105 protein-coding genes, 1 tRNA gene and 1 other RNA gene (2 of these 107 only partly in view) are annotated in these 115,343 nt (G+C 36.0%); 88 read left to right on the top strand and 19 right to left on the bottom strand.

The window, feature by feature from the left end; translation table 11 throughout:
- Positions 1 to 508 carry the 3' portion of a dihydrofolate reductase family protein gene (locus tag MHH81_RS15680; RefSeq protein ID WP_340922881.1) on the top strand. Its footprint begins 26 nt before the window's first position, so only the last 508 of its 534 coding nucleotides appear in the window; its start codon lies beyond the left edge, outside the window; its stop codon occupies positions 506 to 508.
- Between the two features lie 109 nt (positions 509 to 617).
- Here MHH81_RS15680 and MHH81_RS15675 read toward each other — a convergent pair whose 3' ends face one another.
- The 3 genes from MHH81_RS15675 to MHH81_RS15665 all read right to left on the bottom strand — a co-directional run bounded on the left by MHH81_RS15675 (position 618) and on the right by MHH81_RS15665 (position 3,585).
- Positions 618 to 1,157 carry an MFS transporter gene (locus tag MHH81_RS15675; RefSeq protein WP_340922879.1) on the bottom strand — a complete coding sequence of 180 codons (540 nt, stop codon included), beginning with the start codon at positions 1,155 to 1,157 and terminating at the stop codon, positions 618 to 620.
- The gene (locus tag MHH81_RS15670) at positions 1,154 to 2,611 is read right to left on the bottom strand and encodes an FAD-binding oxidoreductase (RefSeq protein WP_340922877.1); all 1,458 of its coding nucleotides are present in this window, start codon (positions 2,609 to 2,611) and stop codon (positions 1,154 to 1,156) included. Before MHH81_RS15670 ends, MHH81_RS15675 begins: the two co-directional genes overlap by 4 nt.
- A 197-nt stretch (positions 2,612 to 2,808) precedes the next feature.
- Positions 2,809 to 3,585: an enoyl-CoA hydratase-related protein gene (locus MHH81_RS15665; protein ID WP_340922875.1), complete on the bottom strand. Its 777-nt coding sequence runs from the start codon at positions 3,583 to 3,585 to the stop codon at positions 2,809 to 2,811.
- A gap of 158 nt (positions 3,586 to 3,743) precedes the next feature.
- On the opposite strand from MHH81_RS15665, the gene MHH81_RS15660 reads away from it, so the two are divergent.
- Both MHH81_RS15660 and MHH81_RS15655 read left to right on the top strand, forming a co-directional pair.
- Positions 3,744 to 4,973, top strand: coding sequence for an EAL and HDOD domain-containing protein (locus MHH81_RS15660; protein ID WP_340922872.1), 1,230 nt, complete (start codon positions 3,744 to 3,746; stop codon positions 4,971 to 4,973).
- A gap of 910 nt (positions 4,974 to 5,883) precedes the next feature.
- A complete protein-coding gene (locus MHH81_RS15655) occupies positions 5,884 to 6,249 on the top strand; it encodes a hypothetical protein (RefSeq protein WP_340922870.1) in 366 nt (121 codons plus the stop codon).
- Here MHH81_RS15655 and MHH81_RS15650 read toward each other — a convergent pair.
- Positions 6,246 to 6,794 carry a competence protein ComK gene (locus MHH81_RS15650; RefSeq protein WP_340922868.1) on the bottom strand — a complete coding sequence of 183 codons (549 nt, stop codon included), beginning with the start codon at positions 6,792 to 6,794 and terminating at the stop codon, positions 6,246 to 6,248. The genes MHH81_RS15655 and MHH81_RS15650 overlap by 4 nt on opposite strands.
- Positions 6,795 to 6,974: 180 nt before the next feature.
- On the opposite strand from MHH81_RS15650, the gene MHH81_RS15645 reads away from it, so the two are divergent.
- The 4 genes from MHH81_RS15645 (at position 6,975) to MHH81_RS15630 (ending at position 13,475) form a co-directional block, all read left to right on the top strand.
- Positions 6,975 to 7,205 carry an IDEAL domain-containing protein gene (locus MHH81_RS15645; protein WP_340922866.1) on the top strand — a complete coding sequence of 77 codons (231 nt, stop codon included), beginning with the start codon at positions 6,975 to 6,977 and terminating at the stop codon, positions 7,203 to 7,205.
- A gap of 172 nt (positions 7,206 to 7,377) precedes the next feature.
- Positions 7,378 to 9,360 (top strand): excinuclease ABC subunit UvrB, encoded by a 1,983-nt coding sequence (uvrB, locus tag MHH81_RS15640; protein ID WP_340922863.1) that lies wholly within the window; start codon positions 7,378 to 7,380, stop codon positions 9,358 to 9,360.
- A 6-nt stretch (positions 9,361 to 9,366) separates the two neighbouring features.
- On the top strand, positions 9,367 to 12,255 hold the full coding sequence (uvrA, locus tag MHH81_RS15635) for an excinuclease ABC subunit UvrA (RefSeq protein ID WP_340922861.1): 2,889 nt from the start codon (positions 9,367 to 9,369) through the stop codon (positions 12,253 to 12,255).
- 83 nt (positions 12,256 to 12,338) lie between these two features.
- The gene (locus MHH81_RS15630; RefSeq protein WP_340922859.1) at positions 12,339 to 13,475 is read left to right on the top strand and encodes a DUF4097 family beta strand repeat-containing protein; all 1,137 of its coding nucleotides are present in this window, start codon (positions 12,339 to 12,341) and stop codon (positions 13,473 to 13,475) included.
- A 36-nt stretch (positions 13,476 to 13,511) separates the two neighbouring features.
- On the opposite strand, the gene MHH81_RS15625 is transcribed toward MHH81_RS15630, so the two are convergent.
- Positions 13,512 to 14,051, bottom strand: a complete 540-nt coding sequence (locus MHH81_RS15625) for an N-acetylmuramoyl-L-alanine amidase (RefSeq protein ID WP_340925282.1) — start codon at positions 14,049 to 14,051, stop codon at positions 13,512 to 13,514.
- Between the two features lie 132 nt (positions 14,052 to 14,183).
- On the opposite strand from MHH81_RS15625, the gene hprK reads away from it, so the two are divergent.
- The 19 genes from hprK (at position 14,184) to MHH81_RS15530 (ending at position 30,947) form a co-directional block, all read left to right on the top strand.
- A complete protein-coding gene (hprK, locus tag MHH81_RS15620) occupies positions 14,184 to 15,119 on the top strand; it encodes an HPr(Ser) kinase/phosphatase (RefSeq protein WP_340922856.1) in 936 nt (311 codons plus the stop codon).
- Between the two features lie 24 nt (positions 15,120 to 15,143).
- Positions 15,144 to 15,953, top strand: a complete 810-nt coding sequence (lgt, locus tag MHH81_RS15615) for a prolipoprotein diacylglyceryl transferase (protein WP_340922854.1) — start codon at positions 15,144 to 15,146, stop codon at positions 15,951 to 15,953.
- A 23-nt stretch (positions 15,954 to 15,976) separates the two neighbouring features.
- Positions 15,977 to 16,915, top strand: coding sequence for a nucleoside recognition domain-containing protein (locus MHH81_RS15610; protein WP_340925280.1), 939 nt, complete (start codon positions 15,977 to 15,979; stop codon positions 16,913 to 16,915).
- Positions 16,912 to 17,568, top strand: coding sequence for a pyrophosphatase PpaX (gene ppaX / locus MHH81_RS15605; protein WP_340922852.1), 657 nt, complete (start codon positions 16,912 to 16,914; stop codon positions 17,566 to 17,568). The genes MHH81_RS15610 and ppaX overlap by 4 nt, the downstream gene beginning before the upstream one ends.
- A complete protein-coding gene (locus tag MHH81_RS15600) occupies positions 17,565 to 18,074 on the top strand; it encodes an acyltransferase (protein WP_340922850.1) in 510 nt (169 codons plus the stop codon). The genes ppaX and MHH81_RS15600 overlap by 4 nt, the downstream gene beginning before the upstream one ends.
- Positions 18,075 to 18,632: 558 nt before the next feature.
- On the top strand, positions 18,633 to 19,811 hold the full coding sequence (locus tag MHH81_RS15595; protein WP_340922848.1) for an ATP phosphoribosyltransferase regulatory subunit: 1,179 nt from the start codon (positions 18,633 to 18,635) through the stop codon (positions 19,809 to 19,811).
- Entirely contained in the window at positions 19,804 to 20,433 is a 630-nt protein-coding gene (gene hisG, locus MHH81_RS15590; RefSeq protein WP_340922846.1) for an ATP phosphoribosyltransferase, read from the top strand. Before MHH81_RS15595 ends, hisG begins: the two co-directional genes overlap by 8 nt.
- A gap of 8 nt (positions 20,434 to 20,441) precedes the next feature.
- Positions 20,442 to 21,731 carry a histidinol dehydrogenase gene (gene hisD / locus MHH81_RS15585; RefSeq protein WP_340922845.1) on the top strand — a complete coding sequence of 430 codons (1,290 nt, stop codon included), beginning with the start codon at positions 20,442 to 20,444 and terminating at the stop codon, positions 21,729 to 21,731.
- Positions 21,724 to 22,320 (top strand): imidazoleglycerol-phosphate dehydratase HisB, encoded by a 597-nt coding sequence (gene hisB / locus MHH81_RS15580; RefSeq protein WP_340922843.1) that lies wholly within the window; start codon positions 21,724 to 21,726, stop codon positions 22,318 to 22,320. The genes hisD and hisB overlap by 8 nt, the downstream gene beginning before the upstream one ends.
- An 85-nt stretch (positions 22,321 to 22,405) precedes the next feature.
- Entirely contained in the window at positions 22,406 to 23,149 is a 744-nt protein-coding gene (hisA, locus tag MHH81_RS15575; protein WP_340922841.1) for a 1-(5-phosphoribosyl)-5-[(5-phosphoribosylamino)methylideneamino]imidazole-4-carboxamide isomerase, read from the top strand.
- A complete protein-coding gene (gene hisF / locus MHH81_RS15570) occupies positions 23,143 to 23,898 on the top strand; it encodes an imidazole glycerol phosphate synthase subunit HisF (protein WP_340922838.1) in 756 nt (251 codons plus the stop codon). The genes hisA and hisF overlap by 7 nt, the downstream gene beginning before the upstream one ends.
- Entirely contained in the window at positions 23,895 to 24,521 is a 627-nt protein-coding gene (gene hisIE / locus MHH81_RS15565; RefSeq protein WP_340922835.1) for a bifunctional phosphoribosyl-AMP cyclohydrolase/phosphoribosyl-ATP diphosphatase HisIE, read from the top strand. The genes hisF and hisIE overlap by 4 nt, the downstream gene beginning before the upstream one ends.
- 77 nt (positions 24,522 to 24,598) lie before the next feature.
- The gene (locus MHH81_RS15560) at positions 24,599 to 26,125 is read left to right on the top strand and encodes a tetratricopeptide repeat protein (protein WP_340922832.1); all 1,527 of its coding nucleotides are present in this window, start codon (positions 24,599 to 24,601) and stop codon (positions 26,123 to 26,125) included.
- 69 nt (positions 26,126 to 26,194) lie between these two features.
- Positions 26,195 to 27,145, top strand: a complete 951-nt coding sequence (trxB, locus tag MHH81_RS15555) for a thioredoxin-disulfide reductase (protein WP_340922829.1) — start codon at positions 26,195 to 26,197, stop codon at positions 27,143 to 27,145.
- A 200-nt stretch (positions 27,146 to 27,345) separates the two neighbouring features.
- The gene (locus MHH81_RS15550; RefSeq protein WP_340922827.1) at positions 27,346 to 27,828 is read left to right on the top strand and encodes an 8-oxo-dGTP diphosphatase; all 483 of its coding nucleotides are present in this window, start codon (positions 27,346 to 27,348) and stop codon (positions 27,826 to 27,828) included.
- Positions 27,821 to 28,705 (top strand): RNase adapter RapZ, encoded by an 885-nt coding sequence (gene rapZ / locus MHH81_RS15545; RefSeq protein WP_340922824.1) that lies wholly within the window; start codon positions 27,821 to 27,823, stop codon positions 28,703 to 28,705. The genes MHH81_RS15550 and rapZ overlap by 8 nt, the downstream gene beginning before the upstream one ends.
- Before the next feature lie 4 nt (positions 28,706 to 28,709).
- Positions 28,710 to 29,669, top strand: coding sequence for a gluconeogenesis factor YvcK family protein (locus MHH81_RS15540; protein ID WP_340922821.1), 960 nt, complete (start codon positions 28,710 to 28,712; stop codon positions 29,667 to 29,669).
- Between the two features lie 59 nt (positions 29,670 to 29,728).
- Complete coding sequence (gene whiA, locus MHH81_RS15535) at positions 29,729 to 30,670, top strand: DNA-binding protein WhiA (protein ID WP_340922819.1); 942 nt, start codon at positions 29,729 to 29,731, stop codon at positions 30,668 to 30,670.
- A gap of 19 nt (positions 30,671 to 30,689) precedes the next feature.
- Complete coding sequence (locus MHH81_RS15530; protein WP_340922816.1) at positions 30,690 to 30,947, top strand: HPr family phosphocarrier protein; 258 nt, start codon at positions 30,690 to 30,692, stop codon at positions 30,945 to 30,947.
- Between the two features lie 415 nt (positions 30,948 to 31,362).
- Here the strand turns inward: MHH81_RS15530 and clpP are convergent, their stop codons facing one another.
- Entirely contained in the window at positions 31,363 to 31,959 is a 597-nt protein-coding gene (gene clpP, locus MHH81_RS15525) for an ATP-dependent Clp endopeptidase proteolytic subunit ClpP (protein ID WP_340922813.1), read from the bottom strand.
- Between the two features lie 165 nt (positions 31,960 to 32,124).
- Here clpP and MHH81_RS15520 point away from each other — a divergent pair.
- The 4 genes from MHH81_RS15520 to MHH81_RS15505 all read left to right on the top strand — a co-directional run bounded on the left by MHH81_RS15520 (position 32,125) and on the right by MHH81_RS15505 (position 34,712).
- A tRNA-Arg gene (locus tag MHH81_RS15520) sits at positions 32,125 to 32,196 on the top strand.
- 436 nt (positions 32,197 to 32,632) lie between these two features.
- A complete protein-coding gene (locus MHH81_RS15515) occupies positions 32,633 to 33,046 on the top strand; it encodes a DUF1761 domain-containing protein (protein ID WP_340922811.1) in 414 nt (137 codons plus the stop codon).
- A gap of 272 nt (positions 33,047 to 33,318) precedes the next feature.
- A complete protein-coding gene (locus MHH81_RS15510) occupies positions 33,319 to 33,897 on the top strand; it encodes a LemA family protein (protein ID WP_340922809.1) in 579 nt (192 codons plus the stop codon).
- Positions 33,897 to 34,712 (top strand): TPM domain-containing protein, encoded by an 816-nt coding sequence (locus MHH81_RS15505; RefSeq protein WP_340922807.1) that lies wholly within the window; start codon positions 33,897 to 33,899, stop codon positions 34,710 to 34,712. Before MHH81_RS15510 ends, MHH81_RS15505 begins: the two co-directional genes overlap by 1 nt.
- Before the next feature lie 235 nt (positions 34,713 to 34,947).
- Here the strand turns inward: MHH81_RS15505 and MHH81_RS15500 are convergent, their stop codons facing one another.
- Both MHH81_RS15500 and MHH81_RS15495 read right to left on the bottom strand, forming a co-directional pair.
- A complete protein-coding gene (locus MHH81_RS15500) occupies positions 34,948 to 36,108 on the bottom strand; it encodes a hypothetical protein (RefSeq protein WP_340922806.1) in 1,161 nt (386 codons plus the stop codon).
- Positions 36,086 to 36,607: an RNA polymerase sigma factor gene (locus MHH81_RS15495; protein ID WP_340922804.1), complete on the bottom strand. Its 522-nt coding sequence runs from the start codon at positions 36,605 to 36,607 to the stop codon at positions 36,086 to 36,088. The genes MHH81_RS15500 and MHH81_RS15495 overlap by 23 nt, the downstream gene beginning before the upstream one ends.
- A gap of 198 nt (positions 36,608 to 36,805) precedes the next feature.
- On the opposite strand from MHH81_RS15495, the gene MHH81_RS15490 reads away from it, so the two are divergent.
- From MHH81_RS15490 to eno, 7 genes are all read left to right on the top strand, one after another.
- On the top strand, positions 36,806 to 37,039 hold the full coding sequence (locus MHH81_RS15490) for a glutaredoxin family protein (RefSeq protein ID WP_340922802.1): 234 nt from the start codon (positions 36,806 to 36,808) through the stop codon (positions 37,037 to 37,039).
- A gap of 546 nt (positions 37,040 to 37,585) precedes the next feature.
- A complete protein-coding gene (locus MHH81_RS15485) occupies positions 37,586 to 38,623 on the top strand; it encodes a sugar-binding transcriptional regulator (RefSeq protein ID WP_340922800.1) in 1,038 nt (345 codons plus the stop codon).
- A 12-nt stretch (positions 38,624 to 38,635) separates the two neighbouring features.
- Positions 38,636 to 39,643 carry a type I glyceraldehyde-3-phosphate dehydrogenase gene (gene gap, locus MHH81_RS15480; protein ID WP_340922799.1) on the top strand — a complete coding sequence of 336 codons (1,008 nt, stop codon included), beginning with the start codon at positions 38,636 to 38,638 and terminating at the stop codon, positions 39,641 to 39,643.
- A gap of 140 nt (positions 39,644 to 39,783) precedes the next feature.
- The gene (locus tag MHH81_RS15475) at positions 39,784 to 40,968 is read left to right on the top strand and encodes a phosphoglycerate kinase (RefSeq protein WP_340922796.1); all 1,185 of its coding nucleotides are present in this window, start codon (positions 39,784 to 39,786) and stop codon (positions 40,966 to 40,968) included.
- A gap of 15 nt (positions 40,969 to 40,983) precedes the next feature.
- Positions 40,984 to 41,745, top strand: a complete 762-nt coding sequence (gene tpiA, locus MHH81_RS15470) for a triose-phosphate isomerase (RefSeq protein WP_340922794.1) — start codon at positions 40,984 to 40,986, stop codon at positions 41,743 to 41,745.
- The gene (gene gpmI, locus MHH81_RS15465; protein ID WP_340922791.1) at positions 41,738 to 43,276 is read left to right on the top strand and encodes a 2,3-bisphosphoglycerate-independent phosphoglycerate mutase; all 1,539 of its coding nucleotides are present in this window, start codon (positions 41,738 to 41,740) and stop codon (positions 43,274 to 43,276) included. Before tpiA ends, gpmI begins: the two co-directional genes overlap by 8 nt.
- A gap of 2 nt (positions 43,277 to 43,278) precedes the next feature.
- Positions 43,279 to 44,571 carry a phosphopyruvate hydratase gene (gene eno, locus MHH81_RS15460; RefSeq protein ID WP_340922788.1) on the top strand — a complete coding sequence of 431 codons (1,293 nt, stop codon included), beginning with the start codon at positions 43,279 to 43,281 and terminating at the stop codon, positions 44,569 to 44,571.
- Positions 44,572 to 44,695: 124 nt separating this feature from the next.
- Here the strand turns inward: eno and MHH81_RS15455 are convergent, their stop codons facing one another.
- Complete coding sequence (locus tag MHH81_RS15455; protein WP_340922786.1) at positions 44,696 to 46,234, bottom strand: hypothetical protein; 1,539 nt, start codon at positions 46,232 to 46,234, stop codon at positions 44,696 to 44,698.
- 208 nt (positions 46,235 to 46,442) lie between these two features.
- Between MHH81_RS15455 and secG the strand changes: the two genes are divergently transcribed.
- From secG to ssrA, 5 genes are all read left to right on the top strand, one after another.
- Positions 46,443 to 46,670, top strand: coding sequence for a preprotein translocase subunit SecG (gene secG / locus MHH81_RS15450; RefSeq protein ID WP_340922784.1), 228 nt, complete (start codon positions 46,443 to 46,445; stop codon positions 46,668 to 46,670).
- Positions 46,671 to 46,983: 313 nt separating this feature from the next.
- The gene (locus MHH81_RS15445) at positions 46,984 to 47,730 is read left to right on the top strand and encodes an alpha/beta hydrolase (RefSeq protein ID WP_340922780.1); all 747 of its coding nucleotides are present in this window, start codon (positions 46,984 to 46,986) and stop codon (positions 47,728 to 47,730) included.
- Between the two features lie 42 nt (positions 47,731 to 47,772).
- Positions 47,773 to 50,082, top strand: coding sequence for a ribonuclease R (rnr, locus tag MHH81_RS15440; protein ID WP_340922777.1), 2,310 nt, complete (start codon positions 47,773 to 47,775; stop codon positions 50,080 to 50,082).
- A gap of 45 nt (positions 50,083 to 50,127) precedes the next feature.
- Entirely contained in the window at positions 50,128 to 50,595 is a 468-nt protein-coding gene (gene smpB, locus MHH81_RS15435) for an SsrA-binding protein SmpB (RefSeq protein ID WP_340925278.1), read from the top strand.
- A gap of 94 nt (positions 50,596 to 50,689) precedes the next feature.
- Positions 50,690 to 51,043, top strand: a transfer-messenger RNA (tmRNA) gene (ssrA, locus tag MHH81_RS15430).
- Between the two features lie 124 nt (positions 51,044 to 51,167).
- Here the strand turns inward: ssrA and MHH81_RS15425 are convergent.
- Positions 51,168 to 52,340, bottom strand: coding sequence for a site-specific integrase (locus tag MHH81_RS15425; RefSeq protein WP_340922775.1), 1,173 nt, complete (start codon positions 52,338 to 52,340; stop codon positions 51,168 to 51,170).
- 103 nt (positions 52,341 to 52,443) lie between these two features.
- Positions 52,444 to 52,698: a DNA-binding protein gene (locus MHH81_RS15420; protein ID WP_340922772.1), complete on the bottom strand. Its 255-nt coding sequence runs from the start codon at positions 52,696 to 52,698 to the stop codon at positions 52,444 to 52,446.
- Between the two features lie 761 nt (positions 52,699 to 53,459).
- Between MHH81_RS15420 and MHH81_RS15415 the strand changes: the two genes are divergently transcribed.
- The 4 genes from MHH81_RS15415 (at position 53,460) to MHH81_RS15400 (ending at position 57,129) form a co-directional block, all read left to right on the top strand.
- Entirely contained in the window at positions 53,460 to 53,714 is a 255-nt protein-coding gene (locus MHH81_RS15415) for a multiubiquitin domain-containing protein (RefSeq protein WP_340922769.1), read from the top strand.
- Entirely contained in the window at positions 53,689 to 54,861 is a 1,173-nt protein-coding gene (locus MHH81_RS15410; protein WP_340922766.1) for a ThiF family adenylyltransferase, read from the top strand. Before MHH81_RS15415 ends, MHH81_RS15410 begins: the two co-directional genes overlap by 26 nt.
- Positions 54,845 to 55,279, top strand: coding sequence for a DUF6527 family protein (locus MHH81_RS15405; RefSeq protein ID WP_340922763.1), 435 nt, complete (start codon positions 54,845 to 54,847; stop codon positions 55,277 to 55,279). Before MHH81_RS15410 ends, MHH81_RS15405 begins: the two co-directional genes overlap by 17 nt.
- 1,100 nt (positions 55,280 to 56,379) lie before the next feature.
- Positions 56,380 to 57,129, top strand: a complete 750-nt coding sequence (locus MHH81_RS15400) for a helix-turn-helix domain-containing protein (protein WP_340922761.1) — start codon at positions 56,380 to 56,382, stop codon at positions 57,127 to 57,129.
- Positions 57,130 to 57,660: 531 nt separating this feature from the next.
- On the opposite strand, the gene MHH81_RS15395 is transcribed toward MHH81_RS15400, so the two are convergent.
- Complete coding sequence (locus MHH81_RS15395) at positions 57,661 to 58,002, bottom strand: helix-turn-helix domain-containing protein (protein WP_340922758.1); 342 nt, start codon at positions 58,000 to 58,002, stop codon at positions 57,661 to 57,663.
- A gap of 218 nt (positions 58,003 to 58,220) precedes the next feature.
- On the opposite strand from MHH81_RS15395, the gene MHH81_RS15390 reads away from it, so the two are divergent.
- Positions 58,221 to 58,544: a hypothetical protein gene (locus MHH81_RS15390; protein WP_340922756.1), complete on the top strand. Its 324-nt coding sequence runs from the start codon at positions 58,221 to 58,223 to the stop codon at positions 58,542 to 58,544.
- 127 nt (positions 58,545 to 58,671) lie between these two features.
- Entirely contained in the window at positions 58,672 to 58,878 is a 207-nt protein-coding gene (locus tag MHH81_RS15385; RefSeq protein ID WP_340925276.1) for a hypothetical protein, read from the top strand.
- A 260-nt stretch (positions 58,879 to 59,138) separates the two neighbouring features.
- Here the strand turns inward: MHH81_RS15385 and MHH81_RS15380 are convergent, their stop codons facing one another.
- A complete protein-coding gene (locus tag MHH81_RS15380) occupies positions 59,139 to 59,285 on the bottom strand; it encodes a hypothetical protein (protein WP_340922753.1) in 147 nt (48 codons plus the stop codon).
- A 753-nt stretch (positions 59,286 to 60,038) separates the two neighbouring features.
- On the opposite strand from MHH81_RS15380, the gene MHH81_RS15375 reads away from it, so the two are divergent.
- From MHH81_RS15375 to MHH81_RS15335, 9 genes are all read left to right on the top strand, one after another.
- Positions 60,039 to 62,159: a type I restriction-modification system subunit M gene (locus MHH81_RS15375; RefSeq protein WP_340922751.1), complete on the top strand. Its 2,121-nt coding sequence runs from the start codon at positions 60,039 to 60,041 to the stop codon at positions 62,157 to 62,159.
- Positions 62,156 to 63,496 (top strand): restriction endonuclease subunit S, encoded by a 1,341-nt coding sequence (locus MHH81_RS15370; protein WP_340922749.1) that lies wholly within the window; start codon positions 62,156 to 62,158, stop codon positions 63,494 to 63,496. Before MHH81_RS15375 ends, MHH81_RS15370 begins: the two co-directional genes overlap by 4 nt.
- A gap of 1 nt (position 63,497) precedes the next feature.
- Complete coding sequence (locus tag MHH81_RS15365; RefSeq protein ID WP_340922746.1) at positions 63,498 to 66,452, top strand: type I restriction endonuclease subunit R; 2,955 nt, start codon at positions 63,498 to 63,500, stop codon at positions 66,450 to 66,452.
- Positions 66,453 to 66,564: 112 nt separating this feature from the next.
- The gene (locus MHH81_RS15360; protein ID WP_340922743.1) at positions 66,565 to 66,780 is read left to right on the top strand and encodes a YdbC family protein; all 216 of its coding nucleotides are present in this window, start codon (positions 66,565 to 66,567) and stop codon (positions 66,778 to 66,780) included.
- 969 nt (positions 66,781 to 67,749) lie between these two features.
- Positions 67,750 to 67,866, top strand: coding sequence for a cyclic-phosphate processing receiver domain-containing protein (locus tag MHH81_RS15355; RefSeq protein WP_445678144.1), 117 nt, complete (start codon positions 67,750 to 67,752; stop codon positions 67,864 to 67,866).
- Positions 67,867 to 68,407: 541 nt separating this feature from the next.
- Complete coding sequence (locus MHH81_RS15350) at positions 68,408 to 68,935, top strand: hypothetical protein (protein ID WP_340922740.1); 528 nt, start codon at positions 68,408 to 68,410, stop codon at positions 68,933 to 68,935.
- A 17-nt stretch (positions 68,936 to 68,952) separates the two neighbouring features.
- The gene (locus MHH81_RS15345) at positions 68,953 to 70,077 is read left to right on the top strand and encodes a DGQHR domain-containing protein (RefSeq protein ID WP_340922738.1); all 1,125 of its coding nucleotides are present in this window, start codon (positions 68,953 to 68,955) and stop codon (positions 70,075 to 70,077) included.
- A 723-nt stretch (positions 70,078 to 70,800) separates the two neighbouring features.
- On the top strand, positions 70,801 to 72,039 hold the full coding sequence (sstT, locus tag MHH81_RS15340) for a serine/threonine transporter SstT (protein ID WP_340922735.1): 1,239 nt from the start codon (positions 70,801 to 70,803) through the stop codon (positions 72,037 to 72,039).
- Between the two features lie 606 nt (positions 72,040 to 72,645).
- Positions 72,646 to 73,824, top strand: a complete 1,179-nt coding sequence (locus MHH81_RS15335; protein WP_340922732.1) for a NupC/NupG family nucleoside CNT transporter — start codon at positions 72,646 to 72,648, stop codon at positions 73,822 to 73,824.
- A 700-nt stretch (positions 73,825 to 74,524) separates the two neighbouring features.
- On the opposite strand, the gene MHH81_RS15330 is transcribed toward MHH81_RS15335, so the two are convergent.
- Both MHH81_RS15330 and MHH81_RS15325 read right to left on the bottom strand, forming a co-directional pair.
- Positions 74,525 to 75,118, bottom strand: coding sequence for a hypothetical protein (locus MHH81_RS15330; RefSeq protein ID WP_340922730.1), 594 nt, complete (start codon positions 75,116 to 75,118; stop codon positions 74,525 to 74,527).
- Positions 75,096 to 75,887: an NERD domain-containing protein gene (locus MHH81_RS15325; RefSeq protein WP_340922728.1), complete on the bottom strand. Its 792-nt coding sequence runs from the start codon at positions 75,885 to 75,887 to the stop codon at positions 75,096 to 75,098. Before MHH81_RS15325 ends, MHH81_RS15330 begins: the two co-directional genes overlap by 23 nt.
- Before the next feature lie 739 nt (positions 75,888 to 76,626).
- Here MHH81_RS15325 and MHH81_RS15320 point away from each other — a divergent pair.
- The 4 genes from MHH81_RS15320 (at position 76,627) to MHH81_RS15305 (ending at position 80,092) form a co-directional block, all read left to right on the top strand.
- Positions 76,627 to 77,388, top strand: coding sequence for a hypothetical protein (locus MHH81_RS15320; protein ID WP_340922725.1), 762 nt, complete (start codon positions 76,627 to 76,629; stop codon positions 77,386 to 77,388).
- A gap of 267 nt (positions 77,389 to 77,655) precedes the next feature.
- Entirely contained in the window at positions 77,656 to 78,438 is a 783-nt protein-coding gene (locus MHH81_RS15315) for a hypothetical protein (protein WP_340922724.1), read from the top strand.
- Positions 78,439 to 78,521: 83 nt separating this feature from the next.
- A complete protein-coding gene (locus MHH81_RS15310) occupies positions 78,522 to 79,367 on the top strand; it encodes a GIY-YIG nuclease family protein (RefSeq protein ID WP_340922721.1) in 846 nt (281 codons plus the stop codon).
- 515 nt (positions 79,368 to 79,882) lie between these two features.
- Positions 79,883 to 80,092, top strand: a complete 210-nt coding sequence (locus tag MHH81_RS15305; protein WP_340922718.1) for a hypothetical protein — start codon at positions 79,883 to 79,885, stop codon at positions 80,090 to 80,092.
- Positions 80,093 to 80,155: 63 nt separating this feature from the next.
- Here MHH81_RS15305 and MHH81_RS15300 read toward each other — a convergent pair whose 3' ends face one another.
- A complete protein-coding gene (locus tag MHH81_RS15300; protein WP_340922715.1) occupies positions 80,156 to 83,185 on the bottom strand; it encodes an efflux RND transporter permease subunit in 3,030 nt (1,009 codons plus the stop codon).
- Between the two features lie 433 nt (positions 83,186 to 83,618).
- Between MHH81_RS15300 and MHH81_RS15295 the strand changes: the two genes are divergently transcribed.
- The 23 genes from MHH81_RS15295 to MHH81_RS15185 all read left to right on the top strand — a co-directional run bounded on the left by MHH81_RS15295 (position 83,619) and on the right by MHH81_RS15185 (position 107,994).
- Positions 83,619 to 83,879, top strand: a complete 261-nt coding sequence (locus MHH81_RS15295; RefSeq protein WP_340922712.1) for a hypothetical protein — start codon at positions 83,619 to 83,621, stop codon at positions 83,877 to 83,879.
- Positions 83,880 to 83,939: 60 nt separating this feature from the next.
- Positions 83,940 to 84,431 (top strand): MgtC/SapB family protein, encoded by a 492-nt coding sequence (locus tag MHH81_RS15290; RefSeq protein ID WP_340922710.1) that lies wholly within the window; start codon positions 83,940 to 83,942, stop codon positions 84,429 to 84,431.
- Positions 84,432 to 84,641: 210 nt separating this feature from the next.
- Entirely contained in the window at positions 84,642 to 84,965 is a 324-nt protein-coding gene (locus tag MHH81_RS15285) for a hypothetical protein (RefSeq protein WP_340922708.1), read from the top strand.
- A 697-nt stretch (positions 84,966 to 85,662) separates the two neighbouring features.
- The gene (locus MHH81_RS15280) at positions 85,663 to 86,406 is read left to right on the top strand and encodes a tyrosine-protein phosphatase (protein ID WP_340922706.1); all 744 of its coding nucleotides are present in this window, start codon (positions 85,663 to 85,665) and stop codon (positions 86,404 to 86,406) included.
- A 66-nt stretch (positions 86,407 to 86,472) separates the two neighbouring features.
- Positions 86,473 to 87,213 carry a YveK family protein gene (locus MHH81_RS15275; protein ID WP_340922704.1) on the top strand — a complete coding sequence of 247 codons (741 nt, stop codon included), beginning with the start codon at positions 86,473 to 86,475 and terminating at the stop codon, positions 87,211 to 87,213.
- Complete coding sequence (locus MHH81_RS15270) at positions 87,206 to 87,910, top strand: CpsD/CapB family tyrosine-protein kinase (protein ID WP_340922701.1); 705 nt, start codon at positions 87,206 to 87,208, stop codon at positions 87,908 to 87,910. Before MHH81_RS15275 ends, MHH81_RS15270 begins: the two co-directional genes overlap by 8 nt.
- Positions 87,911 to 87,955: 45 nt before the next feature.
- The gene (locus MHH81_RS15265) at positions 87,956 to 89,755 is read left to right on the top strand and encodes an SDR family NAD(P)-dependent oxidoreductase (RefSeq protein WP_445678100.1); all 1,800 of its coding nucleotides are present in this window, start codon (positions 87,956 to 87,958) and stop codon (positions 89,753 to 89,755) included.
- 490 nt (positions 89,756 to 90,245) lie between these two features.
- Entirely contained in the window at positions 90,246 to 91,337 is a 1,092-nt protein-coding gene (locus tag MHH81_RS15260; RefSeq protein ID WP_340925274.1) for a DegT/DnrJ/EryC1/StrS family aminotransferase, read from the top strand.
- Complete coding sequence (locus MHH81_RS15255) at positions 91,334 to 92,590, top strand: glycosyltransferase family 4 protein (protein WP_340922696.1); 1,257 nt, start codon at positions 91,334 to 91,336, stop codon at positions 92,588 to 92,590. Before MHH81_RS15260 ends, MHH81_RS15255 begins: the two co-directional genes overlap by 4 nt.
- A 213-nt stretch (positions 92,591 to 92,803) precedes the next feature.
- Positions 92,804 to 94,030, top strand: coding sequence for an O-antigen polymerase (locus MHH81_RS15250; protein WP_340922693.1), 1,227 nt, complete (start codon positions 92,804 to 92,806; stop codon positions 94,028 to 94,030).
- 33 nt (positions 94,031 to 94,063) lie between these two features.
- Complete coding sequence (locus MHH81_RS15245) at positions 94,064 to 95,374, top strand: nucleotide sugar dehydrogenase (RefSeq protein WP_340922690.1); 1,311 nt, start codon at positions 94,064 to 94,066, stop codon at positions 95,372 to 95,374.
- Between the two features lie 11 nt (positions 95,375 to 95,385).
- The gene (locus tag MHH81_RS15240) at positions 95,386 to 96,117 is read left to right on the top strand and encodes a hypothetical protein (protein ID WP_340922688.1); all 732 of its coding nucleotides are present in this window, start codon (positions 95,386 to 95,388) and stop codon (positions 96,115 to 96,117) included.
- Positions 96,114 to 97,028, top strand: coding sequence for a UDP-3-O-(3-hydroxymyristoyl)glucosamine N-acyltransferase (locus tag MHH81_RS15235; RefSeq protein ID WP_340922686.1), 915 nt, complete (start codon positions 96,114 to 96,116; stop codon positions 97,026 to 97,028). The genes MHH81_RS15240 and MHH81_RS15235 overlap by 4 nt, the downstream gene beginning before the upstream one ends.
- Positions 97,025 to 98,137 (top strand): Gfo/Idh/MocA family protein, encoded by a 1,113-nt coding sequence (locus MHH81_RS15230; RefSeq protein WP_340922684.1) that lies wholly within the window; start codon positions 97,025 to 97,027, stop codon positions 98,135 to 98,137. Before MHH81_RS15235 ends, MHH81_RS15230 begins: the two co-directional genes overlap by 4 nt.
- Entirely contained in the window at positions 98,130 to 99,041 is a 912-nt protein-coding gene (locus MHH81_RS15225) for a GNAT family N-acetyltransferase (protein ID WP_340922680.1), read from the top strand. Before MHH81_RS15230 ends, MHH81_RS15225 begins: the two co-directional genes overlap by 8 nt.
- 55 nt (positions 99,042 to 99,096) lie before the next feature.
- The gene (locus tag MHH81_RS15220) at positions 99,097 to 100,236 is read left to right on the top strand and encodes a DegT/DnrJ/EryC1/StrS family aminotransferase (RefSeq protein ID WP_340922678.1); all 1,140 of its coding nucleotides are present in this window, start codon (positions 99,097 to 99,099) and stop codon (positions 100,234 to 100,236) included.
- 67 nt (positions 100,237 to 100,303) lie between these two features.
- Entirely contained in the window at positions 100,304 to 101,398 is a 1,095-nt protein-coding gene (locus MHH81_RS15215; RefSeq protein WP_340922675.1) for a glycosyltransferase, read from the top strand.
- Between the two features lie 93 nt (positions 101,399 to 101,491).
- Positions 101,492 to 102,766 (top strand): O-antigen ligase family protein, encoded by a 1,275-nt coding sequence (locus MHH81_RS15210; RefSeq protein WP_340922672.1) that lies wholly within the window; start codon positions 101,492 to 101,494, stop codon positions 102,764 to 102,766.
- Positions 102,767 to 102,838: 72 nt separating this feature from the next.
- Entirely contained in the window at positions 102,839 to 104,056 is a 1,218-nt protein-coding gene (locus MHH81_RS15205; RefSeq protein WP_340922670.1) for a lipopolysaccharide biosynthesis protein, read from the top strand.
- Between the two features lie 19 nt (positions 104,057 to 104,075).
- Positions 104,076 to 105,269 carry a pyridoxal-dependent decarboxylase gene (locus tag MHH81_RS15200; RefSeq protein WP_340922668.1) on the top strand — a complete coding sequence of 398 codons (1,194 nt, stop codon included), beginning with the start codon at positions 104,076 to 104,078 and terminating at the stop codon, positions 105,267 to 105,269.
- A gap of 312 nt (positions 105,270 to 105,581) precedes the next feature.
- On the top strand, positions 105,582 to 106,541 hold the full coding sequence (locus MHH81_RS15195) for an ATP-grasp domain-containing protein (protein WP_340922665.1): 960 nt from the start codon (positions 105,582 to 105,584) through the stop codon (positions 106,539 to 106,541).
- A 51-nt stretch (positions 106,542 to 106,592) separates the two neighbouring features.
- Entirely contained in the window at positions 106,593 to 107,186 is a 594-nt protein-coding gene (locus tag MHH81_RS15190; protein ID WP_340922663.1) for a sugar transferase, read from the top strand.
- A 217-nt stretch (positions 107,187 to 107,403) separates the two neighbouring features.
- Entirely contained in the window at positions 107,404 to 107,994 is a 591-nt protein-coding gene (locus MHH81_RS15185) for a hypothetical protein (protein ID WP_340922660.1), read from the top strand.
- A gap of 18 nt (positions 107,995 to 108,012) precedes the next feature.
- On the opposite strand, the gene MHH81_RS15180 is transcribed toward MHH81_RS15185, so the two are convergent.
- Positions 108,013 to 108,387 carry a fumarylacetoacetate hydrolase family protein gene (locus MHH81_RS15180; RefSeq protein WP_340922657.1) on the bottom strand — a complete coding sequence of 125 codons (375 nt, stop codon included), beginning with the start codon at positions 108,385 to 108,387 and terminating at the stop codon, positions 108,013 to 108,015.
- Between the two features lie 208 nt (positions 108,388 to 108,595).
- Here MHH81_RS15180 and MHH81_RS15175 point away from each other — a divergent pair, with 208 nt between their 5' ends.
- Positions 108,596 to 109,471 carry a 5'-3' exonuclease gene (locus MHH81_RS15175; RefSeq protein WP_340922654.1) on the top strand — a complete coding sequence of 292 codons (876 nt, stop codon included), beginning with the start codon at positions 108,596 to 108,598 and terminating at the stop codon, positions 109,469 to 109,471.
- A 238-nt stretch (positions 109,472 to 109,709) separates the two neighbouring features.
- Here the strand turns inward: MHH81_RS15175 and MHH81_RS15170 are convergent, their stop codons facing one another.
- On the bottom strand, positions 109,710 to 109,985 hold the full coding sequence (locus tag MHH81_RS15170) for a hypothetical protein (RefSeq protein ID WP_340922651.1): 276 nt from the start codon (positions 109,983 to 109,985) through the stop codon (positions 109,710 to 109,712).
- A gap of 186 nt (positions 109,986 to 110,171) precedes the next feature.
- Between MHH81_RS15170 and MHH81_RS15165 the strand changes: the two genes are divergently transcribed.
- Positions 110,172 to 111,428 (top strand): GNAT family N-acetyltransferase, encoded by a 1,257-nt coding sequence (locus MHH81_RS15165; protein WP_340922648.1) that lies wholly within the window; start codon positions 110,172 to 110,174, stop codon positions 111,426 to 111,428.
- 26 nt (positions 111,429 to 111,454) lie between these two features.
- Positions 111,455 to 112,336, top strand: a complete 882-nt coding sequence (locus MHH81_RS15160) for a GNAT family N-acetyltransferase (RefSeq protein WP_340922645.1) — start codon at positions 111,455 to 111,457, stop codon at positions 112,334 to 112,336.
- A gap of 316 nt (positions 112,337 to 112,652) precedes the next feature.
- Here the strand turns inward: MHH81_RS15160 and MHH81_RS15155 are convergent, their stop codons facing one another.
- Complete coding sequence (locus tag MHH81_RS15155) at positions 112,653 to 112,970, bottom strand: thioredoxin family protein (protein WP_340922643.1); 318 nt, start codon at positions 112,968 to 112,970, stop codon at positions 112,653 to 112,655.
- 197 nt (positions 112,971 to 113,167) lie between these two features.
- Between MHH81_RS15155 and MHH81_RS15150 the strand changes: the two genes are divergently transcribed.
- Positions 113,168 to 115,343 carry the 5' portion of a 3-hydroxyacyl-CoA dehydrogenase/enoyl-CoA hydratase family protein gene (locus MHH81_RS15150; RefSeq protein ID WP_445678099.1) on the top strand. The gene runs 209 nt beyond the window's last position, so only the first 2,176 of its 2,385 coding nucleotides appear in the window; the start codon lies at positions 113,168 to 113,170; its stop codon lies beyond the right edge, outside the window.

Below are 115,343 nucleotides of genomic sequence, written 5' to 3'. Positions count from 1 at the left end.
ATACATTGCAACAAGTTTAGACGGATACATAGCGACGGAGGATGACTCTTTAGAATGGTTATTTAAAACAGACGGTGAAGGAGACGCTGGATATTCTGAATTCTACGAAACTGTCGATACTATTCTGATGGGAAGAAGAACCTACGAATGGATAATAAATATGGAAGGTGAAAATTTTCCTTATAATAATAAAGATTGTTATGTCTTCTCTAAAACGGTTAGTGGAGAGAATGAGAATGTTAAATTTGTACATGAAGATATAGTCAGCTTCGTAAATAAATTGAAAGAAGCTGAAGGGAAACATATTTGGATTGTTGGTGGAGGAGAGTTATTACACTTCTTTCTGAAAGAAAGATTAGTAGATGAATTTATCATTACGATAGCGCCGACTGCTATTGGCAAGGGCATCCCTTTGTTTAAAGAAGCAGAATTTGAGTTTGAGTTGACACTAAAAGATATGAAGCGATTCAACCAGTTTGCCCAACTTCATTACGAATGGAGGATATAGGTGGGAAACATATGTGCAACAATAAGTGAGGAAATAAACCAAGGGATTTTTAATGAATAGGACAATGAAACTCTTCCAACAGTTTGAACTTTGGAAGAGTTTTTTCGTTTTACTTCACTATTTCCAGCTTCATTATATAAAACCCGCTCCATGCAAAAACAATCGAGGCTAGATAAAAGATACTTCCAATGGTTAGAAAATCAATTAAATATCCCGTAGCAATAACTGCGATAGCTGCAGCAACCGATGTCCATACATGGTAACGGCCAATTTCTCTGCCCGCCGTTTCTTTTTGCACATTGCGGGCTAGAACTGTTTTTTCCGAGTTTTTTTGAACTGCCCCTAATAAACCCATTCCAATTTGAAGGATATAAACATGCCAAATCTCAAAGGCAAGAGGAAAAATGAGTAAAATGAGTGCCATGCCCCACGAATAGATAACCAACAGAATTCTATCGCCTACTCTGTCGGCAAATTTGCCAATCAATGAATAGCTAAGGGCTGCTGTAAGAGCGAACAAACCATAGGCCCACCCAAATTGCGAATAACTACTACCGACATTTTTTAACAGCAACACATAAAATGGGAAAATCATACTTGCTGCCATTCCTATAATACCTTGATAGATCATAAATCTTCTGTAATTCATTTGTGATACTCCTCATAGAAAAGATTTAAAAACCGTTTATCAGGATCATATTTTTCCTTCATTTGAAAGAATTCTTGTGCTCTAGGATATGCTACTTCTAATTGCTCTTTCGTGGGATAGTTATAGTAGGGAAGATAATAGCTTCCACCATGCGCTAAGGTTACATCAATCATTTTCCGAATGACTTCACCCGTTTCTTCGATATTTTTTTCACTAGTTCCTTGATTTATTAACATAACGAGCCCAAACATGTCTTCTTTGGCATAAGACAGGACGGCTTCATCGTTTTTCTTCACATATCGAATAGTTATATTGAGTAGGTTAAAATTTTTTTCATCTTGGAGAGTTTCTCTTAAGCTATCGATATAGGGAGTGAACTGATCTACTGGCACAAAGTATTCCTGTAATACTTCTGTTTTGCTTGCACTGTCGAATTCCATAAAGGTCGATTCCGAACGCATCACGTTATTTCTTGAAATAAAAGTGTCATCAATTCTTTGATTGTATGCTTCTTGCGTTTTCCAAAACATATTTTTTCCCCAGTCATTTATTCGAGACAAACCGAGAAAAAGCTTTGGAATCGCAATGATTGATTCACGTTTGAGCGTAGTATAATTAGTTAAATGTGACTGATCGTCAGTCGTGTAATAATCGGTTACATACATTTCTGTTAGATAATTATCTGGGGCAACTGAAATTCTTGCTACATGCATTTTTACAGCATTATTTTGGAGGACATCTGTTGTAAAATAAGAACTGTATTTATCGTAAGCTAGAGATTTTGTTTGAATTTGATAGAGTTCGTCGTCCGTCAATTGCAAAGTTACATCAAGAATTACACCGAACAAACCGTAGCCACCAATGACCAGCTGGAATAGTTCAGGATTTTCTTCTCGACTGACATGAATGATGTTCCCTTCTGCATCAAGCAATCTAAAAGATTCCACTGACTTTATTAAAGAAGTATATAGAATGTCACGACCGTGAACATTTACACTTAATGAACCGCCAACTGTGAAAATGTTTTGAGATTGACTTACCTTTAACGCAAGTCCGTAGGGGTTAATATAAGATTGAATATCGGCCCAAGTGACACCGCTTTGTACAGTGATCAGTTTTTTCTCTTCATCTAGTTTTAGTATTTTATTATAGCTTTTCATATCAAGTAAAATACCGTTTGGATAAAGTGTCTGCCCACCTTGACTATGCTGCATTCCTGCAATAGAAATGGAATCATCGCTTTTTGATGCATCTAATATAATCTCTTTCATTTCCTCTTCATCATCGGTAGATTTTACAGTTTTCATTTTGACCGGTAATAGCCGTCCATGGTCTTCTACAATTGTGTTAGATTGTTGAAACTGGAATAGGATGATAGAACCGAACAATAAGGTTATGTATACAATAATGGCAATGTAGCGAACCTTAAAAATTTCTCTCCCCTCCTTTACCATTTTGCTCTGTAAAATTGTTGTTTTTTAGAAGAATATTATTTGCGGTAGACTCCTGCGGGAAAGCGATCCATCCGAGGAGGTTTGTCGGTTCGCCCGCGGAAAGCAAGCGGATTCTACCATATCACAACCGTGTATTTAACAGCACCTATATAGGAAAAAAGTCGAGGGAAGTCACGCCAGTCACTTCCCTCAACTTATTATTTCCCCTTAAATATCGGTTTTCTTTTTTCGCTGAATGCGTTTAAAGCTTCTACTCGATCCTCTGTTGGAATCGTCATTTCATAGGCTTTACGTTCGATGGCTAAACCTGTTTGTAAGTCTACATTCATACCATGCTTTACCGCAAATTTTGCTTGTTGAAGTGCTATCGGTCCATTGGCAAGCATAAGTGCAGCAAAGCTTTCTGTATCAACTCTTAATCTATCACGTGTAGTTATTTTTGTTACTAAACCATAAGCTAATGCTTCGTCTGCTTTTAATCTTCTCGCAGTTAAGATGAGCTCAAGTGCTTTTGCTTCTCCAATAAGTCGAGGTAATCGCTGTGTACCTCCAGCTCCTGGAATGATGGCTAAACTAGTTTCCGTTAATCCCAGTTGAATATCATCTGCTGCAATACGGAAGTCACATGCAAGCGCAAGTTCTGTGCCACCCCCAAAAGCGTAGCCATTTAACATTGCAATTGTTGGTTGTGGTAGGTTTTCAATGGTAGAAAATACTTCACCAATCTTATATATATTACGTTTTACTCGTTGTTCCGTTAATGTTTTTCTTTCTTTTAGGTCTGCACCAACGCTAAATGATTTATCACCAGCTCCTGTAAAAATGACTACGCGAATATCTGGATTGATACGGATAGACTCTGCAATTTCTCCTAGTTCACGAAGCATATCATAGTTAAATGCATTTAATGCTTTTGGTCGGTTTAAAGTGACGTATGCAATATTCCCCTGTTGTTCGTAATGAATTGATTCCATTTATTACTCCCCCTTCAAATACAATCCTGTCTACATACAAAACATATCATTTTATAAGTATTCTGTCATCTATGCGTCAAGGGGTAAAATATGTCGATTTTATTTTTTCAGTTTGGTATAATTATATTATTAGAAATTTAAGGATTCGAGGAATACAAGTGGACATTTTTGTTGCAAGACAACCGATTTTTACAAAAAATGAACATATTTTTGGATATGAATTATTATATAGAAATGGTCATGATAACGCTTTTCCAACTGTAGATGGAGATGTCGCTACTTTAGATGTGCTGACCCATTCTTTTCTCACAATTGGTATTAATGAATTAGCTGGAGAAAAATTATGTTTTATTAATTTCACTGAAAATTTACTCGAAAAGGGAGTATTAAATAAATTATCCTCGGATCGAATTGTAGTAGAAATTCTGGAGAATATTACTATTACTCCGTTCATTCTTCAAAAGATTAGAGAAATAAAGTCTCTTGGTTATTTAATTGCTCTAGATGATTTTGTCCTTCAAAAGAATGTTTCTTTCTACAATGAATTGTTTAATCTAGTGAAATTTATTAAAGTTGACTTTCTATTAAGCACTTTAGCAGAACGACAATCAATTGAACGAATCGTGAAAAAAAATTATCCACATATCGTGTTACTCGCAGAAAAAGTGGAGACGCGTGAACAGTTTTACGAAGCGAAAGCAGCTGGTTATGAGCTTTTTCAAGGTTATTTTTTTGCCAAGCCTGAAATTATTAAAGGAACGGAAATACCAGCGAATATGGCGCAATATTTTCGGATTATTAGTTTACTGCGAGATAAAACAGCCTCGATTGAGGAAATCTCGGATGAGATCGAGCGAGACGTTTCTCTTTCCTTTAAGGTGTTAAAGATGATTAACTCCCCTGCAGTTCGGACAAAATCAAAGGTTCGATCGATAAAGCAAGGAGTACTAATGCTGGGGTTAGAGGATTTGAACCATTGGTTGTATGTATTATTGCTACGTGAATCGAAAGCAAGTCAATCTGGTGATGGGATGGCCCTTATTGAAGCATCTCTATTTCGAGCGAAATTTTGTGAGCTGCTCGCAAGAAGGAAGTTTTTACCCAATGCTTCTGAATATTTCTTAATTGGAATGTTCTCTTTAATTGATACATTATTGCATCGCTCAATGAGTCAATTAGTAGTAGAATTACCACTTACAGATGAAGTAGCAGAGACGCTTTTGGGTAATACTACGGAAATGACACTTTTTCTAGAGCTTGCCATTGCATGTGATGAAGTTCGTTGGGATGACATGATTGAGGGAGCACATGCTATTGGAATTGACCATGCCAGTTTAAATGACTTCTACATTAAAGCTCGTCGTTGGGCAACGGAGATAATAAATTAGTAGTAACTGCCATCCTAAAATAGATGGTAGTTTTTTTTTGTTAAAAGATAAGAAAGTGAATCGATTTCATAATTCCGAATTACATGAGAAAATACGAGCAATACTAAAGGAAACGAAAGTAGGAATTTATTTTACACGGAATAAAGTATAGTTGATTTCGGTTATAGGCGGTCGCTTTCCGCGGGGTGAACGATAAGCCATCACCACAGCTCACGCGTCGTTTGTGATGGCTTATCTGTCTCACTCATCCCGTTGGAGTCGCCGCCTGCCGCTACAATCAAGTAAATGTTTTCAAATCAATCATAAAAAAAGAAAGGACAACTAAAAGAACGATAGGAAAATGCAGCGGATTGTATACGAGGTAAGGTAGAGGGGATGGACCTGTTAGCTAACAAGAATCTTTATGAAGAGCCTTTCTGCTAATTTTCTTCTACTAGTAAAAGAGTATATGACTAAAAAATAGTTAGTATCTATTGTATAGAGGAGTACTAGAGCACCTGAAATTGCATCTTCAGGTGCTTCCTTTATGAGTTGGTAAGCATCTTTTCATTTATTATCCAAAAAGATCTTAACCTTATTCGTGCTGTGGAAGGAGGGCGACGGACAGACAAACGCCATAAGATTACCGAGAAAATAGAGGCTGGTCGTGACGTCAGTCACGACCAGCCACTATTAAAAATCAATCGGTAATGATATAGCAATAAGTCTGTCCAAAGACCTCCGAAAACGATACAAAACAGGTATTGCACTTAAAGGGCACTTGCGCCTTTCATATTATCCATATTGAATGGAACAAGGCTTGGATGTTTCTACAATTTCCGCCAAAAGATGTTCTATCTAAATTGTTGCATTTCCCTCTAAAAGTTGTACAATAAAATAAGAACAAACGTTCTTTATAGGAGGATGAAAAATGCCGCTAATACCAGATGAGGCTATCCCATATTTTGAAAACATGATTTATCTCCCAATGGTATTTACTATTTTAGAGAAGGATCGCAAGATTTTTGAGCAAGGACCTTTTAAATTGAAACGCCCATATATAGCAATGGTGGAAGAAGCCGCAAAGCAAGTACAAAAAGAATTAAAAGAGACGCATATCTATATGAAGCGATATAGCATGAAAGTTCTTCGCGGAGAAGGAGATGACATGTTCACAGAATATGTATTTTTCCATGGAGGCTATGAAGAACATCGTCGTTACTTGAATGTCCGACTCCGCAACCGCGTGGAAGAACTACTTACAGTGTATTTAGCAATTGTAGAGAAAACACATTAATGCAGGAAATTTTTATTTTTTGGGGGAAGTGAGTTTCTTGTTGTAATAAATCCAGTATTCAACAGATGGCTCATACGTTTAAGGAAATGCATATTTAAAATATTTGCAAATGCAACTTGGCGGCTAATTGTATTGGAAGAAGAAGTAACTTGGATCTCTTGTCCATTTGTTAATACAATGGAACAACCATCATCAGAAGGAACAAATGATTCAATAGCTCTAAAGGAAAACCATACGTTTAGGTCCGATTTTGGGGAAAGAATGGGAATAAGAATACATGGGTTTCCATAGTCATGAGCAATAACGATAGGAAGTTTAAGATAGTTTCCAATTACCTCTCTCGATAACCTAACAGACTGTGGAAATGAAGAACCGTAAAACGAACAAGAGTGACGAACAATATCATATGGCTTTCTGCCTATCACTAGTGATTCACCAGAAAAATTTACAACCTTTGTAAAAACTTTGTTATTGATGACAATCGGTTGAAGTACAGCAGTTTCAAAAGAAACAAGGAAGGGTTGATCTTCTGTTTTTCTAGACATAATACTCACTCCTCAATAGTAAAATATACATTAATTATAGTTAAATATGGTAAAAATTCAAGTCTAAATAACGAATATTCGGAATTTCTACTATTGACTATAAAATCAAAATTTTCTCAAAATGATTGCAAGTTACCTGGAGCTTTTATATAATGAAAAAAAGGCATCGGGGTGATGGAGATGGACAAACAATATTCATATGCAGATTTTATGAAAGCAATGGGGAAACCTAGGAAAGAAAGCTCTGCCGAAAAATTGTTGAACGAAATATATTTAGATATGTTTTTGAACATTGTCCACCGGGAACAAAGTAGTTATCGATTATTGGAGTTAATAGATGAAGCACTTGATCGAAAAGATAAAGATGCATTTGAGCAGTATACGAATGCTTTGCACCAATTAAATAATTGAAAAGCCGCTTATGCAGAGCGGCTTTTTTTTGTGGATTTAGAATTAGTAATGTAAAAAATGGTGCTTTACTATTTGTTTATTTCTACTCTTTAAAAAACGTATGTTCGTTTTATTCGTTTTCAAAAAGAGAGTATGTTAAACTAAAAATATTCAAATAATGGGAGGCAAACATATGGAACAAATTTTTGATTTGCAAGCTCCGTATGAGCCAGCAGGGGATCAAATAGAAGCAATTAAGGAATTAGTAAAAGGGGTGAAAGAAGGAAAAAAACACCAAACATTACTTGGTGCGACTGGTACAGGTAAAACATTTACAATTTCAAATGTCATCCAACAAACGAATAAACCGACTCTTGTAATGGCACATAATAAAACACTTGCAGGACAATTGTATAGTGAGTTTAAGGAGTTCTTTCCTAATAATGCCGTAGAGTATTTCGTTAGTTATTATGATTATTTTCAACCAGAGGCTTATGTGCCACAAACAGATACGTATATAGAAAAAGATTCAAGTGTCAATGAAGAAATAGATAAGCTACGACATTCCGCAACATCTTCATTGTTTGAAAGAAAAGATGTCATCATTATCGCATCCGTATCATGTATATATGGCCTTGGAAATCCAGAAGAATATCGAGATATGGTCGTGTCACTTCGAACCGGAATGGAAATTGAACGAAATCAGTTATTGCGTAAGCTTGTCGACATTCAGTACGAACGCAATGATATTAATTTCACACGAGGCGCCTTTCGCGTTCGAGGGGATGTTGTGGAAATTTTCCCTGCATCGCGAGATGAGAAATGTCTTCGAGTAGAATTTTTTGGAGATGAAATTGATCGCATTCGAGAAGTAGATGCGCTCACAGGAGAAATACTAGCAGAACGTGAACATGTAGCAATATTCCCTGCATCTCACTTCGTAACACGCGAAGAAAAAATGAAAATCGCCATTGAGAACATAGAGAAAGAACTAGAGGAACAACTAAAAATTATGCGCAGTGAAGATAAATTACTAGAAGCGCAAAGACTAGAACAACGTACTCGTTATGATTTAGAAATGATGCAAGAGATGGGCTTTTGTTCAGGAATCGAAAACTATTCTCGTCATATGACACTCCGTGAAGCAGGGGCAACTCCCTATACTTTGCTTGACTATTTTCCAAAGGACTTTTTATTAGTAGTAGATGAAAGTCACGTTTCATTACCTCAAGTAAGAGGAATGTTTAATGGTGACCAAGCTAGAAAATCCGTCCTGGTGAATCATGGCTTCCGGTTACCATCAGCATTAGATAACAGACCACTTACATTCAGTGAATTTGAAGAGCATGTTCATCAAGCTGTGTTTGTCTCGGCAACTCCAGGGCCATATGAGCTAGAACATACGCCAGTAATGGTGGAACAAATTATTCGTCCAACGGGACTACTGGATCCAGTCATTACATTGAAGCCGATTGAAGGCCAAATTGATGATTTAATCAATGAAATACACGAACGGGCAGCTAAAGATGAGCGTGTACTTATTACGACATTGACGAAGAAAATGTCGGAAGATTTGACGGATTATTTAAAAGAAATCGGCATTAAAGTGCAGTATTTACATTCTGAAATAAAAACGTTAGAGCGGATTGAGATCTTAAGAGAGCTTCGATTAGGGACATATGATGTACTCATTGGGATTAATTTGTTGAGAGAAGGGCTAGATTTACCGGAAGTGTCTCTTGTAGCCATTTTAGATGCAGATAAAGAAGGATTTTTACGTTCAGAGCGTTCACTAATTCAAACAATTGGTCGTGCAGCTAGAAACTCGAACGGCGAAGTAATTATGTATGCAAATAAAATAACCGATTCTATGCGTAAAGCAATCGATGAAACGAAGCGTCGTCGTTCAATTCAAATGGAATACAACGAAAAGCATGGAATTACACCGAAAACAATTGAAAAGAAAATTAGAGAAGTTATTCGTGCATCACAAGTGGCGGAAGAAGAAGCGAGTTATGCACAGCAGTTAACGAGTGGAAAAACCTTAACAAAAGAAGAAAAAGGTGCACTATTAGTAAATCTTGAAAAAGAAATGAAGGATGCTGCAAAAGCACTTAATTTTGAACGTGCAGCGGAATTACGTGATGCGATTTTGGAATTGAAGCTGGAAGGATGAGAATTGTTGAAAAACCAAGAGATTATTATTCAAGGTGCTCGTGCACATAATTTAAAAGATATTAGTTTAAAAATACCAAGAGATAAACTAGTTGTAATGACGGGATTGTCTGGTTCCGGAAAGTCTTCCTTAGCATTCGATACTATATATGCCGAGGGCCAACGCAGATACGTAGAATCATTGTCGGCATATGCAAGACAATTTTTAGGTCAAATGGATAAACCAGATGTGGATGTTATAGAGGGTCTTTCTCCAGCTATTTCAATTGATCAAAAAACGACAAGTAAAAATCCTCGTTCTACTGTAGCAACGGTAACTGAAATTTATGATTATTTACGCTTGCTCTATGCGCGTGTGGGGAAACCAATTTGTCCTAAGCATGGGACGGAAATATCGTCTCAAACCATTGAGCAAATGGTAGACCTTTTGAGCGAGTATCCTGAAAGAACCAAAATGCAAGTTCTTGCGCCAGTTGTATCGGGACGAAAAGGGACGCATGTAAAGTTGCTCGAAGATATGAAAAAACAAGGCTTTGTACGTGTTCGAGTAGACGGAGAGTTAATTGATTTAGATGATGATATTAATGTAGATAAAAATAAAAAACACAATATTGAAGTGGTCATAGACCGAATTGTGATGAAAGAAGGAATTGCTGCAAGGTTGAGTGATTCTATTGAATCAGCATTACGCCTTGCAGAGGGACGCGTTTTAATTGATGTGATGGAGCATGAAGAAATTCTATTTAGTGAACATCATGCCTGTCCGATATGCGGATTTTCTATTGGAGAGTTAGAGCCAAGAATGTTTTCCTTTAACAGTCCATTCGGTGCATGTACCGATTGTGATGGACTTGGAACAAAGCTAGAAGTAGATCCAGAACTAGTTGTGCCGGATAAAAGCTTAACCCTTGCGGAGGGAGCAATTGTTGCTTGGCAGCCGACAAGCTCACAATATTACCCGAAATTATTAGAGGCTGTCTGCAAGCATTACAAAATAAAAATGAATGTTCCGGTAGAAAAATTGCCAATAGATCAGTGGAACAAAATTATGTATGGATCAGGTGAGGATAATATCCGTTTTCGTTATGAAAATGAGTTTGGACAAGTTCGAGATAATTTAATTCAATTTGAAGGCGTACTTTCCAATATTGAGCGTCGTTACAAAGATACTTCTTCTGACTACATTCGTGAACAGATGGAAAAATATATGGCTCAGCATGATTGTCCAAGTTGTAAAGGCTATCGTTTAAAGGAAGAAACATTGGCGGTAAAAGTAGATTCCTTGCATATAGGCCAAGTAACTCAGTTTTCCATTGAAGAGGCAAATAGGTTTTTCAACCAGCTATCGCTATCTGAAAAAGATATGCAAATTGCTCGATTAGTACTAAGAGAAATAAACGAGCGGCTTGGTTTCCTAGAAAATGTTGGTCTTAATTACTTAACATTAAACCGTGCATCAGGTACGCTATCAGGCGGAGAAGCACAGCGAATCCGATTAGCAACACAAATAGGGTCAAGACTTTCAGGGGTGTTATATATTTTAGATGAGCCTTCCATTGGATTGCATCAGCGAGATAATGATCTCTTAATCGAAACACTTAAAAATATGCGTGATATAGGTAACTCACTAATTGTAGTCGAGCATGATGAAGATACAATGATGGCTGCTGATTATTTAATCGATGTTGGACCTGGAGCTGGAATTCATGGTGGAGAAATTGTTGCAGCAGGTACACCTGAACAAGTAATGAAAAACAAAAAATCCCTCACTGGTCAGTACTTAAGTGGAGAAAAATTTATCCCTCTTCCAATGGAAAGAAGAAAGTCAGATGGTCGTTATATTAAAATTAAAGGTGCATCCGAAAATAACTTAAAAAATGTAAGTGTGGACATTCCATTAGGAGTATTTACGGCAGTAACTGGAGTATCTGGTTCAGGAAAGAGTACATTGGTGAATGAAATTCTATATAAATCACTTGCCCAAAAATTGAATCGCGCAAAGGTGAAACCGGGAGCTAATAAAGGGATTGAAGGAATCGAAGTACTGGAGAAAGTGATTGATATTGATCAGGCTCCAATCGGACGTACACCTAGATCAAATCCTGCTACGTATACAGGACTGTTTGATGATATTCGAGATCTTTTTGCGACGACAAATGAAGCAAAAGTAAGAGGATATAAAAAAGGTAGATTTAGTTTTAATGTAAAAGGTGGTCGCTGTGAAGCTTGTCGTGGGGATGGCATCATTAAAATAGAAATGCACTTCTTACCAGATGTGTATGTACCTTGTGAAGTATGCCATGGCAAACGATACAATCGTGAAACATTAGAAGTACATTACAAAGGAAAAAACATTGCGGATGTATTAAAAATGACCATAGAAGACGGACTTGTATTTTTTGAGAATCATCCGAAAATTAGTAGAAAGATACAAACGCTTTTCGATGTAGGCTTAGGCTATATGGAACTAGGACAACCAGCCACGACTCTTTCAGGAGGAGAGGCTCAGCGTGTAAAGCTAGCCTCCGAACTGCATAAACGCTCCAACGGAAAATCATTTTATATTTTAGATGAGCCAACGACTGGGTTACATGTCGATGATATCGCCCGTTTACTTGTAGTACTGCAGCGTTTAGTGGAAAGCGGAGATACTGTACTTGTGATTGAACATAATCTAGATGTCATTAAGACAGCGGATTACTTAATTGACCTTGGACCAGAAGGTGGAGATAAGGGTGGAACCATTTTGGTAGTTGGAACACCCGAAGATATAGCCGCAAGTAAAGATTCGTATACAGGTAGATATTTAAAAACCATACTAGAGCGCGATCGAAAAAGAATGGCTGAAGTCGTTACCAAAGCATCTAATAAGAAAAAGAATACCGTTACAACGTAAATGAAACTTTTTGGAAATTTTATCGTATAAGTTAACGTAAGCAAATTGCATCATACTTTAAACTTATGAGGAGGATTTTCACTATGCAAGAAGAACGTAAACGTATTTTAGATATGGTTGAAAATGGCACGATTACTGCACAAGAAGCATTAGCACTTTTAGAAGAACTTGGCAAACAATCAACACCAGCAACTCCACAAGTAAATGAAGAACTAAAACAGGAACAAACAACTAATGAACAATCAAAATCACAGAACAAACAACAAAATGCCGATTTTATAGAAGATTTAAAACGTGATTTTACTGTAATGGGTGAGCGTTTTATGCACTTTATGCAAGGAACTGTAGATAAAATGAAAGATTTTGATTTTGAAATGCCATTTGGAGAGCCTGTTATATTTGAAGAAAAGCTTGTAAAAGAGGATATAGCCTTTGATGACATTTCGATTAATATTGCGAATGGGAAAATTGAGATCCACTCTTCCGATGAACCGTATACACATGCAACAGTAAAAGTAAAATCGTTCAAAAATTCTTCAGAAGAAGAAGCAAAAGCTCGTTTTGCAAATGAATTTATCTTTACTACAGAAGGAAATAAATTGCGTGTGTACAGTGATATGAAAACAGTTTCTGTGCAAGTTGCATTATATGTTCCGAAGAAAGCATACAACCATATCACTGCTCGTTTGTTTAATGGGGAGTTTCTTGCAAAAAACTTGGAAGTAAACTCATTTAAAGTAAAAACGACAAACGGTAAAGTAGAGTTGGATGAATTAACATTCCATAGAGCGGATATTGAGACTGTAAATGGATCGGTTCAGGTTCAACGTGTTATTGGAGATTCTATCGAAGTAGAAACGGTGAATGGTCGAATCTATGTTGATGGAAAATTGAAAGAAGTGGAAGGTTCATCTGTTAGTGGACATGTCATTTTAACGACAAAAGACAAGAATGCACGTAAAATAGAAGGAACTGCAGTTGCGGGAACCGTCGAATTATATGTACCGAAAGACGTGTCTTTAAAAGGGAAAGCTACTACACAATTTGGAAGAATAGATGTGCAGCTTTCTGATGTAACACATTTGAATCAAACAGAGCAGTTATTAAATAAAAAAGTAGGATTTACTAAAATAGTGGATTCCGAGGCAGAGCCGTTAAGAGTTTATGGGGATGCTAAAACCGGAGCTGTTCTTGTGCGATACACAGTAGAAGGCGAATAAAGTTAGAGAAGCTGATGGAATCGCTAAACGATTCCATCAGCTTTTATTTTTCCAGGAAAGAATAGCAAAGGTAATTGCTTTAGCACAGAGGAGTCGGTATTGTTCGGTTTGCAACAATTCTGCTTCTTCTTTATTTGTCATGAAACCACATTCTACTAGTACTGAAGGCATTTTCGTGTCTCGGACGACGGCAAAATCTGCTTGCTTAATTCCTCTATCCTTACGATTTAATAGGGAGCATAAGGATTCTTGAATAAGTATAGCAAGTATTTTAGATTGGTCCGAAGCCTTTGTATACGTAAAAGTCTCAATGCCACTTACTTCATTCCAAGTTGTGCCATAAGCATTTGCATGGATGGAGATAAATACTTGTACCCCCAGTTTATTTGCAAGTGCAGTCCTCTCGCGAAGGGGGATGTCAGACTCTCCTAAATGGCTTAAAATTACTACCACCCCACATCCCTCTAGTTCCTTCTTTATTAATCGTGTTACAGTGTGATTAAATTCAAACTCTTTCATCCTCCCATCCAGTGTTTGCTTGCCGGGTGTTTCTGGTCCATGTCCTGCATCAAGCATGATTTTCAATAGACTTGGCCCCCTTTCTATTAATAAATAGAAGTTGAAAAGTTAAAAGGATACTAATAATTTAAATAATCATGCTAAAATAGGAACTATGGTGTAGCTAGAGCATGAAAGGAGTTTGGAAATATGCCTCATGTGACAACAAAGGATATAAAAGAGAAGTTCAATCTTTCATTAGTAAGTGGCAAAGAAGGAATTGGACGCCATATTGCAATTAGCGATATTTCTAGACCAGGGATTGAAATAGCAGGTTATTTCATGCATTACCCTTCCAACCGAATACAACTTTTGGGTAAAACAGAGATTTCCTTTTTTGATTTATTAAAACCAAAAGAAAAAAGTGAACGAATGACAAAGCTTTGTGCACAAGATACTCCCGTTATTATCGTTGCGCATGGGATGGAAGTACCAGAAGAACTAATTATTGCCTCGAATGAAAAATCCGTTCCTGTATTAACGACCAGTATGCCAACTACTAGATTTTCCAGTATGCTGACAAACTTCTTAGAAAGTAAACTTGCTCCTACGACCGCCGTTCATGGTGTGTTAGTAGATATATATGGAGTAGGGATACTGATCACTGGTAAAAGTGGGGTAGGGAAAAGTGAAACTGCACTAGAATTAGTAAAAAGAGGTCATCGTTTAGTAGCGGATGACTGTGTAGAGATTAGACAAGAAGGCGAAGAGACATTAGTTGGAAGTGCCCCGAAACTAATCGAACATTTGTTGGAAATTCGTGGTTTAGGCATCATTGATATTATGACGCTATTTGGTGCAAGTGCAATTCGAAGTTATAAGCGAATTACACTCGTTATTGAATTGGAAATATGGGACGAGAAAAAGACCTATGATCGACTAGGTCTGGAAGAAGAAAAAATGGAAATTATTAATACGGCCATTACAAAGTTAACAGTCCCAGTTCGTCCAGGGCGAAATTTAGCCGTAATTATTGAAGTTGCAGCAATGAATCATCGCTTAAAACGAATGGGTGTGAATGCTGCGGAAGACTTTGCAAAGCGTTTAGATGATGTTATAAGTCAAAATGAAGAAATGAATTATTAATTAATTTGCTGAAGGGAGATTTATATGAATCTATTACAAGTAATTGATCCAGTGGCTTTTTCACTTGGACCGATCGAAGTCCGTTGGTATGGGGTAATTATTGCATTCGGAATTATCATCGCGTTTCTTGTGGCACAACGTGAGATGGTGAAAAGAGGTTTTCATGAAGAATATTTAACAGATCTACTAATTTGGGCAGTTCCAATCGCCATAATTAGTGCACGCATATATTATGTTATCTTTAAATGGGATTTTTACAGTCAATACCCTGAGAAAATCATCGAAATTTGGAATGGTGGAATTGCGATTCACGGAGCGTTAATTGGTTCCTTTTTAACTGCCTATTTCTTTACAAAAAAAAGAGGTACTTCTTTTTGGAAGTTGACAGATATTGTGGCCCCAAGTATTTTAATCGGACAAATGATTGGACGTTGGGGGAACTTCATGAACCAAGAGGCACATGGTGGAGAAGTAACTAGAACGTTTTTAGAAAACTTAATGCTTCCAAATTGGATTATCGAACAGATGTATATCGAAGGGAAATATTATCATCCGACATTTTTATATGAATCCATATGGAACTTAATTGGTGTTATTATCTTAATTCTTCTTCGTAAAGTTAATTTGCGTCGCGGGGAAATGTTCCTATTTTATTTAACTTGGTATTCTGTAGGGCGATTCTTCATAGAAGGAATGCGTACAGATAGTTTGTATTTAATAGGAGAACTTCGAACAGCACAAGTTGTATCCATAGTGACTGTTGTGATTTCCATTATTCTATTTGTATATAGAAGAATGACTATTAAACCAGTGGTACGATATCAAGATAAGTAAGTAAGATGGGGATGGGGATGGGCATGGGAACATTAAAAAGAGGGTTATTAGCTGGTTTAAAGACAACTTGGACGTTAAGTAAAGTAATTTTTCCAATCACTTTAATAGTAGTAATATTGCAGTATACTCCTGTTCTACCGTGGATTATCAATTTCATATCCCCCTTTATGGGCTTACTTGGTCTTCGTGGAGAGGCTGCTATTCCGTTGGTTTTAGGAAACGCACTAAATTTATATGCCGGGATTGCAGGAATACTTTCGCTAGAATTAACGGTAAAAGAAGTGTTTATATTAGCTACGATGTTATCTTTTTCACATAATATTTTTATCGAAACAGGAGTTGCACTTCGTGTTGGAGTGAAGCTTTGGATTGTGCTAGTAGTCCGTTTTGGATTGGCTATTTTATCAGCTATCATTATTAATCTTGTCTGGCAAGGTGGTGGAGAGACTGCTAAGTACGGAGTAGTAAGTGTCTCACAACAAATACCAGATGGCTGGGGAGAAATAATTTTACTCGGACTGCAAAAAGCGACGTTTGGTGTTTTACAGTTGGCACTTATTGTTATTCCTTTAATGGTAATCTTCCAGCTATTAAAAGATCGAAATTATTTGCAGAAGTTTTCCGAAAAGCTTGCACCTTTTACGAAAGTAATTGGTATACAACCAAATGCTTCCCCTACCCTTGTAGCTGGACTAGTCATTGGCCTTGCATATGGCGCTGGGATCATGATTCAAGCTGTGAAAGAGGACGGTGTAAGTAAAAAGGACGCAACGCTTGCATTTATCTTCCTAGTTGCTTGTCACGCAGTAGTGGAAGACACATTAATTTTTGTTCCCTTAGGAATCCCGATATTGCCTTTGTTATTAGTAAGATTAATAACAGCATTTGTTTTGACGATAATTGTCGCCTATATATGGCGAAAATCGGAGCAAAGAAAACATGAGGAAGTGGTAACATCATGAAGAAAAATGCATATACAGCATTATTATTTGATTTAGATGGAACTTTATTAAATACAAATGAGCTAATCATCGAATCTTTTTTACATGTTTTAGGAGAAAGATTTCCTGGGAAATATGATAGAGACGCGGTTATACCTTTTCTTGGTCCATCTTTACAAGAAACGTTTGATGCAATTGATCCTTCCTTAACGGAATCACTAATAGCATCTTATCGTGCTTGGAACATTGAACACCACGATGGAATGGTAACACCTTTTGACGGGGTTGTCGAAACATTACACAAACTAAAAGAACAAGGATATAAGTTAGCGATCATATCGACAAAAAGAAGAGTTATGATCGAAAGAGGACTTAGGCTAATAAATTGTGAATCATTATTCGACACAATTGTAGGACTGGATGATGTTAAACACACAAAACCCGATCCTGAACCGCTAGAGCTTGCAATGGAAAGATTAGGAGTCGAAAAAGAGAATGCGTTGATGATTGGTGATAATTTTCATGACATCGTTGGAGGACAAAGAGCGGGAGTGGACACAGCGGCTGTGTCTTGGTCGATAAAAGGAGAAGCATTTTTAGCAACCTATGAGCCTACATATATGATTCATCATATTAGTGAACTTCTATATATTGCAAGAGGTCAGCAAGTATGAGGAGAACGGAAAGATATCCTGTAAGCGGAGCAAATTCTCTCTGGCATGTGTTTGATACAGTCCCTTTTTGGAAGGTAGTCAAAAACTTTATCTTTATTCAAGCAGCGAGATACTCACCTTTTTTAAGCTGGAAAAACTTTTTTTATCGTTCATTTCTAAAGATGGAAGTAGGAAAAGAAACATCATTTGCGTTAATGGTGATGGTGGATGTGATGTTTCCGGAGCGTATTAAAGTAGGTGACAACTCCATTATTGGGTATAATACCACGATATTAGCGCATGAATATTTAATAGATGAGTATCGAATAGGTGATGTCATTATTGGTGATCGAGTATTAATAGGCGCAAATACTACCATACTGCCAGGGGTGTCAATTGGTAATGATGCAATTGTTTCTGCTGCAACACTTGTGAATGCGGACGTTCCAGAAGGCTGTTTTGTCGGAGGAAATCCAATGCGTATTATTTATACGAAAGAACAAATGATCGAACGAAATAATAAATAACAACAATGAAAGCTATTCTTCTTAGATAAACAGACTAAGGTAGAATAGCTTTTTACTTTGGTCTGATTAATTAGGAAGTTGTTTTAATTTCATAAATAGTACTTTGTCGTTAACATACGAGCATGTAACATTTTGTTGATTGAAGCGGCAGGCGGCGACTCCAGCGGGATGAGTGAGACAGATAAGCCATCACAAACGACGCGTGCGGCGGTGATGGCTTATCGCTCACCCCGCGGAAAGCGTCCGCCTATAGCGGAAATCAACCATACTTTATTCCATGTAAAATATATATTCCTTTAGTATTGCTAGTTTTTTTCATTTAAATTGGAATGATGAAATTGAATCAGTTGTTTTTTATTTAAAAACTAAATATTATGTGCCGAAAATCCGGGGAAAGTGAGCGGATTTCCGGCAGGTAACAAGATGATCGTTTAAGAGCCTTCACTTTAAATAGTGCAAGATTGTGTCATGTTGACGAACAGATTAAAATACGCTAAAATTGAAATAATTTATCATACTAGTTCTCTAGTGAAGTGAAGTAATTTTAGGGGTGATGAAATGAGTAAAATTCAAATGTTCGAGAAACCTCTAGGAATGAGAGATTCATTTCCGGAAGTAAATGAACAAAAAGAATATATCCGTTCAACAGCAAGAGATTTTATACGAAACAAAGGGTATGACTTTATTAAAACGCCATCCGTGGAGTATTTTGAAACGATCGGAAAAGCATCGGCAATTGATGAGTCCTCATTGTTTAAATTAGTAGATAATCAAGGTGAAATGCTCGTCCTACGTCCAGATATGACGACTCCTATTGCAAGAATTGCAGCTTCGAAATTATTGAAAGAAAAAAATCCATTGCGTTTAGCGTATTATGCGAATGTTTTCCGTGCACAACAGCGAGAAGGCGGTAGACCAGCAGAGTTTGAGCAACTAGGTCTTGAGCTAATCGGCGACTTTAGTGCTTATGGAGACAGTGAAATTATTTATACAGCCGTAGAGCTTTTAAAGGCTCTAGGGATAGAGAACTTTAAAATTACAGTCGGACATGCAGGAATGCTGACAGCATTTTTAGCTAATCATACAAATTCAGCCGAACAGGTGGATATTCTAAGACAACTTCTAGTGGAGAAAAACATGGTAGGATTTACGCAAAAACTAGAGGACTTGGGACTAGACGTAGAGCAAAGAGAAACACTTACAAAGTTAGTGAATTATACGATAGATTCTAAGGCGGTAGAAGATTTTCGACAGTTTTTAACGGCGGAGCAGCAAAATTTAATGGAGCAGGTGGAACAGCTTCAGCATTTATTGGAATTACAATTAAGTGATTCCTCCATCGTTTCTTTCGACTTTTCATTGGCAAGTCATATGAGCTATTACACGGGAATGTTATTTGAAATTCATGCAGCCGGAAGTGGGTTTCCTATTGGAAACGGCGGGAGATACGATGAGTTATTTAAACATTTTGATGAAAAAGTGGGAGCAACTGGCTTTGGGATTCGAGTGGACAGAATTTTAGAAGTGCTACCTAAAAATGAAGTAGAAGAAAAACATACGCTGATTTTATTCGATGAAGGATCTTACTCAAAAGCAAATGTGTTAGCAGAAGCGAGAAGAAAAAATGCAGAACGTATTACGCTTCAATATATGGATAGTGTCAATGACTTAGATACCTTTAAACAATGCTTTGATGAAGTAATAATTGTCTCAGAAGGTGGTTCTTTACGTGAATGAGTTAACAATTGCGATGCCGAAAGGGCGTATTTTCGAAGAAGCATATAAATTATTTGTAGAATCAGGATTTGATTTACCGAAAGAAATTAGCGATTCTAGAAAGTTAATCGTGGAAGCTCCTGACGAGCGTATTCAATTTATTTTAGCGAAGCCAATGGATGTACCCGTATATGTGGAGCACGGGGTTGCGGATATTGGTATTGCTGGGAAAGATGTATTATTAGAACAGAATCGAGACGTACACGAGTTACTCGATTTACATATTAGTAAGTGTTATATTGCAACTGCAGGACTCCCTAATACGACAATGAATGAGATAGCACCACGAGTTGCGACAAAATATCCGACTATTGCTACGAACTTTTATAAAGAAAAGGGAGAGCAAGTGGAAATCATCGAGCTAAATGGTTCCATTGAGTTAGCTCCGATGATAGGACTTGCTGATCGAATTGTCGATATTGTTTCAACAGGGCGAACGCTAAAAGAAAATGGGTTAGTGGAATATGAAAAGATTGTAGATATTTCCTCTCGATTAATTGTAAATCCTGTTAGCTATCGAGTGAAAAGTGAACGAATTCAAGCATTTGTCGCACAATTAAAAAATGAACTGAATAAAAGGTAGGGAACGCTATGAGGATAGAAAAGCTTACGGATATTATTTCATTACAACGCTCTGTGGAACAAGCAAATGTCGATCACTTAACAACGGTTCGTCAAGTAATTGAGGATGTCCAAAAGAATGGAGACGAAGCGCTTTTTAATTATACGGAGAAATGGGACGGGGTAAAACTATCATCTCTACAAGTAACAAAAGAAGAGGTAGAAGAAGCTTTTGCTAGCTTTGACCCACAGTTGATCCAGGACTTAGAGGAAGCTGCAGCAAATATCCGTGCCTTTCATGCCCAACAAGCGCGTCAAGATATAGACTTTCCTTTAGCTAAAAATTCTTATATTCAATATAAAATATCTCCTTTAGATGCTGTAGGATTATATGTCCCTGGGGGCACTGCAGCCTATCCTTCTTCCGTATTAATGAATGCGATACCAGCGCTTGTAGCAGGTGTAAATCGAGTAGTAATCGTTTCACCTCCATCAAAAGATGGAAAGCTACCTGCCTCTGTACTTGTAGCAGCTCGAATTGCTGGCATTACAGAAATATATAAGGTAGGGGGAGCGCAAGCTATTGCGGCTCTTGCCTATGGTACGGAAACAATAAAAGCAGTAGATAAAATTACTGGTCCTGGTAACAGTTATGTTGCACTTGCCAAAAGAGAAGTGTTTGGTAAAGTTGCAATTGATATGATCGCTGGCCCAAGTGAAATAACGGTCATTGCAGATCATACGGCTTTTGCGGATGAAGTCGCAGCCGATTTATTAGCGCAAGCAGAGCATGATCGATTTGCTAGTTCTGTATTAATTACTACAAGTGACCGACTCGCAGAACAAGTTGCAGTTGAAGTAGAAAAGCAATTACTGCTACTTCCAAGGGAAGAGATTGCGAGAGCTTCTATTGAGAACTTTGGTCGCATTTATATTGCAGAATCATTAGAGCAAGCAGTAGAAGCAGTAAATGATCTAGCTCCTGAACATTTAGAGATTATTACGGAGCAGCCAGAAGAGCTAAGTAAAAAAATAAGACATGCAGGTGCCATATTTATCGGCAGATTTAGTAGCGAGCCCGTAGGAGATTATTTTGCTGGTACGAACCATGTGCTTCCGACAAATAGCACAGCACGGTTTTCAAGTGGATTATGTGTAGATGATTTCGTCAAGAAAACAAGTATTGTGTATTATTCAGAAGAAATGTGGCAAGAGCAATATCCTAAAATTGCACGTTTAGCAAGACTAGAACAATTAGAAGGACATGCTCGATCAGTGGAGTCAAGAAGCTGGGATAAAGGGGATTCAAAAAATGACTAATAAAAGAACGGCCAAAATAGAAAGAATGACAAATGAAACAAAAGTATGGGTAGAAATTGATTTAGATGGGGAAGGCAAAGCAGAAATCGATACAGGCGTACCATTTATGGACCATATGCTTGATCTTTTTACAAAGCATGGTTTGTTTAATGCGACGATAAAAGCAAATGGAGACACACATATTGATGATCACCATACGACAGAGGACATTGGAATTGTACTAGGTCAAGCGGTGAAAGAAGCGTTAGGCGATAAAAAGAGCATTAAACGTTACGGAAATGCATTTGTTCCAATGGATGATGCCCTTGCACAAGTCGTTATTGATATTTCGAATCGTCCTCATTTAGAATTTCGTGCACAGTTTCCGACGCAAAAAGTTGGAAACTTCGATACAGAGCTTGTACATGAATTTTTGTGGAAGTTCGCACTGGAAGCCCGAATGAACGTGCATGTCATCGTTCATTATGGTGCAAACACACATCATATGATAGAAGCCATTTTCAAAGCACTAGCACGTGCCATTGATGACGCTATTACGAAAGACGAACGAGTGAAAGGTGTTCCTTCCACTAAAGGTTTGCTTACATAAGAAAAGCGTAAGGCGCATGTAGGATAGACAGACATTATCTAGAATGGAGATACTTTGTTATTGGGAGAAAAGGGAGAGAATAAACATGACGTCCATTCAAGTATACCCAGCGATTGATATGAAAGGCGGAAAATGTGTCCGACTATATCAAGGGGATTATGAGCAAGAAACCGTTTATGGAGATTCTCCATTTGAAATGGCAAAAAGGTTTGCAGATGAAGGCGCAACATGGATTCATTTAGTAGATTTAGACGGTGCAAAAGATGGCGAAAAGATCCATGCCAATGAAGTCATTCGTATAGCAAAAGAGCTTCCAGTGCGTGTGCAAATTGGTGGAGGTATTCGTTCAAAAGAAGACGTAAGCTATTATTTAACTAATGGTGTTACGCGTGTCATCATTGGAAGTCTGGCTATTTCACAGCCTGAGCTTGTGGCTAAGTTACTAGAAGAGTTCGGAGGAGACCGAATTGTCATTGGATTAGACGCAAAGGACGGCATGGTAGCAACACATGGTTGGTTAGAAACTTCCACACAATCAGCGATAGAAGTGGGACAATATTTTGCTTCTAAAGGGGCTAAGCATGTTATTTTTACCGATATTGCAACAGATGGCACACTACAAGGCCCTAATTTAGCAGCAAACAAAGAGTTGGCAGAAGCAACTGGTCTTTCTATCATTGTTTCAGGAGGCATAAGCTCATTAGAAGATCTTGGAGAAGTAGCGAAACTATCGAAAGAGACAACGGTCGGTGGAGTAATTACTGGCAAAGCACTCTATAATAACCGCTTTACGTTAAAGGAAGCTTTGCAGGAGGTTACTAAATGGTAAAGAAAATTATTCCATGTCTAGATGTAAAAGATGGACGAGTTGTAAAAGGAATTCAATTTGTCGGGCTAAGAGACGCGGGAGATCCTGCTGAGCTAGCTGCATTTTATAATAAAGAAGGCGCTGACGAACTAGTATTTTTAGATATTTCGGCATCCGTTGAAGGGCGAGATACAATGCTTGAAGTGGTGAAAAAAACAGCTTCTCAAATTTCGATTCCTTTAATCGTAGGAGGCGGAATTCGTACAACGGAAAATATGAAGCAACTACTAGAGGCTGGAGCAAGCAAAGTGTCCATTAACAGTGCAGCAATTGACAATCCGACTGTCATTACGGAAGGTGCAAAAACATTTGGTTCCAATAAAATCATTGTCGCAATTGATGTCAAATGGTCTGTAAAAGAGGAAGATTGGATCGTATACACACATGGCGGCCAAAAGAAAACAGATTGGAAAGCTCTAGCCTGGGCAAAAGAAGTTGAAAAGCTTGGTGCAGGAGAAATATTACTTACAAGTATGGACCGTGATGGAGAAAAAGATGGCTATGATCTCGCCATTACCAAACAAGTGAAGGATGCTGTTTCGATCCCTGTCACTGCTAGCGGTGGGGGTGGAAGTTTAGAACATATATTAGCTGCATTTACAGAGGCAAACGCGGATGCTGCACTTGCAGCTTCCATTTTTCATTTTAAAGAAACAAGTGTGCGTGAAGTGAAAAACTACGTTCGAGAAAAAGGAGTAGAAGTTAAATGACCAACTTACAATTCGATGATAAAGGGCTTATTCCTGTAATCGTTCAACATGCTCTTACAAGAGAAGTTTTAACACTTGCATATATGAATGAAGAAGCTTATACAAAAACAGTAGAAACGAAAGAAACGTGGTTTTTCAGTCGCAGCAGACAAGAACTTTGGCATAAGGGAGAAACATCTGGCAACACGCAGCAGGTAGTTTCTATACGTACCGATTGTGATTCCGATGCGCTAGTAGTAGAAGTGTTACCAAAAGGTCCAGCATGTCATACCGGTGAAGAAACTTGCTTCCATACTATTCTGGAGAAATTTGATGAAACGGTTGGATATAATGTAGTCACTTCATTGATTAACATTATTGAAGAAAGACAAAAAAACATGCCAGAAGGCGCGTATACTACTTACCTATTTGAAAAAGGCGTAGATAAAATTTGTAAAAAGGTTGGAGAAGAATCTGCGGAAGTGATTATCGCTTCCAAAAATAATGATGGAGAAGAATTGAAGTGGGAAGCAGCTGATCTTTTGTATCACTTGCTCGTTCTTCTACAAAACCAACATGTCAGCTTCTATGATCTGTTACAAGTATTAAAAAAAAGACATGAAACGAAAGCAGATAAAAAATAATACTTTATGATATACTGAAGAATATACTGATAAGGGACGTTTATAGAACGTTCCTTATTATTTTTCGGAGGACTAACTTGAATAAAAAAAGTAAAAAGATATTAAAGGAAAACATCATTTCGTTTTTGCCTACTGGCGAATATTACTATAAAAAAGCACTAGATGAACTACAAAAAGAACAGTATGAAAAAGCACATAAGTATTTAAAACGAGCTGCAGATTTAAGTCCATATGACCCACTAATCCTAATGCAATATGCTATTTTGCAAATGGAATTAGACAAATTTGACTTTGCACATGAGCTGTTGAGAAGTGCTCATGCCATTGATCCAAATGAATCAGAAATTATTTTCTTTTTAGCAGAAGTGAACGCTCATTTAGGAAATTTTATGGATGCAAACCGATTTGCAAAAATGTATTTAGAGAAGGATACTCGTGGCGAGTATACAGAAGAAGCAATGGAAATTGTAGACTTCACAGAGCAAGAGGATATCGCATCACTTCAAGTAGATACACCTTCCAGTGAAGCTCTTTTTTTACAGGAAAAGTCTCGCCGTTTAATGGAACAAGGGAAGTTTCCAGAAGCTGTAGAATTGTTAGAATCCCTCATTACGGATCACCCTGATTTTTGGGCTGCGTTTAATAATTTAGCACTTGCTTATTTTTACATTGGAGAAGAAGAGCAAGCAAAAGCCTTACTCCATGAGGTATTAAGAGAAAATCGTGGAAATATCCATGCACTTTGTAATTTAGCAGTCATTCATTATTATGAAAAAAATACGGAAGAATTAGAAGAAATAACCGATTTTCTAACAAAAATCAATCCTTACTTTATCGAACATCGATATAAATTAGGGGCTACGTTTGCGTTAATTGGAAAATATGAGCAGGCATTTAAGTGGTTGCGAAGCTTACAGCGTAAAGGGTTTGAAGGAGATCCTGGTTTTTATTTCTGGCTTTCTCATTCTGCTTATTTCTCTGGGCATGAAGAGGCTGCGCGAAATGCATGGAAGGCCTTATTAAAACTGGATCCAGAAAAAGCAGGCTTTGAACCATGGCTTCCTCAAATGAAAGACTTGATTGAACCTGCAACGGACCAGCAAAAAGAGCTCATTCTGGAAAAACTGGAAAATAAACATGTCAGTGAGCGTATATTCGGCTTTTATTTACTAGGGAAGTCAAAGCATCGAAATGAAATTATTGCTCATCCCAAATGGATTGTCGTGGATGAATTAACGACAATGGAAAAGTTGTTTTTAGCTAATTCGTTAGGGCATTCTTTTGAAAAAAAATCTGTAGCGGAAAAAGCATTTTTAAGAGCAATTGCCACTACTGATTTACTATACGATAAATATAAGCCTTTAGAGCAATCAGCTACCTATTTATTTCAAATGTGGTTTGTATTAGTCGAGCGTGCATTAGAAAAAGGTTATGGGTTTAAGAATCCTCGAGCACTTGCAGCAGCTACTGAATATATGTTTGAATCTTCACGCTCCAAAAATGTGACGAAAAAACAATATGCAGATCAATACGGAATCACTACTTCAACACTTACGAAATACGTAAATGAATTAATGCATTTTCTGCCACTTTTCGACGCGTAAGCAAATAAGTTGAAGAGGACATAAAAATTCGTTAGATTGTTGTTAGTAGTATTGTAGGAGGAATTAGAGATGACAGAAGAAAAAATATATGATGTGATAATAATCGGAGCAGGACCTGCAGGAATGACTGCTGCAGTGTATACTTCTCGTGCAAATCTATCTACTTTAATGATTGAACGTGGGATTCCAGGTGGTCAAATGGCGAACACAGAAGAAGTAGAAAATTACCCTGGCTTTGAAACAATTTTAGGGCCTGACCTTTCGACAAAAATGTTTGATCATGCCAAAAAATTTGGCGCAGAATATGCTTACGGAGACGTAGCGGAAATTGTTGATGGTGAAGATTATAAGACCGTTAAAGTAAGTGGGAAAGAATATAAAGCGTTAGCAGTTATTATTTCCTCTGGTGCGGAGTATAAGAAAATGGGCATTCCAGGAGAAAGCGAGCTTGGCGGACGCGGAGTAAGCTATTGTGCAGTTTGTGATGGTGCATTCTTTAAAGGGAAAAACCTTGTAGTTGTCGGCGGAGGAGATTCTGCTGTTGAAGAAGGAGCCTTTTTAACTAAATTTGCTAATAAAGTAACAATTGTTCACCGTCGCGATCAGCTTCGTGCTCAAAAAATCTTACAAAACCGAGCTTTTGCAAACGAAAAGATTGATTTTATTTGGAACACTACTTTAAAAGAAATCAATGGAACTGATGGTAAAGTGAGCAGTGTTACTTTAGTTTCAACTGTTGATGGTTCTGAAAAAGATTTCGAAGCAGATGGAGTTTTCGTATATGTGGGCATGTTGCCATTAACTAAACCATTTGCAAATTTAGGAATCTTAAACGAAAATGGCTATATCGTGACAAATGAAAAAATGGAAACTTCTGTACCTGGTATATTTGGAGCTGGGGATGTGCGTGACAAAACTCTTCGCCAAATTGTTACTGCAACTGGTGATGGAAGTATTGCAGCACAAGAAGCGGCACACTTTATTGAAAAGTTAAAAGATAAAGCAACTACAAACGCTTAAGATGACATTTTTTCTTAATCCATTTGTAATCGTCTTGAAATAAATAAAGTGTATAGTAAATTATATAAATTGACCCCCTTTTTATATAGAAAATATTTGAACAGGCTGTTTCTCGATTTTAATCGTGAAGCAGCCTCTTTTTGCGAAAATTAATGTATAATAAAAAGTATTAACAGATGGAAGATGCGGAGTGACAATTCGTGCAAAGAATCGCTAATTTACTTATATGTAAAGATGATCAAGTACTTTTATTAAAAAAACCAAGAAGAAACTGGTATGTGGCACCAGGTGGCAAGATGGAAGCAGGAGAATCCATTTTAGTTTCTGCTATAAGAGAGTTTACGGAAGAAACGAATGCCATTCCTATTCAACCCCATTTAAAAGGTATTTATACAATGGTTATCGAAGAAAATGGTGAACGCAAAGATGAGTGGATGCTATTCACATTCATCGCAAAAGATTTAGAAGGTACACCATTTCATGAAACAAAAGAAGGCGTTTTAGAGTGGCATCCAGTAGAAGCGTTACATCACCTGCCAATGGCAGAAGGGGATCGAACAAATTTATTATTTGCTGTTCAACAAAAAGGAATGCAATATGGAACGTTTGTTTACACAACTGATTTTTCATTGATAAAAGAAACAATTCAGCAGTCTTCGGAGGGAGAGGTAAACAATGGATAGTCTACAAAAGCTTGAAACTGAAGTCGTCATCATCACGGGTATGTCAGGAGCAGGTAAAACTGTAGCAATTCAAAGTTTTGAAGATCTTGGCTATTATTGTATCGATAACTTACCGCCGGAGCTTTTAAGCACATTTATAAAGCTAATGATTGATTCAAATAAACAACCACGGAATATTGCAGCCGTAATGGATTTACGCGGGGGAGATATGTTTCATACCTTAGCCGAATCAGTCAATCAGCTTCAAGAAGCAACAGCTGTGACACCAAAGGTTTTATTTTTAGATGCACAAGATGAAGTGTTAGTAAGAAGATATAAAGAAACAAGACGTTCTCATCCACTAGCTAATTCTGGTTTACCATTAGATGGTATAAAAATGGAACGAGAGCTACTATCTGATTTAAAAGGAAGAGCGCAATTTATTTACAATACGTCTAAAATGAAGCCGCGTGAATTGCGGGAAAAAATCCAAGATGAATTTTCAGCAAATGGTAGCAAGGTGTTTACAGTCAATGTAATGTCTTTTGGGTTTAAGCATGGAATTCCTATTGATGCCGATCTAGTTTTTGATGTTCGATTTCTTCCTAATCCTTATTATATAGAAGAGTTGCGACTGAAATCAGGGTTAGATGAAGAGGTATCTAGCTATGTATTAAAGTGGGCTGATACTAAAACGTTAATTGACAAGCTATCCGATTTGTTTACATTCATGATTCCCCAATATAAAAGAGAAGGTAAAACGCAGTTAGTTATAGCATTCGGGTGTACTGGTGGACAGCATCGATCCGTTACGTTAGCAGAGTATTTCGGTAAATTGTTAAAAACGGATGATAAAACTGTTATTACGCATCGAGATGTTACAATTAGAAAGGATTGACTTAATGGATCGTCCAACACACCGAAAGAAAATAGTCATTATAGGTGGTGGTACGGGATTATCAACCTTACTTCGTGGCTTAAAGAAGTTTCCAGTGGACATTACAGCGATTGTTACGGTTGCAGATGACGGAGGAAGTTCTGGTCGCTTACGGGATGATTACGATATTCCACCACCCGGTGATATTCGAAATGTCCTGGCTGCTTTATCAGAGGTAGAGCCGCTAGTAGAAGAAATGTTCCAGTTTCGTTTTTCTAATTCAGATGAATTGGAAGGACATTCTTTAGGGAATTTAATGATAACGGCGTTAACTTCTATTACAGGAGATTTTGCCCATGCCATTCGAGAGATGAGTCGTGTATTAAATATACATGGGAAAGTTCTACCGGCCGCTAATCAATTAGTAACGCTTCATGCACAGTTTGAGGATAAAACAATTATTAGTGGGGAATCTAAAATACCGGACTATGGAAAGAAAATAGAGAAAGTGTTTATTTCTCCAGCAGATGTAAAACCTTTACCAGAAACGATAAATATCATTCGACAAGCCGATATCATCGCAATTGGCCCAGGAAGTCTATATACTAGTATTTTGCCAAACTTATTAGTAGAAGATATCAAGAAAGCAATTATTAGTTCTAAGGCAAAGAAAGTATATATAAGTAATCTGATGACCCAAGCTGGAGAAACGAGTAATTATACTGCATATGACCATGTAGAAGCGTTAATCAGCCATGTGGGAGAGAATTTCTTGGATACGCTGTTAATTAGTAATGAAGAAATTCCAGAAAACGTGCAGTTTTTGTACAAACAAGAGAAAGCATCACCTGTCAAAATAGATGTAGAGCGATTAGAAACATTAGACATAGAAATCGTTAAAAAAGACATTTCAGTCGTGTATGATGGAGCAGTTCGTCATGATGCGATGAAAATAGCGAAATGGCTTGTAGAATATGCAGGGTGATTACAATTAGATACATAGATGGAAATTGTAATCGCTAGCAAGAAAGGGGGAAACGGATTATGTCGTTTGCTTCTGAAACAAAAAAAGAAATGACTCAAGAAGAGTCAAAGCCTTGTTGTGCAAAAGCAGAACTATCAGCACTTATTCGAATGAATGGGTCTCTGTCGTTTAGCAATAAAATGTTAAGCTTAGACGTGCAGACTGAAAATGCAGCAATTGCGCGTAGACTGTATACGCTTATTAAATCTTTATACCCTTATCAAGTAGAATTGCTCGTTCGAAAAAAAATGAGATTAAAGAAAAATAATATCTATATTTGCCGTGTTCGAGATGGAGCAAAGCACCTATTAGAGGATTTAAAAATATTGAAAGAGAGTTTTCAATTTGAATACTCCATTTCACAGGAGCTTGTCAAAAAGAATTGCTGCAAGCGTGCGTATCTGAGAGGAGCTTTCTTAGCAGGAGGATCTGTCAATAATCCAGAAACGTCTTCTTATCATTTGGAAATTTACTCTTTGTATAAAACACATAGTGACGCTCTAGTAGAGTTGATGAACGGATTCGAATTAAATGCGAAAACAATTGAACGTAAAAAGGGATATGTGGCATATTTAAAGGAAGCAGAAAAAATTTCTGATTTCCTAAGTATCGCAGGAGCACATCGTGCGTTGCTGAAATTTGAAGATGTCCGTATAATTCGAGATATGCGTAATAGTGTAAATCGTTTAGTCAATTGTGAAACAGCTAATCTAAATAAAACGATTAGTGCTGCTATTCGACAAGTAGACAATATACGATTTATCGAAAATACGGTTGGATTAGACCAATTACCAGAAAAATTAAGAGAAATTGCTCGCTTGCGGGTGGAATATCAAGATGTAACATTAAAAGAGCTAGGTGAAATGGTTTCCACTGGGAACGTTAGTAAATCTGGTATAAATCATCGTTTACGAAAGATAGACGAAATTGCAGACGCACTTCGTAGAGGCGAGACAATTTAGGGAAATGGAGCGTAGGACAATGACAGAAAAACAAGTCGAAGTGAAATTACCATCAGGATTACAGGCGAGACAAGCTGCGTTATTTGTACAAGAGGCTAATCGTTATATTGCAGATGTATATTTGGAAAAAGACAATAAAAAAGTAAATGCAAAAAGTATTATGGGTATTATGAGCTTGGCTATTAGCAAAGGGATTACAGTAAACCTGAGTGCAGATGGGTCAGATGAAGAAGAAGCAGTAGTAGCACTAGCAAAATTTATTTCAAATGAAGAATAATAAAGGGCGGCCTTACTAGTCAGTATAGACGAAAAGGCGGTCTTTTTTTTTCGTTGTAAGTTAAAAAGAATGGACTATTGAACTGCGTACATAGAATTTGAAAAAGGTCCGTCGCTTCCTTTGGTTTCTTCATCTTAGAAATGAAATGGTCTCAGATACAAGGCAAATGGTTGAGGAAACTAAAGAAATATATAATTTACGCGGAATAAAGTATTGTTGATTTCCGCTATAGGCGGACGCTTTCCGCGGGGTGAGCGATAAGCCATCACCGCCGCTCACGCGTCGTTTGTGATGTCTTATCTGTCTCACTCATCCCGCAGGAGTCGCCGCCTACCGCTTCAATCAACAAAATGATAAAGTATTTTTTCTACAAAAATACCCAAGGAAAGGTAAATTTCCTTGGGTACAATTATTATTATGATTTTTTCATTTCGCTGCGATCGATAATATGATCGATTAAACCATATTCTTTTGCACGTTCAGCAGTCATAAAGTTATCGCGATCTGTGTCTCTTGAAACGACTTCAATCGGTTGACCAGTACGATCAGCCATAATATTATTTAATTTATCACGTAAGAATAAAATACGTTTAGCAGCAATTTCGATTTCTGTTGCTTGCCCTTGTGCTCCACCAAGTGGTTGGTGAATCATTACTTCTGCGTTTGGAAGTGCATAGCGTTTTCCTTTTGTACCTGCAGTAAGTAAGAATGCTCCCATAGAAGCAGCCATACCGATACAAATTGTTTGCACATCGGGTTTGATGAATTGCATCGTATCGTAAATTGCCATACCTGCTGTAATGCTTCCACCTGGACTATTGATATAGATTGAAATATCTTTTTCTGGATCTTCAGCTTCTAAAAATAGTAGTTGGGCAACGATGGAGTTTGAAACGTTGTCATCAATTCCACTTCCAAGCATGATAATACGGTCTTTTAATAATCGTGAGTAAATGTCATATGCACGTTCCCCACGATTTGTTTGTTCAATAACAGTAGGAATTAAATTCATCCTGATTTGCCTCCTTCAAAGGTGGTTTATTAATTTTATTTCTGAGAAATACTACCTCAGTTGTAACTTTATCATACACATTATGGTCAAGGAAGGTCAAATATTAAGCATTGAAAAGTTAGGTTGAATTATTTACAATTCATTTGTATAATAGATAAGTCGCATGCCTCCGTAGTTTAATGGATATGACGTAAGATTCCGGTTCTTGAGATGGGGGTTCGATTCCCTCCGGGGGCGTATTTAGATTAAATTGGATATTTTCTTTCAAGCACTCCAAACATGGATCCTTCGATGTTCGGAGTGCTTTTTTGTATAATGTATATTTATATTTTTACTATTTATTCCTTGTATTCGTTCAAGTGAATCGATTGCTTCGATAGACAAATGGTTAGGATCACCAGGATACTTATTCCTCACCTCTTACATTATTTAATTATCCGGTCTATTCATCCTTACCACAGAATTTTAATATTAAACAAAATGGATGTTTAATTAATTATTGATCATGAAAAGTACAGTGTAGTGTATGCGAAAAAAGCATTAACAGCGACTAACTTTATACGCCAGAATGTCCATTTTTTACAATACAACTTGTATTAAAAACCTTATAATAAAATGAAATAGAACAGAGAGAGAACGATCAAAAATAGAATGGAAAGAAGGGGAGAATGAAATGGATTTTCAGCAATCATTTGAGACGATTAATTATTTTGCAGTTATTGTAGCAGGATTATCCGCTTTCGTTATTGGAGGTCTATGGTATTCAGTTTTCTTTGCTAAGGCTTGGATGGAGGAAAATGGTTTTGATGAAGAAAAATTAAAGAATGCTAATATGGCGAAGATCTTTGGAGGTTCTTTTATATTTTCCTTAATCATTTCCTTTGTGCTCGCTCTATTCTTAGGTCCAGAAAGAAACGCGATGATGGGTGTCATAGCAGGCTTCATGGCCGGGCTCTTTTGGGTCGCAGCAGCGATGGGAATAACGTATTTGTTTGAAAGAAAATCATTGAAATTGTTTTTGATTAATGCTGGATATCATGTAGTTACATTTATGGTCATGGGATTGATTTTAGGATTGTGGAAATAATAGTATTTCAAATGTAAAACACTTAGAAATATGGATGTATTCATATTCCTACGTGTTTCTTTGTTTATCTTCGTTTAAACCATTAGAAAAAATCTGATGTTGGAACTTAGGAAACCTCAACTTGTTTATTAATTGCTTCGACTGTTCCTATTAATTTTCCAATAACACGTATTCATATGAAACCGATTAATAACTTTTTCGTATACCTAAGTAGGTTTTACATTTTACAAATAAAGTAACATGAATACTATACTTAATCAGGGGTGAATAAGATGAAAAAGTTATTAGGGCCGATTGTTATAATCGTGGTTATTATTGCAATTTTTGCTGTTATATTAATACCGAGCTATAACGGTTTTGTAGATGGGGAAGAAAATGTGAATAATGCATATGCGCAGGTGGAAAACCAATTACAGCGCAGAATGGATTTAATTCCAAACTTAGTAAACACCGTAAAAGGATTTGCATCGCATGAAGAAGAAGTGCTAGGCAATATAGCAGATGCTCGTTCTAGACTAGCAGGAGCAAGTACACCGGAAGAACAAGCAGTAGCAAATGATGAATTAACTGGTGCTTTAAGTCGATTATTAGTGGTTGTAGAGAACTATCCAGATTTAAAGGCGGATGCAAGCTTCCGACAATTAATGGATGAGCTAGCAGGTACTGAAAATAGATTAACGGTTGCTAGACAAGATTATAATGACATTGTTTCCGATTACAATAAAAAAGTAAAACGATTACCAGGCAGTATTGTTGCATCCATTTTCGGGTTTGATGAAAAAGAATATTTTAAAGCAGACGCAGCTGCAAAAGAAGCTCCAAAAGTTGATTTTGATGGAGATGGAGAGTAATGATTAAGGTCGCGCGAATGCTTATAGTTGCGCTACTTGTATTTCTTTCTCTTCCCTTATTGACTGTAGCTGCATCTGATATACCTGATCCTATACCTGGAGAATTATATGTACAAGATTTTGTAGGTGCGTTATCTGAGACAGAAGAACAACAATTAGAAGAGCTCGGTCGCAATTTAGATAATGCTACAGGGGCTCAAATTGTAGTGATGATCATTGAGTCGTTACAAGGGCAGGATGTTGCTCAGTTTGGCGTCGATGTCATTCGCCAGTATGGAATTGGCAATAAGGACAAAAATAATGGTGCATTACTCATTATAGAGACTGATCCAACTAAGAAAGGTAATCGAGATGTTTATATTGCAGTTGGCCAAGGTCTTGAAGGAGCACTGCCAGATGGAAAAATTGGTCGTATACTAGATGAATATACGTATCCTTTTTTAGAGCAAGGAGCATTAAACGACGCGGTCTTTTCCACATATCAAGTTCTTTACAATGAAGTTGCCACAGAATACGGTTGGGACGGAGAGTTAGTGGAACCGAAAGAGCCTGCTTCATCGGATGAAGGTTTTTCGTTTACTACTATCATTGTGATTATCGTTGTGATTTACCTTATTTATACGGTAATGTCTGGCGGAGGTGGCGGTAGTGGTTCTGGTAGAGGAAGACGCTCTAGTACAAGAATGTTTGGACCAGGTAGTTTCGGAGGTGGGTTTGGCGGCTTCGGAGGCGGAGGTGGAAAAGGTTCTGGTGGTGGTTTCGGAGGCTTCGGTGGCGGTAGCTCCGGAGGCGGCGGAGCAGGACGCAAATGGTAAATCATAAATGGAAAACGCCATTAATAGGGCTCAGACTGTCGACAAAGTCGAAAAAAACAGGATACCTGACAATAATCGTCTAAAAGGTTTTCCGAAGCTTACCGCTCGCGAGCGCCAAGCCGCATCACAGCTTGCGCTCCTGCTGGGTCTAGGGAGTCTCGCTTTCCCGCAGGAGTCGAGCGGACGCTTCTCCAAACCACAATGCTATCCAACAATCACTTGTTTTTTTTGATTATTAATTTTCAGCAAATTCGTCAAGCATCAGTTTGACCTTTTCATATATCACAACGTTAGGTTCTGTAGTGATATCACCGCTAATTCCTAAATCAAGACCTGGAGCGAACATCAGCACTCCATCCTCATATAAAGTAATGGTGTACAAAGTTGTTCCTTTATCTACCGCGTTTGTTAGGTAAATTTGATAATTATCAATTTGAGGAAGAGCTTCGGCCCTCTCTCTGCTTTCTTGCTCTGTTGCCTCTTTGATAGGAAGATGGTCAGTAGTCGCAAGAATAGAATTTATTTGATTTTTATCGGATGTACATCCCTGGAGATTTCTCTCTGTATTTTCATTCTCGTAAATCTTACCAGTGAAGCATAGAGTGTCGAAGGAAACGGTTTCTCTAAAAGATGGTGTTCTTACACCATTACCTCCAACATATGCGCTAAAATTCTCTATTTTCTCTTGAAGCTCTATGCCTCCACCACCTTTAACCCCATTATAGCGTCCTATTTTTCCAGGCTCTGATTTAGAAAAGATAAATTCTTCTCGCAATGTATGATAAATTTTCTGTCCTTGGCTGTTTGTTAAGGAAACTTCTATTACTGGACGATAGATATTCGGATGATCCTTCTCTTGCTTAATTTTAACGTCTTCTAGATGCATCTCTATGTCATTATCTATTAGAGAATGATTATATTTGAACACCATATTCGACATAATGGCTTTTGTCAGCATGTTCTCTGTAAAGTATTCACCAAAAGTGGCTGGATAATAATTCAACAAATCTTTGTATTCATTTGATTCTAGTAGTTGATTGTACTCCTCTTGAGTCTGCGCTTCAGCTTCGCTTTGGAGGTCCATCCAATCGTTCATTAACCGAAAAATCTCCATATTTGGACCGTTATATTCTCTTTCTAATACTGCTTTTATAACTTCTTCATTAGAAAGGGGTTCAGCCGATTTTTCTGTCTCCGAAGGATTAGATAAAGTAAAGAATAGGAAGGAGGCAATTGCTACTATTGCTAATGAAATAAATGCTGGAATTATATTGCGTTTTCTCTTTGGTGCCATTCTATCCTTTAAGGCTATCCACGTATCATGCTTTGCTTTTTCCGAGCGCTTCACATCTTTCATTTCCTCAAAAAGCTTATCAAATTCTTTTGATGGTTCCATTTGCATGACCTCCTTCCTGATGAAATTCCTTTTTAAGTGCCTCAAGTGCACGTGTCATTTTCATCTTTACTTTTGCCTCAGTCCAACCCAGTATATAGGCCGTTTCTTTGATAGAACATTCTTGTACTTTGCGTAGGAGCAGGACCTCCTGGTAGTCTTTTTTTAGCTTACTTAAGGAGTCATACATCCTAGCAAGCTGCTCCTTTTGTTCAAATCCTCTCTCTGGTGATAGTGCGTTTGTTTCTACATCATGCTCTTTATCAAAGGAGAAAAATTGGATGACTCTTTTCCTTCGAAAATAGTCATAGGTCACATTACGTGCTATTTTTAATAGCCAGGTGGCAGTTGAAGCCTGCTTATTAAAGGTTTCTAGCCCTTTATATGCTTTATAAAATGTTTCTTGTGTAAGATCCTCGGCACATTCTCTATGACGGACAAGTAAGTATATATAGCTGTAAACTCTATCGCTGTGCTCTCTGTATAGCTGTTCCATTTCCATCTTCTGACCTCCCTTATTGCAATAGACGAAAGAACAAATAAAAAGTATCGCTTTTATTTTACCTTTTTAGGGAATAATTTGTATAAAAGGTTACAACTTAATAAGTTGATGTCTATGCGCAAAATAACACACGATTTAATTCTTCGATAAGTCTATAATAAAAATGTATCAAATGATTTTTGGGAGGGATGATATAAAATGATTGTCCATTTCTACACTAGACCAGGCTGTCATTTATGTGAAGAAGCTAAACTGATGTTAAAGCTTGTACAAGAAGATATTTCATTTGAAATAAATGAAGTGAATATTGAAGAAAATGATGAGCTTCATGAAAAATATATGCTTATGATTCCTGTTGTGGAATTTGAGAATGAAATCATTCAATATGGTCAAATAGATTACATAACACTACTGGAAGCATTAGAAAAATAATGCTCCAGATTTTTTTTTTTATAAATTTTCAGTGAATCGCAAGTTAGTGGAGCGTAATCGCAATATAGGAGTGCTTAATCGCAAGATAACGACTCTGAATCGCAAGATAGGGGCACAGAATCGCAAGATAGACACTCCAAATCGCAAGATCCACTTCAAGTTTTCAATACTTCCTAAAATAATGCTCCAGATTTTTTTGTTTTTATAAATTTTCAGCGAATCGCAAGATAGTGGAGTGTAATCACAATATAGGAGCGCTTAATCGCAAGATAACGACTCTGAATCGCAAGATAGGGGCCCAGAATCGCAAGATAGGCACTCCAAATCGCAAGATCCACTTCAAGTTTTCAATACTTCCTAAAATAATGCTCCAGGTTGTGACATCAGCAATTTTTCTTGCTTCGCAGATGGATAAGAAGTACACAAATATTGCTATTCGGAATATTATACTGTATGCTTGTTTTAGAAATTTTATTTTTTTTGAGTAGATGGGACAAATTATTTCGTTGTGGGACAAAAACGTCACAATTAGATAGGAAGTGAAATATGGATTCTTTTCTCCATGCTCAAGTCAAGCTTATGCCTGAAATGAGTGAGTTGTTGCAAAAAAGGTATCACATACTCCAAACCATTCAATTGACGAAGGGGATTGGACGTCGAGTTCTTGGGGAACAATTAGGTTTGTCTGAAAGAGAATCTCGAAAAGAATTAGATGCTTTGCGAAATCAAGGATTAATAGAGATTTCAAGAGATGGAGCATCCATCACAACTGAAGGTAATTCTGTCTTACTGGAACTAAAAGAAGTAGTTCGAGAATGGTCTGGAAGATTACAACTCGAACAGACCCTTTCAAAACATTTAAATATAAAAGCAGTGATAATTGTACCTGGAAATGTAGATACTAACTCTAACGCTTCTATGCTCTTATCTCAAGAGGCGGCAAAATATCTGGAAAGTATCTTATCAGATGACAAAATTATTGCTGTAACAGGCGGATCCACTATCGCATCCATTTCTAACTATGTACCTGAATCAACGAAATGGAAGAATTTATTGTTTATTGCCGCTAGAGGTGGTGTAGGCAAAGATGTCCAGTTACAAGCTAATACAATTGCATCTTCGTTTGCCAATAAAATGAATGGCTCTTATCGAACATTGTATATACCGGATAGTTTGAGTGAAGAAGCACATAGAACAATGAAAAAAGAGCCATTTATTCAAGAAATGATGGACTTATATAATCGAACAAATATTGTGATTCACGGTATCGGAGACGCTCTCCAGATGGCTAAAAGAAGAAGTTCAAACGAAGAAGAGATAGAGAGATTAAATGAAATAGGTTCTGTTAGCGAATCCTTTGGGTATTATTTTAATGGTCAGGGAGAAGCTGTTCACCATATAAGAACAATAGGTGTTCAGTTAGAGCAACTAAAAAATATAGATCACCTCCTTGCAGTAGCAGGTGGTGCAAAAAAAGCAAAAGCACTAATTTCTTACTTTAAACAAGCACCAGAACAAACCGTTTTAGTAACGGATGAGGGTGCCGCAAATAAAATGATAAACCTATTATTACAAACCAATTAGGAGGAAATTAAAATGACAGTAAAAATAGCGATTAATGGATTTGGACGTATTGGACGTAAAGTATTTAGAGAAGCTCTAGAACAAACAGATTTAGAAGTAGTAGCAATCAACGACTTAACAGATGCTGCAATGCTTGCTCATTTATTAAAATATGATTCAGTTCATGGCATATTAAAAGCAGACGTTTCATCTGAAGGTGAATATTTAGTCGTAAACGGGAAAAACATTCGTGTGTTCGCAGAAAAAGACCCTTCTGCACTTCCATGGAAAGAGCAAGAAATAGATATCGTTATTGAATGTACAGGAATATTCAGTACAACTGAAAAAGCAGGGAAACATATTGAAGCTGGAGCTAAAAAAGTAATTCTTTCTCAACCTGCTAAAGACGATATGCCTACATTTGTTATGGGTGTAAATGCGGATAATTATAATCCAGAAACAGATCATGTTATATCAAATGCTTCTTGTACAACGAACTGTTTATCTCCTGTAGCGAAAGTATTACAAGATAACTTTGGTATTAAACGTGGAATGATGACTACAATCCACTCATATACAAACGATCAACGTATTTTAGACTTACCACATAGTGACTACCGACGAGCTCGTGCAGCAGCGGAATCTATGATTCCAACTTCTACTGGAGCAGCATCGGCTGTAGCAAAAGTACTTCCAGAATTAAAAGGAAAATTAGATGGTATGGCTGTTCGCGTTCCAACACCAAATGTCTCCATTGTAGACTTTGTTGCTGAGTTAGAAAAAGACGTAACCGTAGAAGATTTAAATGCTGTGTTAAAACAAGCTTCTGAGAATGAATTAAAAGGAATCTTAGATTATAATGAAATTCCTCTTGTTTCAATCGACTATAATGGAAACACTGCATCTTCAACTGTTGATGGACTTTCCACAATGGTTTTAGGAGACAGCATGGTAAAAGTATTAGCATGGTATGACAATGAATCAGGATACTCTGCACGCTGTATCGACCTTGCGCTTCTTATGATGAAAAAAGGACTGTAATTTTACCGTTGTATCAAGAAATGTATTTGATTTTATAATAGCGTGAAAGTTAAATAACCTCTATAATAGGAGAGGGTAAAAGGAGCAAGGGTTTACCCCCTTTGCTCCTTATTTTTTTAGTACATAAGGAGGCTTATCTCATGAAGGTAAAACAAACAATGAAAGATGTTACTTTACAAGGGAAACGCGTGTTTTGTCGTGTAGACTTTAACGTGCCAATGGAAGACGGGGGAATCACGGATGATACTCGAATTCGTGCAGCGCTACCGACGATTAACTATTTAATCGAACAAGGTGCTAAAGTAATCCTAGCTAGCCATATGGGACGTCCAAAAGGTGAAGTAAAAGAAGAACTACGTTTGACACAAGTGGGAGAACATTTAGCAAAACTTTTGAATAAGCCTGTAACAAAATTAGATGAATCAATTGGGGAAGCAGTGGAACAAACTGTATCTGAAATGAAAGATGGCGATATTCTTTTACTAGAAAATGTTCGCTTCCATGCGGGAGAAGAGAAGAATGATGCGGAGCTTGCTAAAGCATTTGCTCGCTTAGCAGAAGTATATGTGAATGATGCATTTGGTGCCGCACATCGTGCTCATGCGACGACGGAAGGGATTGCGAAATTATTGCCCGCTGTTTCTGGCTTATTAATGGAGAAAGAACTAGATGTTTTAGGAAAAGCTTTATCCAATCCAGAACGACCATTCACTGCAATTATTGGTGGGGCAAAAGTAAAAGATAAAATCGGCGTTATCGATCATTTATTAGACAAAGTGGATAATATTTTAATCGGTGGAGGCTTGTCTTACACTTTCACTAAAGCACAAGGACATACCATTGGGAACTCTCTTGTAGAAGAGGATAAAATCGAGCTAGCTCAATCTTTTATTGAAAAAGCGAAAGCAAAAGGCGTTTCTTTCTACTTACCTGTAGATGCAGTTGTAGCGGATGAGTTTTCAAAAGATGCGAACACAAAAGTGGTAGATATCGATCAAATTCCTTCTGACTGGATGGGCCTAGATATTGGACCGAAAACGGCTGCTTTATATGCGGATGTGATTAAAAACAGCAAACTTATTATTTGGAACGGTCCAATGGGCGTGTTTGAAATGGATGCATTTGCAAACGGTACAAAGGGTGTAGCGAATGCAATGGCAGAGACTACTGGATATACAATTATCGGTGGTGGAGATTCGGCAGCTGCTGTTGAAAAATTTGAAGTCGCGGATAAAATGGATCATATATCCACTGGTGGAGGAGCTTCTTTAGAGTTTATGGAAGGGAAGGACCTACCAGGCGTATCGGCATTAAACGATAAGTAATGGAGGAGATTTTATATGCGTAAACCAGTAATAGCAGGAAATTGGAAAATGTATAAAACACTTGCAGAGGCAAAAGATTTTGCGCTTCAATTAAAAGAAAAACAAGTAGATAGCAGCAAGGTGGAAGCAGTAATTTGTGCACCTGCTCTATTTTTAGAGCAACTAGTTCATGTTACAAAGGATTCTTTTATTTCCATCGGAGCTCAAACGATGCATGAGGAAAAAGAAGGAGCATTTACAGGTGAGGTTAGTGGCCATCAATTAAAAGACTTAGGTGTTAGTTATGTAGTAATTGGTCACTCTGAACGTCGTCAATATTTCAATGAAACAGATGCTTCTGTCAATAATAAAGTAAAAGCTGCATTTGAATATAATTTAACTCCAATTATTTGTGTCGGTGAGACATTAGAAGAGCGCGAACAAAATGAAACAGAAAACATCGTATCTGCGCAAGTAATGGCTGCTTTAGAAGGACTTTCCGAAGAACAAGTGATAAATTCTATTGTCGCTTATGAGCCAATTTGGGCAATCGGTACTGGTAAAACTGCAACTGCAGACGATGCAAATGATGTATGCCAGGCTATCCGTGAAACCATTCTAGATGGCTTTGGGGAGGAAGTAGCGAGCAGTGTTCGTATTCAGTATGGTGGAAGTGTCAAACCGGAAAATATTGAAGAATTACTTTCAAAAGAACATATCGATGGTGCGTTAGTAGGTGGAGCAAGCTTACAAGTCGACTCCTTCTTAAAATTGTTGGAGGCTGGAGAGAATGCCTAAAACTCCAGTAGCTTTAATCATTTTAGACGGATTTGGATTGCGTCATGAATCATATGGAAATGCTGTGGCTCTTGCACATAAGCCAAATTTTGACCGATATTGGAGAGACTTCCCTAATGCAACGCTTACTGCTTCAGGAGAAGCGGTAGGCCTACCAGAAGGACAAATGGGTAACTCGGAAGTTGGTCATTTAAATATTGGTGCTGGAAGAGTCGTTTATCAAAATTTAACACGTATTCATAAGTCCATTCGCGAAGAGAAATTCTTTTTGGAGCCTAAGCTTCTTGCTGCTATTGAACATGTGAAGCAAACAGGTGGAAAGCTGCACTTAATGGGATTACTCTCTGATGGAGGGGTTCATAGTCACTATTCGCATTTATTTGCACTTTTAAAGCTAGCGAAAGCTCAAGGACTAGCAGACGTATTTGTCCATGGTTTCTTGGACGGACGTGACGTTGGACCGCGTACAGCAATTGGGTATGTGGAAGAAACAGAAATGCAGATGAAAGAAATCGGTGTAGGAAGATTTGCTACAATTAGTGGCCGGTATTATGCAATGGACCGAGATCGTCGTTGGGAACGCGTAAATCTTACGTATCGAGCACTTGTTGATGGAATTGGTAAAACTGCAGAATCAGCTACTGCTGGGATTTTACAATCATATGCAGAAGATGTTGTAGACGAATTTGTTTTACCAATCGTTATGGAAGAAAATGCAAAGCCAATTGCAACGATTGACTCGGGTGATGCAGTTATCTTCTTTAACTTCCGTCCAGACCGTGCCATTCAATTGTCGCTGGCATTAAACACACCAACATTTGATAGCCTTCCACTAAGTGATAAGCATCCAACGAATTTGAAATTCGTTACGTTTACTCACTATAGTGATGATGTTGTATCGGATGTGGTATTTGAAAAAAATAATCTATACAACACACTTGGAGAAGTGCTAGCAAAAAATGATAAAACACAGCTTCGCATTGCGGAAACAGAAAAGTATCCACATGTAACGTTTTTCATGAGCGGTGGAAGGGAAGAAAAGTTCCCTGGAGAAGAAAGAATACTCATAAATTCTCCAAAGGTAGCAACATATGATTTACAGCCTGAAATGAGTGCGTATGAAGTAACGGATGCACTACTAACTGAAATTGCAAATGATCATTTCGACGCCATTATTTTAAACTTCGCCAATCCAGATATGGTAGGGCATAGTGGGATGCTTGAACCAACTGTGAAAGCAATAGAAGCGGTAGATAAATGCTTAGGAAGAGTAGTCGATGCCATTTTAGCGAAGGGTGGTCATGCCATTATCACGGCGGACCACGGTAACTCGGATGAAGTGACAACACTCGAAGGCCAGCCAATGACGGCACATACGACAAATCCTGTTCCAGTTATCGTAACGAAGAAAGATGTTTCTCTACGAAGTGACGGAATTTTAGCCGATTTGGCTCCAACCATGTTACACTTATTAAGGATAGAAACACCGCCTGAAATGACAGGTAAAACACTAATCGAAACGGAGAGTTAAAAATGCCAATTATTACACAAATTCAAGCTCGTGAAGTATTAGATTCACGTGGAAACCCAACAGTAGAAGTAGAGGTATTTACAGAAAGCGGTGCATTTGGTCGTGCTATCGTTCCATCTGGTGCATCTACTGGTGAATATGAAGCAGTAGAACTCCGTGATGGTGACAAAGCAAGATACCTAGGTAAAGGTGTTTTAAAAGCAGTAGAAAACGTAAATAACATTATCGCAGCAGAATTAGAAGAAAACTTTTCAGTATTAGATCAAGTTGAAATCGACCATGCGATGATTGAACTAGATGGTACAGAAAACAAAGGAAATCTTGGTGCTAATGCAATTCTAGGTGTATCTATCGCAGTTGCTCATGCAGCAGCAGATTATTTAGATATTCCTTTATACCAATACTTAGGTGGATTTAATGCGAAACAGCTACCAGTACCAATGATGAACATTTTAAATGGTGGAGAACATGCAGATAACAATGTAGATATCCAAGAGTTCATGGTTATGCCAGTTGGAGCAGAATCTTTCCGTCATGCACTACGTATGGGAGCAGAGATTTTCCATAGCTTGAAAGCAGTATTAAAAGAAGCTGGTTTAAACACAGCTGTTGGAGATGAAGGTGGATTCGCACCAAACTTAAAATCTAACGAAGAAGCTCTTTCAACTATTATGACAGCGATTGAAAAAGCTGGCTACAAACCAGGGGAAGAAGTACTTTTAGCAATGGACTGTGCTGCTTCTGAATTCTTTAACAAAGAAGATGGTAAGTATCATTTATCTGGTGAAGGCGTAGTGAAAACTTCAGAAGAAATGGTAGCTTGGTATGAAGAACTTTGCTCGAAATACCCAATTATCTCTATCGAAGACGGCTTAGACGAAAACGACTGGGCTGGTCATAAATTACTTACTGAAAAAGTTGGAGATAAAGTTCAGTTAGTTGGAGACGATTTATTCGTTACAAACACGAAAAAACTTGCACAAGGAATTGAGCAAGGTGTTGGTAACTCTATTCTTGTTAAAGTAAACCAAATTGGTACATTAACAGAAACTTTTGATGCGATTGAAATGGCAAAACGCGCTGGTTACACAGCAGTCATCTCTCACCGTTCTGGTGAATCAGAAGACGTGACAATTGCAGACATCGCAGTTGCAACAAACGCTGGCCAAATCAAAACAGGTGCACCTTCTCGTTCAGATCGTGTAGCGAAATACAACCAATTACTACGTATTGAAGACCAGTTATATGGAACTGCTCAATACCTAGGCAAAAAAACATTCTATAACTTAAAATAATAATGAAAGCAGGGGCTATCCGTAATTGGATAGCCCCTGCATTTTTATTTTAGGCTCTGTTAACCGATAGTGTTGTTATCTGCCGAAAATCCGCTCGCTTTACGCGGACGAACTTTCAAGCCTATTAAAATAGATAAGGACCAACTAAGAAAAATAGAACAGTTGTATTCATACAGGTTGTATACAATACAATGACGTTAAAAGTATCCTCGTTCACCTTATATCGGGCAAGGAGTAAAGGGATAGTAGAAAGAATACTAGCAATAAACAACAAAATAACAAAGTGCCATGTCTCTGTTATAAAAGGAATATTATAAACTAGATTTTCAATAGTAGTGAATTGATAGATGAAATACGTTTGGATGCCAAATAAAGCAATGATATGCACAAGAAATGCTGTCTTATGTGAATGAGCAAATCGCCATCTTTCCATTAATACTAATAATCCATACGTAATGCCTAACGAAAGGACGATCCATATAAATGAGAAAAGAACAAGAATAAAACCGTTAAACAACATACTGAGTAAAGTATAGCTTGCCTCTTCATAATCTCCTTCCATAATTCCATTACTTTCTTCCTTTTTTACCTCATCGGAAGATGAATAGAGAAGAGATCGATTAGCACCTTCCAGTTTCAAATAGGCAACTGTTTGTTCATTTAAAAGAGTTGGGCGTTCAAAACGATCTCCAGCTTTCGTAACTGCACTAGCGTGAATGGTATTATCTAAAAAACTACCGACAAAGATTTTATTCACTCGTTCACCTGTAGGAGTTCGTACCGTAGCTGAAAATGTGAGAAGTGCTTCTTCTTTTGTTTGATAGACACTTGGAAAACGAATTTCCGTTAGTTGCATTCCCGTATCTTCCTCCAAAAATTTAAGGTTAGAGAAAGTAGGTGACTGATTGGTGGATATATTGAATGGTGCCGCAAGAATTGTCTTCGTACGTTTCCCACCAGATAAAATTTCTGTATCTAGTAAAAAAGAGTAACTTTTATCTGGCGTCTGCATGATATGCATGGAGGACAGAATTTCCGATCCATTCACATGGAATTCAAATAGTTTAGATAGTTGGTTAGTATTGCTGTAAACAGTGAATAGATGCTCCTTTTTATTTTCCGTCACAATAAACATTTGGTCTTCCAAAATGGTGACAAAATTAACGGGTTCATCCATAGTAAATTGCTGTTTTACTGTTGTAAAAGGACTGTTGGAAACGATGACATTTTGATTCTCTTTCCAATATACAAGTGTATCCTCGTCCTTTGAAAAATTAACAACGTCTTGAGCAATTTCAGTGTCTCCATTTGAAATAGTTGAATGAATGAGTGTTTTGTTCTTTATGTAGAAAGAGTTGGATTGATCGCTCCATGTATTTGTAAATGAATCTAGCGAATCAATCGTACGATTTTTTTCGCAGCTCATATCCATATCGCAAGATAAGATAATTAATTTTTTTAAATCTCGTAGGCTAACGGTATAGCTATCTTCTTCTTTAACACTTTGAAGGTTGTTGTAATTACTTACTGGGGATTTTACTTGAAAAGATCTACTCCATTGGTCGGAAGGGAGCGTAGATTGTACTTGAAGTATCGTCCAATATTGAAACGCTGTTAAACTTAAAATGATTAGTAGACTTATGACAATAAGTTTGTTTTTCAAAATAGATCTCCCTTTTGCATATGTATTTTTTTCCAACTTATTCATTTCGATATAAAACTATAAAACTCCTCTTTTTCATGCAAACCTATGAAATAATCATCCTCTATTTTGTTGAAACCTATTATATTCTTGTTAGACTGTTGTAACTTCTAGTTGTTTTTGGTAAAATTATAATTGTTGTGAAAGTTCTTTTCAGGAGGTGGAACAAATGAATACGTTGTTAATGACTTTACTAGTCATCGTCTCATTAGCATTAATCGTTGTTGTGTTATTACAATCGGGGAAAAGTGCTGGTCTTTCAGGAGCCATCTCTGGCGGTGCTGAGCAACTTTTTGGAAAACAAAAAGCACGAGGTATGGACCTTATATTACATAGAGTAACAATCGTCCTTGCAGTGTTGTTTTTCATTTTAACTATTGCTGTCACAAAATTTTAATCTTATTCAACAGAAGAATTGACTTCTGCTGAATAAGGTTAAAGCCTTCGGCGGATACAACAGATTTTGTAAAAGAATCATCGAGCAAGCTCGTTGCATTGTTTTCTGCGAAGAGAAATCGTAGAAGTAAAATCTGGACACAAATACGCCGAGGCGAATTTGATAATAGATACGAACCGCCTGACCGACTTCTGATTGGTCAGGCGTTTTCTTTTCATTTATACTTATACATACAATATAAAGGAACAATGTCTAGCTAAATTTCCTAACTTACAGGTAAAATTCTGCTTTGCTAGATTGGAGGTATTTTAACATGCGATTAGCGGCGCCAAAACCTTTCTTCTTTGAGGCTGGTAAACGTGCAGTATTGTTGCTTCATGGTTTTACTGGCAATTCGTCAGATGTTAGGATGCTTGGAAGATTTCTAGAGAAAAATGGGTATACTTCTTTAGCGCCACATTATAAAGGTCATGGAGTTCCACCAGAGGAACTTTTAGAAACAGGTCCATCTGATTGGTGGAAAGATGTGATGGATGGGTATACTCGTTTAAAAGACGCAGGGTATGAGGAAATAGCAGTAGCTGGCCTTTCACTTGGAGGCGTATTTTCATTGAAATTAGGGTATACAGTTCCTGTGAAGGGAATTGTCACGATGTGTTCTCCGATGACAATGAAAACGACGGATGTCATGTTCGAAGGTGTATTAAAATATGCTAGAGAATATAAAAAGTATGAAGAGAAAACAGCGCAACAAATCGAAGAAGAAATAGAAGCTATTCGACAAACCCCAATGGTGACGTTGGCAGAACTAAGGGAATTTGTCTATCAGGTTCGGGATCATGTCGATCACATTTATGCTCCGCTGTTAGTTACCCAAGGAAAAAAAGATAGCGTCATTGATATAAACTCTGCATCTTATATTTATGAGCAAGCAGAATCATTAGAGAAGAAATTAAATTGGTATGAAAACTCTGGCCACGTCATTACACTTGGTTCTGAAAAAGAACAATTACACGAAGATATATTAAATTTTTTAGAGTCGCTCGATTGGAATGTGTAAAACAGGCCAAATGCGCACACGCTGAAAAAGGAGGGATGTTTGATGGAAAACATGAAAGAAAAATTACTTGAATTAATGAATACAGATGAGTATAAACCATTAACAACGAAAGAACTGGAAAATCATTTTGGGTTAGTGGATGCAGAAGACTTTAAAGGACTAGTAAAAACACTTGTCCAAATGGAGGAAAGTGGATCAGTCGTACGTTCTCGATCCGATCGTTATGGTATTCCTTCACGAATGAATTTAATTGTTGGGAAATTTATAGGACACGCAAAAGGCTTTGGATTTGTTACACCAGAAGAAGATGGAATGGACGATATTTTTATTCCTCCTACGGAAGTGAATGGAGCAGTAAATGGAGACAAAGTGCTTGTTCGAGTTTCCCGTGAGACTTCTGGTGACAGAAGAGAAGGTTCCATTATTAAGATTACGCAACGAGGTATCACTAAAGTTGTTGGAACATTCCAAGATAATAAAGGCTTCGGATTTGTTATCCCTGATGACAAAAAAGTACCTATGGATGTTTTCATTGCTAAAGGAGATACTCTTGGTGCAATTGAAGGGCATAAAGTAGTTGTAGAAATCACGGAATGGCCGAATGAAAGAAAATCTGCAACAGGAATTGTTTCTCAAATTCTTGGGCATAAAAATGATCCTGGTGTCGATATTTTATCGATCATTTATAAGCACGGTATTACCATTGATTTCCCTGAAGAAGTAATTAATCAAGCAGAAGCTGTACCTGCTGAAATTGATGAAAAGGATTTAGAAGGTCGTAGAGATTTACGAGAAGAAGTCATTGTAACGATTGATGGTGCGGACGCAAAGGATTTAGATGATGCTGTTACTGTTACTAAATTCCCAGATGGTACGTTTAAGCTTGGCGTACATATTGCGGACGTAAGCCACTATGTAACGGAAAACTCACCACTTGACCGCGAAGCATATGATCGTGGAACAAGTGTATATTTAGCCGATCGTGTTATACCAATGATTCCACATCGTTTATCCAATGGTATTTGTTCATTGAATCCACAAGTCGATCGTTTGACTTTATCTTGTGAAATGATTTTTGATGGTTCAGGTATGGTAACCTCTCATGAAATTTTCCAAAGTGTTATTCGAACAACAGAGAGAATGACTTACTCTGATGTGTATAAAATATTGGAAGAAAAAGATGCTGCGTTAATAGAGCGTTATGAACCTCTTGTACCAATGTTCGAAACGATGGCAGAATTAGCAGCCGTTCTTCGCGAAAAACGTAAAAATCGTGGAGCAATCGATTTTGATTTCCCAGAAGCAAAAATTATAGTCGATGAAAATGGCTGGCCTACTGACGTTGTGAATCGTGAACGCACAGTTGCAGAGCGACTAATTGAAGAATTTATGTTAGCTGCCAATGAAACAGTAGCGGAGCATTTTAAGTGGATGGATGTTCCGTTTATTTACCGAATTCACGAAGATCCAAAACCAGAAAAGCTACAACGCTTTTTCGGATTCTTAACTAACTTTGGTTTAGTTGTTAAAGGAACTGGAAATGATATTCACCCAAAAGCGTTGCAAGAGATTATTGAAAATATCGAGGGTATGCCGGAAGAACCTGTTATATCAACGATGCTTCTAAGATCCCTTCAACAAGCAAAATATTATTCGGAGTGCTTAGGGCATTTTGGTTTATCAACGGAATTTTATACGCATTTCACTTCTCCAATTCGTCGTTATCCAGATTTAATCGTTCATCGATTAATCCGTACGTACCTAGTAAATGGAGATGTATCTTCAGCTACTATTAATCATTGGGGTGCAATGATTGATGATATTGCCGAGCATACGTCCAAACGTGAACGCCGTGCAGTAGATGCGGAACGTGATACAGATTCGCTGAAAAAAGCACAGTATATGGCAGATAAAATCGGTGAGGAATTCGAAGGAATCATTAGTTCTGTTACGAACTTTGGTATGTTTATTGAGCTTCCGAATACCATCGAGGGTCTTGTACATGTTACAAATATGACAGATGATTATTATCGTTTTGATGATCGTCAAATGATGATGATTGGTGAGCGCGGAGGCAAGCAGTTCCGAATTGGGGATGAAGTAACCATTCGTGTATCTGCAGTAAAACCGGAAGAATCGGCCATTGACTTTGAAATCGTAGGAATGAAAAAAGCATTCCACCGAACTAGAAAAGAAGCACCAAAAGTTATTCATGCTTCGAAAAAGGATGGCTCCGGCTCTAATCGATCCAAATCTCAGCCAGCTCCTAAAAAAGAAGTAAAACAGAAAAAGAAATTTTACGAATCCGTTGCCAAAAAATCGCAACGTCGTAAACGTCCGAAGAAAAAATAAAGGGGCGAGTAATCGCTCCTCTTTAGTTTTTGAGAGGTGAATATGATGGCGAAAAAACCAGATGATAGAATACTTGCGCAAAATAAAAAAGCGAATCACGATTACTATATCGAAGAAACAATTGAGGCAGGAATTGTGTTGCAAGGTACAGAAATTAAATCTATTCGAAACGCGAAAGTGCAATTAAAGGATGCTTTTGTACGTATTCGTAATAACGAAGCATGGATCTCTAATATGCATATTAGTCCATACGAACAAGGAAACCGTTTCAATCACGAACCTTTGCGATCTAGAAAATTACTTTTACACAAAAAGCAGATTAGTACATTAATTGGGGAAACAAAGCGTGATGGTTACTCCATCGTTCCTCTGAAAATGTATTTAAAAAATGGCTATGCAAAAGTATTAATCGGTGTCGGAAAAGGGAAGAAAGACTACGATAAACGGGATGTCTTGAAGAAAAAAGAAGCAAAACGAGATATTGAAAGAGCTTTTAAAGAACGGAATCAATAATCTACTGAACATTACTGGTAGAATGTCTCACTTGAAAATTGACCATTTTTGATGTATAGTGAGTAGGTAACGAAGCTTACACTATACCATAAACGGGGACGTTATGGATTCGACAGGGATAGTCTGAGCTTGAGTTGCGCGTCGGAGGCTCGGCTCCGTAAAAACGGACCTTATAATAACAGGCAAAACAAACAACAACTTAGCATTCGCAGCGTAAGCTCGGATCTGCTCTATTTATCCATCGCCCATGTGGCTAGGTAGAGCTCAACTTTAGTGGGATACGGTTGGCAGTGCCACTTGAGCTGTCAGCAAGAGATTTCCAAGTTAGCGTACATGACGCCCGCTTGTCGGCATAGTGCTACGCGAAACCTAAATAGGCAAGATACACGCGTAGAAGCTTAAGTGTTAGAGTTTCTGGACGCGGGTTCAAATCCCGCCGTCTCCATATATTGAAATCATATGATTTCATACAGTGTCAAAACCCTTGTATATCAAGGGTTTTTTCTTTTTGTCTATATCATCTAGTTTCAATGAGTATCAATCGAACTTAGTCAAAATTGTAGTCAAAAACATTATATGTTCACATAGCTAGAGAACTTTAAAACTGCTTCTTCTTTTGCTTTTTGTGTAACATGTGTGTATATGTCCATTGTTGTTTTTACATCAGAATGACCTAAGCGAACTTGAACTTCTTTTAAACTAGCACCTGCTTCAAATAGCAAAGAACAATGTGTATGACGTAAACCATGTGTTGTAATTGTGCCAAGCTTATATTTGTCTTGAACATGTATGATCCACTTACGTGTTTTTGTAGGCTGCAAGTATTCATTATGTTCATTGCTAAATACAAGCTGTTTAGGCTGCATCGTATTAAAGCCTAGTATGAGATAATCTTGCTTCTGCTTTTTCTTCCAATCTTTTAATATCGCCATTGTTTTATCATCCATTTTGATTGTACGAACAGTACCAGTTTTTGTAGACTTTTCATATAACCTATTATCTTTACCTCTTGCAATGGCCTTATAAATGCGAATTTCGTTTGTCGTGAAGTTAAGATCGTTCCAGGTAAGTGCAAGTGCTTCACCTTTACGCATACCACTGAAAGCAAGTAAACGGAATAAGGTGTATGCTTTGGTGTTATTTTCTTTTTCTAAGCAAGATAGAAATTCGATTAGTTGCTCACGAGTATAAAAGTTTTCCGCTTCTTCCTCATTTACAATAGCCTTTCTATTAGCTTTAGTTGGCATATCTACAAGTGCAAATGGATTTGTTTGTAAGTACCCTCTTTTAATCGCAAAGTCCAACACTTTAGCAGCATATGCTTTTACCATTCGGAACTTCTTTAATTTTGTTGCCCATTCGTCAATATTCTTTTGGCATACATCGACATTGATTTTCTCAATCTTATAAGCACCCATTGCAGGTAGTATGTGGTTTTTGAAAATACCTGTAGTTTTAACGAATGTACTTTCTTCAACGGTCTTTTCATATTGTTTTACCCATAGGTCATATATTTCCAGGTATGTTTCCACCCGCTTCTGATGATAAGTGCCATTTGCTACAGCTAGCTTTAAACGAGCTAATTCTAATTCCGCTTCTTTGATTGTTTTAAAGCCACGTCTCGTTGTGTGCTTCGGTTTACCGGTTAGCGGATCAATACCTAAATACACGGGAAACTCGTATCTTTTACCTTTATTATTTTTTAGCATATAGCTTCTAATAGGCGATACTTTTTTCTTTGTCATGATAATTCCTCCTGAATCAGTTGCGGGGGCAAATGATTAAAGAGAGGATTTACCTCTAGTGATATTATAATCGAACCTAAAGGAAAATCCTCATAAATTATTATTAATAGCTATGATCTTCTAAAAAACGATCAATCTCTTTACGTGACACACGTTTTATTCCTTCTATTTCACACACTTGTAAACCCATTGCACGGAACTTGATAAACGTGTTGTTGGAGACACCAGCGTACTTGGCTCCGTCTTTTAAGGATAGCCACCCGCTATCTATAAATTGGTGCTGTGTAGCTAATAATGCCTTCTGAACAGCCTTCATTACTACTTCTTCTATATTTGTATTCATTAACTCTACATTCATTGAAATTGCTCCTCTTCATTTTGATCCCCGCAATGTTTTAATTGCTTCTGTTGATTTATACGAGGAAGGAGGAGAGGAGTTAAGCGGAAATAGAGAAGATTAATTAAAGGCATAGGAAAATAACACATAAAAATGAGCTAGGAAATGTATTTCCAAGCTCATCGTATTTTGCTATTCGTTTTTTACTAAAGCACTCTTTAGTTTAAGTACAATCTCTCCTAAAACGCACAGTTTGTCAAATAGATAACATAAATTTAGTGAATTATTTAAGTTTCATCTAGTAATGTACCTTCCCTACAATTGAGCGATTGGTAATCCAGCACGATTGAATAACCATTGAGAAAGATCATCTGAAACATTAGATATGCTTGTTAATTCCTTTGTCATTTTTGTATTTTTGTTTAACTCTATTCTTCCAGCATTTTTATCGTTATGGTCAATACAAAACTAATAAATTACAACATTATCATCTTCAAATTCCTTGTATAAATAAACTGGATATGCCATTTAAAATTCACCCTACTTGCCCCTTTTTAGACATAAATCCCCGATAGTACAATAAGAAAAGTATAATTTAAAGAAATTCCTGTTTAATTCGGAATATCTCGTTATCGAACACTATGAGTTTAGTAATGTTAAAATTACTATATTTGGTCAAAATATGATAGACAAACACAATATATATTGTTACTCTATTAGTGGGTATATTTACCATGGAAATTTAAAAGTTAAAATAAACCATCTGAAACGGAGGAATCACCATGCAGGAAGAAAAAAATGAAAAACAAGTCCAAATCATTATCAATGCCAGGCCTTTTAGTGTAAAAAGGGGAAAACTATCTTTCCAAGAAGTCGTCCGATTATACTATGGTACGTTTGATGAAAATCCAAACGTCGTCTATACGGTTTCATATAAACGCAACATACACACCCCTTCTATTTCCATGGTGTTGGGTGATGACGTACAGGTTATAGAGGAGATGATGTTCAGTGTCTCAAAAACTGATAAATCATAGTCCCGATTTAAAGCAACTTAAAGATGAAGGGTATTCAATCGAAGAAAAGCATGGATTTTTGTTGGTTCATGATGTTCCATACTTGAACTCAAATAAAGAGATAAGTTTCGGGACATTAGTCTCGGAACTTAATCTTGCTGGGGATGTAACAACACCCCCTAACACTCACGTAATCTTCTTTATTGGTCAACAACCATGCAACAAAGATGGTAGTATTATAGCGGGAATTATACATGAAACATCAATTAACCGAAAACTGGCTGACGGTATTGTTGTCAATCATTCTTTTTCAAATAGACCACAAGACGGCTATACCAATTATTATCATAAGATTACACGTTACATTGAAATCATCATGGCCCCTGCTCAATCGATGGACCATTCTCTTGACGCTAGAACGCATAAAGTCTATGAATCTCTAGATCACCCAAGCTTTCATTATGTGGATACTAATTCAAGCAGAGCGAAGATCGCATCAATTACAGAAAAATTAAGTGCTCAAAAGATTGCAATCATCGGTCTCGGCGGTACAGGAGCGTACATTTTAGACTTTGTGGCTAAAACACCCGTGGCAGAGATCCACCTATATGATGGCGATGTTTTTTTACAACATAATGCATTTCGAACACCTGGAGCTGTATCCATCGAACAATTAAAAGAAAGATTCAGCAAGGTTGATTATCTCCTTCAGATTTACCAGAATATGCGCAAAAATATATTTGCTCATAATGAATACTTAGATGTTACGAATATCGATAGTATCCTCGGCATGGATTTTGTCTTTATTTCCATAGATGAAGGTGCAATAAAAAGAATAATCATTAACAAACTTAATGAACATAAAATTTCTTTTAATGATGTGGGCATTGGCATTGAGGTAGAAGGTGATTTGTTAATTGGAGATGCCCGAGTTACAACTGGCAGTCCCGAAAAACAAGACCACCTATTGGAGCGTATTTCCCTTGCTGATAGAGTGGACGAAGCCTACTCTACCAATATTCAAATTGCCGAACTAAATGCTCTGAATGCAGCAATGGCTGTAATTAAGTGGAAAAAACTTTTTGGTTACTATTTCGACCCTATAAAAGCAAACCACAATGTTTATAATCTAGCAACTGGGGATATGATGTATGGCGACCACTCTTAAACCTAAACTTCAATTTCAACATGTTTTTACGACTACTATACCAAGTAAGCTTGAAAACAATACACTTTATATTAGCATTCCTTATAATACTGTTTTACATAAATGTGCTTGTGGATGTGGTGAAGAAGTTTCAACACCCTTGTCACCTACCGATTGGAAATTGACGTATAATGGTGAATCCGTTACTCTCTATCCGTCTATTGGTAACTGGTCGTATAAATGTCGATCGCATTACTGGATCAGAGAAGACCGAATCGAATGGGCTGATGACTGGTCGGAAAAACAAATTATCGAATCACGAAAACTTGATGAACAAATAAAGAAACAGCATAGAGCTGATGCTGAAAATAAAATTACCATTGAAAAAAACCAGAAGAAAAAAGGACTTAAACAATTTCTCAAAGACCTATTTAAATAAGTAGACATTGGTAATCTAAATCTCTTTTAATCTAAAGGCTCAGTAAAATAATATTGTTTATATTTGATTAAAAAGGACCTCAAATAAGGTCCTTTTTTTTATTCTTTATCCAATCTATTTAGTCTTTCCAGAGCGATTTTATTATGCTTCTCCTCTTTTTTAATGATTGAGTGGGGTCTTCTTTACTGTTGTCTTTTTTCAATACCATAGTTCCTTCTTCAACTAAACTGCTGCGTTAATATTTAAGTGCATTCCTTCACAATCTTATTCGTATATTAACACAAATATCCAGTTTAGGGTAAAAATATTATATTGGGTGGGGGCAGGTGTAATCAGCCCATTTTACGATAAATCAACCTTTTCCTTTAACATAGCCTAAAGATAAAATCAAAGGATAGGGAAGTTTTATATTTTGTACAGTAGCATGCCATTTAACATACCCGCCCAGTTTGACATGAAAAGCGCTCAAAGTAGCATGTATCTAGAAATTACTTATTAAAAATAAATTGAATACAACCATAAAAAGCAGTTGTTAACAGGTCACTTGTTAATAGCTGCTTTCTTGTTGTTCTAAATAACAATGTTCCGTTACATGAATGTGAGAGACGAAGTAGGAAAGAAAAAATATTTAACTCTCCTAAACGGGGGGCGTATATAGCAAATGAAGGAGGTAGAAAGGTTTATAACCGCCACATATTAGAGCAGTAAATAATCAACAGGCTGCTATCAAAACTATAACCTTCGAACACAGATTCATACGTTATAGCTAGTCAATCTCGCATCTAGCACATCACGAATAAAAATCAAAGGTTGGTCAGGAATATTTCAATTACCCCCCCAGTACCTAGGAAATTGCTTGTTGAATCGGCATTGGGCGGGAGCTACGTGATACCTATGGGAAATTTTTCGTGAAAAGTGGTGCGGATTTATTTTGTAATTTCCAAATGAACCAATTTTTTTTATTTAACAACTAAGTAATCTTCTCGTATAAGTATGTCGTAGGCATTTGAAAGTGGTAATGCCAGAAAAGGGAAGCTTTTTATAAGCTATAAACCCAGAAAAAATTATTCGGAGGTTTTATTATGAAATTAGTCGACTATTTGAAAAAGATAAATGAAGGGGGAAGCATTAAAACTGCTGCCAATTTGGGGTACGTATATACTCCGAATAGTATTCGACGCTGCCTAAGGGTTAGTCAGGAGGAAAAGCTCTTACTCTTTGAAATATTTAGCTTATATAACGAAGAAAAGGGATATGCTTTTCCTACGCAACAAACTTTGGCTATGTATTCAGGAGTTAGTTCCTCCTCGGTTAGTAAGGTACTAACAACACTTGAAGAAAAAGGTTTTATTAAAGCCTATGGAAAGAAGGGAAAGAAAAAAAGGTACGTCCCTCTAATGAGTGTTCATAGCAATCCCTATCTAATATTAAGTGAAACTTTCCATTTTGCTACAAAAGTAATTCATAAGGAAATTCCTGAAGATATTAGTGGTGATTGGGGTAATAAACTATTACAGTTTGTGAATGTGAATAAAAAAGATGAGTTTACAGAAAGAGATCCATACGGCCTTTTATTAATTAATTTTGATAAAGAGTCGTCCAGTGAACAGCTTCTCATTTTAATAACAGACTATATTAGTCAATTATTTTCAACTGAACTTAAGATTAATTGGAAGGAAGAAATAGAACGGAATAAAAAAAGAAATATAAGTAAAAAAGAAGCAAATAAAAAAGAAGTAAGAATAAATTCAGACTTTAATAATGGGGTTAAAAAGAAGCGGGATAATTTTTCTGAAGATGAAGCTGGTCAACTCCAGGAATGGATGATACAAATGGGGATTGAAGATTAAATTATTATGAAGTTGTCTATAATGACAGCTTCTTTTTCTTTCTTTTTTTACATACATCAATTCATATTTGATTTATAGTTGTGCATTTTTGAAAGAGGTAGTGAATAATTGAAAACCTAACTTTCCAATATTCAAACATACTAATATCATCTATAAATATCATTTTAATAATAAGATAATCATTTTCTAATACTACAACCTTTTACACAAAATGAAGGAAGATAAGAAAAACTAACAACTAGTAGTTAAATCTGTATTTAATCTCCCTTATATTCCCAAAAGTATGAAATATAGTTGACAGTGTAGTTAGTGAATAATGTATTTACCCTGAACTTTCGATAACTTTTAAAATTACATAGCTTCGTTACCACTGCTGATCAAAAATTCATGGTGCATGGTGCAGATTTGGCATTGAATTGCAACATACCACAACAATTACCCCCCTGGTGCGCCTAATACAGAAAAATAAGAGCTGTGTTTACTCCACATGTGAGTACACACAGCTTTTATATAATAAATTAACAAGATTAATCAATCAAGCTCTTCGAATTTGATTAGTAGTTCGAGTAACCCTAGAATCAAACGTTGGTGCCTACTTGGACTATCTTCCAGTAAAGTGATAATTTGAGTAATTTCTATACTATTTGCTTTTGGACCAGTCTGAGTATTGCGAAACAATTCTTCCAAAGTAATTTCTAGTGCATTAGTAATTTTAAACAGACTCTCAATCGTTGCGTTTTTCTCCCCACGTTCTAATTGACCAATGTATGTGTTATGTAAGGATGCTTGATGTGCTAACTCTTCTTGACTTAAACCACGTTCTTTCCGAAAACTTCGGATTCTATCACCTACAATGCTAACAATATCCTCCATTACTATCACCTCATAAATCAACAATATATAGGCATAATAAAATTACCACAAACTATAAGTATTAATATTGAAAAATATATACTATTGATATCATTTGAAAAGAATTATATAATATGTAGTAAGTTTATTATTCTTTATCGTAAAGGGCAAAGGGTTAACAAGACAGTATTACTATTAGGTAGTCCATTTTGAAATTTAATATAGGAGGTAAAAATATAATGCCTTGGTGTTTAAACACTTTAAAAGTAATTGGAAAAGGACAAGCGGAGATTTCGAGTTTATGTAGTTTCGAATTTGACATGGCTTCTGAAGAAGAAGAATTTCTAGTGGTAAATAAGGATCAAAATGAAGTTATAAATACTTTAACATTCAAACAAACCAGTCTTGATAAAGAGTTATTTGACAAAAAAGATACGGTACACTTCATTAAAGTTAGAGATGGTATTTTGGACCATCTAAGACCTGAAGATTTCAAACTTATTTCAGATAAATACTTTAATAAAACAAAACAAAAATTAACAATATTACAAGATTATAAATAATTATTTTTAGCATTAAGATTATATATTAAGAGTATGAACGCTCTTTTTTTATTTGCACAAAGGATTTATTAAAGCTCTGTGGAATATTAAACTAATACAATACTAGGAGTGAGATAATTTGAAATTTGTGTATTTTAATGACACTGGTAGAGAGATAGAAATCCATCCAGCAACCAGGGAACATGGCACAAAATGTGATATGTCAACAATTCATCATTTAGAAGAACGTACTTTCATTCTACCTGAGAATACATATCCTTGGGTGAAAATGTGGGATTACGGAGAAAAACATGGTCTTAGTATTCTAGTTTCTCCTCAACAGGAAAATGAATAGGCTATTAAGTGATTGATGACCAGCTAATAGTTCGTCAAAAATTTTCAATTAAAACATTAATAGCATTAGGCTATATTAAAAAAGCATGCCAAAAAACCTTCCTAATTAATATTGGAAGGTTTTGTTTTTGTGTAATTTTGATACTGTTTATAAAAAACATACAAACTAAAAGAGTAAAATCATTTGGTAGTTTACTCTAACTAGGATGTTACCCTATTCGTTAAACGTTGTTTGTTTAATAGCAATCAGATATAAAAAATCTAGTTCTTGCTAAGTCTCTCTAAGGTCTTACCATGTGTTCTAACTGCTTTTTCAAATATTTGTTGAATGTCTTTTTTAGTAGCTGTTTGTGTAGCTTTTGGTGGTATTTTGTTTATACCCCCTCCATCTTGTTTCTTCTTTTCCATATATCATTAACCTCCAATGAAATTAAGTTGCCCTAGTGTACAGCTTTACAGATTTACCGCATATTTTACCATACCCGGATAGCAGTTAGAGAAGTTTTTTACTTGCTTACACTTTAGCCGATGTTAAAAGATCTGCTAGAAAGCAACCGCCCATAACATCGATTACGGGCGGTCTTTTTATTATAAGAAATTATAATCACATTTTTGGTGATTCCCATAATACTCTAATATATTTATCTAATTATAAATGGTATTATGTGACTCTTAGTAATAGAGGATATTTGTTGAATATGACATTGTGAGAGAATAAGTATTTGTCCTTTACAATTTCTATTAAATTTATTGCTAAACTTTAGGGATAATAGAAAAAGGTCTCTGCGAAATTGTTTTGAGATAAATCTGTTTATCAACAATATTTAGTAAGTAGATAGTCAATATTAATAAGTCATACAAAACAATAGGTATTTAAATATATTTTAGCTTGCAGTGTGCAGTTTCTAATTATTTGATACAATTTAAGGACAACCGTAAATTATTTTTAATAAAAAACAGATTCAATTACAGGGAAGTAGTCGTTGCTGGAGAAATCATTTGAACATCTTGGTTAGTAAGTACTCATATATATATGGATTACATAATGCCAACCAATACATATAAATAGCTACGGGTTAAATATGTTAGTCAATAGGTTGTGAATAGAAAATATTATCACTCGAAATAGTATTTCGGGATAAAAAATAGGAGTCGAAGAAATTGGAAAGACACAACGAAATATCTGAATTTATTTGGAGTATTAAAGAGCACATACGAGACGAATATGCAGAGAAAGATTACGAAGATGTAATCCTACCTTTTACTTTATTGAGACGTATTGACTGCGTGTTGGAAGAAACTCACGAGAAAGTAGTACAAGCATACGATAAATTTAAGGACAAGGCATCATCCGAAGTCCTTGATAGGCTATTGAAGCAAGCTTCTGGACAGAACTTTTATAATAAGTCGGACTATACTCTGGTTGGACTAACAAAAGATATTAATAATATTGGGGTAAATTTTGAAGCTTATTTAAATGGCTTCAGCGAAAATATCAAAGACATTTTACTTAATTTTAGTGGTGGACCAGAAAAAGGACTGTCACCTATTTACGAAACATTATTGCGAAAAGATTTACTTTTAATTGTTACCAAAGAATTTGTTTCATCAAAAATTGATTTGCACCCTGACAAAGTCAGTAATCACGATATGGGGACTATTTTCGAAATCCTTATTAGGAAGTCAAAAGAAACAAGTAACGAAAAAGCAGGGCAATATTTTACACCAAGAGAAATTGTTAAACTAATGGTTAACCTCGTGTTTGTTAATGAAACTGATAAACTGCAAAAAGCAGGAGCAGGTATAAACATATACGACCCTTGTTGCGGGACAGGTGGAATGCTTACAACCGCAAAGGATTATTTACAACAAAACATTAATAAAAATCTTGATGTATGGGTATATGGACAGGAAATAAACGAACAAACATACGCTATTGCCAAATCTGATTTGTTGATAAAAGGTGAAAATGCGGAAAATATTAAACACGGAAATACAATAACAAAAGACAAACTGATAGGTAAAACCTTTAACTACATGCTTACAAATCCACCTTTTGGCGATGACTGGAAAAATATGCGAGAGTTTGTAGAAGATGAATCTGAAGAAAAAGGCTATAATGGCCGTTTTGGTGCTGGAACGCCTGATGTAAGCGATGGTTCGTTTTTATTCTTACAACATATGATAAGTAAAATGAATCCCCAGGGGAGCACTATTGGTATTGTATTTAATGGCTCTCCCCTATTTAACGGCGATGCAGGCAGTGGCTGGAGTGATATTCGTGGTTGGATAATGGACGAGCCTAGCGATTTGCTAGATTGTATTGTAGCCATGCCAAAAGATCTTTTTTACGGTACTGGTATTGGCACTTATATCTGGATTTTAAACAATAAAAAACCTGCTGAACGAAAAAATAAAGTTCAGTTGATAAATGCTATGGATTCAATGTTCACAAAGAAAATAAAGTCCTTAGGTAAAAAACAATATGAAATAAGCGAAGAAGGTATTAGTTTAATTACAGAGATTTATAAAGCCTACAAAGATTACAATATAGAAGTAGAAGAGAGCGGAAAAAAGCGAACAATTGAAATCAGTAAGATTTACGATGTAACAGATTTTAAATACACCAAGGTAACGGTTGAACGGCCATTGCGCATGGCATATGAAATAACCAATGAAAAAATTGAAACTCTCAAAAAACATCCCAAGTTTATAGCATTGGCTACCAGTAAAAAGAAGGACAAGGTAAAGGCTGAAGCCGATGTTGCAAAAGGCAAAGCTTTGCAGGATAAAATAATTAAGGTGCTTGAAACATTTAAAGGGAAAGCCCGAGAGATGAATGATGGAAACTTCTTTACGACTTTCCAAAAATTCTTTGGTGGAAAACCAAATAAAACTTTGTTGAAAATGCTTAGAGATGTGTTGGGCGAAAAAGACGAACAAGCAGAAGTTGTTTTTGAAGATCCCTATAATGCCCACGAGCAAAAAGGAAGAATTTGTGATTGGGATGAAAAACCAATGCATGATGGCGATATGCGGGACAATGAAAGCATTAAATGGAAAGAAAATATAGATGAGTATTTTGAACGGAATGTATTGCCTTTTGCCACTGATGCATGGATGGATAGAGAAAAAGATAAAATTGGTTACGAAATACCTTTTACCAAGTTCTTTTATGAATACAAGCCTATGCGTGATTTAAGCTTGATTATGAAGGATATTGAAGACCTTGAAGAGCAAACTGAAGACTTGTTGAAAGTGATTAAAGAGGTTGCCAAATGAAAAAGTATCCTTCATATAAGCCAAGTGGCGCTGATTGGCTGGATAGTATTCCTAGTCATTGGTCAACATGGAAAGTAAGCCGTTTGTTTAAACGAATAGGGAGTGGAACTACACCAAAAGCAGGGACGCCAGAATACTATGAAAATGGCACTATTCCTTGGATTAACACAGGAGATTTAAACGATAGTTATATTAATGAATCTTCTAAGTATATTACTCAAAAAGCTTTTGATGATCATAGCACTTTGAAAATGTATGAAGCAGGAACTCTCATTGTTGCAATGTATGGGGCAACAATTGGAAAAATTGCAATAACAAAATTCAAAGCTTGTACAAATCAAGCTTGTTGTGCATTAGTTCAACCTACAGTAATTGATACAAAATTCGCTTTTTATTGGTTTATTGCAAATAAAGATGACATCATAAATCTTAGTTATGGTGGAGGTCAACCCAATATTTCACAGGACATAGTTAGGAATTTGAAAATACCAATAGGGGATTTATCTGAACAACAAAACATCGTCTGTTTTCTCGATTACAAAACAGGGCAAATAGATAGCTTTATTGCCAATCGTCAGAAGCAAATTAAATTGTTGAAGGAACAAAAAGCAAGCATTATATATAAAGCAGTAACAAAAGGCATTAATCCGGATGCTAAATTGAAACCAAGTGGGATTGATTGGATTGAGGAAATACCGGATGGTTGGAAAATGGTGAAGATGAAATACTGCTTAAAATCAATGGTGGGTGGGGGAACACCTTCAAAAGAAAATCCTCGCTATTGGAATGGTGATATACCATGGATCTCACCGAAAGATATGAAAACTGATTTAATAGAAAAAGCGGAGGATTACATTACAGTCAAAGGATTAGAGGAATCATCTACAATATTAATAAAAGAGCCATCTATTCTTATTGTTGTTCGGTCTGGAATCTTAAAACACACTTTACCAATTGCGGTAAATCGGGTTCAAGTTACTTTAAACCAAGACCTTAAGGCCTTAATCCCCAACAAACGATTCTCCATAAACTATTTGTTTGAGCTTTTCAGGGGGTTATCAAATGTTATCTTATTTAACTGCTCAAAAGTTGTTGCGACAGTTGATAGTATCGAAACAGATGATTTGTTGAATCTTCATTTGCCTGTTCCACCAATTGAGGAGCAAATAGATATTATTGACTATATTAAGACCGAAACATCAATTATTAATAATCTTATTCACAAATATCAAAAACAAATAGATTTAATGCAAGAATATAAAACATCCTTAATCAGCAAGACTGTAACAGGGAAAATTGATGTAAGGGAATGGCAACCAAATAGAAGGGGGGATTAATATGAGTCAAACAAGAGAAATTAATTTTGAAGATACAGTTTATGATTTTCTTAAAGGAAGCAAGCTCTATACTTCACGTGTTAGTAAAAACTTTAACTTAGAATATGTTTTGGATGTTGAATTATTAGAGCAATTTATCCGAAATACCCAACCAGAGACTTGGAGGAAGTTAGAAAGACAATTCCCTGTTAATACAATGGAAGCAGTTGCTAATGAATATGCCAAACTGCGTGATAAAAGAGGCGTCCTTAATTTAATTAGAGAGGGATTTGTTTTGCAAGGGGCTAGTATAAAATTGATATCATTTAAACCCTCATCTAGCTCAAATCCTGAACATCAAAAAACATATGAAGCAAATAGCTTTTCGGTAATTCGGCAAGTTCATTACAGTACACTCTTTCCGGATAAAAGCATAGATTTAGTAATTGCAATAAATGGTATCCCTATTATTACCTTGGAATTAAAGAACGAATTTACAGGACAAAATGTAACCCATGCAGTGGAACAATATAGCAAACGACGTCAGAGCAAAGACCCTTTTTTAAAAAATTGTTTAGTTCATTTTGCTGTTGATAACAACACCGTTTTGATGACTACAAAATTAGATAATGGCAATACAAGATTCCTTCCGTTTAATCGTGATACAAAAAATCCAATTATACCTGACAAATTTGGCAGCAGTTACTTGTGGGAAAAAATTTTACAAGCTGATAGCTTACTTGAGATATTAAATAATTATATATTTTATGAACAAGATGAAAAAACAAAAGCATTAACGACGATATTTCCTCGATATCACCAACTTTCTTGTGTTCGAGAGTTATTAGCAGATGTGAAAAAAACCGGTACAGGCAAAAATTATCTGATTCAACACAGTGCAGGAAGTGGTAAGAGTAAAAGTATCGCCTGGTTAGCTCATCAGCTATCCAATTTATTTGATGCAAACAACCAACCGATTTTTGACAGTATTATTGTAATTACTGATCGAATTATATTAGACAGACAACTTCAAAAACAAATAAAGCAGTTTGAGAAAATTAATGGAACAGTAAAAACAATTACACAAGGAAGTAAACAGCTTATCAAGGCTTTAACCGATGGCGACAAAATTATCATTAGTACTTTGCAGAAGTTTGGCTACATAAGCGAAATAGCTAATCTAAACGGTAAACATTTTGCAATTATTGTAGATGAAGCACACAGCAGTCAAAGTGGTGAAAATGTTAAGGATTTAAAGGTCAGTCTTACAACTGATGATGCTTTAATAAATATTATTACTCAAGATGATGAAAATAGCGATCCGAAAGATACGGTAGAAAAAGAATTAGAAAAAATAATGGCAAGCCGACAAAAACTACCCCACCTTTCATTTTTTGCATTCACGGCAACGCCAAAACTCAAAACATTAGAGTTGTTTGGTATTCCTGATGCTACTCAAAAATCAGGATATCGTGCTTTTCATGAATATACTATGAGACAAGCCATTGAAGAGGGCTTTATTCTAAATGTATTAGATAATTACATAACAAAAAGCACTTATTTCGAACTGATAGAAAATGAGAAGGCTGAAGAAGGGAGAGAGTTTGAAAAACTAAAAGCCAAACGGCTTCTTATTAATGAAGTAAACAAACACCCTTTTGCTATATCGGCCAAAAGTCATATCATGCTGTCTCATTTTATGGAAAAAACCATTCATAAAATAGGGGGAAATGCAAAGGCATTGTTAGTAACAAGCTCTAGAGCTCACGCTGTTCTTTATAAAAAAGCTTTTGATAAAATCATTCTCGAACAAGGCTATGGCATAAAAACACTTGTTGCATTTTCTGGTACGGTTGATTTGGACGGAGATAATTATACTGAGGAAAGTATGAATGGGCCAAAGGTAAGCGATATTGCAAATGAATTTAAAAGACCAGAGTATAAGATATTAATAGTTGCTAACAAATTCCAAACAGGGTTCGACCAACCGCTTTTGCATACCATGTACGTAGATAAAGTATTGGGGGGTGTTGCTACCGTTCAAACTTTAAGCAGATTAAACAGAACAACAAAAAATAAACAGGATACATTCATAATAGACTTTGTTAATAAACATAAAGATATACAAAAGGACTTTCAGAATTATTATCAAAGTACCATCCTTGATAAAGCGACCGACACGCAGAAATTATATAATTTAAAGTATGAAATAGAAAAAGCGGATGTTTTTAGTGAAGATAAAGTTACTTATTTCATTGAAATGTTTGTCCGAAAGAGAGTGAAGTCTGAAGTTCTGTCACCATACTTTAGGGAGATTGCAGACGAAAAATATCTTGCACTTTCACAAGAGGACAAGGATAAGTTTAGAAAGAACATTATTAAGTATATTAGACAGTATTCTTTCATATCTCAAATCATTACTTTTATTGATACTAACCTTGAAAAGTTCTATCTTTTTGTGAAGCTACTTTTCAAATACTTGCCTTATGAAAAGGCAACATTACCACTTGAAGTAACTCAAATGGTTGATATGGATAAATATAGAGTACAAGAAGAAGAAAATGGAAGCATAATTCTTAATCCAGAAGATGCAACTCTTGAAAATAAGCAAAGCGACGGTCATAAGGCAATACAAGTAGATTCTAAAGAACGATTAGAAGTTATTGTGAAACAAATAAATGATAAGTTCGCTATTGCTTTAGATGATGATGACAAAGTAGTAAAGGAAATGTATGAATCATTAAAAAAAGATAACAGTTTAATGGAGAGCTTGCGAGCTGACAATATTGAAGACGTTAAAAGATTGAAACTACGTGAAAGTATTGACGATGCTCTACTAAAAAACGCTGAACCACCTATTGAGTTCATGAACAAATTATCAAAGGATAAAGGATTGGCAAATTATGTCGTTGGACAGTTTCTTGAAATGCTAATGAAAGAGGCAAATGAATCCAATGCTGAGTATTTTGAAAATTGATAGCTATAAGAAGAAATGAAGTAGAGGTGGCATTCTCCAACGAACTGGAGTAATTGCTTATAAACTATATATGTGATCTATCAGTTGAACATTTCTAAGTGGTGGTGAAACAATGGCAGAACTAAAATATGAAATCACAGAACACATTGCTGTTCTTTCTGAATCAGCAAAAGGCTGGAAAAAAGAACTAAACCTTATTAGTTGGAACGGTCGTGAGCCAAAGTACGATATTCGTGACTGGGCACCTAATCACGAGAAAATGGGTAAGGGTGTAACATTATCTATTGAGGAATTAGATAAGTTGAAAGATGCATTCACATCACTTTAAATTTATAAAAATAATACTTGGCGTAACAGTATGCTACTTTTAACTGAAAGGGATTAACTCTTTCAGTTATTTTTTATCTAAAACTTAATGTAGCAGTTTCCTATAAGAATGGTTATATTTGTGAGTTTACCCATTTTAGTAGGTAATTTATAGGGTTTCATATGTTATGATAAAGATTATTTGATAGCATACTTAATTACAGAGAGCAAAACCAGCTTCTTTTGGTGTAGGTAAATTTCGAGGTTTAAATTTGGCAACAACAAACTTGGGCAAAGGGTCCTACTGTTATTTTCAAGAATATAGAAAAAGAAATAGATATTAATGATCTTACCAGCAATGTAAGGAAGTTTTCAAAGCTAGGTTATAATGACTATATGTTTTTTTTATTAACTTTAATATTACCATTAATCACTGTAGATTTTAGCAAATTTACTAATTTATATATATGTTTTTTAGTGATAATCTTTATAATACTTTTATTAGTTAATTTAAATTATATAATTGCCTGTCCATTACTAATTTTTTCTAAATTTAAAGTTTGGGTTGTTGATATAGAAACTGAAATCCAGGGAGAAACGCATATATTGGAAAATGTGTTTGTTATCACTACTGAAGTGGATCTTTATAATAAAAAATTTATTAAAAAACAGCTACTTCCTCGAATATACTATTTAAAATGTTTGGTGATAATAGAGGACTAAAAGGTATAAATTTACAATCATTTAGAGTAAGTATTAAATTCGATTAATAATGTTACGGTACTAATTTTGCAGACGTCTTTATAAATTTCTACATTTTATGGAATGATATATTTGTTATACAAAAGGAACAATCTTAAATTGGTAGTTCCGGCAGAATATTTCAAGAAGGAACAGTGTTTGCTTTAGCGAATTACATAGGAATTTTTAAAATATTGAAAATATAGAATGAGGTTATCCTATTGATTAATGAGATCCCTTAGGTTACACAATTACAAGAAATGTTCAAGAGGCAATAAATTACCTTGTAAACTATAAGGTTCATCTACTCTCTCTAGACCACGATTTAGGAGAAGATGAGGAAGGAAACTTATTACCGACTGGATAAAAAGTATTAAGGACAGATAAAATTTACATTCATACCGATAATGGCGTTGGAAGAGAAAATATGTATCAAACCCTTAAAGCTGCCCAAAGAAGAGGCTTTATAGAACAGGATATAGAAATATATCATTATACCATTACTCCCAATAAATATTCTGGTTAAAAGAGCTGATTAACAGCTCTTTTTTTTTACGAATGGATGCTTAGCTGAAGAAGGACCTATTATCCTTTTTAAAGATATATGGTTAATACTTAAACCGCTCATAACACCGATTATGAGATTGAAAAAAAGATACAAGAATTTTTGCCGAATCTAGTAGAGGCAGTTGACAATAAAATAGAATCATCTGTGATTGACGGAATAAATTATCCAATCGCAGAAAAATGATTGTATAGAATGTGATGAACAATATAATTGTAGAGATCAGGAAATCTGTGGCATTGGATTTGCGTTTTGGAGAGAAAAATAACTCTAAATTTATGTATATAAATGTTAATATCTTTGCTTTGTTAGTATATAATACTATGAAGTGGAGGTGTTTTGGTTGTGGTCAAAATCATGGTGGTTAAATAAATGGTGGTTTCTATGTGGTAGTATGATTGAAATAGGTAACATTTTTCTCCTATTATTAATATCTTACTTATCAATTATAATTAATATTTTTATTATTTTTGGCTTAGATGAGATAGAGTTTTTAGAAATACTTAGAAGACTAGATATATTAAATGTCATATTAACTACAGGTATAAGTATGTTAGCTGGTATATTAATTTTTGAATTATCTAAAGACAAGGTAAGGAAGGACATTATTTATTTGATTTTGTCTAACTGTTTAGTAGCATTAATCATTAGTATAATTTTAACGATTCAAATAGAAAAGAAATATGTCTTTTTTGATTTAAATTTAGTGTATTTAGTAACATCTATATTTTTTATTATTACACTAATTATAGTTTTTAGAGCGAATTATAACCTTAGGAATGTTAAAGAATACATACATATACAAAATGAGGCTCATACAAGTAGAGAGGCAAGTAATGTTAAAATTGATAATACAGAATATAAGATGTAAGGAAAGGAGGAAAAAATATGTCACAAATTAATTTGAAAACTATTGAAACTCATCAACCAATTGGCGATTTTTATATAGCTAAAATAAACGCTAAAGACTTATATAATATTTCAACTGTTGACCGTTTAATGATTGAAATGCAATCGAAAGAAAATGAATTAATTTATAGAGGTATTCAAAGAGAAATTAATGAGAATAAAATTCAAAGTTTACAAGATTATCTTGAGTCTCCAGATGCAACATTTCCTAATTCTATAATATTGAATGTAGAAACACAGTTTGTTATTTCAAAATCCAAAGATTCATTGATTTTAAAAGCTACAGAGAATACATTTAGCGTAATTGATGGACAACATAGATTAGAAAGTTTTCGAGAATTTAATTATACTGATTTTGAACTTGTAGTATCTATATTCATAGGTTTATCAATCGAAGAACAGGCTAGAATATTTACTATAATTAATTCAGAACAAACTAAAGTAAATCCATCAGTTCAAATGTTTCAAGAATTACATGATAAAGTCTATACTCCAAGAAAAATGGCTGCAAAAATCACAACTTTATTTGCTAAAGATATCGATTCTCCTTGGAGAAATAAAATAAAATTGTTGGGAGTAAAAGATGACTTGTCAACAGAAGGAATTATTAGTTTAAGTGCATTTGCGAAACCAATTATTGGGCTAATATACGATGATAGAAGATATCATTTTTTGCGTGCGAAGATTCTAAAAGAAGGTATTAATTCAATAGATAAACTTGAAGTATCAAAAAGCTCAATCTCTCAATTCTGGAAATTGTATTTACAAGAGAATGAAGCAGCTATGTATAAAATTTTATTTAATTATTTTAATGCGATTAGTATGATATTTAAAAAGGATTGGAAAAACAAAAATAGCTTATTAACTAAAACCACAGGATATAATGCTTTAATGTTATTGTTCAAAGATGTTTTTAAGGTTGCAGAATCACAAAGAGACTTTACTGAAAAAAACTTTTATAATTTATTAATAGTACTTAAAGAAATGGATACTACGATAAATTCAACTAATTATGGTGCAAGTGGAGAAAAAGCTTCTTCTGATTTATATAAAAAATTTAAAGAAAGATTAGATTTAGACTTAATACATAGCCAAACCTCCTAACATTTGGTGTTAGGAGGTTTTTATCTCACTGGACAAAAGAAAAAAATGTGGCAGCGACGGGTTGCAGATTACAAAACAAGTGGCGAACCCAGTATGAATTGAAATCCATACAAAAACAGGAGTAGGGAAGATTTAGATAAAATGCATTTGATTAAACATGAATTATTTAATCGTCCGTAACTTTTCATCTTGAAATGAATTTTATAATAAGGAATATGGTAGTAATTCTAAGTATAATGAGCTTCAATCACTACTTGCCCCCGCAAAATGTTTGTATTTTCTATTAAACGTAGTCAAAAGCGTAGTCAAACATTCTCGATAGTAGCTATAAACCCTTAAAAACGCTGGTATTATAGCACCTTTAGGAGCGGGTGGTTCAACTCCCGCCGTCTCTATAAAATCACTCATCAGATGACTTTGATTTATTTATGAAGTTCAAAAGCTACAATTACTGAAGATTATTCAGTGATTGTGGCTTTTTGTTGTTTTCATTATGTCCCAACCTTGTCCATATGCTCCCAAAATTGCAGCTAACGCATGGACGGTATTCATAAGATATCCCAAAAGATAACAAAAAAATTCGATACAACATTCTAAAAATTTGTGTTAGAATAAAATATCAGTCTACTTAAAGTTAAAATAAGTACAAATTATTTTAATGGGGAGAAGTGATTGTGCTTTTTTTATCATGGGGGTTTTAATAAAATTTTGGGGGATAGTAGAATGAAAAATTTATTTGTTAAATGGAATCAAGTGAGCCTAGTAAAAAGGATTTTTATCGGTATTATTGTGGGCCTTATCTTAGCTTTAACGGTTCCTAATGCCGCAAGTTGGGTCTCTATTTTCGGTTCTTTATTTGTCGGTGCATTAAAGGCAGTTGCACCAATATTAGTATTATTCATAGTGATGCACGCGATTGCCGTACATAAAAGTGGTAAGAAAACGAATATGAAATCGATTCTTGGTCTTTATGCTATTGGTACATTCCTAGCTGGGGCTGTCGCTGTAGTTGCAAGCTTTATGTTCCCAGTTACATTAACACTGACAACAGGAGCAGAAGACCTTTCTCCACCAGAAGGAATTGCGGAAGTTATTGAAACATTACTATTTAACATAGTTGCCAATCCAATTGATGCAATCATAAATGCTAACTATCTAGGTATATTAATGTGGGCAATCGTTCTTGGGATTGCATTAAAAAATGCAAATCAAAACACGAAAGACATGATAGGTAGTTTTTCGGATGCAATCACTAAAATAGTACAATGGGTGATTAATTTAGCACCGCTTGGTATTATGGGGCTTGTTTTTAGTGCAATAGTAACAAGTGGTTTTTCTGCTTTAATTGATTACGGTAGATTAATTTTAATTTTAGTTGGATGTATGTTGTTTATCGCACTTGTAGTGAATCCGTTAATCGTATTCATCTATACGCGAAAAAATCCTTATCCACTTGTTTTTATGGTTTTAAGAGAAAGTGGTATTTATGCATTCTTTACACGTAGTTCAGCTGCAAATATTCCGGTAAATATGAAATTATGTGAAAAACTTGGCTTAGATGAGGATACTTATGCAGTGTCAATCCCTCTAGGTGCTACTATTAATATGGCTGGTGCAGCCGTTACAATTGCTGTACTAACTCTTGCAACCGTAAACACGCTTGGTATTGAAGTTGATTTTGTGACTGCACTTATGCTTGTTGTTGTTGCAGCTGTCTCTGCAGCGGGTGCATCAGGTGTCGCAGGCGGATCACTTTTACTTATCCCACTAGCATGTAATTTATTTGGAGTTCCAAATGATATTGCAATGCAAGTTGTTGGTGTTGGTTTTATCATCGGTGTTATTCAAGATTCTTGTGAAACTGCACTGAATTCATCTTCTGACGTACTGTTCACAGCTACAGCGGAGCACGCTAAAGAACGTAAAGAAGGTACAGTAGGTAAAGTAGTTACTAATTCTTAGAAACTACGACAAGAGTAGAAAGAATATAGAAGCTTGAGATTGATCCACCGACTCCATTTAAATATGGATTTGATTGAATGAGAATAATGAAGGTTTAAAAGCCACGATTACCGAAGATGATTCGGTGATCGTGGCTTTTTGGTTGTGTGATGATTTACCCGCCCTGTGTCATTTCACACGTACCTGTTCTTGAAACAAGAACTATTGTTGTTTTTTTGATATTGCAACGGATACGGCGGGATTTGAACCCGCGTCCAGAAACTCTAACATTTAAGCTTACGGAGTTCCAACTGCCACAGAATCATCATTTCCTGAAAGTGGATTAGTTGGTGATAACCTGTTCTTGATTCATGGAATGCATTCTTCAGGTAAAGGATAATGGACCGTTAAAGAGGCTTTGGACTTGAAGGTAGGCTGCAAATGAGTGGCGGTCATATTGTTAAAAAAATGGGGAACGCTATCCTAAAATATAATATTTCTTTATCAACATGGGTAACATTTAATAAATAGTATATAGACATAATAAGTTATAAATGTATACTTATTAAGTGAGTTGAATGGTCAGACGTTCGACCTTCTAATAATACAACTTTGTGGAGGCATTAAATGAATTATTTAATCTCAATCGTAGGCTTAATTGTTGTGCTGGGTCTTGCCTGGGTTGCAAGTAACAATCGGAAAGAAATAAAAATCAGACCAATTATCCAGATGCTCATTATTCAAGTAATTTTAACTTTTTTATTACTGAATACCAAATTTGGATTGATTCTTATTGAGGGAATCGCAGCTGGGTTTGAAAAATTACTCGAATTCGCTAATGAAGGAATTAATTTTGTATTCGGTGGCCTTGCGAATGAAGGACAAGCTCCTTTCTTCTTAACTGCTCTACTTCCGATCGTATTCATTTCGGCTCTGATTGGAATTCTGCAGCATATTAAAGTTCTTCCTTTCATTATGAAATGGCTTGGATGGGCAATCAGTAAAGTAAACGGCATGGGTAAATTGGAATCTTACAACGGAGTAGCATCCGCTATTGTTGGACAATCTGAAGTATTTATTACCGTGAAAAAACAGCTTGGACAATTATCCCCTCAACGTCTATATACACTAAGTGCGTCAGCGATGTCTACTGTATCGATGTCTATTGTCGGAGCTTATATGACGATGATTGAACCGAGATATGTCGTAACTGCAATCGTGGTTAATTTATTTGGAGGATTCATCATTGCTTCAATCATTAATCCATACACTGTCAGCGAAGAAGAAGATATCCTAGTTGTGCAAGAAGAAAAACAGAGTTTCTTCGAAATGCTGGGCGAGTATATTTTAGATGGATTCAAGGTTGTAGTCATAGTTGCGGCGATGTTAATTGGATTCGTTGCATTAATGGCAGGAGTAAATACCTTATTTGATATGATATTTGGAGTCTCGTTCCAAGAAATTATTGGATATGTCTTTGCCCCAATTGCGATTTTAATGGGTATCCCTGTTTCAGAATCAGTAACAGCTGGCGGTATTATGGCTACCAAATTAGTTACAAACGAATTTGTAGCGATGCTCTCATTAAATGATTTAGCGTCAAATTTGAGTGAACGATCAATCGGAATCATATCCGTTTTCCTTGTTTCATTTGCAAACTTCTCTTCCATTGGAATTATTTCAGGTGCTGTAAAAGGTCTTCATGAAAAACAAGGAAACGTTGTAGCACGAATGGGCTTGAAACTTTTATACGGTGCAACATTAGTAAGCGTATTAACAGCAATTATTGTAAGTATTGTCCTATAATCAGAAAAAGAAAATCCGCTAGAAGTTTAAGGAGTTCAGGTAATATGGAGAAAATCTTAAACGACAACTAGTGAAAAAAACAGACCAAAGCATTTAAGCTAAGGTCTGTTTTTATTTGAATGTGATTATGGAAGTAAAGTCTCCTGCTCAACATTGCGTAAAAAGGGGCTTGGTTCGCCAACGCTGTATAGCTGCAAGTAATGCATAGCCCTGGTGCAGGCGGTGTAGAATAATCTGCGAAGACTCTCATCGCAATACCAACTTTATTATCTGAAATACAAAATGAATTAACAGTATCAATTCCAGAGCAAACAGCAGTTAAAAAAGAATCAATAAATATAATGTTAGACGCTGCTACTGTTAACGAAAATATTGAAGTATCGTGTGCAATAGGTTTGCCGGTGGAAGCAGAGGTTGATGAAACGAAAGTTCAAAACATAATTGAAGATATTAAAAGACCGTTTCTAAATCAGAAAACATAACAATTAGCGAAGATGCTATGAGATAACAAAAGCTAACGGCGAAGTTCTAAAAGAATTTAAGCAGTCATAAAAGACAGTAGCTTTTTATTAACGGAGAAGGTTGTTATAGGAAGGACACCTTTTAGTTCATATAGAGTGCGAAAATAGCCATTATCGCACCCTGCCTTTGATTTAATAAATAAATAAATATTATCTTAATAAATGTTGATGGTATAGTTTTAAAATTTTGGTAAATTTTCTAATTCCAGGAAAATTTTAGTGCTAATATCTTCAGGTGAAGTAATTGAAACTAGCGGAATTTCAATTGATACTGCACTTTGCATTCCCCAGTAACGGATTTTTGATTTTTCTAAGGTTGTGCTTGTCCAAACATCATTAACTTTAGTAATTTCAAAAAATCTATCTAATCTGAATGGATCCCAAAAAATCCAGTGATCAGAAATCGTTGGAATTCTGTTCCATTCTGAAAAATCGAATTGATATCTAGTTAATGAAATAGTAGGATAGTTATCTTCTCCTTCGAGGTCAACTTCAATACCATAAATAAATCCATCTTTCAAATTTTGAATATGTTTTAGTGGTGAATCTTTTTCTTCTTGATATAATTTAATAAAATTACTTGTTAACCAACCTTCATAATCAGAATCTGATTTCCAACGTAAGAATTTTGGAGTAAGTGGGATAAATCCTTCTTTCTCAGCAATCCTGTCTAATTCAGAAAATAATAAATTTAAATTTTTATAAGTTTCTTTTAATACATAAATAGAATTCGAAATATTTTGTCCTACATTAGTCGGTTGCGTTGTATTCATAAACTTGTTCCTCCTTAATGGTTTTAGTTGGCCAGATCCAAATATTATTGCTTATTGAATCTTCATGCTTAAAAGAATAGGCTGTTCTCATAATCGGTTGATTAAATATATTTGAATTAAAGCCTTTATAGGAAGTAAATCCTTTTTTTGATAATAAAGCTTGTAAATCGCTGAGTATTAGCTGCTGTCCTGTTTCAAATTGATCAACATCCAGATTTAGTAACGATTCGTGAATATCCTGCCAACACATAAATCCAAGTTCGACTGAAGGTGAAATAATAGACCTATTCAAGATATTTTTCCTTACTGTATTCATCATCTCGTATGGAGCAAGAAACAGTAAGTACGAGTCACGGTCTTTTGAAAGTTTTGAAATCATTCTTGAATATCGGGCCAACTGATTTAAACTATCTGAGTAATCTAGCTCAATTCTATCATCTTGATCATCGGATGAAATGCCACTCAAATATTTAATTTCAACACCAATAAGTGTTTTGTCGTTAATAAGTAATACATCAATTTCTCCCTCTTCCTCACGGTGCCAAAACTCTATTTGAGTTGCATATCCTTTTTCATTCTCTATAAATTTTTGCCAATTTTCTCTGGCTTCATTTTGATAAAATTCCGCTGTTGCAAAAACATGCCTTAAACCGAGTTCAAAAGGCAAATATCGAATTGTGCCAAAGAAATCACCGGTAAGCTTATCTTCAAGGCGATCTGATAAGTTGCTACCAGTTTGTGAGATTTTATTATGGATTTCGGCTAACAATTTCATCCCTCCATTCTACTACTTTTAGTTTATAATAAGTAAATAGGGAAATATATCCTTAAATAAGGTGTAAAGGTATTTATTTTATTATTAGATAGTTTTCTGTGTAATTAATGATAATTAAGGTTGGGAAGATGTTTGGAGTTTATTGAATTCCTAAAAAAATAGGCATTTAATAATTAATAGTTCCAAAAAGTTGAAAGACAACTCAGTTAGTCAGTATAATAACAGGCTTATTAATATGTTTGAGAAAAAATTTATAACAATGAAAAACAATTAAATGAAGAAATCATTGGAAAGATTAATCATTCATATGCAAACAGAACTAACGAGTATGAGAGAACATTGAAATATTATATAGAGTAAAAAAATATTTAATTAATGAAAAGGAGTGATTTTGAATGATAAAAGTGTGTATGTATCTTATGAAGAAAATGGACCCGAAATACTAATACTCGATCGTGAAGAATATCAAAGGAATGGTAATTAGATGTACCTGAAAAGAAAGATAGTAATATCATTTATTTAGAGTGCTACCGATAAATATTAAAATAAAATCTTATAACATATTGAAAAAGGTTCGAATAAAAATGCAAATAAGCTATCAATGGAAATTGAATAGACGATAGAAGAAATCTTACATTTACATCTAACACTTGATAGTACTCTTGTTTAGTTACAGCAATATTAGGTATTTTATTAATTTATTTCCAATGTTAAGAAAGTGTAGGTGAAAGGTTTGCGTACAATTTGTTTAACTTTTGAATCTTGGTATTCTAAATATGAGTGGTATGAATATTCAAATAAAAATAAATATTTAGAAATTCCAATGCTTACTGATAGATCACCATGTAGTGACCCATTCTTTGATATCTATTCTAATAATAAGCGACCATTATTAAGTGGTCTTTGTAGAGCTAAAAAGCATTATACAATAGGCGATAGATATGTGTATATTACAAAAATTAATAAGAGAATATGTAAAGAGAAAGGTTTCATTAAAAATCCTTCTGAAATTCATTACTGTTTAGTTGCTTCGTTAATAGTTAAGAAAACTTTTGATTCTCATGAATTAGCTGCGGAATCATTTAAAAAATCTAAATTTACTGTACACCCAGAGGAAACAAATCATCCACCAAACTTAATCACAAGTGATTTACCAGAATGTGCTATTAGTAAAGATTATTGTATCGTAGTCTCAAAAGCTAAAAAAGGAAAGCAACAACTTGCGCCAGATAAAGCAACAATAGAGGACTGGAAATATCAATATCACCTTTATGATAATCGCAAAAAAAAGAAGAATTTGCGGGTAGCAGAATGTGAATATGAAATATTGAAAAATGGAAAATATGCTCTTATTCAAAACTTGAACAAGAAACACATTATTACAGAAAGTGAATTACAATTTTTTTATGAAAAAAGCGATTCTCCAAAGATGAATACTATGGGGAGAAAAATTAATGAATCAAAGGTTCAAGATTTATTAACTAATTTCTTCTAAAATATATTGCAAAATGGGCAGTTTCTAGACACTAAAAAAGGCCTAGATATTAAGGGGATGCTAAGTATATTGTTAAGAAATAAAATGTTCTGAAAATGCTATTGTATTTATGCATCTCAAGTGATTTTATATCTGAAACAGCTTTTAAATTTCTACTGTATCTCATCTATGTTTATTCTGAAATGGAGTTGTAGTTTTATAGAAAAAATTTTTAACAAATCTTTAATTTATTTTTTCATTATTAAAAAATAGTAATTAGGTGGATTTATGAGAATTAGAAAAAAAGGTGTAAAAGTTACCATCTATAAAAACAATATGCTATTTGGGGAATTTGTAACGATTAAAGAAGCGGCTCATTTTATGAAAGCAGAATTAGGAAGAGAACAAATCCCATGGTCAATTATCAATAAGGGAATTCATGAAAATATTAGTTACAAACACAAAGATGGTTCAGTTTATACATTTAATCAAAAGAATAATCAAATACATAATTGTAGATCTAAAAAAGAGCAACCACAGATGGAAATAAATTCTTCCCCAAAAAGTAATAAATTTCAAAGAGTAACGTTCATAGAGTTTTTAAGCCGACATTTAGAACAAATCATTCATTTAAAGCTACAAATTAATGATCAACGTCTTAAACAACATCATTTAAGTTCAAAGGGCTTAGGAGAAGATTTATACTTTCTAACGGAGAGCTATCATCGTCAGAATAACTTATATAATGGCAAATACAGTATGACCGACTTTATCACGCCTGCAGCATTACATATACTGCAACAAAAAGAAAAAGCAAAATTAATTTTTGAACACATTGTACCAAAAAATCTCTATTTAAATATGCTAGTAAAAAAAGCGCAAGAAGGAATCTTGAACTATGATGAAATTTATAATGTACTTATGAAATATTACTATACATGTACTGTGACAGAGGAAGAGGACTACTTATTACCATCAACAAAAATGCAAGAGGATTGGGATGGTCATAACCCTTTCTATCGCTATCAATTAGTAGGAATTGAATTTTTAGAGAATCCAAAATCATATTAATTATAATTACATTATTAGTATTCATGATAGATAGAATGAGAATTTTAGAGTTAAAATAATCCAATATTTTTAAGGAGTTAATAATGGTCCATTTCTATTTGTCTGATTTATTAGAGAGATGCAACTACAACTTGAAGAAAACATTACTTATCCGTCATTCGTTGAAACATGAACGATTTATCAACGCATATCGTGATGGTTTCTTACGTGAATATACTCAAAAACAATCGCCTCACTTTTTTGACGGGTATGATAAAATAATTGTCTTTTCCGCAGATGAAGGTACTACTGCGAAGTATTTAAAATCATATGATGTGAGACATGGAGAGACACCGTTTATTTCACCAGATTGTTCGCCATTTTTGTTAGAGTCTTATAAAGATGAAATAATGCATCCTTTATTTGAAGTTGATAATGATCCATTAAATACCTACGAAAATAAATTATATATTGAATGGGGAAAGGCAGCTGTTAAATGGTCTCAAAAAGGAACGAATGAAAAAATCATTACACAGCTAGTGAATACAAGTGAATTTGTCTTTCCGGGATACGAAAATGTCTTATTAAAGTATCACGAGTTAAAAGAAATCATCGATCACAGACAAACTTATTCTGATTGGCACATCGCGCTAAGTTCTATCAATGCTATTTATGCAATTACAGATCTTTCAAATGGCAAAATATATATCGGATCTTCATACAGTAAAAACGGTTTGCTTGGTCGTTGGACTGAATATGCTAGAACAATACATGGAGGGAATGAAGCATTTAAACAGCTACATGCACTAAACTCTACCGCGCATATACATTTCCAATATTCGATATTAAAAGTACTTCCAAAAGATATTACAGCAATAGAAGCAGTTGAAGTTGAAAACAAATTTAAACGCAAGCTTCAAACCATACCGTTCGGCTATAACCATAATTGAAAAAGAAGTTTATGAGATGATATACGTATAATTTGTAAAAAAATGGTGAAAATTTTATTGCCATTTTACTACAATTTGGCGGATTTACATTGTAACATAACCGTTTCTACAGTAGAAAGTATTAGAGATACATATATCAGTTAGTATATATGGCAACCACCGGCTACGCTGTTCCCCAAGGTGAATTGGCAAGTTGGGATTGCCTGGAAAAAAGATAATTATGTTTCGTATGCTACGAAAACGTGGATTCGTTTTATTGAGGAAAAATTGAAGGCTATAGTTTAATCGAATAATACGTAGAGGGCATTTTGCTTCCCTTCCGTACGAACGGGGGGCTGTTTAAAAGTTGGTTGCCTGTAGAAGAGTAAAACGAAATTTAGGCTATGTTTAATATTGATTGAAATGATGCTATAATAGGGAACTCAGGTAGATTAGGAAGTCATGAGCCTAATTGAAAGGAAGGTATCCGAAACTTTTCCTGGTTAAATTCGGAAACACTTCGGAGGTGTATGAATATGAATAAAAAATGGACAATTGAAGAAATACGCGAGTATGTTAAAAAGAATTCAGATAGTGAATTACTTTCTAATGAATATATAGGTTACTCGCAAAAACTACAGTTTAAATGTTCATGTGGAAATACTTTTGAAAAAACATTTACCAAATTTAAAGGTAGCAATCAGAAAAAGTGTTCAAATTGTCAAGAAGCTAGACCTTCGCGTTAATAGGAAACACATGAAAACCAGATCATAGCGTTTAAGCTATGGTCTGGTTTCTTTATGATCACATTAAATAGTATCCTGCTCAGTTGCTTGAGCCATACGCTGTTTCTTAGACTTCCTAAAATATAGCAATTCATATATACAAGGAATAACAATCAGCGTCAGCAATGTTGCCATAGCTAAACCACCAATAACAACAATCGCAAGACTTTGTGAAACTAAGCTTCCAGTTTCTGCTTGCTTCATTAATAACGGAAGCATTGCACAGATGGTTGCAATTGCAGTCATGAAGATTGGTCTCATTCTTGTAGCAGTTGCTTCTACAAGTGCATCGCGGATAATCATTTTTTGTTCATTTTGTTTCACTCGGTCTAAAAGTACAATTGCATTTGTCACGACGATACCAATGAGCATTAATGCCCCTAGAAGTGCTGTGATATCAACTGAAATTCGGCTGACGACAATTCCTAAAATGGCACCAATTGCAGCAAGTGGCAATGAGCAAAGAATAGCGATTGGTGCTTTGACTGACTTAAATGTGATGACCATAATTAAAAATACAATCCCGATGGAAACAAGCATAATTAGGAATAAATCTGTAAAATCTTCTGCTTGTTGACTACTTGAACCACCGATTAGAACGTCGACATTCTCTGGAATATCCATGCCTTCATTGTCCTTTTTATCACCGAGGATCTCTAGATTTATTTTACTTGAGATTTCTGAGAGCTTTGCAGGATCCACTGATGCAGTTACTCGAAGGTAGGCATCCCCGTCTTTATGGAACTGGTTAGTTGAACGCTCTTCACTTTGTAACGTAGCAATGGATGAAACAGGGACAAGACCTGTATCAGTCATGACTTGTATCTTTTTCAAGTCTCCCGCTGTTTTCGTATCTAGGAGCGGCTCCAGGTATACAGTTTTTTGCTTATCATTTAAACTAATTGTTCCAATTGGTGTTTTATTTAACATTACACCTAACTGTTGTGCAACTTGTTCTGTATTTCCTTTTGTAGGGTCAACTACAAGAGAGTGTACAGTTTTCTTTTCATCTTGATTGGTTGTAACTTCCTCTACGCCTTCAATGTCCTGCACTTTTTCTTTAATAGTAGTTGCTACTTCTTCCAAATCCGCTAAGTTATCACCAACTACATCGATCGTGATATTAGTACTTGCTCCTCCCATCATAAAGGAAGATGCACTAACTTCTAAAATGGCATCAGGATATTGTTCCTTTTTCTTTTCCATTTCTTTCACGATGTGTTCTGTATCTTTTTTATCATTCAATAAAATACTGAAGGTTGCTTCAGTCGACGATCCAACCCAGCCATATTGAGCTGCTTCCGCTGGAGAACCTACTTGTGAAAACACATGTTGCACTTCATCTATAGCTAGAATAGATGATTCCACTTCCAATGTCTTTTCCTTTACTTCTTCTAAAGGTGTATCATTCGGGTAAGTGAGGGTTGCCATGACATAGTCAGCAGAAGAATTGTCAACTGCTCCTTTTGGGATGACAAAATAAGTACCGATTGAACCAAAGAATAAAAGGATGGAAATCGTAAACACAATCCATTTATGGTTCAAGGACCATGTAACTATTTTTGGGAAACGAACAGCTGGTTTATGCTCAGGTATCTTTGCATTCTTCAATAATCCTGCACTCATAACTGGAACAACAGTCAACGCGACGATTAAAGAAGCAAGCAAGGAGTACGTAACCGTTAATGCAAATGGTAATAGGAAATCTTGAAGTCCTCCATTTAATAAACTCATAGGTAAGAAAACGGCAACTGTTGTTGATGTAGAAGCAGTAATAGCGACTCCCACTTGTTTAGTTGCGTCAATAATCATTTTTACAGAGAATTTCTCTGTTTGCATTTTACGGAAAATATTTTCGATTACAACAATACTATCATCCACTAAGCGTCCAACCGCAACAGCGACACCGCCAAGCGTTAAAATATTCAATGTCACACCAGACAATGACAGTAGGAATAGTGTGAAGCAAAGTGATAAAGGAATCGATACGATCGTAATAAAAGTAGAACGGATATTTCGTAAAAAGAGCATAATGACAATCGTTGCAAATAGTGCACCAAGAAGAACTTCTTTTATCATCGTATGAACGGAATTTTCGACTAAATCAGCAGAGGATATGTAAACAACAGATTCCTGCTGTTTATACTCTTCGTTGATTTCCTTGGTTACTTTTTCTACTTCTTTACTAATAGTAACGGCATTAGATTGACTGTCCTTTGTAATGCTAATGTCTAAGCTATCGTTTCCATCGAAACGGCTAATAAAATTCGAATCTATCGTTTCTTCAACCGTTGCAATTTCGCCTAGCGTTACTCCAGGTCCTACCGTTAATCCTTTCAATTTTTCCATGCTTGTTAAATCACCGATTACTTTGATATTACTTGTTTTTCCATCCATATTCTTTTCGCCGACAGAAACAGCAGTGTTTTGTCCTTGAAGAATACCCATAACTGCTTGAAGAGAAATTTGATTTTCAGCCAATTTTTCATCATCTATTTGGACGGAAATGACGGAATCTGTAATCCCATAAACATCTACACTGGAAACACCTTTGATTTCTTGATATCTAGAACGAAGCTCTTCACGAGCAAATTCCATATTTTCTGTCGTCATACCTTCTTCAAAGGTAACAGCGATGTTCACAATTGGAATCATCGAAGTATTAAGCTGTGAAATAGTTGGCTTAGATATATAGGAAGGTAAAGCTACTTTGCTTAATGCATCTTGCACGTCCTGTTTGGCTTGCTTCATATCATATCCTGCCTCGAAGAACAGGTCTACTTTAGAAAATCCGTCTCCGGTTGTAGAATAAACAGATGTTTTTCCGTTTAATCCGTTAACGGATCTTTCAATCGGTATGGTTACTTCTGATTCCATTGTTTTAGAGTCAGTACCCTGGCCCATGGAAATAATGGTTACTTGCGGATTATCCGCTGAGGGTAAAAATTCCATCGGGAGTCTAAAGTAACTGACAACACCAATCACTAATATTAATACAGTTAATACAGCGACAGCAGCTCTGTTACCAAAAGCCCACTTTGTAAAAATCGACATAAAAAGTTTCCTCCTAAAAATGACAAATTTAATACCATTAAAATATTACTATAAATGCAAAAGGAAAAATTACACTATTATTAAACTTTAAAAAATTTACATAAATTTAATTCAAACTAAATACTCCTTTCTTTCAATCGCTTCAGTTGCAACTTTATTATAAGAAATAGAAAAATATTCCACAGTGACCCTTAGAATTATATTTATCTAAGACCTAAGACTTAGAATATAATGGGATTTCTTCCACTACGGAAAATGGATGGCTAATTATTGGAGTAACATATAAAAAGAATTTAGTTATTTATTAGCAAATTAAAGAAAGAACAAATGATAGGATGACAAAAAAATGAGCTTGATTGAAAGAATAGATACGGTTTGTATAAAAGTTAGGAACATGGAGGAAGCTAGCTCTTGGTAACAGGATGTATTGGGATTGCAGGAATATTCTAAGGAAGATCATTATGTCACTTTGAATATCGGAGAAGGCAATATACCTTTAACAGAAAAGGGACAGCCAGTTACGAATGAAAATTCTACTTATCCGATTTTCTTTTCATCCAATTTAGAAGACACTTACAAGGGACTTACTGAAAAGGGAGTCAAAGTGTCTGATATACAAAAGGATGGATTGAATACTTTTTTTACTTTTTATGATCTCGATGGGAAGAAACTTCAAGTTTGTTTTTGGGAATAAGCCTTATCTGAAAGGAAATTGCTGATATAATTAGGTAAACTTTTTAAGGGAGTAATGCATATGGACTTTTTTACATCATTATTTAATTCACATTATGACCTGTATATTAGATTAGTGGTAGCGACGATTATCGGCTTACTGATTGGTTTAGAAAGAGCCATCAAGCATAAGCCAGCAGGTATTAGAACGCATATTTTAGTTTGTTTAGGTTCTACATTGGCGATGTGTTTGTCCACACTAAACCAAGGGCGGTATATGGATCCAATGCGATTAGCAGCTCAAGTTATTAGTGGTATCGGTTTTCTCGGAGCCGGTGTTATTTGGCTAGGCAAGGATAATGTAAAACGTGGTTTGACGACTGCGGCAAATCTATGGATCACCGCTTGTGTCGGCTTAACGATTGGTTACGGTGCTTACGATTTAGCCATCATTACTGTAGTACTGATGTTCATCGCGATGAACTTGCCTAAGGTTTTTGAAAAAATGGGGATTTTACCGCAAAGAGGAAAAGATCATGACGAACATGACGATAGTGATAGCGATGGGGAGTAGACATGAAGGGAAGTAAATAGTCAATACTCATTTTTCTAAGGTTGGTTTCCTAAATTGGAAACCAACTTTTTTTCTAGCAATCGGTACTGGTGAAGAAAAAGGATTGATAAAAGGTTGGCTTTACGAAAACTCTTCTTTTTGAAACTTTTTCCATGTCTAAACGTATGGTAGATAGTTTGTTAAAAAATTGGAAAAAAGGGTGAGATTTGTATGAAAAAGTGGATAACCATGTTCGCAACAATTTTTAGTCTAGCACTTATTCATTGGCTTATTTCTTACGGATTTGAGTGGAGCTTTATAGACAGCATTATTCCTTTTGGCTTTATTGCTTTGCTCATTATTTTATTTTTTACGAACAAGAGCGGTGCAATTGGTCGGCAGATCGATTTGCAAATTCAAAGGTCGACTTTAATTAAGGTGGAAAATTCCAAACGAGTAAATGAAGTATCATTTGTAATGGTCGGATCCGTAGTTTACTTTGTAATGGCGCTTCTTGTTTCCTTTTATGTATATAAAGATTACTTCATTAATTAACATGGCATAACACCGGGAAACTGGTGTTATTTTTTATTTGGCTCTGGAAGCTCGTTTTTCACAGAAGTCTCAAAATATATGCTTCTAAACAACATACTTACTTAACAGAGTAAAATCTATTGATAAAGCCTGTTTAGTCTCCTTCTATAAAATTGCCTCCCCCAAAAAATTATAAAAAAACACAATATACTTACATATTTCATAGCCACTATTAATAGAAGTAGTGCTCAGTTTTGTGGTAACAATTAAGATCTAAAGTGATTATTTTGATTTTCTTAAATGCTTGGAATTCCTACGCAAAGTTCGTATCAGACTAAAGTTTAAGAGGTTCTCTTGTTTTATTTGAGCTAATTAGAAGAAAGTGAATCGAAAGTAATCATTTGACTTGAAAATTCTAATTCTTTAATAACAATAATATTTACTAGCTGTCCTAACATATAAACTTAGGGTGGCTTGTTTTGAATTTACTAATTTTAAAACCTAGTACTTTTTTAGTGGGGTGTGAATATACTATTTTAAAGGTTTATTTTACGTATATTAAGGAGAAGTTGGAAAATATTAAAGATGACATGTTACAGCCATATCACCGGATTGGAAAGAGGGCAAAAGACATTATTGCGAGTATTTTACTGCTTATAACATGGCTCATTGACAGAACTATTTTGAGTAACAAATGTGAATGAAAGGGAGCGGTAATTTGATTGTTGATATACATAATCACATTTTACCTGGACTAGATGACGGACCACAATCTATTGAAGAGGCTATACTACTTGTTGCAAATGCAGTTTCGAATGGAGTTACACATATTATTGCTACTCCTCACCATCGTAATGGAAAATATATGAACTCTTCTTCAGTAGTAAAAGCGGCTGTTGTTAATTTATACAGAGAGCTTTCAAAAAAAAATATTCCTGTGAAAATTCTTCCTGGACAAGAAATCTATATTTATAATAACATTCTTGAAGATTTAGAAGGTGATCTTTTAACGCTAGCTAACAGTGGAAAGTACTTATTAATAGAGCTACCTAGAAATCATATACCTGTGCATACTTTTGAGGTCCTTTATAAAATTCAACTAAAAGGATATATCCCAATCATAGTGCATCCAGAAAGAAATACTGTCCTCAGAAAGGAAAAGCAAAAGCTTTATGAGTTAGTAAGTAAAGGGGCTCTCATACAAATAACAGCAGCAAGTTTGGTAGGTGCCGATGGTAGAAGTTTAAAAAGGTACACAGTGGATTTAATAAAACATAATTTAGTACACTTCATATCTTCGGATGCACATCATTACCAAAAGCGACCTTTTTTATTGAATGATGCTTATCGGTATGTACGAAAAAAGTTTTCGGAGAGTCTTGTAACTTATTATAGTGAAAATGCAAAACATGTAGTATTCGGTACGGATATTCAAGCAATACAACCAATTAGTTTTAAATAAATTCGTCATTTATGAATGTACATTTGATGCTTTTCAAATGGAAGAGTAAAAGGGGGCATGACTCTTATGGAAGAAACAATTAGTCTACAAGAACTATTTAAAGTAATAAAGAAACGTCTTGCACTCATCATATGTACATTTGTTTTAGCGGTAACAATTGCAGGCATAATCAGCTACTTTTTTCTGACACCGATTTACCAAGCATCAACACAAATTCTTATAAATCAGAAGGAATCCGATCAAAATCAATTTAACAGTCAAGACATCGATACAAATCTTCAATTAATCAACACATACAATGTCATTATAAAAAGTCCAGTTATTCTATCAAAAGTAATAGATAATCTGAATTTAAATATGACGCCAGATTTACTCAATAAAAAAATAACAGTTAATAGTGAACAAAACTCGCAAGTTATTAACGTTAGTGTAGAAGATACAGAATCGCAAAAGGCAGTCGATATCGCGAATATGACTGCCGATGTGTTTCAAGAAGAAATTCAATCATTGATGAATGTAGATAATGTCATCGTTCTCTCACCGGCCATTAACGTAAATGACATGTCTCCTGTTAAACCAAATCCAATACTTAATATGGCGATAGGTGCAGTAATCGGATTAATGCTTGGATTCGGATTGACCTTTCTCTTAGAGTATTTAGACACGACTGTAAAAACGGAGCAAGATATTGAAGAATTGCTTGAGTTACCGATACTAGGACTCATTAGCCCAATTTCTTACAAGAAAATAAAAAAACCAAAAGAATCGATTAGTCCCAATAGAAAGAGGGGATCAAAGCATGTTTAAAAAGCGTAAGAAAATGAAACAAATAGCTGCACGAAAGCTTGTGACGAGCGTTAGTCCTAAATCGATTGTTTCCGAACAATTCCGAACCATTCGGACAAACATTAACTTCTCGATGCAGGATAGGGGACTCAAGACTCTACTTTTTACTTCGTCATCTATAGGAGAAGGAAAGTCAACGACAGCAGCTAATGTTGCAATTGTTTTTGCAAAAGAAGGAAAAAGAGTACTCCTCATCGATTCAGATTTGAGAAAGCCGACAATGCATTATACGTTTCACAAGTCAATTTCGCCAGGATTAACTAACTTACTGTCAGGTCATGTGATTCTCGAACAAATAGTTAAAAGAACTGGAGTTAGTGGATTATACCTGATTACTTGTGGACCAATACCTTCCAATCCAGCAGAACTTCTTGGGTCGAGTTCAATGGATACCTTTATAAAGGAAGCAAAAGAAAATTACGACATGATTATATTTGATGCTCCTCCAGCCCTTTCCGTTTCAGATGCACAAATCCTTTCAAATAAATGTGACGGCACTATTCTTGTCATCAGCTCAGGGGCAACGGATAAGGGTAATGTTGTAAAAGCTAAGGAAGTACTCCAAGCTTCGAATGCAAATATTATTGGGACGATTCTTAACAACTTTAAACTTGAAAAGGATCATTACTATTACCAATATTACGGGGAAGTAGAGTGATAAAATGTGTACTTCTTCTTTGGGGCTGTTGTATTTAAAAGAGGTGTGAAATTGAATTACCCATTGAGATACTTCATATTTTTTATCATTGACTCATGTCTAGTTCTAATTGCAATTTGTATTAGTTATTGGTTAATGAGAGCCTCATCCAATTTAGTGCTGGATGCATTGGTCTTGGTCATTAGCTATCAGATTATGTCGTATTTTTTTCAATTGGATAGTCGCATTTGGAGAGCCGCTTCCATTCGAGAGTTGTTGGCGATCACTTACGGGGTAACCTTTGCTGTCACGTTAAAAAGTGTGATTCATTTTATTATCATCGGTGAAGTGTATTTTCGTGAACATGTCATTACTTGGCTATTACTGATGATATTAATCGGTGGATCGCGTTTTTGTTTACGCCTCATCCATGATCGAACTTCTTTTAAAAATAGAGGACGATTAAAGAGGGTACTAATTGTCGGTGCGGGAGAAGCAGGAATGATGCTTATTCGCAATATGAAGAGAAAGCAATCCCATGAATATGATGTGGTTGCGATCGTTGACGATAATCCATACAAACAAAAACTACGGGTGATGGACGTAAAGGTATATGGGACCACTAAAGACATTTCGCGTATTGTCCAAGAAAAACAAATTGATGTCATCATCTTAGCGATTCCCTCACTAGGTAAATTAGGGATTCAGGAAGTTTATAATCGCTGTGTGAATTTGAATGTAAAAATCAAAACGATGCCGAAAATTGAAGATGTGATGTTAGGTAAAGTAGCAGTTAATGATGTTCGACCGATTAAAATTGAAGATTTACTTGGTCGAGAAGAAGTGACACTTGACCTGCCGACGCTCTCGGATAAGTTATCAAAGAAAATAATCCTTGTGACAGGCGCTGGTGGCTCAATTGGGTCTGAAATTTGTCGACAAGTCGCGCAGTTTCATCCCAAACAAATCCTTTTATTAGGACACGGAGAAAACTCCATTTATACCATACACATGGAATTGTCGGAAAAAGCGGAATATGGTGCGATCGAATTTATTCCGATTATTGCGGATGTTCAAGATCGAGAGCGGATTTTTGAAATTGTCGAACACTATCGGCCAGATGTCATTTATCATGCTGCTGCACATAAACACGTTCCCTTAATGGAATGCAATCCGAGAGAAGCGGTTAAGAACAATATTTTTGGGACTATGAATGTCGCACAAGCTGCAAGTAGATATGGAGTATCGAACTTTGTCCTTATTTCGACCGATAAAGCCGTTAATCCAACGAATGTCATGGGGTCAACCAAACGAATTGCAGAAATGCTTATTCAAAATTTAGCAAGAACGAGTCAAACAAACTTAGCAGCAGTTCGTTTTGGGAATGTCCTTGGTTCACGTGGGAGCGTTATACCAAGATTTAGAGCGCAAATTGCTGCAGGTGGGCCTGTCACCGTAACACATCCTGAGATGACGCGTTATTTTATGACGATTCCAGAAGCATCTCGACTTGTGTTACAGGCGGGTGTCCTAGCGCGGGGCGGCGAAGTGTTTGTGTTAGATATGGGAGAACCAATTAAAATCGTGGATATCGCAAAGAACTTAATTCGATTATCGGGATTCAAAGAAGAGGAAATCGCCATTGAATTTACGGGCATTCGTCCCGGTGAAAAAATGTTTGAAGAACTGTTGAATGCCGAAGAAATTCAGGAAGAACATGTCTATCCAAATATTCATGTGGGGAAAGCGTATTCGCCAGAAGAAAACTTGTTGATGGCATTTTTGGCCGAAATTCAGGGACTTGAGATTGCTGAGCTAAAGCGACGAGTGATTGAAATGGCGAATGGGAAGTGGCAAGATGGTTGAGTTAAAGCGTTAGTCGAGTGGTCGAAGGATTTTTGGAAGTCTCTGTTTCTTTTAACATGGTTATTCTATCGGAAAAATATACTTTTACATGGGATGAAGGACCAAATTCTGGTCAAAAAAACCTTCATCAAGGGTATGAAGGGCATTCCGCATCTATATTCTGGTCAAAAAACTGTTCATAAAGGCTAATGAGGCCAATTCTCGCTCTGTGCACAAGCTAAATGGTCTTCAACCAGTGTATGAACGACATTCCGCAGCCTAAATCCAAAGCAAAAAACCGTTCATCTCATGAATGTTCATCATGCGCCTAGCAACTTCACACGGGTCACTCGCAATCACTTTACCCAGCGCGAAAACACAAAAAATGCAATACCTATAACGATTAGAAAGAAGGAATATCTTGTCAGGTATCCGGAACGAGAAGTCGAAGAGTGATGGGAATTCTCAACCAAATCCAAAGGCAGAGAAAATCTACCTTTCATCGCCCCATATGAGTGATGAAGGGTTTGAGATGGCATTTATTCAAGAGGCATTTGATACGAATTGGATTTCACCTCTCGGGGCAAATGTCGATCAGTTTGAGAAAGAGCTGACAGAAAAAGTGGGAAGTACATCTGCAGCGGCCCTTTCATCAGGAACGGCAGCTCTTCATTTGGCTCTAAAAGCAGCTGGCGTCGAGCAAGGAGATATTGTTTTCTGTCAGTCGTTAACTTTTTCGGCGACGGCCAATCCCATCATTTATCAAAATGCCACTCCAGTTTTTATTGATAGTGATGCTGAAACGTGGAATATGAGTCCTACCGCATTAGAAGAAGCGTTCCAGAAATATCCAAAGGTGAAAGCCGTCATAGTCGTACATTTATATGGGTTATCGGCGAATATGGACCCGATCGTCCGGCTTTGCAAAAAAAATCAGGTCGCGTTGATTGAAGATGCAGCGGAATCACTTGGAACATATTACAAGGGTACACATACTGGGACTTTCGGAGACTATGGAGTGTTTTCATTTAATGGGAACAAAATTATTACTTCTTCAGGCGGCGGGATGATAGTTTCGAACAATGCGGAGAGGATTGCCAAGGTTCGATTCTGGGCTACACAAAGTCGAGATCCAGAAAGGCACTATCAGCATAGCGAATTAGGATTTAATTACCGGATGAGTAACGTTGTAGCGGGAATTGGTCGAGGTCAGCTGAGAGTGCTAGACCAACGAGTGGAAAAGAAGAAATATATTTTTGACTTTTATCAAAAAGAGTTAAGCGGCCTGGATGGTGTGGAGTTCATGCCTATCCAAGACTGGAATGAACCGAATTATTGGTTAACTGCCTTGACCGTAAGCAGAAAAGTTCGGCCACTCGACATTATGGAAGCTCTTGAAAAAGAAAACATTGAATCAAGGCCTACGTGGAAGCCGATGCATTTGCAGCCCTTCTTCGAAAAATATGACTTTGTTGGCACCGATGTATCCAAAAAGTTATTTGAAAATGGTGTTTGTTTGCCATCCGATACAAAAATGACAGATGAGGACTTGGGTAGAGTTGTGAACACGATTAAAAAATTATGGGGTGCTTCAAAAAATTGAAAAAGAACATTTGGATCTTCAATCATTATGCCACCGATACGTTTAAAGACCTAGGGGGACGGCATTTTTGGTTTGCTGAAAACTTAATTAAATTTGGCCATCACGCTACCATTTTTTGTGCATCCACGATTCATAATACAGACGAGAATATCGATACAGTAAGTCATAAATACAAAACGGATGAAGTAAATGGCATTCCGTACGTATTTGTGAAGACACCTAGTTACGTCGGAAATGGCAAGCAACGCATAAAAAATATGATTGTATTCTATAAAAGTATTTTTCCTGTCGCAAAAGAGTATGCAAAAAGTCATGGGAAGCCTGATGTGATCCTCGCTTCGAGTGTTCATCCGCTAACCCTAATAGCGGGCATTAAACTCGCGAAAAAGTTTGGCATTCCTTGTGTTTGTGAAATGCGGGATCTATGGCCTGAGTCCTTAATCGAATATGGCTCGATAAAAAGAAATAGCTTAGTCGCCAATCTGCTATATCGTGGGGAAAGATGGATTTATAAAAAGTGTGACAAATTGATTTTTACGATGGAGGGTGGGAAAGATTACATAATTGAACGAGGGTGGAACAAAGAATGCGGCGGACCGATTGATTTAACGAAAGTGCATCACATTAATAATGGTGTTGATTTAGAGCGTTTCACTGAAAATATAAAGCGTTATATAGTAGTGGATCCTGATTTAAACAACCCCAAACTGTTTAAGGTTGTGTACACAGGATCGATTCGGAAGGCAAACAATGTAGATCGAGTTGTAGAAATTGCAGATATCATCCAGAAAAAAGGTGTTAATCATATAAAGTTTTTAATTTATGGGCGAGGAACAGAGAAAGAGAATTTAGAAAAATATTGTGTCGAACATGGAATTAAAAACATTCAATTTAAAGGGTTTGTCGATAAAAATCATATCCCGTATGTTCTCAGTAAGTCCGATTTAAATATTGTTCAGCTTTTTTCAGAAAACGGGCTCAAACGGTTTGGTACGAGTGTGAATAAAATGTTTGAATACTTTGCAAGTGGGAAACCAACGCTTTCAGGTTGTGAATATGGGTACGATCTCATTCAAAAATATCAATGTGGCATTGTGATCGATAATGCTAGTACGAATCAGCTTGCGGAAGCCATTATTAACCTGTCTAATATGCCTCAGGATGAAGTTGCAATTTATAGTCAAAATGCATTAAAAGCTGCACAAGACTATGATTTTAAAGTGTTAACTAGAAAGCTTGAACAGTTACTATAATTTTATAGATTGGTGGTCAGGATGGGCTCTTTAAAGGAAAAATGGATAAGAATCCTGGAAGGATTACTTCATCAATGATTTTACATCACCAAAATTTTTAGGTGGAGAATTTTCCTTAAATACAGATCTATGTGAGGATGTGATCTGTCTATTATTAATATTACATTTAAAAAAAAATATCTATATACACTATTCGTAATAATCGTTTTTAAAATGCTATTGGAATACGGTTACTTTTTATTTGTAAATCCAGTATTTGAATATGAAGGGTTTACTATTAAGATATCAATCTTTAAATTATTCGAATCTTACCTAGTAGTTTTCATCTTAAGTATTTTTATAATTAAATTAGAAAATCTAAGTTATCCAAGCAAAATTGTAGTATATGTACTGTTTATCAATTTATTTTTACCTATTTCATCACTTTATTGGTTACAGGATCATTCACGAGAATTTTTTCTAACCATTTCACTGTCATTTTTATTACTTTTTTATATTCTAGTAAAAACCCCAATGCTAAAACTTCCTACTTTAAAAGAGGGAAAAAATTTATCATTTTTAATATTATTTTTTTTAACCATCATTGTTTATGTTTTTTTAATCGTGACTGGTGGTCTACAAAGAATAAATTTTGATCTTTCAGATGTTTATTCAACTAGAGAAGAATTTAACACTAGTAGTGATAATCGGTTAATGGCTTATTTATTGCCTTGGCAAGCGCATATAACAAATTTGTTCTTGTTGATTTATGGATTGATCAGGAAAAATAGAATATTAGTTTTTGTTTCCTTAATTTTACAAATTTCAATTTTTGCGATGACAGGACATAAGAGTTATCTTTTTGCGCCTATTCTTATTTTTGGAATTTATTATTTCTTTAAAAAGGGTTATCAGAACAATATATTATTTTTTATCACATCTGCCTTAATATTTTCACTAAGTATTTTAGATATTTTGTACAGTATTTCTAATAACCCAAATATGTTATCACTCTTTTTAAGAAGGTTATTTTATGTTCCTGCACAGTTACATTTTTTATATTTTGATTTTTATGAGAACATGACTAAATATAAGTTGTCCGCATCTTTCCTTTCTTTTATCATTGATAATCCATATGGTACTAATCCAGTTTATTTAGTAGCACAAAAAGTATTTGGTAGAGACTTTAGCCCTAACGTAGGTATATTCGGGGATGCTTATTTGAATTTCGGAATAATTGGAATTCTACTTTTTATGTTGATCTTAGGGGGAGTATTAAAAATATTAGATAGTGTGTCAAAAAATACTCCATTAGTTTTATCAACTGGAATTATCATCATTCCTGGAACTGCACTAGTTGATTCAGCCCTATTTACTAGTCTTTTAACTCATGGAATAATAATTGCAATTTTTGTTATATGGCTAACTAATTCCGTGGTTAACAGACACGAAAAGACTTGATGGCAAGCTCAAAAAAAAATGATGGGTGGAAAAATGGAGACTATAAAGGAAAAATTGCTTAATAAGACAGCAACACTGGGGGTTATAGGGCTGGGTTATGTTGGTCTTCCTCTTGCTGTGGAGAAGGCAAAAGCGGGGTACCGGACAATCGGATTCGATATACAAGATTCTAAAGTAGTTATGGTGAATTCCGGTATCAATTACATTGGAGATGTTGTGAACGAAGACCTTGAACAAATCGTACAATCAGGCTACCTTACCGCCACCTCAGATTTTGCACAGGTTGCACAGGCAGATTGTGTATGTATTTGTGTGCCGACACCGTTAGACCTCTATAAGCAACCGGATATTAGTTATGTGAAAGCTTCGGCAGAGAGTATTGTTCCTTATATGCATAAAGGAATGTTAATCGTTTTAGAATCTACAACCTATCCTGGTACAACAGAAGAACTTCTTAAGCCGATTTTGGAATCATCGGGTCTGAAATGTGGGGTCGATTTCTATCTTGCGTTTTCGCCTGAACGAGTCGATCCTGGGAATTTACGCTATAAAACGAAAAATACCCCAAAAGTGGTTGGGGGAATGACTGCAAAATGTACGGAAATCGCAGCGAGTTTATATGAGAGCATTTTAGAAGCACCGATTCATCGGGTTTCATCACCTGCGATTGCAGAAATGGAAAAAATCTTAGAGAACACCTACAGAAATATCAATATTGGCCTCGTCAATGAATTAACCATTCTTTGTAACAGAATGGGCATTAATTTTTGGGAAGTGGTCGATGCTGCTGCAACGAAACCCTATGGATTTCAGGCCTTTTACCCAGGGCCAGGTTTAGGGGGTCATTGCATTCCACTAGATCCCTATTATTTGTCGTGGAAAGCGCGTGAATATGGGTTTCACACATCCATGATTGAGTCTTCCATGATGATTAATGACCGGATGCCGGAATACTGTGTGGAACGAGCAAGTAAAATCCTAAACAAGTCGAAAAAGGCGTTAAGTGCATCGCGCATTTTAGTCCTCGGTGTCGCGTATAAACAAGATATTGAAGATTATAGAGAAAGCCCGGCGATTCGAGTTATCGAAGTATTAGAAAAAAATGCTGCTGATGTGATCTATTATGATCCTTATATTTCAGAATATCGTGATGAACACGGTGTGATCAAAAAGGGTGAATCAAAATTAACTGCAGAGCTTATTGAAAGTGCTGATTTAGTAATGATCACAACTGCCCATACAAAGGTAGATTATGATTTCGTTCAGCAACATGCGAAGGCAATCTTTGATACGAAAAATGCCATGCAGAATGTTTTGAATCGGGAAAAAATCGAATTGTTGTAAGGGGAGACTAAATGGAGTTTACAACAAAAGCCTACATCGAGCTGCTGGAATTATTAAGACACAACGGGTATTACTTTTGTTTGTATCGCGAAAGTGAAACTGTCAAAAAATCGGTCATCATCAGGCACGATGTTGATTTCTCACTTGAAAAAGCACTAGAAATGGCCAGACTAGAACATGACTTAGCCGTGAAATCAACCTATTTCATTCTATTATCCACTAATTTTTATAATATCTTTTCAAAAGAATCCTTCGAAAAGCTAAAACAAATCCAGTCGTTAGGTCACGAAATTGGCCTTCATTTTGATGAAAAACGATATGATATTCAAACTATTGAAGATATGCAGAAATCTGTACAAATGGAAGCCGAAATTCTCGGTAACTTACTAAATACTGAAGTAAAAGTAGTTTCCATGCATCGACCTTCCAAACTCGTATTAGAAAATAATATTCAATTCCATCAAATCATCAATTCCTATTCCTCCAGATACTTTAAAAGTATGAAATACGTTTCAGATTCAAGAATGAAATGGCGGGAAAATCCAATTGAAACGATTGAATCTGGAAAATATGAAAAGCTGCACATTCTTACCCATCCTTTCTGGTATTCTACTGAAATTGAAACAATGGAAGTTAAGCTAAAGGAATTCCTCAAACAATCGATTAGTGAACGATATGATTTTATGTATGACAATTTCACCGCATTAGATCAAGTGATTGATTGGAAGGAGATAACAGGGTGATTCGTATAAAAGATATCACAGACTTTTTAGATACTAAAGAAATGCCCTACACATTTATCGGTGATTCAGAACTCACGATTCATAGCTGTGTTTCCATTGAAAAAATTGCTGCCAATTTAATTTCATGGATTAAAGACGAGAAAAAAATGCAAGCCATTATGGGAAAAGACATTACAAATTCGCTCATTGTCTCACTAAAATTTGATACAAGTTCTTTTGAGAAGGCAAACTTTATTTTTTGTGACAATCCAAAAGCCGTGTACTTTACGATACTCAATCAATTTTTTCATGAAGAGACGAAGGTTGAATTTATTAGTGCAACATCGGTTGTTGAAACGAGGAGTATCGGTAAACAGGTTTACATTGGTCACCATTGTTATATTGGGCCAGAAGTTGTGATTTCAGACAATGTACGAATCGAAAATAATGTTTCGATCCAAGGTAAAGTCAAGATTGGAAAAGATACAATCATTCGTTCAGGTGCTGTGATTGGTACTGATGGGTTCGGGTATTTTGAAAATACTGACGGGATCAATGTTAGAGTTCCCCATTTTGGCGGTGTGATCATTGGCGAAGATGTGGAAATTGGGGCGAATACATGTATTGACAGAGGAACGTTAGGGGATGTGGAAATCGGGAATCATGTAAAAATTAACAACCTTTGTCACATCGCCCATAATGTCATCATTGAAGATCATGTCATGATTGCCTCTTTGGTCAATATCTCTGGAAGTGTGTGGATTAAGAAAAATGTTTATATCTCTCCTGCAGCGACGATTCGAAATCAAGTAACCATTGGCACCAATAGTTTAATCGGCTTAGGTTCGGTCGTCGTTAAAGATGTGGAGGATAATGTGGTGATTGTCGGTGTGCCTGGAAAAAAAATAAGAAATCGTGAGGGTGAGAAATGACGAACTTACGATTTGCCATCATCGGTTGCGGGAGGATTTCACCGAATCATCTGGCCGCTGCTATTCAAAATAAGTTAGACATTGTCGCCATTTGTGATCTCGATGAAAAGAAAATGGAGCAGACCATTTCAACATTTGATTTAGGGGTTGCAGTAACTAAATATACGGATTATCGACAGATGCTGGCAATTGAAAAACCTGATTTAGTGGCGATTTGTACAGAAAGCGGGAAACATGGACAAATTGCATTGGATTGTATCGATTCGGGAAGCCATTTGATTATTGAAAAACCCATCGCGCTTTCTTTAGAAGAAGCTGATCAGATTATTGAAAGGGCAGAGGCGAAAAATTTAAAAGTAAGTGCTTGCCACCAAAATCGGTTTAATAAATCGGTTCAAAAATTGAGAGAAGCAGTAGAGGCAGGTCGTTTTGGTAGACTACTTCACGGAACAGCCCATATCCGCTGGAACCGAGGAGAGGACTACTACATCCAGGCACCTTGGCGAGGGACTTGGCAGCAAGACGGTGGGGCGCTCATGAATCAATGCATTCATAATATTGATCTTTTGAGGTGGATGATGGGTGACGACATTGTAGAAGTTGTTGGAATGACGGATAATTTAAAGCATCCATTTATCGAAGCGGAGGATCTTGGGATTGCATTAGTACGTTTTGCGAATGGTAGTTATGGTGTGATTGAGGGGACAACAAACATCTATCCTCAAAATTTTGAGGAAACGCTCTATGTGTTCGGGGATCAAGGCACCGTCAAAATCGGTGGGAAATCGGTGAATATTATTGAAGAATGGCTGTTTGCGGATCAATTGGACGATTCACAGGAAGTAAAAGCCAAGTATCTCGAGAATCCGCCAACCGTTTATGGGTTTGGTCATACGCCACTCTATGCTGATGTGATCGAGGCGATTGAGCAGGACCGTGAGCCATATGTGACCGCTGAGGATGGGAGAAGAGCATTGGAACTCGTGCTCGCCATTTATAAGTCAGCAGCTGAAAAGAAAAGTGTCCAACTTCCACTTGAGAAGGCGAGTACATTGGATTTTATTAATTTATTTCATCGAGTTAGTGAAAGTGGGCAGGGGTATGACTGACCTCGAAAAGTATCGGCAGTTCAGCGAGCAGGAAACAACCATTCCGTTATTTTCAAAAGGTTGGTGGATGGATGCGGTTTGTCCGAATGATTGGGATGTGATCTTAATTGAAGAAAACGGCGAAATCCGTGCGTCCTTGCCATACTATCTCCAACAGTCCAGAGACGTGAAAGAAATTCGAAAAGCAACATTAACCCAAACTAATGGCATTTGGATGCGTTATCCCCCAGATCAAAAATACGAAAGAAAACTGACGTATGAAAAAAACATGATGAATACCATCATAGATGAAATCGAGAAACTGGGGTTAACAAAATACCAACAATACTTTCATTATTCTGTGACGAACTGGTTACCTTTTTTATGGCGTGGGTACTCGCAAACAACAAGGTATACGTATGTCATACACCATACTTCTAATCTTGATGAAGTCTATCAAAATTTCAATTCCAATATACGAAAGAATATAAGAAAAGCCGAGAAAACTTTGCAGGTTTATGAAGGTCTTGGAATCCATGAATTCTATCATTTAAATAAACTGACGTTTGAGAGGCAAAACTTAGAAATCCCGTATTCATTTGAAACGGTTTCGAGAATTGATGAAGCATGTGAACAAAGAAATGCTAGGAAAATCTATTATTGTTCGGATGAGCAACATCAAATTCATGCCACAGCTTATTTTGTTTGGGATGACGAGACGGTTTATTATTTAATGTCCGGTTCAAATCCTGACTATCGAAACAATCAATCATTAACTTTACTCATTTATGAGGGAATTAAATTAGCGAGTCGGTTGAGTCGGAAGTTTGATTTTGAAGGAAGCATGAAGAAAAATATTGAGCAGTTTTTCAGACAATTTGGTGCCGAGCAAATGCCTTACCATAATATTTATAAAGTCTTCTAGTGTTACGGACGTATTGGGTTTTCCGGGTGGATTATGTGTAGATTGGAGAGTGGCTATGCAATTTCGAGATTTACAGGCTCAATATCAGACCTATAAACATGAAATCGATTCAGCGATTCAAGGTGTTTTGTTTCATTCCAATTATATCGAAGGAAGAGAAGTAAAGGAACTCGAAAAAAGATTAGCTAATTATGTAGGTGTTAAGCATTGCATCACGTGTGCGAATGGAACAGAAGCGATGACTCTCGTGCTAATGGCGTGGGGAATTGGGGAAGGCGATGCAATATTCGTTCCGGATTTAACTTTCTTCTCAACTGGAGAAGTCGTTTCGTACTGTGGTGCAACACCGGTGTTTGTCGATGTATGTAAAGATACCTTTAACATGGATCCAACGCAACTAGAGAAGGCCATTGTTAAAACGTTGAAAGAAGGGAAAGTCACACCAAAAGTGATTATTCCTGTTGATTTATTTGGGTTACCTGCTGATCATCTTGAAATCGAGCGTATCGCAAAGAAATATCATTTACATGTAATAGAAGACGCTGCCCAAGGCTTTGGGGGTAATATTCATGGGAAACGAGCATGCAGTTTTGGTGATGCCGCAACAACTTCTTTCTTCCCAGCGAAGCCTTTAGGTTGTTATGGAGATGGTGGGGCAATTTTTACGGATGATGATGAATTAGCAGAGTTGTTAAAGTCTTTGAAGGTTCATGGAAAAGGCGAAAATAAGTACGACAATATTCGCATTGGGTTGAATTCGCGACTTGATACGATCCAAGCAGCCATTTTACAAGTCAAGCTTGATGCGCTCATCCAGCATGAATTGGATGACGTAAACCGAATTTATCAACTTTATAATGAAAAATTGAGTGGAATGGTTGATACACCTGCCATCCCCGATGGATTTTTTTCTAGCTTTGCTCAGTATACTATTAAGCTTAAGAATAGGGAGCAACGGTATCAGTTACAACAACATCTCAATAAGAACGGGATTCCAAGTATGGTGTATTACGTGAATCCAATGCATAAACAAAAAGCATTTGTACATTTACAATTTAATGAAGAAGATTTTCAAGTTACTAACGAGCTTTGTGATTGTGTTCTGTCGTTACCAATGCATCCATATTTGAAGGAAACGGATGTAGAACTTGTAGCAAAAGTGGTTTCAGACTATATCAAGAAGAGCAACTTATAGACGAGACAAATAGTGGAATATGTAATGAACGGATAATGGAGGGACCATCATCAAAAAAGTATGTCATATGACGAGTGCTCATGAACGTTATGATATTCGCATATTTGAAAAGGAATGTAAATCATTAGCAAGTCATGGCTATGATGTCTCCTTAATTGTAAATGATCAATTACCTAATGAAACAGTGGATCAAGTAAAGATCATCTCGACCAATTTTAAGCCAAAGAGCCGACTTGATCGGATGTTGAACTCCAAGAAAAAGATATTTAAAAAAGCGGTGGAAGTAGATGCCGATATCTATCATTATCATGATCCTGAATTAATGCCAATCGGGAATAAGCTAAAAAAACGAGGAAAGAAAGTCATCTTTGATTCCCACGAAAATTATACGATACAAATTAAAGGAAAAGAATATATTCCAAAGTTTTTACGAAACATCTTCTCTAAAATTTACTATGTATATGAAACATATTCGATCAAACGAATCGATGCGGTCGTTTTTCCATGTACGTATAGTTTAAAAAATCCTTTTGAAAACCGGGCGAAAAAAACAGCTTTTATTGACAACTTTCCTATGTTACACGAATTGTACGATCGTTTTAATGAAAATGAAGTGAAACAAAAGAATACAGTTTGTCATATTGGTACGTTAACCTATGATCGAGGCATTACGCATAACATCCTAGCCGCCTATAAATCAAAGGTCAACCTAATATTAGGGGGCGTTTTATCCCCGAATCGTTATCTTCAAGAGGTTAGCGGTAGAAAAGAGTTTTCGTGTGTGGAATATAGAGGACATGTGAATCGAGAAGAAGTAACGGATATTTTGCGAAAAAGTAGGATTGGTCTATGTACAATTTTAAATGTTGGCCAATATAACAAAGGCGATCATTTTGCAACAAAAGTCTATGAATATATGGCGATGGGATTGCCCGTCATTATAACCGATTTTCCATATGCCAGGGAAGAATTGAAAAGATACAAATTTGCCATCCTAGTCGATCCTGAAAATGTCGATGAAATCACGGAGGCTATTTTGTACTTATTGAAAAACCCTGAAATCGCAAAGGAAATGGGAGGAAATGGTCGATTGGCAGTAAAAGAAAAATACAATTGGAGTATCGAAGAACAAAAATTAATCGCTTTATATAACAGCTTATAAAGGACGATTCGCTCTCTATGAGCATGAAAATAAATCTTCATATCGAAAAAAGTTCCTTTGCACACATATATAAGTTAGAGGTGGAGGCTTGTTATGGTAATTGATGCGATGAAAAACAATAGAAATCCTGAAGAAATAGAGGATCTAAAAATCAGTATCGCCATCATCTCCTCCACCGTCATCCTAACTATTCAGTATTTTATTTTAATTTCCTTCAATCTAATGGCAACAGCTAATGGATCAATCATACAATTACTATCCAAGACCGTCGTTGGGATCATCTTTCTTTATACATTACCAACTGTATTTAAAAGAAAAAAAGTAGAATTCATTGTTGTGTATTATGTTGCGATCTTCATATTATTAATTCATTATCTCCTATTCCCAGAAAATCAAGAGCATATGATTGAATTGATTTTTCCACTTTTTTTTATGTGTTTACCTGTCTTTATCTATACCTTAAGTCTAAAAAACTGGTCCATTTTGAAGGAGGTCATGAAAAAAGCGAGTCTCATTATCTTTCTGTTTGGGTTTTTGTCATGCATACAAATCCTTATGAATAATGAATTCGCAAACGATTATAGTATGGCCTTATCCTATTATATGCTGTTACCGACTATCCTCTTTTTAGATGAATTATTAGATCGCTTCTCATTGAAAGCACTATTCATTACCTGTTTTTCACTGATCATTATTTTAGCAATCGGATCGAGAGGACCTATTTTGTGTATTGGGATTTTTATTATCCTTAAGTTAATTCGACCGGTTTCTAAACTAAATTTTTCAAAAGTTATGATATACATGTCTTCTTTCCTAGTTGCGATCTTCACAATCTTATATTTTGAAAAAATCTTACTTGCCATTGATGATTTTCTATCGAAATTTAACATCGATAGTAGAAATATCTCGTTATTCTTAAATGACTATCTTCACTTAAGTGGGCGAGATCGAATATACGAAAAAATACTAACAGAAATTGTGCAACAACCTATTTTAGGGATTGGGATTGCAGGTGATCGTCGAGTTGCGGATGGTAACTATGCGCATAATATCATTTTAGAGGTTTTTTTAAATTTTGGTGTCATCATAGGGTTAATTTTGGTCATTGCGTTCATTATGTGGTTACTAAAATTATTGTTCGTCAAAGACATGAATGTGTACAACATGATGATTATCTGGATTAGTCTTGGATTTGTCAGTCTGTTGGTCAGTGGTTCCTATTTAATTGATGTGAATTTTTGGACGTTATTAGGATTAATGATCAGCCAATTAACGATGAATAGAGGAAATTCATTGAAGCAGACTGGGGAACAAATGAGTGAATGTGAACCCTTCGATGAGTACTCAGTTAAATGGAAGAATAGATAGAACAACTTATAAATGTAGTACAGTATTAGGGGAACCTATTGATCCAACATGATTTTATAGGGAGTTTTAATCATGAATAAGAAACAATTTTTGCTTGATTCACTATTAAATATTGTCGCTACAGCCATACCGATCATTATTCTTCAATTAGTGACACTACCGATTATTGGGGACCGATTAGGTGGAGACCAATACGGTTTGATTGTTACATTAATCAGTCTCTTTACTGTATTGAGTTTTCCGTTCGGCAATGTGTTAAACAATATCCGTTTATTAGTAGATAAAGAATATAGTAAAAAGCAAATTTTTGGTGATTTCAATATTTTATTAATCAGTAGTATTGTGTTAAGCACGATCATGATGATCATTGGAACGATCTATTATGAAGGTAAGTTTTCATTCATCAGTATTAGTTTAATCGTCCTCATCTCCTGTTCAAATTTATTAAGAGAATATTTAGGCGTCAGTTTTCGGCTACAGTTAAACTATAAAAAGATTGTAATCAATAATGTGATCTTAACCATTGGCTATATTTTGGGCACTTTTTTATTTAGTTTGATGGGATACTGGCAATTCATCTTTATTTCTGGATACGGATTTAGTGTTCTCTATATCATCAAAAATTCAACCCTATTGAAAGAACCAGTTGTACGCACAGACCTATTTAACTCCACTACTTATAAAAGTATCGTTCTCCTCGGCTCTTCTCTACTAACAAACATATTAAATTATGCAGATAAACTATTAATTTTTCCCTTACTTGGCCCAGCTGCGGTAACGATTTATTATACGGCGACCATCATCGGTAAAATCATGTCCATGGCCATCACGCCGATTAATGGGGTGATTTTGAGTTATATAGCGAGACTAGAAAAATTTAATCACAAAACATTTGGTTCGATTTTGCTACTGACAGGGATTGTTGGCATCATTGGATATGTTTTGACGATTTGGATCAGTCCGTTTGTTCTCGGTTTTTTATATCCTGATTGGGCAAATGAGTCGTTAAAATATATTTATATTACAACCGCAACGGCTATTGTCGGTGTGATTAGTTCGGTCATCCAACCTTTTATTCTGAAATTTAACCATATTAATTGGCAGTTGATTATTAATGGATCCAATGTGATTGTCTATATGGTTTGTGCGTTTGTCTTGTATCAATTTTATGGATTAATGGGCTTTTGTATCGGGATTTTCATTTCAAGTGTGTATCAATTAATCCTCATGGTTTGTATTTTTATCGTAAGTAATCGTCGAAATCACGAAGATCATGTAATAAGTGAATAAAATCAAAGGGTGGAAAATAGTGAAAAATCAAAGGTTGACGCATGATCACTTAGAAACGCCATATTTTTTAATCGATGAAAACGAATTAGATTCAAATCTCAATCAGCTGGAAGACGCACTTCGGAAACATTGGGATCACTCAATCATCGGTTATTCATTCAAAACGAACGGCTTACCTTGGTTATTGAATTACTTTAAAGAGCACGGAATCTATGCAGAAGTGGTTTCAGACGATGAATATGAATTAGCGAAGAGGCTGGGGTATGAAAAAGATAAAATCATTTATAACGGAGTCGCCAAATCAAAAGAAACGTTTATCGAAGCCATCAAAAATGGATGTATTGTGAATGTTGATTCGCAAAGGGAGCTAGATTGGCTTAGAGAATTGGATCAATCTAGAAGGGAAATGTACGAAGTTGGTATCCGCGTGAACTTTGATTTGGAGCGTGCCTGTCCCAATGAAACTGTCATGGGAGCAGAGGGTGGACGATTTGGGTTTTGTTATGAAAATGGGGATTTGAAGAAAGCGATTGATACTGTCAATGCGCTAAAAACGATCAGCTTAACAGGCCTGCATTTACATTGCAGTACAAAGACAAGAAGTTTAAATATCTATCGAGCGATTTCGAAAATGGCCTGTGAAATCACACAAAAATATTCACTAAAGCTAAAGTATGTGGATGTCGGTGGAGGGTTTTTTGGAGGGCTTAAAGATAAACCCCAGTTTGATGAATATATCGAAGTAATTTCTTTTGAATTAAGCAAAGTATTTAATAAAGAAGAGACGGTTTTAATCGTAGAACCAGGAACGTCGATTGTCTCCTCTCCATTTAGTTTTGTCACAAGTGTCGTTGATGTGAAGCAAACGAGTGCGAATCATTTTGTCACAACGGATGGTAGTCACATTAATATCAATCCACTGAAAAATAAGGGGATCAAGTTTTTTAGGGTTCAGTATAAGGATAGTGAGGATAGAAAGCTTATCGACAAACAAGTCATCTCTGGGTTTACCTGCATGGAGGATGACCGAATCATGGTGCTAGAGGACGCTCCTCGAGTTTTGGTTGGGGATCAAATCATTTATGAAAAAGTTGGCGCGTATTCCATGAGTCTATCTCCGTTATTTATTAAGTTCTTTCCTGCTGTCTATGTCGAGAAAGATGGCGTGATGATGGAAGCTCGTGAAAAATGGACAGCTGATCATTATTTGTGAAGATATCTCTTTGGCAGTTTGGAGGAGGAAGGCGCGCTCATGACGGGGGGAAAGGTGCACATAGATACGTGCGACGTGCTCATAACCGGGGAAAAGGTGCTCATAAATGACAGGTTGATGCTCATAAACCCGAGTTTCGCACACATAAAAATGAGAGGCGCACGTAACAGGAAAAAAGTCGCTCATAAACCCAAGAAACGCGCTCATAAACCCGAGTTTCGTGCTCATATATCCCGGGTCGTTGCTCATAAGTAGTAGCACCGCTCAGCAACTAAAGGTTAGCGCTCAAAAAAAATGAGAGGAGCTTTTCAAATGAACATATTGATTCTTAGTTGTGGAACTAGGAATAAAATCGTTCAATACTTCAAAAAAGAGCTTGAAGGAATCGGCAAGGTCTACGCGACAGATTGTAGTCCTCTCGCACCAGCACTTTATGATGCGGACCAGTACTTTATCGTTCCAAGGATTGATCATCAAGATTATTTAAGTACGATTCTAGCAATATGTAAAAATAATGATGTCAAGGCTGTGTTTACGTTAATCGACCCGGAAATCAGTTTGTTAGCGAAACATCGAGAAGAATTTTTAAACGTAGGCACCATCCCGATTGTGTCTGATTTAGAAATCGTTGAGATGTGCTTTGATAAGTTTTCTCTGAATACATTTCTAGTAATAAACGGCTTTCATTCAATTAAAAGCTATATTGATAAAGAAGAATTTTATCGAAATGTGGATGCTGGGGTTGTAGACTTTCCCGTATTTGTTAAACCAGTAAAGGGCAGCGCAAGTATCCATATCAATAAAGTGACATCAAAAGAGGAAGTTGAATTATTATTTAAAAACTATAAGAATATGATGATTCAGGAATTTATAGATGGGGTTGAAATCGGCGCGGATGTGTATATAGATCTCCATTCAGGTGAACCCGTCGCCATTTTTACAAAAGAAAAGCTTGCGATGAGAGCAGGAGAAACGGATAAATCCATTTCTATCAAAGATGAAAAACTGTTTGATCTTATTAAAGATTTTGTGAAAGTGGTTGGTTTTAGAGGAATCATTGACATCGACATTTTTAAAGTAAATGGGGAATATATCATTTCGGAAGTGAATCCACGTTTTGGTGGAGGTTACCCGCATGCCTATGAAAGTGGTGTCAACATACCGAAGATGATCGTCCATAATTTACACAATCAAGTGAATAAAAATGTCATTGGTCGGTACGAAGAACGTATTCGGATGATGAAATACAACGAAATCAAGATTATTAGATAACTAGATGTTGAGAATTCAGTGGTTGGAACGAAGATGAAGGAGCTTTGGAATATGTACACAGTCAGTAATCTGAAACTGTTTTTTAAAAGACTGATCGATCTAGTTGGTAGTGGTTTAGGATTGCTATTGTTATCACCACTGATTGTTGTGATTGTCTTGCTTATGAAAATCACGATGCCTGGTCCCGTTTTTTTTAAGCAAGAAAGGGTGGGGAAAAGCGGGGTAGACTTCCATATATTTAAATTCCGAACGATGAAGGTTGACGTGGAAGCAGAGAGAAATTTAGATTTTTCAAAGGATGAAAATCGAATTACTACATTAGGGAAATTTTTAAGAAGGACAAAAATAGACGAACTTCCGCAGCTTGTCAATGTTTTGGTAGGAGAGATGAGTTTAGTAGGACCTAGACCAACAGTTCGTATACAAGTAGAGGAATATACACCGGTTCAGATGCATCGTCTTCAGATGAAACCAGGAATGACAGGTCTTGCCCAAGTCAAAGGGGGTAATTCAATATCGTGGGAGAAACGAATCAAATATGACCTTGCATATATTCGAAATTATTCCATTTTACTCGATGTTAAAATCATTATTAAAACGGTTGCGATAATTGTGTTCGGTGAGGAGTATTTTAAAAGCAGTTAATGTTGTAGGTATGAAAATGAATAGTGAAAAGTCTGTTTTTAACCGTAAGGAGATGGAAATGAAATCAATCCTAATTGGCTCTGTTGATTCAAGTAAAGTGGTACTTGAAGAAATGATCAAACTGAACTTTCTGGTGGACCCCGTATTTTCCCGAGCTAGAGGAGACTATTTAATATTATGCGCTTATCAAACAAACCTGACTTGAATGGAGGATTATTTGGAGCTCATTGTAATTAGCACGTATAAACATCTGGGAGTATATGAGAAAGAATGGTCTGCTATTTCAGCAGAAAATCAAAATACGAACCCATTTATAGAGTTTGAATTTGTTTATAACTGGTGGCGTTTCCTAAGTGAAAATGAAGAAGTGGAAATATATGCAGTAAGAGAGCATAAACGTATTATTGCATTTTTTCCGATTCAATTGAAAAAAACTTGGTTTGGCTATATAGTGCAGTTTTTAGCTCTTGATAATGCTAATTATATGGATATAATTGCTCGAAAAAGAGACATGGATCGGGTCATTATGTTTGTTTTTGATGCAATTATTAAGCAAAAGAAGAGTGCCGTTTTTTATTTACATGGTTTAGTAGAGAATAGGGGTACTCCTGTTAAACTATCCAACTATTTGCAAGCAAGAAATATGAAGGAGCAATCTAAACGAATTGTAACTTCTTATGATGATTCGGATGATTACACAAGAAAAACTATCTTTTCTACAAATACATTAAGAGCAAAAACGTATCGGAATTTTTTATGGGCAAAAGAAACGATAACTCCTAAAGGAATTGAGAGAGTAAAAACTTGAACTTAAAATAGTTGGGTTTCATTTCACTGAAAAGCTTCTTGGACGCACAGTATCATCCACAGCCCCTGTAAGTGAACTGGTTGTTTTACCGTATATCAAGTTGTATGGTGGACGGTTCTTATCAAAACCTGTTTCTTCGTGAAGGGTTGAATAGTTAACACCTTGGCAAATAATTTGCGCCGGACTTGTAAAGGGGCTTAATAATTTTACATCATCGAATGAAACCATTCTATTATTCTCCTGAATCATTATAACTTTTGCTTCGGATATTCCATATTTCAAAAATCTAGCTAATCTGTCATATTGCTCTGTTAATACAGCGATTTTTTGTTCTTTGACGACACCCCAATATATATTGTTTTGCTGTTGGAAACGTACAATTTTCAAACCCATTCGATATCCTCCATTCCTTTTCCTGAATTATTAGTAATATTTAAGCTGCTTTCAAACGAAAAAATAGAGTAGTTACCAACTAATAACCTTTTGTATTTCAATACTTTTTACTAGGATTTGCTTTAGCAACTATGCTAAATCTATCTTTCTCTTTATTCAATACGTACATGTTATACTTATGAATAATGAATGGAAAAGGATGTTGAATATGACACAGGAAAAACCACATGTACTAGTAATAGATGGAATGGCTCTACTATTTCGCTCGTTTTTTGCAACAGCGATGTCTGGAAACTATTTTAAAAACGATAAAGGGATTCCGACAAATGCTGTACAAGGATTTGCTCGGCATGTACTAGCTGCACAGCAATTAATGCAGCCGACCCATCTGGCCATTTGTTGGGATAAAGGGATGAATACATTTCGGAATGATCTATATGATGGCTACAAATCCAATCGACCAAAGCCTGCTGAAGAACTTGTACCTCAATTTGATATGGCACAAGATTTATCGGAGCATTTAGGTTGGATGAATTTTGGCATTGTGGGGATGGAAGCGGACGATACAATAGCTTCCATTACACATAAATGGCAAGATGATGCGAGGTTTACGATTGTTAGTGGTGATAAGGATTTACTTCAGCTTCTGCATCCTTCCACAGAAATTGCCTTTACGAAAAAAGGATTCACTATTTACGACGTATATAACGAAGCTAGATTTCTAGAGGAATACGGGATATCACCACTTCTATTCCCAGATGTCAAAGCATTTATGGGGGATTCCAGTGATGGGTACGCAGGAGTAAAAGGGATTGGACCGAAAACAGCTTTACAATTAGTACAAACCTATGGAACAGTTGAAAAAGTGATAGATTCACTTCATTTGTTAAAAGTCGGGCAGCGAACAAAAATTGAAACAGACTTACAAATGCTTCATTTATCTAAACAGCTTGCAACCATTCGACGAGATGTTCCAATAGAAGCAGAACTAGATCAGCTTGTAGTACAAAACATCGATTCTACTAAATTGGACTATTTATACGATCATGGATACACGATTTTAGCTAGACAGCTAAAAAATTAACGAGTTGAACAGGGGGCGACTTTTACAAAAGTAAGTATGGAGGCATTGTCTGTATAGCGTATTTTACGGATGCTACTTTCACGATTTCGCCCCCCGTTGTCGTGAACGAGTAGAAAAAGCTCACCCTCATCTAATTCGTATCCAATAAGTGGTACCCAATGATAGGAAAAAGTAAATTTTTTATTCCATTTAAACGTAAAATACTTATCGAATTTTAACGCGAGCGGTCGATCATTTTTTATTCGTCTAATGCACTCTGCAACGAGCATTTTTCTATTAACCAATCAGGTCCTAGAAGCTTGCGCATATTACGCACCAAACGATAAGTAAATAACCCAATCCGAGTACCACCTAATTTGCTGTAAAGTTCATTTGGATGGTAAGCATTTGTGTTTGGGAATAAAAAATTTAGTAGCACGTATGCAGTGACAGGACCACAAGCAGAAGCTTGATAATTAGATTGAATCGAAGCATTATATTGAGAGTAGCCTTGAACAGGCAATTGAATTTTCATTAGTGACCTCCAATTCAAAAAGAGTTTTTCCTATTTAAAAGGGAAGAGCTCTTTTTTAGATTTTACTTTAAATATACTTGAATAAATTTGCAACAAATACATATCGTATAATATTTGTATTGTCTAAAGTATCGGAATATTTTATAGTGAAATCAGATGAACTGAGTATAAAAAGGGGTTAATGACTTGATTCGACTATTACAAACGCAAGATTATAAAGAGGCATCAAATATCGCTTCGCTTGCTTATCCAGGTATGAACTTGCAAACAGAAGAGAAAAAAATGGAATTTGTAGAGCGTTTGACACGAGAGCAAAAGGAACAAAACGGTATTCACTATTTCGGCTATTTTAATAAGATTGAAGAGCTTCTAGGGATTTATCGTCTGCATGATTTTGAATGTAATATAAACGGAAAATTTCAACGTATTCTCGGAATCGGTATGGTGGCTGTACATCTTCTTCACAAAAAAGAGAAGATTGCATTTCAACTTCTCTCCCATTTTCATGCATTTGCTAGACAGGAAAATGTAGCCCTCGTTTCCCTGTATCCTTTTAATCCAAGTTTTTATCGGAAAATGGGGTATGGATATGGGCCAATGAAATATGAATTTAAAATTAAGCCAAGCGCTCTTATTGCAGATGGAGAAAAAGGATTGGTGAAGTTCTTATCTCCAGATGATGAGGAAGAGATAGTCTCTCTATATAATGATTACGCTCAAAGCAATCACGGGATGATTAAAAGAACATGGAGTGAAAGGCAACATATTAAAAATGCAACAACCCATTACGTTGGTGTGGTAGAGGACGAGCGATTAATTGGTGCAATAGCATTTACATTGCAGCCAGTAAAAGATAGTCACTTTCTACACCAACATATGATTGTGCACGAATGGATTTGGACAGAACCTCTAGCTTATAAACAGTTAGCTTCTTGGTTACATTCCCAACATGATCAAGTGGATCGAATTATTTTTCGTACGAATGATTCATCCTTTTTATATGGACTTACGAATCCAATGAATGATTCCAACCATCTTATACCAAGCGCATATCATGAGGTTGCAACAACCGGAGCAGGCTTAATGTATCGTATTACTAATATCCTATCGTTTGTAAACGAAACCGACTTTCATAACCTTAGAAGACCAGAAGAAAATACAAGAATATTACTAGAAATAGAAGATACATTCATAAATGAGCAACAAGGGTTATATGAAATTACTTACAATGGTGATTATTGGAATGCCACAAAATTATCTGAATCCAATGAACAAGCAAATGTACAAATTGGTATTCATAATTTAAGCGCTTGGTGGATGGGCTGCGTTTCCGTTGAAGCTCTTCAAAATTACGGCGAAGTGACATTAAATAATATAGATGTAAAAAAGTTGGATGAGTGGTTTAAATCAAAACGTACTCCTATTTGTTTTACATCGTTTTAAAAGGAAGTAAAAAAGGGGGTTAGGGAATGATTTCGTTTAAGACAATCGAGCATCTAACGTTTAAGGAAGCGCATAAACTTTTTACTCGTGGGTTTGAAGGGTATTTTGTTCCGATGCAGATGTCATTGGATGCTTTTGTAGCACGTTTAGGCAATGAAGGGCTTTCAACAGAGTTGTCAGTTGTCATGTTTGATGAGGATATTCCTATTGGAATTGTGTTGCAGGGCATACGAGAAGTGGATGGACAGAAAATAGCATGGAATGGTGGAACAGGAATCATTCCAGAGTACCGTGGGAAAAAGCTTGGTACTATTCTGATGGAAAAAGCGCTCGAACTATTGAAGCAACAAAGTGTATCTGTTGCTACTTTAGAAGCTTTGACTGTGAATCATCCAGCTATTAAATTATATGAAAAGATTGGCTATGAAGTAATCGACACATTACATTTTTGGGAAGCGGATGGAGTACTTCCTTTCGATGAGGATGTGGCAAGTGAATTTAGCTTAAAAAGAATCCCAGCCTTACAAGCAGCTAATGCAGGTATTTTTCCAACTTTAGTGCCGTGGCAAGTGGATCCTTCCATTATCCCGAAGGTTGGAGGAGAAGCGGTTATTGCAACGAAGAATGAGGAAGTGCTTGCTGCTTGTTTAGTAAAAACAAAGCAACAATACGGTTCAGAAGTGGAAGGTGTCACTTTATTTCAAGCAGTTCTTAATAAGGAAGATGAGGAAGGCGAGCGTGCTCTTCATGCTGTACTACAGGAAGGACTGTACTTTCAACATTCACTCAAAAGAACAACTTATAATTTAGTGGATTATAAGCAAAAGACACTTTCATTTTTACAAAATCAAGGATTTAAAAAAATGGAGCTTTCTCAAGTGTTTATGGTAAAGAAATTTTTAACATAAAAACGTGTATTTCGTTTTTTTAGACACTGTTTAATTATGCATAGTTTTTTGAAGCATATATTTTGTGACAAAAAATCCGCGAGACTCCTGCGGAAAAATGGGCTGCCAAGACCCCGCAACGAGCTTATAGGAACAAATCCTAAGTTCGCCACATCCATGTGGCAACGGATTCGTGACCAACATCCTGTTGGCCCGAGAGGAATTGGCAGTTCGCCCGCGGAAAGCGAGTGGATTTTCGTCACTTAACAACATGATCATTTAACAGAGCCTTTTATAAAGAAAAGGCTGCTCCGAAATGGAACAGCCTTTTTGATATTTAGTTTTGTGCATCCAAAAATTCAGTTACCTGTTCTGGAGATTTTGCGTTTGCACTATGTAAGTGTGCTTTTTTTCCTCCATTTTTATAAATAAGTAGACTAGGAATACCCATTACTTCATATTTATCTGCGATTTCTGGAAGTTCGTCACGGTTCACTTCATACCAAGTATATTGGTTATATTTTTCAATGATAGGATCAATGAACATTTCCATTCGACGGCAATCTGGGCACCAGCCAGCTTCGAATTTTACTAGTACTTCCTTGTCACCAGAAATGATTTCATTAAATTGTTCTGTTGTTGTAATTTTTTGCATATCATATACCTCCATCTCTTTTGATTTAAGTTTACACTGTTTTCAATAGCCGAGAAAGAAATATGCATTTTTTTACTCATTTTATTATTGCGAAAATTCAAATAGTGTTCTAAAATGATAGATATAGAAATTGATTTTATTTTTTTTGTTCATAAAATGAATGAGCGTTCATTCAAGTTGAAGGGGAGGCTTTGCACGTGACATATCAAATTAAAAAAGCAGCTGTACTTGGTTCAGGGGTAATGGGTTCCGGAATCGCAGCTCACTTAGCAAACATAGGCATACCAACTTTGTTATTAGATATCGTTCCAAGAGAAGTTAGTAAAGAGGAAGAAGCAAAAGGATTTACATTGGAGCACCCATCCGTTCGTAATCGCTTTGCTCAAACAGCTCTCCAAAAACTGTTGAAGCAAAAGCCAGCACCACTTACTTCTATTAAGAACTTGCAACAAATTACTGCAGGCAATTTAGAAGATGACTTGGAAAAGTTAAAAGATGTGGACTGGATCATAGAAGTAGTAGTAGAAAATTTAGAGGTTAAAAAGAGTTTATATGAAAAAATAGATGCAGTACGTAAACCGGGGACTATTATCAGTTCTAATACTTCAGGTATTAGCATTCATGCGATGGTGGAAGGTCGCTCGGAAGACTTTGGAACGCACTTTCTTGGAACGCATTTCTTCAATCCACCACGTTATTTAAAACTATTAGAAGTAATTCCGGCAAAAACAACTTCTCCGGAAGTAATAGAGTTTATGAAAAAATTTGGAGAAGACGTTTTAGGCAAAGGGGTTGTACTTGCAAAAGATACTCCAAACTTTATTGCAAACCGAATTGGCACATATGGCTTACTTGTAACACTTCGTGAAATGCAAGCAAGAGGATATTCAGTTGGAGAAGTAGACTCTGTCACTGGTCCACTAATCGGACGTCCAAAATCTGCTACGTTTAGAACACTAGATGTTGTGGGTTTAGATACATTTGCACATGTTGCGAAAAATGTATATGACCAAACATCTGGTGAAGAGCAAAAAGTATTTGAAGTACCTGGATTTATGCAAAAAATGCTTGAAAATAAATGGCTTGGTGCAAAAACAGGTCAAGGTTTCTTCTTAAAGGAAGGAAAAGAAATTAAAGAATTGAACATAGAAACACTTGTATACGAGCCAGTGAAAAAACTTAAAACACCTTCCATAGAAATGGCGAAGCAACAAAAGGGTCTAGCTGCAAAAGTGAGAACGTTAACATATGCAAAAGACCGAACTGGAGAGCTTTTATGGAATATTTTAAACCCAACGCTTCGATACTCAGCAGAGCTTCACGGAGAAATTGCAGACGATATCGTATCCATCGACCAAGCGATGAAATGGGGATTTGGGTGGGAGCAAGGCCCGTTTGAAATTTGGGATGCAATAGGTGTAAAAGATTCCGTGGAAAAAATGAAAGCAGAAGGTCATGAAATACCAACCTTCGTTCAATCTTTGCTAGATAAAGGTTTTGAATGCTTCTATAAAGAAGAAAATGGAGATCTTTACTTCTTCGACGGAAATGACTACAAAACCGTTCCAGTAAATGAAAAAGTAATAGATTTGAAGAGATATAAGAAAAAAAATGGTGTCATCAAGGCCAATTCTGGTGCAAGTTTAATAGATTTAGGTGACGGGATTGCTTTATTAGAATTTCACTCCAAATCAAACGCAATTGGCATAGACATTGTGCAAATGATTAACTTTGCAGTAGACGAAGTGGAAAAGAACTTCAAAGGGCTTGTGATTGGAAACCAAGGGAAAAACTTTAGTGTAGGAGCTAACCTTGGGATGATTTTAATGGAAGCGCAAGACGATAACATTTTTGAATTAGACTTTGTGATTCGCCAATTCCAAAATGCGATGATGAAAATTAAATATTCTGCAAAACCAGTTGTAGTTGCTCCATTCGGAATGACACTTGGTGGAGGAGCAGAAGCTACTTTACCAGCAGCTCACATTCAAGCATCTTCGGAGACTTATATGGGGCTTGTAGAAGCAGGAGTTGGCCTGATTCCTGGCGGTGGGGGAAATAAAGAGCTTTATATGAAACACTTAAAAGGTCTTCCAAACGGTGTCCAAGTGGACTATCAATATGTTGCAAATAAAGTATTTGAAACGATTGCAATGGCGAATGTATCGACTTCTGGAGAAGAAGCACGTGAAACTAACTTCTTAACCTTTGCGGATGGCATTAGTGTAAATCCAGACCATTTAATTTATGATGCAAAACAAGCAGCGTTAGCACTTGTAGAAGCTGGATATAAAGCTCCTATTCGTGAAAAAGTTCCTGTGACAGGATCACCTGGCTATGCGACGTTACTTTTAGGAGCGGAAGGTATGTTCT

The organism is Psychrobacillus sp. FSL H8-0484 (assembly GCF_038005325.1).
Lineage (GTDB): Bacteria > Bacillota > Bacilli > Bacillales_A > Planococcaceae > Psychrobacillus.
Note: the sequence above shows the minus strand (reverse complement) of the source record. Positions and strands in the feature narration are given on the sequence as shown.

Coding starts and splice junctions, on each gene's coding strand:
- MHH81_RS15315 (WP_340922724.1), top strand. CDS start 77,656: ATGAGAATTAGAAAAAAAGGTGTAAAAGTTACCATCTATAAAAACAAT.
- MHH81_RS15175 (WP_340922654.1), top strand. CDS start 108,596: ATGACACAGGAAAAACCACATGTACTAGTAATAGATGGAATGGCTCTA.
- MHH81_RS15195 (WP_340922665.1), top strand. CDS start 105,582: ATGAACATATTGATTCTTAGTTGTGGAACTAGGAATAAAATCGTTCAA.
- MHH81_RS15510 (WP_340922809.1), top strand. CDS start 33,319: ATGAAAAAGTTATTAGGGCCGATTGTTATAATCGTGGTTATTATTGCA.
- whiA (WP_340922819.1), top strand. CDS start 29,729: ATGTCGTTTGCTTCTGAAACAAAAAAAGAAATGACTCAAGAAGAGTCA.
- MHH81_RS15475 (WP_340922796.1), top strand. CDS start 39,784: ATGAAGGTAAAACAAACAATGAAAGATGTTACTTTACAAGGGAAACGC.
- MHH81_RS15675 (WP_340922879.1), bottom strand. CDS start 1,157: ATGAATTACAGAAGATTTATGATCTATCAAGGTATTATAGGAATGGCA.
- MHH81_RS15610 (WP_340925280.1), top strand. CDS start 15,977: ATGGGAACATTAAAAAGAGGGTTATTAGCTGGTTTAAAGACAACTTGG.
- MHH81_RS15485 (WP_340922800.1), top strand. CDS start 37,586: ATGGATTCTTTTCTCCATGCTCAAGTCAAGCTTATGCCTGAAATGAGT.
- MHH81_RS15245 (WP_340922690.1), top strand. CDS start 94,064: ATGGAGACTATAAAGGAAAAATTGCTTAATAAGACAGCAACACTGGGG.
- MHH81_RS15395 (WP_340922758.1), bottom strand. CDS start 58,002: ATGGAGGATATTGTTAGCATTGTAGGTGATAGAATCCGAAGTTTTCGG.
- lgt (WP_340922854.1), top strand. CDS start 15,144: ATGAATCTATTACAAGTAATTGATCCAGTGGCTTTTTCACTTGGACCG.
- MHH81_RS15645 (WP_340922866.1), top strand. CDS start 6,975: ATGGACAAACAATATTCATATGCAGATTTTATGAAAGCAATGGGGAAA.
- MHH81_RS15270 (WP_340922701.1), top strand. CDS start 87,206: ATGTTTAAAAAGCGTAAGAAAATGAAACAAATAGCTGCACGAAAGCTT.
- MHH81_RS15630 (WP_340922859.1), top strand. CDS start 12,339: ATGCAAGAAGAACGTAAACGTATTTTAGATATGGTTGAAAATGGCACG.
- rapZ (WP_340922824.1), top strand. CDS start 27,821: ATGGATAGTCTACAAAAGCTTGAAACTGAAGTCGTCATCATCACGGGT.
- MHH81_RS15225 (WP_340922680.1), top strand. CDS start 98,130: ATGACTGACCTCGAAAAGTATCGGCAGTTCAGCGAGCAGGAAACAACC.
- MHH81_RS15595 (WP_340922848.1), top strand. CDS start 18,633: ATGAGTAAAATTCAAATGTTCGAGAAACCTCTAGGAATGAGAGATTCA.
- MHH81_RS15180 (WP_340922657.1), bottom strand. CDS start 108,387: ATGGGTTTGAAAATTGTACGTTTCCAACAGCAAAACAATATATATTGG.
- MHH81_RS15665 (WP_340922875.1), bottom strand. CDS start 3,585: ATGGAATCAATTCATTACGAACAACAGGGGAATATTGCATACGTCACT.
- uvrB (WP_340922863.1), top strand. CDS start 7,378: ATGGAACAAATTTTTGATTTGCAAGCTCCGTATGAGCCAGCAGGGGAT.
- MHH81_RS15425 (WP_340922775.1), bottom strand. CDS start 52,340: ATGACAAAGAAAAAAGTATCGCCTATTAGAAGCTATATGCTAAAAAAT.
- MHH81_RS15405 (WP_340922763.1), top strand. CDS start 54,845: ATGGCGACCACTCTTAAACCTAAACTTCAATTTCAACATGTTTTTACG.
- ppaX (WP_340922852.1), top strand. CDS start 16,912: ATGAAGAAAAATGCATATACAGCATTATTATTTGATTTAGATGGAACT.
- MHH81_RS15650 (WP_340922868.1), bottom strand. CDS start 6,794: ATGTCTAGAAAAACAGAAGATCAACCCTTCCTTGTTTCTTTTGAAACT.
- MHH81_RS15170 (WP_340922651.1), bottom strand. CDS start 109,985: ATGAAAATTCAATTGCCTGTTCAAGGCTACTCTCAATATAATGCTTCG.
- MHH81_RS15360 (WP_340922743.1), top strand. CDS start 66,565: ATGGCAGAACTAAAATATGAAATCACAGAACACATTGCTGTTCTTTCT.
- gpmI (WP_340922791.1), top strand. CDS start 41,738: ATGCCTAAAACTCCAGTAGCTTTAATCATTTTAGACGGATTTGGATTG.
- MHH81_RS15215 (WP_340922675.1), top strand. CDS start 100,304: ATGACGAGTGCTCATGAACGTTATGATATTCGCATATTTGAAAAGGAA.
- MHH81_RS15600 (WP_340922850.1), top strand. CDS start 17,565: ATGAGGAGAACGGAAAGATATCCTGTAAGCGGAGCAAATTCTCTCTGG.
- MHH81_RS15670 (WP_340922877.1), bottom strand. CDS start 2,611: ATGGTAAAGGAGGGGAGAGAAATTTTTAAGGTTCGCTACATTGCCATT.
- clpP (WP_340922813.1), bottom strand. CDS start 31,959: ATGAATTTAATTCCTACTGTTATTGAACAAACAAATCGTGGGGAACGT.
- MHH81_RS15160 (WP_340922645.1), top strand. CDS start 111,455: ATGATTTCGTTTAAGACAATCGAGCATCTAACGTTTAAGGAAGCGCAT.
- hisF (WP_340922838.1), top strand. CDS start 23,143: ATGGTAAAGAAAATTATTCCATGTCTAGATGTAAAAGATGGACGAGTT.
- MHH81_RS15390 (WP_340922756.1), top strand. CDS start 58,221: ATGCCTTGGTGTTTAAACACTTTAAAAGTAATTGGAAAAGGACAAGCG.
- MHH81_RS15540 (WP_340922821.1), top strand. CDS start 28,710: ATGGATCGTCCAACACACCGAAAGAAAATAGTCATTATAGGTGGTGGT.
- MHH81_RS15655 (WP_340922870.1), top strand. CDS start 5,884: ATGCCGCTAATACCAGATGAGGCTATCCCATATTTTGAAAACATGATT.
- tpiA (WP_340922794.1), top strand. CDS start 40,984: ATGCGTAAACCAGTAATAGCAGGAAATTGGAAAATGTATAAAACACTT.
- secG (WP_340922784.1), top strand. CDS start 46,443: ATGAATACGTTGTTAATGACTTTACTAGTCATCGTCTCATTAGCATTA.
- MHH81_RS15305 (WP_340922718.1), top strand. CDS start 79,883: ATGAATAAAAAATGGACAATTGAAGAAATACGCGAGTATGTTAAAAAG.
- MHH81_RS15330 (WP_340922730.1), bottom strand. CDS start 75,118: ATGAATACAACGCAACCGACTAATGTAGGACAAAATATTTCGAATTCT.
- MHH81_RS15505 (WP_340922807.1), top strand. CDS start 33,897: ATGATTAAGGTCGCGCGAATGCTTATAGTTGCGCTACTTGTATTTCTT.
- MHH81_RS15365 (WP_340922746.1), top strand. CDS start 63,498: ATGAGTCAAACAAGAGAAATTAATTTTGAAGATACAGTTTATGATTTT.
- MHH81_RS15415 (WP_340922769.1), top strand. CDS start 53,460: ATGCAGGAAGAAAAAAATGAAAAACAAGTCCAAATCATTATCAATGCC.
- MHH81_RS15190 (WP_340922663.1), top strand. CDS start 106,593: ATGTACACAGTCAGTAATCTGAAACTGTTTTTTAAAAGACTGATCGAT.
- MHH81_RS15205 (WP_340922670.1), top strand. CDS start 102,839: ATGAATAAGAAACAATTTTTGCTTGATTCACTATTAAATATTGTCGCT.
- hisIE (WP_340922835.1), top strand. CDS start 23,895: ATGACCAACTTACAATTCGATGATAAAGGGCTTATTCCTGTAATCGTT.
- MHH81_RS15285 (WP_340922708.1), top strand. CDS start 84,642: ATGAAAAAGTGGATAACCATGTTCGCAACAATTTTTAGTCTAGCACTT.
- MHH81_RS15380 (WP_340922753.1), bottom strand. CDS start 59,285: ATGGAAAAGAAGAAACAAGATGGAGGGGGTATAAACAAAATACCACCA.
- MHH81_RS15370 (WP_340922749.1), top strand. CDS start 62,156: ATGAAAAAGTATCCTTCATATAAGCCAAGTGGCGCTGATTGGCTGGAT.
- MHH81_RS15625 (WP_340925282.1), bottom strand. CDS start 14,051: ATGCTTGATGCAGGACATGGACCAGAAACACCCGGCAAGCAAACACTG.
- MHH81_RS15260 (WP_340925274.1), top strand. CDS start 90,246: ATGAGTGATGAAGGGTTTGAGATGGCATTTATTCAAGAGGCATTTGAT.
- MHH81_RS15495 (WP_340922804.1), bottom strand. CDS start 36,607: ATGGAAATGGAACAGCTATACAGAGAGCACAGCGATAGAGTTTACAGC.
- hisB (WP_340922843.1), top strand. CDS start 21,724: ATGACTAATAAAAGAACGGCCAAAATAGAAAGAATGACAAATGAAACA.
- MHH81_RS15300 (WP_340922715.1), bottom strand. CDS start 83,185: ATGTCGATTTTTACAAAGTGGGCTTTTGGTAACAGAGCTGCTGTCGCT.
- MHH81_RS15335 (WP_340922732.1), top strand. CDS start 72,646: ATGAATTATTTAATCTCAATCGTAGGCTTAATTGTTGTGCTGGGTCTT.
- MHH81_RS15210 (WP_340922672.1), top strand. CDS start 101,492: ATGGTAATTGATGCGATGAAAAACAATAGAAATCCTGAAGAAATAGAG.
- MHH81_RS15445 (WP_340922780.1), top strand. CDS start 46,984: ATGCGATTAGCGGCGCCAAAACCTTTCTTCTTTGAGGCTGGTAAACGT.
- trxB (WP_340922829.1), top strand. CDS start 26,195: ATGACAGAAGAAAAAATATATGATGTGATAATAATCGGAGCAGGACCT.
- MHH81_RS15420 (WP_340922772.1), bottom strand. CDS start 52,698: ATGAATGTAGAGTTAATGAATACAAATATAGAAGAAGTAGTAATGAAG.
- MHH81_RS15240 (WP_340922688.1), top strand. CDS start 95,386: ATGGAGTTTACAACAAAAGCCTACATCGAGCTGCTGGAATTATTAAGA.
- hisA (WP_340922841.1), top strand. CDS start 22,406: ATGACGTCCATTCAAGTATACCCAGCGATTGATATGAAAGGCGGAAAA.
- MHH81_RS15230 (WP_340922684.1), top strand. CDS start 97,025: ATGACGAACTTACGATTTGCCATCATCGGTTGCGGGAGGATTTCACCG.
- MHH81_RS15345 (WP_340922738.1), top strand. CDS start 68,953: ATGTCACAAATTAATTTGAAAACTATTGAAACTCATCAACCAATTGGC.
- MHH81_RS15500 (WP_340922806.1), bottom strand. CDS start 36,108: ATGGAACCATCAAAAGAATTTGATAAGCTTTTTGAGGAAATGAAAGAT.
- MHH81_RS15310 (WP_340922721.1), top strand. CDS start 78,522: ATGGTCCATTTCTATTTGTCTGATTTATTAGAGAGATGCAACTACAAC.
- MHH81_RS15530 (WP_340922816.1), top strand. CDS start 30,690: ATGACAGAAAAACAAGTCGAAGTGAAATTACCATCAGGATTACAGGCG.
- sstT (WP_340922735.1), top strand. CDS start 70,801: ATGAAAAATTTATTTGTTAAATGGAATCAAGTGAGCCTAGTAAAAAGG.
- smpB (WP_340925278.1), top strand. CDS start 50,128: ATGGCGAAAAAACCAGATGATAGAATACTTGCGCAAAATAAAAAAGCG.
- eno (WP_340922788.1), top strand. CDS start 43,279: ATGCCAATTATTACACAAATTCAAGCTCGTGAAGTATTAGATTCACGT.
- MHH81_RS15275 (WP_340922704.1), top strand. CDS start 86,473: ATGGAAGAAACAATTAGTCTACAAGAACTATTTAAAGTAATAAAGAAA.
- MHH81_RS15250 (WP_340922693.1), top strand. CDS start 92,804: ATGCTATTGGAATACGGTTACTTTTTATTTGTAAATCCAGTATTTGAA.
- MHH81_RS15490 (WP_340922802.1), top strand. CDS start 36,806: ATGATTGTCCATTTCTACACTAGACCAGGCTGTCATTTATGTGAAGAA.
- rnr (WP_340922777.1), top strand. CDS start 47,773: ATGGAAAACATGAAAGAAAAATTACTTGAATTAATGAATACAGATGAG.
- MHH81_RS15155 (WP_340922643.1), bottom strand. CDS start 112,970: ATGCAAAAAATTACAACAACAGAACAATTTAATGAAATCATTTCTGGT.
- MHH81_RS15290 (WP_340922710.1), top strand. CDS start 83,940: ATGGACTTTTTTACATCATTATTTAATTCACATTATGACCTGTATATT.
- hprK (WP_340922856.1), top strand. CDS start 14,184: ATGCCTCATGTGACAACAAAGGATATAAAAGAGAAGTTCAATCTTTCA.
- hisD (WP_340922845.1), top strand. CDS start 20,442: ATGAGGATAGAAAAGCTTACGGATATTATTTCATTACAACGCTCTGTG.
- MHH81_RS15515 (WP_340922811.1), top strand. CDS start 32,633: ATGGATTTTCAGCAATCATTTGAGACGATTAATTATTTTGCAGTTATT.
- MHH81_RS15220 (WP_340922678.1), top strand. CDS start 99,097: ATGCAATTTCGAGATTTACAGGCTCAATATCAGACCTATAAACATGAA.
- gap (WP_340922799.1), top strand. CDS start 38,636: ATGACAGTAAAAATAGCGATTAATGGATTTGGACGTATTGGACGTAAA.